General features: G+C 72.9%; 101 protein-coding genes and 1 pseudogene (1 of these 102 running past the window's edge). 68 read left to right on the top strand and 34 right to left on the bottom strand.

Going from position 1 to position 115,343, the window contains the following annotated elements:
- The 16 genes from O7615_RS32060 to O7615_RS31985 all read left to right on the top strand — a co-directional run.
- Positions 1 to 486 carry the 3' portion of a dihydroorotase gene (locus O7615_RS32060; RefSeq protein ID WP_278181532.1) on the top strand. Its footprint begins 792 nt before the window's first position, so 486 of the gene's 1,278 nt are visible here — the last part of the coding sequence; the start codon falls outside the window, past its left edge; the stop codon is at positions 484 to 486.
- On the top strand, positions 486 to 1,649 hold the full coding sequence (gene carA / locus O7615_RS32055) for a glutamine-hydrolyzing carbamoyl-phosphate synthase small subunit (protein WP_278181531.1): 1,164 nt from the start codon (positions 486 to 488) through the stop codon (positions 1,647 to 1,649). Before O7615_RS32060 ends, carA begins: the two co-directional genes overlap by 1 nt.
- Positions 1,642 to 4,986 carry a carbamoyl-phosphate synthase large subunit gene (gene carB, locus O7615_RS32050; RefSeq protein WP_278181530.1) on the top strand — a complete coding sequence of 1,115 codons (3,345 nt, stop codon included), beginning with the start codon at positions 1,642 to 1,644 and terminating at the stop codon, positions 4,984 to 4,986. Before carA ends, carB begins: the two co-directional genes overlap by 8 nt.
- 115 nt (positions 4,987 to 5,101) lie before the next feature.
- Positions 5,102 to 6,124 carry a quinone-dependent dihydroorotate dehydrogenase gene (locus O7615_RS32045; RefSeq protein WP_278181529.1) on the top strand — a complete coding sequence of 341 codons (1,023 nt, stop codon included), beginning with the start codon at positions 5,102 to 5,104 and terminating at the stop codon, positions 6,122 to 6,124.
- Positions 6,121 to 7,395 (top strand): adenosylmethionine--8-amino-7-oxononanoate transaminase, encoded by a 1,275-nt coding sequence (locus O7615_RS32040; RefSeq protein ID WP_278181528.1) that lies wholly within the window; start codon positions 6,121 to 6,123, stop codon positions 7,393 to 7,395. The genes O7615_RS32045 and O7615_RS32040 overlap by 4 nt, the downstream gene beginning before the upstream one ends.
- A gap of 146 nt (positions 7,396 to 7,541) precedes the next feature.
- Entirely contained in the window at positions 7,542 to 8,378 is an 837-nt protein-coding gene (gene pyrF, locus O7615_RS32035; RefSeq protein WP_278181527.1) for an orotidine-5'-phosphate decarboxylase, read from the top strand.
- Between the two features lie 171 nt (positions 8,379 to 8,549).
- Complete coding sequence (mihF, locus tag O7615_RS32030; RefSeq protein WP_278181526.1) at positions 8,550 to 8,867, top strand: integration host factor, actinobacterial type; 318 nt, start codon at positions 8,550 to 8,552, stop codon at positions 8,865 to 8,867.
- Between the two features lie 25 nt (positions 8,868 to 8,892).
- Positions 8,893 to 9,426, top strand: a complete 534-nt coding sequence (locus O7615_RS32025) for a guanylate kinase (protein WP_278181525.1) — start codon at positions 8,893 to 8,895, stop codon at positions 9,424 to 9,426.
- A 53-nt stretch (positions 9,427 to 9,479) separates the two neighbouring features.
- Positions 9,480 to 9,743: a DNA-directed RNA polymerase subunit omega gene (gene rpoZ, locus O7615_RS32020; RefSeq protein WP_007075826.1), complete on the top strand. Its 264-nt coding sequence runs from the start codon at positions 9,480 to 9,482 to the stop codon at positions 9,741 to 9,743.
- Positions 9,744 to 9,756: 13 nt separating this feature from the next.
- Positions 9,757 to 10,968: a bifunctional phosphopantothenoylcysteine decarboxylase/phosphopantothenate--cysteine ligase CoaBC gene (coaBC, locus tag O7615_RS32015; protein ID WP_278181524.1), complete on the top strand. Its 1,212-nt coding sequence runs from the start codon at positions 9,757 to 9,759 to the stop codon at positions 10,966 to 10,968.
- Positions 10,969 to 11,055: 87 nt separating this feature from the next.
- A complete protein-coding gene (gene metK / locus O7615_RS32010) occupies positions 11,056 to 12,249 on the top strand; it encodes a methionine adenosyltransferase (protein WP_278181523.1) in 1,194 nt (397 codons plus the stop codon).
- 65 nt (positions 12,250 to 12,314) lie between these two features.
- Positions 12,315 to 14,330: a primosome assembly protein PriA gene (locus O7615_RS32005; protein WP_278181522.1), complete on the top strand. Its 2,016-nt coding sequence runs from the start codon at positions 12,315 to 12,317 to the stop codon at positions 14,328 to 14,330.
- A 278-nt stretch (positions 14,331 to 14,608) separates the two neighbouring features.
- Positions 14,609 to 15,592 (top strand): AAA family ATPase, encoded by a 984-nt coding sequence (locus O7615_RS32000; protein ID WP_278181521.1) that lies wholly within the window; start codon positions 14,609 to 14,611, stop codon positions 15,590 to 15,592.
- Between the two features lie 188 nt (positions 15,593 to 15,780).
- A complete protein-coding gene (gene def, locus O7615_RS31995; protein ID WP_278181520.1) occupies positions 15,781 to 16,341 on the top strand; it encodes a peptide deformylase in 561 nt (186 codons plus the stop codon).
- A 4-nt stretch (positions 16,342 to 16,345) separates the two neighbouring features.
- Positions 16,346 to 17,272 carry a methionyl-tRNA formyltransferase gene (fmt, locus tag O7615_RS31990; RefSeq protein WP_278181519.1) on the top strand — a complete coding sequence of 309 codons (927 nt, stop codon included), beginning with the start codon at positions 16,346 to 16,348 and terminating at the stop codon, positions 17,270 to 17,272.
- Complete coding sequence (locus tag O7615_RS31985; RefSeq protein WP_278181518.1) at positions 17,269 to 18,684, top strand: transcription antitermination factor NusB; 1,416 nt, start codon at positions 17,269 to 17,271, stop codon at positions 18,682 to 18,684. Before fmt ends, O7615_RS31985 begins: the two co-directional genes overlap by 4 nt.
- Before the next feature lie 85 nt (positions 18,685 to 18,769).
- Here O7615_RS31985 and O7615_RS31980 read toward each other — a convergent pair whose 3' ends face one another.
- Positions 18,770 to 19,642, bottom strand: a complete 873-nt coding sequence (locus tag O7615_RS31980) for a septum formation family protein (RefSeq protein ID WP_278182308.1) — start codon at positions 19,640 to 19,642, stop codon at positions 18,770 to 18,772.
- A gap of 66 nt (positions 19,643 to 19,708) precedes the next feature.
- Entirely contained in the window at positions 19,709 to 20,596 is an 888-nt protein-coding gene (locus O7615_RS31975; RefSeq protein WP_278181517.1) for a septum formation family protein, read from the bottom strand.
- Between the two features lie 246 nt (positions 20,597 to 20,842).
- Here O7615_RS31975 and rpe point away from each other — a divergent pair, with 246 nt between their 5' ends.
- From rpe to O7615_RS31925, 10 genes are all read left to right on the top strand, one after another.
- Entirely contained in the window at positions 20,843 to 21,523 is a 681-nt protein-coding gene (gene rpe, locus O7615_RS31970; RefSeq protein WP_278181516.1) for a ribulose-phosphate 3-epimerase, read from the top strand.
- A gap of 1 nt (position 21,524) precedes the next feature.
- On the top strand, positions 21,525 to 22,505 hold the full coding sequence (locus O7615_RS31965; RefSeq protein WP_278181515.1) for a response regulator: 981 nt from the start codon (positions 21,525 to 21,527) through the stop codon (positions 22,503 to 22,505).
- A gap of 379 nt (positions 22,506 to 22,884) precedes the next feature.
- The gene (gene ribD, locus O7615_RS31960; RefSeq protein WP_278181514.1) at positions 22,885 to 23,946 is read left to right on the top strand and encodes a bifunctional diaminohydroxyphosphoribosylaminopyrimidine deaminase/5-amino-6-(5-phosphoribosylamino)uracil reductase RibD; all 1,062 of its coding nucleotides are present in this window, start codon (positions 22,885 to 22,887) and stop codon (positions 23,944 to 23,946) included.
- A 2-nt stretch (positions 23,947 to 23,948) separates the two neighbouring features.
- Positions 23,949 to 24,569, top strand: a complete 621-nt coding sequence (locus O7615_RS31955; RefSeq protein WP_278181513.1) for a riboflavin synthase — start codon at positions 23,949 to 23,951, stop codon at positions 24,567 to 24,569.
- Positions 24,566 to 25,843, top strand: coding sequence for a bifunctional 3,4-dihydroxy-2-butanone-4-phosphate synthase/GTP cyclohydrolase II (locus tag O7615_RS31950; RefSeq protein WP_278181512.1), 1,278 nt, complete (start codon positions 24,566 to 24,568; stop codon positions 25,841 to 25,843). The genes O7615_RS31955 and O7615_RS31950 overlap by 4 nt, the downstream gene beginning before the upstream one ends.
- A gap of 5 nt (positions 25,844 to 25,848) precedes the next feature.
- Complete coding sequence (ribH, locus tag O7615_RS31945; protein ID WP_278181511.1) at positions 25,849 to 26,349, top strand: 6,7-dimethyl-8-ribityllumazine synthase; 501 nt, start codon at positions 25,849 to 25,851, stop codon at positions 26,347 to 26,349.
- A gap of 14 nt (positions 26,350 to 26,363) precedes the next feature.
- Positions 26,364 to 27,008 (top strand): ThuA domain-containing protein, encoded by a 645-nt coding sequence (locus O7615_RS31940; protein WP_278181510.1) that lies wholly within the window; start codon positions 26,364 to 26,366, stop codon positions 27,006 to 27,008.
- A gap of 80 nt (positions 27,009 to 27,088) precedes the next feature.
- Entirely contained in the window at positions 27,089 to 27,733 is a 645-nt protein-coding gene (locus tag O7615_RS31935) for an alpha/beta fold hydrolase (protein WP_278181509.1), read from the top strand.
- 174 nt (positions 27,734 to 27,907) lie between these two features.
- On the top strand, positions 27,908 to 31,039 hold the full coding sequence (locus tag O7615_RS31930; protein ID WP_278181508.1) for a hypothetical protein: 3,132 nt from the start codon (positions 27,908 to 27,910) through the stop codon (positions 31,037 to 31,039).
- Between the two features lie 165 nt (positions 31,040 to 31,204).
- Positions 31,205 to 34,075 carry a BTAD domain-containing putative transcriptional regulator gene (locus tag O7615_RS31925; RefSeq protein WP_278181507.1) on the top strand — a complete coding sequence of 957 codons (2,871 nt, stop codon included), beginning with the start codon at positions 31,205 to 31,207 and terminating at the stop codon, positions 34,073 to 34,075.
- Here the strand turns inward: O7615_RS31925 and O7615_RS31920 are convergent.
- From O7615_RS31920 to O7615_RS31910, 3 genes are read right to left on the bottom strand one after another with little or no spacing between them, the layout of a single operon-like run.
- A complete protein-coding gene (locus O7615_RS31920) occupies positions 34,053 to 34,838 on the bottom strand; it encodes an amino acid ABC transporter ATP-binding protein (protein ID WP_278181506.1) in 786 nt (261 codons plus the stop codon). The genes O7615_RS31925 and O7615_RS31920 overlap by 23 nt on opposite strands.
- Entirely contained in the window at positions 34,835 to 35,680 is an 846-nt protein-coding gene (locus O7615_RS31915; protein WP_278181505.1) for an amino acid ABC transporter permease, read from the bottom strand. Before O7615_RS31915 ends, O7615_RS31920 begins: the two co-directional genes overlap by 4 nt.
- Positions 35,677 to 36,543, bottom strand: a complete 867-nt coding sequence (locus O7615_RS31910; RefSeq protein WP_278181504.1) for an ABC transporter substrate-binding protein — start codon at positions 36,541 to 36,543, stop codon at positions 35,677 to 35,679. The genes O7615_RS31915 and O7615_RS31910 overlap by 4 nt, the downstream gene beginning before the upstream one ends.
- 120 nt (positions 36,544 to 36,663) lie before the next feature.
- Between O7615_RS31910 and O7615_RS31905 the strand changes: the two genes are divergently transcribed.
- The 10 genes from O7615_RS31905 to pheT all read left to right on the top strand — a co-directional run bounded on the left by O7615_RS31905 (position 36,664) and on the right by pheT (position 45,902).
- Positions 36,664 to 36,945: a phosphoribosyl-ATP diphosphatase gene (locus tag O7615_RS31905; protein ID WP_347405137.1), complete on the top strand. Its 282-nt coding sequence runs from the start codon at positions 36,664 to 36,666 to the stop codon at positions 36,943 to 36,945.
- A 45-nt stretch (positions 36,946 to 36,990) separates the two neighbouring features.
- The gene (hisG, locus tag O7615_RS31900; protein ID WP_278181502.1) at positions 36,991 to 37,836 is read left to right on the top strand and encodes an ATP phosphoribosyltransferase; all 846 of its coding nucleotides are present in this window, start codon (positions 36,991 to 36,993) and stop codon (positions 37,834 to 37,836) included.
- The gene (locus tag O7615_RS31895) at positions 37,833 to 38,879 is read left to right on the top strand and encodes a DMT family transporter (protein ID WP_278181500.1); all 1,047 of its coding nucleotides are present in this window, start codon (positions 37,833 to 37,835) and stop codon (positions 38,877 to 38,879) included. The genes hisG and O7615_RS31895 overlap by 4 nt, the downstream gene beginning before the upstream one ends.
- A 76-nt stretch (positions 38,880 to 38,955) precedes the next feature.
- Positions 38,956 to 39,417 (top strand): PH domain-containing protein, encoded by a 462-nt coding sequence (locus O7615_RS31890; protein ID WP_278181499.1) that lies wholly within the window; start codon positions 38,956 to 38,958, stop codon positions 39,415 to 39,417.
- A 448-nt stretch (positions 39,418 to 39,865) separates the two neighbouring features.
- Positions 39,866 to 40,501 carry a translation initiation factor IF-3 gene (gene infC / locus O7615_RS31885; RefSeq protein ID WP_278181498.1) on the top strand — a complete coding sequence of 212 codons (636 nt, stop codon included), beginning with the start codon at positions 39,866 to 39,868 and terminating at the stop codon, positions 40,499 to 40,501.
- Between the two features lie 20 nt (positions 40,502 to 40,521).
- Complete coding sequence (gene rpmI, locus O7615_RS31880) at positions 40,522 to 40,716, top strand: 50S ribosomal protein L35 (protein ID WP_013732809.1); 195 nt, start codon at positions 40,522 to 40,524, stop codon at positions 40,714 to 40,716.
- Between the two features lie 32 nt (positions 40,717 to 40,748).
- A complete protein-coding gene (rplT, locus tag O7615_RS31875) occupies positions 40,749 to 41,141 on the top strand; it encodes a 50S ribosomal protein L20 (protein ID WP_093404272.1) in 393 nt (130 codons plus the stop codon).
- 66 nt (positions 41,142 to 41,207) lie between these two features.
- Positions 41,208 to 42,005 carry an RNA methyltransferase gene (locus O7615_RS31870; protein WP_278181497.1) on the top strand — a complete coding sequence of 266 codons (798 nt, stop codon included), beginning with the start codon at positions 41,208 to 41,210 and terminating at the stop codon, positions 42,003 to 42,005.
- Positions 42,006 to 42,218: 213 nt separating this feature from the next.
- Entirely contained in the window at positions 42,219 to 43,289 is a 1,071-nt protein-coding gene (gene pheS, locus O7615_RS31865) for a phenylalanine--tRNA ligase subunit alpha (RefSeq protein ID WP_278181496.1), read from the top strand.
- Between the two features lie 36 nt (positions 43,290 to 43,325).
- Entirely contained in the window at positions 43,326 to 45,902 is a 2,577-nt protein-coding gene (gene pheT, locus O7615_RS31860; protein WP_278181495.1) for a phenylalanine--tRNA ligase subunit beta, read from the top strand.
- A gap of 62 nt (positions 45,903 to 45,964) precedes the next feature.
- Here the strand turns inward: pheT and O7615_RS31855 are convergent, their stop codons facing one another.
- Entirely contained in the window at positions 45,965 to 46,945 is a 981-nt protein-coding gene (locus tag O7615_RS31855; RefSeq protein WP_278181494.1) for a LuxR C-terminal-related transcriptional regulator, read from the bottom strand.
- A 482-nt stretch (positions 46,946 to 47,427) separates the two neighbouring features.
- Here O7615_RS31855 and O7615_RS31850 point away from each other — a divergent pair, with 482 nt between their 5' ends.
- Genes O7615_RS31850 through O7615_RS31830 form a run of 5 tightly spaced genes read left to right on the top strand, consistent with a single transcriptional unit; the run spans position 47,428 to position 57,570 of the window.
- Positions 47,428 to 49,194, top strand: a complete 1,767-nt coding sequence (locus O7615_RS31850) for a BTAD domain-containing putative transcriptional regulator (protein WP_278182307.1) — start codon at positions 47,428 to 47,430, stop codon at positions 49,192 to 49,194.
- Positions 49,191 to 51,371 (top strand): TOMM precursor leader peptide-binding protein, encoded by a 2,181-nt coding sequence (locus O7615_RS31845; RefSeq protein ID WP_278181493.1) that lies wholly within the window; start codon positions 49,191 to 49,193, stop codon positions 51,369 to 51,371. Before O7615_RS31850 ends, O7615_RS31845 begins: the two co-directional genes overlap by 4 nt.
- Positions 51,368 to 53,251 (top strand): TOMM precursor leader peptide-binding protein, encoded by a 1,884-nt coding sequence (locus tag O7615_RS31840; RefSeq protein ID WP_278181492.1) that lies wholly within the window; start codon positions 51,368 to 51,370, stop codon positions 53,249 to 53,251. Before O7615_RS31845 ends, O7615_RS31840 begins: the two co-directional genes overlap by 4 nt.
- A gap of 9 nt (positions 53,252 to 53,260) precedes the next feature.
- Positions 53,261 to 54,841, top strand: coding sequence for a SagB family peptide dehydrogenase (locus tag O7615_RS31835; protein WP_278181491.1), 1,581 nt, complete (start codon positions 53,261 to 53,263; stop codon positions 54,839 to 54,841).
- Positions 54,838 to 57,570: a lantibiotic dehydratase gene (locus tag O7615_RS31830; protein WP_278181490.1), complete on the top strand. Its 2,733-nt coding sequence runs from the start codon at positions 54,838 to 54,840 to the stop codon at positions 57,568 to 57,570. The genes O7615_RS31835 and O7615_RS31830 overlap by 4 nt, the downstream gene beginning before the upstream one ends.
- A 5-nt stretch (positions 57,571 to 57,575) precedes the next feature.
- Here the strand turns inward: O7615_RS31830 and O7615_RS31825 are convergent, their stop codons facing one another.
- The gene (locus O7615_RS31825; RefSeq protein ID WP_278176139.1) at positions 57,576 to 58,772 is read right to left on the bottom strand and encodes an IS110 family transposase; all 1,197 of its coding nucleotides are present in this window, start codon (positions 58,770 to 58,772) and stop codon (positions 57,576 to 57,578) included.
- A gap of 224 nt (positions 58,773 to 58,996) precedes the next feature.
- Between O7615_RS31825 and O7615_RS31820 the strand changes: the two genes are divergently transcribed.
- Genes O7615_RS31820 through O7615_RS31800 form a run of 5 tightly spaced genes read left to right on the top strand, consistent with a single transcriptional unit; the run spans position 58,997 to position 64,878 of the window.
- Complete coding sequence (locus O7615_RS31820) at positions 58,997 to 60,070, top strand: thiopeptide-type bacteriocin biosynthesis protein (RefSeq protein ID WP_278181489.1); 1,074 nt, start codon at positions 58,997 to 58,999, stop codon at positions 60,068 to 60,070.
- The gene (locus O7615_RS31815; RefSeq protein ID WP_278181488.1) at positions 60,067 to 61,272 is read left to right on the top strand and encodes a peptidase M50; all 1,206 of its coding nucleotides are present in this window, start codon (positions 60,067 to 60,069) and stop codon (positions 61,270 to 61,272) included. Before O7615_RS31820 ends, O7615_RS31815 begins: the two co-directional genes overlap by 4 nt.
- On the top strand, positions 61,269 to 62,195 hold the full coding sequence (locus tag O7615_RS31810; RefSeq protein ID WP_278181486.1) for an ABC transporter ATP-binding protein: 927 nt from the start codon (positions 61,269 to 61,271) through the stop codon (positions 62,193 to 62,195). Before O7615_RS31815 ends, O7615_RS31810 begins: the two co-directional genes overlap by 4 nt.
- Positions 62,192 to 62,947 carry an ABC transporter permease gene (locus O7615_RS31805; RefSeq protein ID WP_278181485.1) on the top strand — a complete coding sequence of 252 codons (756 nt, stop codon included), beginning with the start codon at positions 62,192 to 62,194 and terminating at the stop codon, positions 62,945 to 62,947. The genes O7615_RS31810 and O7615_RS31805 overlap by 4 nt, the downstream gene beginning before the upstream one ends.
- Entirely contained in the window at positions 62,944 to 64,878 is a 1,935-nt protein-coding gene (locus O7615_RS31800) for a TOMM precursor leader peptide-binding protein (RefSeq protein WP_278181484.1), read from the top strand. Before O7615_RS31805 ends, O7615_RS31800 begins: the two co-directional genes overlap by 4 nt.
- Positions 64,879 to 64,974: 96 nt before the next feature.
- Here O7615_RS31800 and O7615_RS31795 read toward each other — a convergent pair whose 3' ends face one another.
- Complete coding sequence (locus tag O7615_RS31795; RefSeq protein WP_278181483.1) at positions 64,975 to 65,157, bottom strand: thiazolylpeptide-type bacteriocin; 183 nt, start codon at positions 65,155 to 65,157, stop codon at positions 64,975 to 64,977.
- 213 nt (positions 65,158 to 65,370) lie between these two features.
- Between O7615_RS31795 and O7615_RS31790 the strand changes: the two genes are divergently transcribed.
- Complete coding sequence (locus tag O7615_RS31790; RefSeq protein WP_278182306.1) at positions 65,371 to 66,615, top strand: amidohydrolase; 1,245 nt, start codon at positions 65,371 to 65,373, stop codon at positions 66,613 to 66,615.
- A 48-nt stretch (positions 66,616 to 66,663) separates the two neighbouring features.
- Here O7615_RS31790 and O7615_RS31785 read toward each other — a convergent pair whose 3' ends face one another.
- Positions 66,664 to 67,077: a hypothetical protein gene (locus O7615_RS31785; RefSeq protein ID WP_278181482.1), complete on the bottom strand. Its 414-nt coding sequence runs from the start codon at positions 67,075 to 67,077 to the stop codon at positions 66,664 to 66,666.
- Positions 67,078 to 67,463: 386 nt separating this feature from the next.
- On the opposite strand from O7615_RS31785, the gene O7615_RS31780 reads away from it, so the two are divergent.
- A complete protein-coding gene (locus O7615_RS31780) occupies positions 67,464 to 67,817 on the top strand; it encodes a DUF4212 domain-containing protein (protein WP_278181481.1) in 354 nt (117 codons plus the stop codon).
- On the top strand, positions 67,814 to 69,499 hold the full coding sequence (locus O7615_RS31775) for a sodium:solute symporter family protein (protein WP_278181480.1): 1,686 nt from the start codon (positions 67,814 to 67,816) through the stop codon (positions 69,497 to 69,499). Before O7615_RS31780 ends, O7615_RS31775 begins: the two co-directional genes overlap by 4 nt.
- A gap of 126 nt (positions 69,500 to 69,625) precedes the next feature.
- Here O7615_RS31775 and O7615_RS31770 read toward each other — a convergent pair whose 3' ends face one another.
- The 3 genes from O7615_RS31770 to O7615_RS31760 are packed head-to-tail and all read right to left on the bottom strand — an operon-like array spanning position 69,626 to position 71,671.
- Entirely contained in the window at positions 69,626 to 70,381 is a 756-nt protein-coding gene (locus O7615_RS31770) for an ABC transporter permease (RefSeq protein ID WP_278181479.1), read from the bottom strand.
- Positions 70,378 to 71,103 carry an ABC transporter ATP-binding protein gene (locus tag O7615_RS31765; RefSeq protein ID WP_278181478.1) on the bottom strand — a complete coding sequence of 242 codons (726 nt, stop codon included), beginning with the start codon at positions 71,101 to 71,103 and terminating at the stop codon, positions 70,378 to 70,380. Before O7615_RS31765 ends, O7615_RS31770 begins: the two co-directional genes overlap by 4 nt.
- Entirely contained in the window at positions 71,096 to 71,671 is a 576-nt protein-coding gene (locus O7615_RS31760; RefSeq protein ID WP_278181477.1) for a TetR family transcriptional regulator, read from the bottom strand. Before O7615_RS31760 ends, O7615_RS31765 begins: the two co-directional genes overlap by 8 nt.
- 159 nt (positions 71,672 to 71,830) lie before the next feature.
- Between O7615_RS31760 and nhaA the strand changes: the two genes are divergently transcribed.
- A complete protein-coding gene (nhaA, locus tag O7615_RS31755) occupies positions 71,831 to 73,105 on the top strand; it encodes a Na+/H+ antiporter NhaA (RefSeq protein WP_278181476.1) in 1,275 nt (424 codons plus the stop codon).
- A gap of 60 nt (positions 73,106 to 73,165) precedes the next feature.
- On the opposite strand, the gene O7615_RS31750 is transcribed toward nhaA, so the two are convergent.
- The 4 genes and pseudogenes from O7615_RS31750 to O7615_RS34365 all read right to left on the bottom strand — a co-directional run.
- Positions 73,166 to 74,827, bottom strand: a complete 1,662-nt coding sequence (locus tag O7615_RS31750; RefSeq protein ID WP_347405112.1) for an ABC transporter permease — start codon at positions 74,825 to 74,827, stop codon at positions 73,166 to 73,168.
- Positions 74,824 to 75,741 (bottom strand): ABC transporter ATP-binding protein, encoded by a 918-nt coding sequence (locus O7615_RS31745; protein ID WP_278181475.1) that lies wholly within the window; start codon positions 75,739 to 75,741, stop codon positions 74,824 to 74,826. Before O7615_RS31745 ends, O7615_RS31750 begins: the two co-directional genes overlap by 4 nt.
- 103 nt (positions 75,742 to 75,844) lie before the next feature.
- The gene (locus tag O7615_RS31740) at positions 75,845 to 76,318 is read right to left on the bottom strand and encodes a hypothetical protein (RefSeq protein WP_347405136.1); all 474 of its coding nucleotides are present in this window, start codon (positions 76,316 to 76,318) and stop codon (positions 75,845 to 75,847) included.
- Between the two features lie 33 nt (positions 76,319 to 76,351).
- Positions 76,352 to 76,522 (bottom strand): annotated as a pseudogene (locus tag O7615_RS34365) (helix-turn-helix domain-containing protein); the annotation flags it as partial.
- A 286-nt stretch (positions 76,523 to 76,808) separates the two neighbouring features.
- On the opposite strand from O7615_RS34365, the gene O7615_RS31735 reads away from it, so the two are divergent.
- From O7615_RS31735 to argH, 9 genes are all read left to right on the top strand, one after another.
- The gene (locus tag O7615_RS31735) at positions 76,809 to 78,176 is read left to right on the top strand and encodes a TrkH family potassium uptake protein (protein ID WP_278181473.1); all 1,368 of its coding nucleotides are present in this window, start codon (positions 76,809 to 76,811) and stop codon (positions 78,174 to 78,176) included.
- Positions 78,169 to 78,849: a TrkA family potassium uptake protein gene (locus O7615_RS31730; protein WP_278181472.1), complete on the top strand. Its 681-nt coding sequence runs from the start codon at positions 78,169 to 78,171 to the stop codon at positions 78,847 to 78,849. Before O7615_RS31735 ends, O7615_RS31730 begins: the two co-directional genes overlap by 8 nt.
- A gap of 145 nt (positions 78,850 to 78,994) precedes the next feature.
- A complete protein-coding gene (argC, locus tag O7615_RS31725) occupies positions 78,995 to 79,996 on the top strand; it encodes an N-acetyl-gamma-glutamyl-phosphate reductase (protein ID WP_278181471.1) in 1,002 nt (333 codons plus the stop codon).
- A complete protein-coding gene (argJ, locus tag O7615_RS31720) occupies positions 79,993 to 81,165 on the top strand; it encodes a bifunctional glutamate N-acetyltransferase/amino-acid acetyltransferase ArgJ (RefSeq protein WP_278181470.1) in 1,173 nt (390 codons plus the stop codon). The genes argC and argJ overlap by 4 nt, the downstream gene beginning before the upstream one ends.
- A 111-nt stretch (positions 81,166 to 81,276) precedes the next feature.
- Positions 81,277 to 82,185: an acetylglutamate kinase gene (argB, locus tag O7615_RS31715; RefSeq protein ID WP_278181469.1), complete on the top strand. Its 909-nt coding sequence runs from the start codon at positions 81,277 to 81,279 to the stop codon at positions 82,183 to 82,185.
- 76 nt (positions 82,186 to 82,261) lie between these two features.
- A complete protein-coding gene (locus O7615_RS31710) occupies positions 82,262 to 83,500 on the top strand; it encodes an acetylornithine transaminase (RefSeq protein ID WP_278181468.1) in 1,239 nt (412 codons plus the stop codon).
- On the top strand, positions 83,497 to 84,438 hold the full coding sequence (gene argF / locus O7615_RS31705; RefSeq protein WP_278181467.1) for an ornithine carbamoyltransferase: 942 nt from the start codon (positions 83,497 to 83,499) through the stop codon (positions 84,436 to 84,438). The genes O7615_RS31710 and argF overlap by 4 nt, the downstream gene beginning before the upstream one ends.
- Complete coding sequence (locus O7615_RS31700) at positions 84,435 to 84,950, top strand: arginine repressor (RefSeq protein WP_278181466.1); 516 nt, start codon at positions 84,435 to 84,437, stop codon at positions 84,948 to 84,950. The genes argF and O7615_RS31700 overlap by 4 nt, the downstream gene beginning before the upstream one ends.
- A 58-nt stretch (positions 84,951 to 85,008) precedes the next feature.
- Positions 85,009 to 86,472 (top strand): argininosuccinate lyase, encoded by a 1,464-nt coding sequence (argH, locus tag O7615_RS31695; protein WP_278182305.1) that lies wholly within the window; start codon positions 85,009 to 85,011, stop codon positions 86,470 to 86,472.
- Positions 86,473 to 86,602: 130 nt separating this feature from the next.
- Here the strand turns inward: argH and O7615_RS31690 are convergent, their stop codons facing one another.
- Positions 86,603 to 87,025 (bottom strand): DNA-binding protein, encoded by a 423-nt coding sequence (locus O7615_RS31690; protein ID WP_278181465.1) that lies wholly within the window; start codon positions 87,023 to 87,025, stop codon positions 86,603 to 86,605.
- A gap of 66 nt (positions 87,026 to 87,091) precedes the next feature.
- On the bottom strand, positions 87,092 to 87,505 hold the full coding sequence (locus O7615_RS31685) for a nuclear transport factor 2 family protein (protein ID WP_278181464.1): 414 nt from the start codon (positions 87,503 to 87,505) through the stop codon (positions 87,092 to 87,094).
- A gap of 88 nt (positions 87,506 to 87,593) precedes the next feature.
- Here O7615_RS31685 and O7615_RS31680 point away from each other — a divergent pair, with 88 nt between their 5' ends.
- Positions 87,594 to 88,052 (top strand): MarR family transcriptional regulator, encoded by a 459-nt coding sequence (locus O7615_RS31680; RefSeq protein WP_278181463.1) that lies wholly within the window; start codon positions 87,594 to 87,596, stop codon positions 88,050 to 88,052.
- On the opposite strand, the gene O7615_RS31675 is transcribed toward O7615_RS31680, so the two are convergent.
- The 4 genes from O7615_RS31675 to O7615_RS31660 all read right to left on the bottom strand — a co-directional run bounded on the left by O7615_RS31675 (position 88,049) and on the right by O7615_RS31660 (position 90,593).
- Entirely contained in the window at positions 88,049 to 88,651 is a 603-nt protein-coding gene (locus O7615_RS31675) for a DUF998 domain-containing protein (RefSeq protein ID WP_278181462.1), read from the bottom strand. The two genes, O7615_RS31680 and O7615_RS31675, sit on opposite strands and share 4 nt — an antisense overlap.
- A gap of 81 nt (positions 88,652 to 88,732) precedes the next feature.
- Entirely contained in the window at positions 88,733 to 89,740 is a 1,008-nt protein-coding gene (locus O7615_RS31670) for a MerR family transcriptional regulator (RefSeq protein WP_278181461.1), read from the bottom strand.
- Positions 89,727 to 90,419: a HEAT repeat domain-containing protein gene (locus O7615_RS31665; protein WP_278181460.1), complete on the bottom strand. Its 693-nt coding sequence runs from the start codon at positions 90,417 to 90,419 to the stop codon at positions 89,727 to 89,729. The genes O7615_RS31670 and O7615_RS31665 overlap by 14 nt, the downstream gene beginning before the upstream one ends.
- A gap of 24 nt (positions 90,420 to 90,443) precedes the next feature.
- Positions 90,444 to 90,593, bottom strand: a complete 150-nt coding sequence (locus O7615_RS31660; RefSeq protein ID WP_278181459.1) for a hypothetical protein — start codon at positions 90,591 to 90,593, stop codon at positions 90,444 to 90,446.
- 519 nt (positions 90,594 to 91,112) lie between these two features.
- On the opposite strand from O7615_RS31660, the gene O7615_RS31655 reads away from it, so the two are divergent.
- Positions 91,113 to 93,269 (top strand): NB-ARC domain-containing protein, encoded by a 2,157-nt coding sequence (locus tag O7615_RS31655; RefSeq protein ID WP_278181458.1) that lies wholly within the window; start codon positions 91,113 to 91,115, stop codon positions 93,267 to 93,269.
- Here the strand turns inward: O7615_RS31655 and O7615_RS31650 are convergent.
- On the bottom strand, positions 93,241 to 94,788 hold the full coding sequence (locus O7615_RS31650) for a hypothetical protein (protein ID WP_278181457.1): 1,548 nt from the start codon (positions 94,786 to 94,788) through the stop codon (positions 93,241 to 93,243). The two genes, O7615_RS31655 and O7615_RS31650, sit on opposite strands and share 29 nt — an antisense overlap.
- 764 nt (positions 94,789 to 95,552) lie before the next feature.
- Between O7615_RS31650 and O7615_RS31645 the strand changes: the two genes are divergently transcribed.
- The 3 genes from O7615_RS31645 to O7615_RS31635 all read left to right on the top strand — a co-directional run bounded on the left by O7615_RS31645 (position 95,553) and on the right by O7615_RS31635 (position 98,072).
- Positions 95,553 to 96,200 (top strand): DNA-3-methyladenine glycosylase, encoded by a 648-nt coding sequence (locus tag O7615_RS31645; RefSeq protein ID WP_278181456.1) that lies wholly within the window; start codon positions 95,553 to 95,555, stop codon positions 96,198 to 96,200.
- A gap of 112 nt (positions 96,201 to 96,312) precedes the next feature.
- The gene (locus O7615_RS31640; protein WP_278181455.1) at positions 96,313 to 97,452 is read left to right on the top strand and encodes an LLM class flavin-dependent oxidoreductase; all 1,140 of its coding nucleotides are present in this window, start codon (positions 96,313 to 96,315) and stop codon (positions 97,450 to 97,452) included.
- Positions 97,449 to 98,072, top strand: a complete 624-nt coding sequence (locus O7615_RS31635; protein ID WP_278181454.1) for an FMN reductase — start codon at positions 97,449 to 97,451, stop codon at positions 98,070 to 98,072. Before O7615_RS31640 ends, O7615_RS31635 begins: the two co-directional genes overlap by 4 nt.
- A gap of 94 nt (positions 98,073 to 98,166) precedes the next feature.
- Here O7615_RS31635 and O7615_RS31630 read toward each other — a convergent pair whose 3' ends face one another.
- The 7 genes from O7615_RS31630 to ppdK form a co-directional block, all read right to left on the bottom strand.
- Complete coding sequence (locus O7615_RS31630) at positions 98,167 to 99,018, bottom strand: universal stress protein (RefSeq protein ID WP_278181453.1); 852 nt, start codon at positions 99,016 to 99,018, stop codon at positions 98,167 to 98,169.
- Between the two features lie 20 nt (positions 99,019 to 99,038).
- Positions 99,039 to 99,935 (bottom strand): universal stress protein, encoded by an 897-nt coding sequence (locus tag O7615_RS31625; protein WP_278181452.1) that lies wholly within the window; start codon positions 99,933 to 99,935, stop codon positions 99,039 to 99,041.
- An 89-nt stretch (positions 99,936 to 100,024) separates the two neighbouring features.
- Positions 100,025 to 102,706 (bottom strand): cation-transporting P-type ATPase, encoded by a 2,682-nt coding sequence (locus O7615_RS31620; protein WP_278181451.1) that lies wholly within the window; start codon positions 102,704 to 102,706, stop codon positions 100,025 to 100,027.
- 175 nt (positions 102,707 to 102,881) lie between these two features.
- Positions 102,882 to 104,966: a M48 family metalloprotease gene (locus O7615_RS31615; protein WP_278181450.1), complete on the bottom strand. Its 2,085-nt coding sequence runs from the start codon at positions 104,964 to 104,966 to the stop codon at positions 102,882 to 102,884.
- On the bottom strand, positions 104,963 to 105,439 hold the full coding sequence (locus O7615_RS31610; RefSeq protein ID WP_278181448.1) for a hypothetical protein: 477 nt from the start codon (positions 105,437 to 105,439) through the stop codon (positions 104,963 to 104,965). The genes O7615_RS31615 and O7615_RS31610 overlap by 4 nt, the downstream gene beginning before the upstream one ends.
- Positions 105,440 to 105,546: 107 nt before the next feature.
- Entirely contained in the window at positions 105,547 to 105,987 is a 441-nt protein-coding gene (locus O7615_RS31605; protein WP_278181447.1) for a hypothetical protein, read from the bottom strand.
- A 12-nt stretch (positions 105,988 to 105,999) separates the two neighbouring features.
- A complete protein-coding gene (gene ppdK / locus O7615_RS31600; RefSeq protein WP_278181446.1) occupies positions 106,000 to 108,660 on the bottom strand; it encodes a pyruvate, phosphate dikinase in 2,661 nt (886 codons plus the stop codon).
- Positions 108,661 to 108,787: 127 nt separating this feature from the next.
- On the opposite strand from ppdK, the gene O7615_RS31595 reads away from it, so the two are divergent.
- The 3 genes from O7615_RS31595 to O7615_RS31585 all read left to right on the top strand — a co-directional run bounded on the left by O7615_RS31595 (position 108,788) and on the right by O7615_RS31585 (position 111,487).
- On the top strand, positions 108,788 to 109,267 hold the full coding sequence (locus O7615_RS31595) for a GNAT family protein (protein WP_278181445.1): 480 nt from the start codon (positions 108,788 to 108,790) through the stop codon (positions 109,265 to 109,267).
- A gap of 49 nt (positions 109,268 to 109,316) precedes the next feature.
- The gene (locus O7615_RS31590) at positions 109,317 to 109,952 is read left to right on the top strand and encodes a hypothetical protein (RefSeq protein WP_278181444.1); all 636 of its coding nucleotides are present in this window, start codon (positions 109,317 to 109,319) and stop codon (positions 109,950 to 109,952) included.
- A gap of 161 nt (positions 109,953 to 110,113) precedes the next feature.
- On the top strand, positions 110,114 to 111,487 hold the full coding sequence (locus tag O7615_RS31585) for a hemolysin family protein (protein WP_278181443.1): 1,374 nt from the start codon (positions 110,114 to 110,116) through the stop codon (positions 111,485 to 111,487).
- 1 nt (position 111,488) lies between these two features.
- Here O7615_RS31585 and O7615_RS31580 read toward each other — a convergent pair whose 3' ends face one another.
- From O7615_RS31580 to O7615_RS31565, 4 genes are all read right to left on the bottom strand, one after another.
- Complete coding sequence (locus O7615_RS31580) at positions 111,489 to 111,803, bottom strand: PRC-barrel domain-containing protein (RefSeq protein WP_278181442.1); 315 nt, start codon at positions 111,801 to 111,803, stop codon at positions 111,489 to 111,491.
- Positions 111,790 to 112,170: a hypothetical protein gene (locus O7615_RS31575; RefSeq protein ID WP_278181441.1), complete on the bottom strand. Its 381-nt coding sequence runs from the start codon at positions 112,168 to 112,170 to the stop codon at positions 111,790 to 111,792. Before O7615_RS31575 ends, O7615_RS31580 begins: the two co-directional genes overlap by 14 nt.
- Positions 112,167 to 113,393: a divalent metal cation transporter gene (locus tag O7615_RS31570; RefSeq protein WP_278181440.1), complete on the bottom strand. Its 1,227-nt coding sequence runs from the start codon at positions 113,391 to 113,393 to the stop codon at positions 112,167 to 112,169. The genes O7615_RS31575 and O7615_RS31570 overlap by 4 nt, the downstream gene beginning before the upstream one ends.
- Positions 113,394 to 113,499: 106 nt before the next feature.
- Positions 113,500 to 113,889 (bottom strand): PaaI family thioesterase, encoded by a 390-nt coding sequence (locus O7615_RS31565; RefSeq protein ID WP_278182304.1) that lies wholly within the window; start codon positions 113,887 to 113,889, stop codon positions 113,500 to 113,502.
- A gap of 102 nt (positions 113,890 to 113,991) precedes the next feature.
- On the opposite strand from O7615_RS31565, the gene tyrS reads away from it, so the two are divergent.
- A complete protein-coding gene (gene tyrS, locus O7615_RS31560) occupies positions 113,992 to 115,278 on the top strand; it encodes a tyrosine--tRNA ligase (protein WP_278182303.1) in 1,287 nt (428 codons plus the stop codon).
- Positions 115,279 to 115,343: the final 65 nt, after the last annotated feature.

Genomic DNA, 115,343 nt, shown 5'->3' with positions numbered 1-115,343 from the left:
CGCGCGGAGAGCTACGACCCGGTCTTCAAGGTCAACCCGCCGCTGCGTACCGCCACCGACATCGCCGCCCTGCGCGCCGCCCTGGTCGACGGGGTGATCGACATCATCGCCACCGACCACGCGCCGCACGCCGTGGAGGACAAGGAGTGCGAGTGGGCGTACGCCCGGCCGGGCATGCTCGGGCTGGAGACGGCGCTGTCGATCGCGCTCGACGTGCTCGGCCCCGAGTGGGATCTGATCGCCGAGCGGATGTCGCGCACCCCGGCCCGGATCGCCGGGCTGACCGAGCACGGCCGCGATCCGGTGCCCGGCGCGCCGGCCAACCTCACCCTGGTCGACCCGGCGGTGCACCGGGTGATCGAGCCGGCGGAGCTGGCCAGCCGCAGCCGCAACACCCCGTACGCCCGGATGACGCTGCCCGGTCGCATCGTGGCGACCTTCCTGCGTGGCGAGGCGACGGTCCTGGACGGAAAGGCTGTCAAGTGATGGCACGGCGTACAGCGGCGATCCTGGTCCTGGAGGACGGGCGCACGTTCCCCGGTGAGGCGTACGGCAGCGTCGGCGAGACCTTCGGCGAGGCGGTCTTCAACACCGGCATGACCGGTTACCAGGAGACGCTGACCGACCCGTCGTACCACCGGCAGGTGGTGGTGCAGACCGCCCCGCACATCGGCAACACCGGCATCAACGCCGAGGACGACGAGTCACGGCGGATCTGGGTGGCCGGCTACGTGGTGCGCGATCCGGCGCGGGTCAGCTCGAACTGGCGGGCCACCGGCGGGCTGGAGGACCGGCTCGCCACCGAGGGCGTGGTCGGCATCAGCGGGGTGGACACCCGGGCGTTGACCCGCCACCTGCGCGAGCGCGGTGCGATGCGGGTCGGCATCTCCAGCGTCGACGACGATCCCCGCGCGCTGCTGGGCCGGGTCCGCCAGGCGCCGCAGATGCTCGGCGCGGACCTCTCCACCGAGGTCACCACCGCGCAGCCGTACGTGGTCGCCGCCGAGGGCGAGCACCGGTTCACGGTGGCCGCGCTGGATCTGGGCATCAAGCGCAACGTGCCGCGCCGGCTCGCCGCGCGCGGCGTGACCACCCACGTGCTGCCGGCCGACTCGACGATCGAGGACCTGCTGGCCACCGGGGCCGACGCGGTCTTCTTCTCGCCCGGCCCGGGTGACCCGGCCACCGCCGACGGCCCGGTCGCGCTGGCCCGCGAGGTGCTGCGCCGGAAGGTGCCGCTGTTCGGCATCTGCTTCGGCAGCCAGATCCTCGGTCGGGCGCTCGGCTTCGGCACCTACAAGCTCGGCTACGGCCACCGGGGCATCAACCAGCCGGTCCTCGACCGGGCCACCGGCAAGGTGGAGGTGACCAGCCACAACCACGGTTTCGCCGTGGAGGTGCCCGGCGTACGGCCGGGTGCGGTGGTGCCGGACCAGGTGATCGAGACCGAGTTCGGTGGCGTGCAGGTGAGCCATCTCTGCCTCAACGACAACGTGGTCGAGGGGCTGCGGGCGCGTGACGTGCCCGCCTTCACCGTCCAGTACCACCCGGAGGCGGCGGCCGGTCCGCACGACGCGGACTACCTCTTCGACCGGTTCGCCGAGTTGATCGAGGGCCGGACCCACAGCGAGGGGCGTACGAATGCCTAAGCGGACCGATCTCACCCACATCCTGGTGATCGGCTCCGGGCCGATCGTCATCGGGCAGGCCTGCGAGTTCGACTACTCCGGCACCCAGGCGTGCCGGGTGCTGCGCAGCGAGGGGATCCGGGTCAGCCTGGTCAACTCCAACCCGGCCACCATCATGACGGACCCGGAGTTCGCCGACGCCACCTACATCGAGCCGATCACCCCCGAGTTCGTCGAGCTGGTCATCGCCAAGGAGCGGCCCGACGCGGTGCTGCCCACCCTCGGCGGGCAGACCGCCCTGAACACCGCGGTCGCGTTGCACGAGGCCGGTGTGCTGGAGAAGTACGGCGTCGAGCTGATCGGCGCCGACATCGACGCGATCCGTCGCGGCGAGGACCGGCAGCTGTTCAAGGAGATCGTGGCGAAGGCGGGCGTACGCCTCGGCGTCGCGGACCCGGCGGCGCTGGTGCCGCGCTCGCGGGTGTGCCACTCGATGGACGAGGTCCGCGAGACGGTGGGGGAGCTGGGCCTGCCGGTGGTGATCCGGCCCTCGTTCACCATGGGCGGCCTCGGCTCGGGCATGGCGCACACCGACGCCGACCTGGAGCGCATCGCCGGCGCCGGCCTGGCCGCGAGCCCGGTGCACGAGGTGCTGATCGAGGAGAGCGTGCTCGGCTGGAAGGAGTACGAGCTCGAACTCATGCGGGACCGCCACGACAACGTGGTGGTGGTCTGCTCGATCGAGAACGTCGACCCGATGGGCGTGCACACCGGCGACAGCGTGACCGTGGCGCCGGCCATGACGCTGACCGACCGGGAGTACCAACACCTGCGCGACCTGGGCATCGCGGTGCTGCGCGAGGTCGGGGTGGACACCGGCGGCTGCAACATCCAGTTCGCGGTCAACCCGGCTGACGGCCGGATCGTCGTGATCGAGATGAACCCCCGGGTGTCCCGCTCCTCGGCGCTGGCCTCCAAGGCGACCGGCTTCCCGATCGCGAAGATCGCCGCGAAGCTGGCCATCGGCTACACCCTCGACGAGATCCCCAACGACATCACCCTCAAGACGCCGGCCGCGTTCGAGCCGACGCTGGACTACGTGGTGGTGAAGATCCCCCGGTTCGCCTTCGAGAAGTTCCCCGGGGCGGACCGGGAGCTGACCACCACGATGAAGTCCGTCGGCGAGGCGATGAGCCTCGGGCGCAACTTCACCGAGGCGCTGAACAAGGCGATGCGCTCGATGGAGACCAAGGAGAGCGGATTCTGGACCGTGCCGGATCCGGTCGGTGCGACCCGGGAGAACACGCTCGCCGCGCTGGCCATCCCGCACGACGGGCGGCTCTACACGGTGGAGCGGGCCCTGCGGCTGGGTGCATCGGTCGCCGAGGTCACCGCCGCCTCCGGCGGGATCGATCCGTGGTTCGTGGACCAGATCGCCGCGCTGGTCGAGCTGCGCGCCGAGATCGTGGCGGCGCCGGTGCTCGACGCGGAGCTGCTGCGCCGGGCGAAGCGGGCCGGCCTGTCCGACGGGCAGCTGGCCGCGCTCCGCCCCGAGTTGGCCGCCGAGGGCGGCGTGCGGACGCTGCGGCACCGGCTCGGCATCCGGCCGGTCTACAAGACCGTGGACACCTGCGCCGCCGAGTTCGAGGCCACCACCCCGTACCACTACTCCTCCTACGACACGGAGACCGAGGTGGTGGGCTCGGCCCGGCCGAAGGTGCTGATCCTGGGCTCCGGGCCGAACCGGATCGGTCAGGGCATCGAGTTCGACTACTCCTGCGTGCACGCGGTCATGGCGCTGCGGGGCGAGTTCGAGACCGTCATGGTCAACTGCAACCCGGAGACCGTCTCCACCGACTACGACACCGCCGACCGGCTCTACTTCGAGCCGCTGACCTTCGAGGACGTGCTGGAGGTCTGGCACGCGGAGGACTCCTCCGGCCGGGCGGCCGGCGGGCCCGGGGTGGTCGGGGTCATCGTGCAGCTCGGCGGGCAGACCCCGCTGGGGCTGGCCCAGCGGCTCAAGGACGCGGGCGTGCCGGTGGTCGGCACCTCCCCGGAGTCGATCCACCTGGCCGAGGAGCGGGGCGCCTTCGGGTCGCTGCTGGGCCGGGCCGGCCTGCGCGCGCCCGCGCACGGCACCGCCACCTCCTACGACGAGGCGAAGGAGATCGCCGACGAGATCGGCTACCCGGTGCTGGTCCGCCCCTCGTACGTGCTGGGCGGGCGCGGGATGGAGATCGTCTACGACGACGTCACACTGCGCGACTACATCGGTCGGGCCACCGACATCTCCCCGAACCATCCGGTGCTGGTCGACCGGTTCCTGGACGACGCCATCGAGATCGACGTGGACGCGCTCTGCGACGCCGACGGCGAGGTCTACCTCGGCGGGATCATGGAGCACATCGAGGAGGCCGGCATCCACTCCGGCGACTCCTCCTGCGCCCTGCCACCGATCACCCTGGCCAGCTCGCACGTCGCCCAGGTCCGCCGCTACACCGAGGCGATCGCGCGGGGCATCGGCGTACGCGGCCTGCTCAACGTGCAGTACGCGCTGAAGGACGACGCGTTGTACGTGCTGGAGGCGAACCCGCGGGCCTCGCGTACCGTGCCGTTCGTCTCGAAGGCCACGGCGGTGCCGCTGGCCAAGGCAGCGGCCCGGATCGCCCTCGGCGCGACCCTCGCGGAGCTGCGTGCCGAGGGGATGCTGCCGGCGACCGGAGACGGTGGCACGCTGCCGCCGGACGCCCCGATCGCGGTGAAGGAGGCGGTGCTGCCGTTCAAGCGGTTCCGCACGCCGGCCGGCAAGGGCGTGGATTCACTGCTCGGCCCGGAGATGAAGTCGACCGGCGAGGTGATGGGGATCGACACCGGCTTCGGGCACGCGTTCGCCAAGTCGCAGTCGGCGGCGTACGGTTCGCTGCCGACCGAGGGCCGGATCTTCGTCTCGGTGGCGAACCGGGACAAGCGCGGCATGATCTTCCCGATCAAGCGCCTGGCCGACCTGGGCTTCGAGATCGTCGCGACCAGCGGCACCGCCGAGGTGCTGCGCCGGTACGGCATCGCCTGCGAGCTGGCACCGAAGCACTACGAGGCGGGCTCCGACGACGACGCGGTGTCGCTGATCCTCGGCGGCCGCGTCGCCCTGGTGATCAACACGCCGCAGGGTTCGGGTGCCAGCGCCCGCTCCGACGGCTACGAGATCCGCAGCGCGGCCGTCACCGCCGACATCCCGTGCATCACCACGGTGCCCGGTGCCGCCGCCGCGGTGATGGGTATCGAGGCCCGCATCCGTGGCGACATGCAGGTCCGCCCCCTCCAGCACCTGCACGCCACCCTCCGGTCCGCCCAGTGACCCCCCAACTCCCGCTGATCATGAAGTTGTTGTCGACGGCTCCGGCGTGTCGTGCCAACAACTTCATGATCAACTCCTGGGTCCGGGGGGTTGGGGTGGGGTTGGGGAGGTGGGTGTGATGTTTGAGGGGGGTGTGCGGCGGGGGTTGTTCCGGGTCGGTGGGGGGGACGCCGAGACGGCGCACGAGTGGGTGTTGCGGCGGTTGGCGGGGATGTCGCGGGTGCCGGGGGTGCTGACGGCACTGCGGAGGCGGTACGCCGTGGCGGCGCCGCGCACGGTGTTCGGGGTGCGCTTCCCGAACCCGGTCGGGCTGGCCGCCGGGATGGACAAGGACGGGGTGGCGCTGCCGGCGTGGCCGGCGCTGGGCTTCGGCTTCGTGGAGGTCGGCACGGTGACGGCGCACCCGCAGCCGGGCAACCCCCGGCCGCGGCTGTTCCGGCTGGTCGACAGCGAGGCCGTGATCAACCGGATGGGGTTCAACAACGGCGGGGCGCAGGCGCTGGCGGACCGGCTGGCGGCGCTGCCCCGCCCGCTCGGCGTACCGCTGGGGATCTCGCTGGGCAAGTCGAAGGTGACGGCGCTGGACGACGCGGTGGCGGACTACCAGGCGTCGTACCGTGCGCTGCGCGGGCACGGTGACTACTTCGCGGTCAACGTCTCCTCGCCGAACACCCCGGGGCTGCGCGCGTTGCAGGACCGCGCGCACCTGGACGCGCTGCTGACCGCGCTGGTGGGGGAGAAGCCGGTGCTGGTGAAGATCGCCCCCGACCTCACCGAGGCGGCCATCGCCGAGGCGGTGGAGGTGTGCCTGGCCCGGGGCGCCGCCGGGGTGATCGCCACGAACACCACCCTGGGCCGGGACGGGCTGGCCCCCGCCGACCGGGGCCGCGCGGGCGAGGCCGGTGGCCTGTCCGGCCGCCCGCTGGCCGACCGGGCCCGGCAGGTGGTCGCCTTCGTGCACGCCGAGACGGGCGGGCGGCTGCCGATCATCGGGGTGGGCGGCATCGTCGACCCCGACGACGCCGTCCGGATGTTCGACGCGGGTGCCAGCCTGGTCCAGCTCTACACCGGCTTCGTCTATCGTGGCCCGGCGCTGCCCCGCGCGGTCGCCCGCGCGGCGGCGGTGACCGGGGCGTGACACCGGAGGAGATCCTCGCCGCGGACGCCGCGCACGTCTGGCATCCGTACGCGGCCGTGCCGCCGGCCGTGCCGCCCTACCTGGTCGACGGCGCCGAGGGGGTGCGGCTGCGGCTCGCCGACGGCCGTGAGCTGGTCGACGGCATGTCCTCCTGGTGGGCGGCGATCCACGGCTACCGCCATCCGGTGCTGGACGCGGCGATCACCGGCCAGCTGGGGAGGATGAGTCACGTCATGTTCGGCGGGCTCACCCACGCCCCGGCCGTGGAACTGGCCCGCACCCTGGTGGAGCTGGCGCCCGACGGGCTGGAGCACGTGTTCCTGGCCGACTCCGGCTCGGTCAGCGTCGAGGTGGCGATCAAGATGTGCCTGCAGTACCAGCGGGCCACCGGCCGGCCGCAACGCCGCCGGCTGGGCACCTGGCGGGGCGGGTACCACGGCGACACCTTCCACCCGATGAGCGTCTGCGACCCCGAGGGCGGCATGCACCACCTCTGGGGGGACGTACTGCCCCGGCAGGTCTTCGCCCCGGCGCCGCCGGGTGGCGTCGACACCCCACCCGATCCGGCGTACGAGGCGGCGCTGGTCGAGGCGGTCGAACGGCACGCCCACGAGCTGGCGGCGGTGATCGTCGAGCCGGTGGTGCAGGGCGCCGGCGGGATGCGCTTCCACCACCCGCACTATCTGCGGGTGCTGCGTGAGGTGACCCGCGCGCACGGCGTACTGCTGATCTTCGACGAGATCGCCACCGGCTTCGGTCGCACCGGCACGATGTTCGCCGCCGAGCACGCCGGGGTGGCCCCCGACGTGATGTGCGTCGGCAAGGCGCTCACCGGCGGCTATCTCACCCTCGCCGCCGCGCTCTGCACGGCGGAGGTGGCGCGGGGCATCAGGGCCGGCGGCGTGCTGGCGCACGGCCCGACGTTCATGGGTAACCCGCTCGCCTGCGCGGTCGCCAACGCCTCCCTGGATCTGCTGCGGGCCGGCGACTGGGCCGGGCAGGTGTCCCGGCTCCAGCGGGGCCTGCGCGCCGGTCTTGAGCCGCTGCGCGGTGCGCCGGGCGTGGTGGACGTGCGGGTGCTCGGCGGGATCGGCGTGGTCCAGCTGGACCACGAGGTGGATCTCGCGGCGGCCACCGCCGCCGCGGTGGCGCGGGGGGTGTGGCTGCGTCCGTTCCGGGATCTGGTCTACACGATGCCGCCGTACGTCACCGACGACGCCGACCTGGCGCTGATCGGGGCGGGAATCTCGGCAGCGGTCGCGGCGGGCTGAGTAGGCGCATGCCGGCGGCGATCAAGATTGAGTAGCCGGAACCGGCGATCGTTGCAAGATCGAGTAAGGGCTTGTCGGCGCGCGGAACTGATTGAGTAGCCCGGGCGCGCCATGTGGAGCGGTTGACGAGTGGAAGGAACGGCGGTATGGAGAGCTTCGGCGGCCGGCTGCACCGGGCGATCGGCGAGCGGGGTCCGCTCTGCGTGGGGATCGACCCGCATCCGGCGTTGCTGGCCCGATGGGGTCTCGGCGACGACGTCGACGGGCTGGCGCGGTTCGCCCGGACCGTCGTGGATGCCCTCGGTGACCGGGTTGCGGTGGTCAAGCCCCAGTCGGCGTTCTTCGAGCGATTCGGATCCCAAGGGGTGGCGGTGCTTGAGTCAACTATCCGACAGTTACGGGATCGCGGTTCGCTCGTTCTGCTCGACGTCAAGCGCGGTGACATCGGCTCGACGGTCAACGCGTACGCGTCGGCCTACCTTGATCCATCCAGCCCGCTGTATGTCGACGCGATCACCGCGAGCCCGTTCCTGGGCGTCGGTTCGCTGGCCCCGATGTTCGAGCTGGCCGCCGAGCATGGCGGCGGAGTGTTCGTCCTGGCGCTCACCTCCAACCCCGAGGGCGCCTCGGTGCAGCGGGCCCGCGGCGCCGACGGGCGGCTGGTCGCGCAGACGGTGATCGACGAGATTTCCCAGCTCAACGCGGGTGCGCAGCCACTCGGGAGCATCGGCGCGGTGGTCGGCGCGACGGTCGGCGAGACCGGCTGCGACCTGTCCGCGGTGAATGGCCCGCTGCTCGCGCCGGGCCTCGGTGCGCAGGGCGCCACGGCGGCGGATCTGCGGGTCGTCTTCGGGTCCGCGCTGCCCAACGTGCTGCCCGCGTACTCCCGGGAGGTGCTCGCCGCCGGCCCCGATCCGGCGGCGTTGCGGGCCGCGGCGGACCGGGTGGTGGCCGAGTGCCGGGCGGTTCTGGCGATGTCGTGACTGACTGACGGCTCGGTCACTTTGTGCTGATCATCGCGCGCCCACGTTGCCGAAAGCTCCGTTGACCGCTAGTTTTCCCCGCGCTGGGAACCCCTTGGTTCACAGCGACACCACGTTTCACAGATGCGGCGGCGCGTCCCGCCCGTCGCGATAGGGACCTGAGGAGAACTGGTGCCGCTCCCGTCACTGACCCCCGAGCAGCGCGCAGCCGCGCTGGAAAAGGCTGCGGAGATCCGCAAAGCCCGTGCCGAGCTGAAGGAGCAGCTCAAGCAGGGCAAGACCACCCTCGGAGCCGTTCTTGAGCGCGCCGAGTCCGACGATGTCGTCGGCAAGCTCAAGGTGTCCGCCGTGCTGCAGGCCATGCCGGGCATCGGTAAGATCCGGGCCACCCAGATCATGGAGAAGCTCAAGATCGCCGATAGCCGTCGCCTGCGTGGCCTCGGCGAGCAGCAGCGCAAGGCCCTGCTGGGGGAGTTCGCCGGCAACTGAGCACGACTGCGTGTAGAAACAAGCAGTGAGCTTGGATGGCGAGGCGCGCCCGGCGGCTCGGCTCACTGTCCTGGCCGGCCCATCCGGCGCCGGCAGGGAGAGTGTCGTCGAGCTGGTCCGGGCGCGTTCCCCGTCAGTCTGGACGCCGATCACAGCCACTACCCGCCCTCGGGGCGCGAGCGAGCTGGACGGCGTCCACCGGCACTTCCTCACGCCGGAGGAGTTCGACCGCCAGCTCGCCGCCGGCGAGTTGCTGGAGTGGAGCCGGCTGGGCGCGCACCGGCGCGGCACGGAGTTCGGCCCGCTGCGCAGCCGGATCGCCGCCGGGCAGCCGGTCCTGCTCCCGCTCGACCTCGCGGGGGCGCTGCTGGTCCGGGCCGGGTGGCCCGGGGCGCGACTCGTGTTACTCCATCCGCCCGGTTGGACGCCGGATCCGGCCGTGCTGGTGGCCTTCGACCTCAGCGTGTCGCATGACCGGATCGAGCGGGTCGTGGAGGAGCTGGTAGGGTTTATCGGTTCTTCCTTCCTGGCTCCGGCCCGGCCGCGTCCGCGCGGTTGAGCGCCGGCACCGCGCTCCGGCGCGGTCCGTGCGAAAGACGCAGAGGTTCATCCGTGGGATCCATCGCCAACCCCGAAGGCATCACCAACCCGCCGATCGACGAGCTCCTGGAGAAGACGACCTCCAAGTACGCGCTGGTCATCTTCGCGGCCAAGCGCGCCCGCCAGGTCAACGCCTACTACAGCCAGCTCGGCGAGGGCCTGCTGGAGTACGTCGGCCCGCTGGTCGAGACCACTCCCCAGGAGAAGCCGCTCTCCATCGCGATGCGGGAGATCAACGCGGGCCTACTCACCGCCGAGCCGACCGACCAGCCGTAGCCTCCGCGCGTCGATGAGCGCCCGGGTCGTCCTCGGCGTCGGTGGCGGCATCGCCGCCTACAAGGCGTGCGAGCTGCTGCGCCTGTTCACCGAGTCGGGCCACCAGGTCCGGGTCGTGCCGACCGCCGCCGCGCTGCGGTTCGTCGGCGCGCCGACCTGGGCGGCGCTCTCCGGTCAGCCGGTCGCCGACGAGGTCTGGTCCGACGTGCACGACGTGCCGCACGTACGCCTGGGCAAGCAGGCCGACCTGGTGGTCGTCGCACCCGCCACCGCGGACCTGCTGGCCAGGGCCGCCCACGGCCTCGCCGACGACCTGCTCACCAACACCCTGCTCACCGCCCGCTGCCCGGTGGTGCTGGCACCCGCCATGCACACCGAGATGTGGGAGCATCCGGCCACCGTCGCCAACGTCGCGACGCTGCGGTCCCGGGGTGTGCGGGTCATCGAACCGGCCGTGGGGCGGCTCACCGGCGCGGACACCGGCAAGGGCCGGTTGCCGGAACCGGCGGAGATCTTCGCGGTGGCCCGCCGCGCCCTGGCCCGCGGCATCGACGCCCCGGCCGACCTGACGGGCCGGCGGGTGCTGGTCACCGCCGGCGGCACCCGGGAACCACTGGATCCGGTGCGCTTCCTCGGCAACCGCTCCTCCGGCAAGCAGGGCTACGCGTTCGCCCGCGCCGCCGTCGCCCGGGGCGCCCGGGTCACGCTGATCTCGGCCAACGTCGCGCTGCCCGACCCGGCCGGCGCCGACATCGTCCGCGTCGGCACCACCGCCGAGCTGCGCGAGGCCACGCTGAAGGCGTCGGTGGACGCCGACGCGGTGGTGATGGCGGCGGCTCCGGCTGATTTCCGGCCGGCGACGTACGCGCCTGGCAAAATCAAGAAGTCGGACGACGGCGCGGCGCCCACCATCGAGCTCGTCACCAACCCGGATATCGCCGCCGAACTGGGTCAGCGCCGTCGGCCGGAGCAGGTACTGGTGGTGTTCGCCGCCGAGACCGGCGACGCCGAGGCCAACGGGCGGGCCAAGTTGGCCCGTAAGCGGGCCGACCTCATCGTCATCAACGAGGTCGGGCCGGACAAGGTCTTCGGCGCCGAGACCAACGCGGCCACCGTGATCGGCGTGGACGGTTCGGTCACCCGGATGCCCGAACAGTCCAAGGAGGATCTCGCCGACGGCGTGTGGGACCTCGTGGTCGCCCGGTTGACCGGTGACTCCTCCTGAGGGTTGGACCGCAACATGACCGGGGGTCGGGCCCGGCCGTCGATGACTAGACTGCCGCGGAACGACGTCCAAGAACTTAGGAGTCCCGTGACACGCCGCCTCTTCACGTCCGAATCGGTCACGGAGGGCCATCCGGACAAGATTGCCGACCAGATCAGTGACGGCATCCTCGACGCCCTGCTCAGCCAGGACCCGCACAGCCGGGTCGCCGTCGAGACCCTGATCACCACCGGGCAGGTCCACGTCGCCGGGGAGGTGACCACCAAGGCGTACGCCGACATCCCGACCATCGTGCGGGAGACCATCCTCGGCATCGGCTACGACTCGTCGAAGAAGGGGTTCGACGGCGCGTCGTGTGGCGTCAGCGTCTCCATCGGCGCCCAGTCGCCGGACATCGCCCAGGGCGTCGACAACGCCTTCGAGCTGCGTACCGGGGCGTCGGAGAGCGCGTTGGACGCGCAGGGCGCCGGTGACCAGGGGATGATGTTCGGCTTCGCCTGCTCGGAGACGCCCGAGCTGATGCCGCTGCCCATCGCGCTCGCGCACCGGCTGGCCCGCCGGCTCGCCGCGGTCCGCAAGGACGGCACCGTCCCGTACCTGCGCCCCGACGGCAAGACCCAGGTCACCATCGAGTACGACGGGCTGCGCCCGGTCCGGCTCAACACGGTCGTCGTCTCCAGCCAGCACGCCGCGGACATCTCGCTGGACACGCTGCTCACCCCGGACGTGCGCGACCACGTCATCGCTCCCGAGCTGGAGAGCCTGGGCCTGGACACGGAGGGCTACCGGCTGCTGGTCAACCCGACCGGCCGGTTCGAGATCGGTGGCCCGATGGGTGACGCCGGCCTCACCGGGCGGAAGATCATCGTGGACACCTACGGCGGGTACGCCCGGCACGGCGGTGGTGCCTTCTCCGGCAAGGACCCGTCGAAGGTCGACCGTTCGGCCGCGTACGCCATGCGGTGGGTGGCCAAGAACGTCGTCGCCGCCGGCCTGGCCGAGCGCTGCGAGGTGCAGGTCGCGTACGCGATCGGCAAGGCGCACCCGGTGAGCCTGTTCGTGGAGACGTTCGGCACCGAGACCGTGCCGGTGGCCTCGATCGAGAAGGCGGTCACCGAGATCTTCGATCTGCGTCCGGCCGCCATCATCCGGGACCTGCACCTGCTGCGCCCGATCTACGCGCAGACCGCCGCGTACGGTCACTTCGGCCGCGAGCTGCCGGAGCTGACCTGGGAGAGCACCGACCGGGCCGCCGACCTCAAGTCGGCCGCGGGAGCCTGACAACCGCCAGGTGTGACGACCGGCGGCCCGCCGAAGGGTCGCCGGTCGCCCGGGTCTGCGTCGACGTGCCGCTGGCCCACCTGGACCGCCCCTTCGACTACCTGGTCCCGCAGTCGCTGGCCGCCGACGCGGTCCCCGGCGTCCGGGTGAAGGTGCGCTTCGCCGGTCAGCTCGTCGACGGCTGGTTGCTGGACCGCGCCGAGCGGTCCGACCATCCCCGGCTGGCGTACCTGGACCGGGTGGTCTCCCCGGTGCCGGTGCTCGCCCCCGAGGTGGCCCGGCTCGCCCGGGTCGTCGCCGACCGGTACGCCGGCAGCCTGGCCGACGTGCTGCGGCTGGCGGTCCCGCCGCGGCACGCCCGGGTGGAGAAGGAACTCCTCGCCGAGACGCCACCCTCCGATGCGATCCCCACCACGCCGGCCGGGACCGCTACGCCGGCCGGGACCGCTACGCCGGCCGGGACCGTCACGCCGGCCGGGACTGCCACGCCGGCCGGGAACGCTATGCCGGCTGGGAACGCTGGCCCGCCGGATCCCGGGGGGTGGCGCGACTATCCGGCCGGGCCGGCGCTGCTGCGGGCAGTGGCGGAGGGGCGCGCACCCCGGGCCGTGTGGTCGGCGCTGCCGGGCGAGGACTGGGCGGCCCGGTACGCCACCGTGGTCGCCGCCACGGTCGCCGCCGGCCGGGGGGCCCTGGTGGTGGTCGCCGACGGGCGGGACCTGGAGCGGCTCGACGCCGCGTTGACCGCCACGCTCGGCGCCGGCGGGCACGTCTGCCTCTCCGCCGCCCTCGGTCCCGCGCGCCGCTATCGCGCCTTTCTCGGGGCGCGCCGGAGCGACGCGCCGGTGGTGATCGGCACCCGGGCGGCCATGTTCGCGCCGGTGGCCCGGTTGGGGCTGGTGGCGATCTGGGACGACGGCGACGACCTGCACGCCGAGCCCCGGGCCCCGTACCCGCACGCCCGCGAGGTGCTGCTGACCCGGGCTCAGATCGAGGGTGCCGGGGCGCTGGTCGGCGGCTACGCCCGCACCGCCGAGGCGCAGCTGCTGGTGGAGACCGGCTGGGCCCGCGAGGTGGCCGCCGACCGGGCGGTGCTGCGCGCGCGTACCCCCGCGATCGCGCCGACCGGCGACGATCCGCAGCTGGCCCGCGATCCCGGCGCGGCGACCGCGCGGTTGCCGAGCCTGGCCTGGACCGCCGCCCGGGAGGCGCTGCGGGCGGACCTGCCGGTCCTGGTCCAGGTGCCCCGCCGTGGCTACCTGCCCTCGGTGTCCTGCGCCGACTGCCGTACGCCGGCCCGTTGCCCACACTGCGCCGGCCCGCTCGCGTTGCCGTCGGCCGGTGGCACGCCGGCCTGCCGCTGGTGCGGTCGGGTCGCCGCCGCGTACGCTTGCCCGCACTGCGCCGGGCGGCGGCTGCGGGCCTCGGTCACCGGCGCCCGGCGGACCGCCGAGGAGCTGGGCCGGGCCTTTCCCGGAGTGCCGGTGCGCACCTCCGGTCGGGAGGAGGTGCTGGCCGACGTCCCCGGCGGCGCCGGCCTGGTGATCGCGACCCCGGGCGCCGAGCCGGTCGCGGCCGGTGGTTACGGCGCGGTGCTGCTGCTGGACAGCTGGGCGTTGCTCACCCGCGCCGACCTGCGCGCGGGGGAGGAGGCGCTGCGCCGCTGGTCGGCCGCGGCGACCCTGGCCCGGCCGGCGGCGCAGGGCGGTCGGGTCGTGGTGGTCGCCGACGGCGCGCTCGCGCCGGTACAGGCGCTGCTGCGCTGGGACGCCGGCTGGTTCGCCGCCCGGGAGCTGGCCGAGCGGCGGGAGCTGGGCTTTCCGCCGGCGATGCGGATGGCCAGCGTGACCGGCCCGCCCGCCGCGGTGGCCGACCTGTTGGCGCAGGCGCGGCTGCCCGACGGGGCGGAACTGCTCGGCCCGGTGCCGGCCGACGGCGACCGGGAGCGGATGCTGGTGCGGGTGCCCAGGGCGCGGGCCGCGGCGATGGCCGACGCGCTGCACGCGGCGGCCGGGGTGCGCAGCGCCCGCAAGGCGGCCGACCCGGTACGCCTCCAGGTCGACCCGCTCGCGCTGTTCTGACGGGCCCGGTCACGGTCGGTGGCGACGATGTCCCAATCGTCGCCTTATGTGAACCGATCATGGCACTCTGTGTCGACGCGCCCGCTCGTGGCCGCGTCCTCGGGTCTGCCCGGGCGAAGGTGGTAGCATCGCCCGTCATGCCGGGGCGTACGACGGCTCCAGGTCGCGGTGCGGCGTCAGACGCGCCGAGCCGGAGGTGTCGCGGGACGGCGCGACGATGGCGGAACCGTGCGGATATCGATGATCTCAACCAGCCGGCGATCAGAAGTGGACCAGTCGTGACCGTTCGTCAGTCGATCGTCTTCAACGGTGACCTCGGCAGCGGCAAGAGCACCGTCTCGGTCGAGATCGCCAAGCGGCTCGGCCTGCGCCGGGTCAGCGTCGGCGACCTCTACCGGACGATGGCCCAGGAGCGGCAGATGACCGCGCTCCAGCTGAACCTGCACGCCGAGCTGGACCAGGCCGTCGACGGCTACGTCGACCAGCTCCAGCGCGACATCGCCGCCTCCGGTGAGAGCCTCGTCATGGACTCCCGGCTGGCCTGGCACTTCTTCACCGACGCGCTCAAGGTGCACATGATCACCGAGCCGGGTGAGGCCGCCCGGCGGGTGCTGCTGCGCCCCTCCGGACCGGCGGAGAGCTACACCTCGTTGGAGGAGGCGAAGGCCAAGCTCCGGGAGCGCAGCGAGAGCGAGCGCGGCCGGTTCCTGGTCCGGTACGGCGTGGACAAGGCCCGGCTGCGCAACTACGACCTGATCTGCGACACCACCCGGGCCCCGGCCGACGAGGTGATCGAGCGCATCGTCGAGGCGTACGAGGGACGGCTGGCGCCCGACGTGCTGCGCGGCGCGCCGCCGCTGCTGCTGCTCGACCCGGGCCGGGTGTACCCGACCGAGGACATCGCCGGCCTGCGCGGCCTCTGGGACTCGACGTTCGTCGGTGAGGTCGCCGCCGCCGGTGAAACGGGCCTGGAGCCGATCGAGATCGGCTACACCGGTGAGTACTTCTTCGTGGTCAACGGGCACCGCCGGCTCAGCGCCGCGCTGCGCAACGGATTCCGGCTGGTGCCCGGCCGGTTGGTCGCCGAGGTCGACGAGCCCGTGGTGGGTGGCGTGAGCGCGATCGACTACTTCGCCGCGCAGGCCCGGCCGAGCCTGATCCACGACTGGGAGGCCGCCCACGACATCCGCCTGCCGTTGCCGGAGCACGCCCTGCTCGCCGGCGACGCGGTGCTGGCCGGAGAGTCCGGCGTCGCCGGCTGAGGTCGAGCGCGCCGCCGGCTGGGGTGCCGAGCGCGCCGCCCGCCGGCTGAGGCGCCGAGTGCACCGCCTGCCGATCACGGCGGGTGGACCGGTCCCGGCGGCCGATGGTGGTGCACCGGCCGGGGCGGCCCCGGGCACTCCGTAGACTGGTACGGCACTCCCGTCCCGCCGCTAAGGAGCCAACCCGCGTGACCGTCCAGCCCATCCGTCTGTTCGGGGATCCGGTGCTGCGCACGCCGGCCGATCCGGTGGTCGACTTCGACGTCGAGCTGCGCAAGCTCATCGCCGACCTGACCGACACCATGCGTGAGCAGAGCGGCGCCGGTCTGGCCGCGCCGCAGCTCGGCGTGGGCCTGCGGGTGTTCACCTTCGACGTCGACGACGTGCTCGGTCACCTGGTCAACCCGGTGCTGGAGTTCCCGGACGCCGAGGAGCAGGACGGCCCCGAGGGCTGCCTCTCCATCCCCGGGCTCTACTTCGACACCAAGCGCCGGCAGAACGTGATCGCCAAGGGCTTCAACGGCCACGGCGACCCGTTGCAGATCGTCGGCACCGGGCTGATGGCGCGCTGCGTGCAGCACGAGACCGACCACCTCGACGGGGTGCTCTTCGTCGACCGGCTGGATCCGGCCGGTCGCAAGGAGGCGATGAAGGCGATCCGGCAGGCCGAGTGGTACGACGACGCCGCGCCGCCGACGGTCAAGCTGAGCCCGCACGCCGCCGGCAGCCCGTTCGGCCTGGGGCGGTGAGCCGGTGCGTGTGATCTTCGCCGGTACGCCGGCCGTCGCCGTCCCCGCCCTGGCCGCCGTGGCCGACTCCCGGCACGACCTGGTGGCCGTGGTCACCCGGCCCGACGCGCCCGCCGGCCGGGGCCGTGGCCTGGCCCGCTCCCCGGTCGGCGCGTGGGCCGACGAGCACGGCGTCGAGGTGCTGACCCCGGCCCGTCCGCGCGAGCCGGAGTTCCTGGACCGGCTGCGCGAGCTGTCGCCCGACTGCGTGCCGGTGGTGGCCTACGGCGCGCTCGTGCCGCCGGTCGCGCTGGAGATCCCCCGGCACGGCTGGGTGAACCTGCACTTCTCGCTGCTGCCCGCCTGGCGCGGCGCCGCGCCCGTGCAGCACGCCGTGCTGCACGGCGACGAGCTGACCGGGGCCAGCGTGTTCCAACTGGAGGAGGGGCTGGACACCGGTCCGGTCTACGGCACGCTCACCGACGAGATCCGGCCCGCCGACACCTCCGGCGACCTGTTGGCGCGGTTGGCCCACAGCGGCGCCGGGCTGCTGGTGGCGGTGCTGGACGCGCTGGCCGACGGCACCGCCCGGGCCGAGCCGCAGCCCGCGGACGGGGTCACCCTCGCGCCGAAGCTCACCGTCGACGACGCCCGCGTGCGCTGGACCGACCCGGCCTTCGCGGTCGACCGGCGGATCCGCGCCTGCACCCCGGCACCCGGCCCGTGGACGACCTTCCGGGGCGAGCGGGTGAAACTCGGTCCGGTCACCCCGGCCACCGACGCCCCCGCCCTCAAGCCCGGCGAACTGCTGGTCACCAAGGCCGAGGTGCTGGCCGGCACGGCCACCACGCCGGTCCGGCTCGGCGAGGTGCGGGCGGCGGGCAAGCGGGCCATGCCGGCGACCGACTGGGCGCGCGGCGTCCGGGTCAGCGCCGGGGAGGAGTTCGCGTGAGGGACACCGCAGCCCGTCGGGGCGCGGAGCGCCGGGGCCCACGCCCGGGGCGGCCGGCGGTCGACATGCCACGGCACGCGGCGTACGAGGCGGTCGCGGCGGTGCACCGTGACGACGCGTACGCGAACCTGGTCCTGCCGGCGATCCTGCGTGAGGCGGGGCTGACCGGCCGGGACGCCGCCTTCGCCACCGAGCTGACCTACGGCACGCTGCGTCATCTCGGCACCCTCGACGCGATCCTCACCGCCGCGGCCGGTCGCGACGTGCAACGGATCGACCCGCCGGTACGCGACGCGTTGCGCATCGGCGCGTACCAGTTGCTGCACACCCGGGTGCCGGCGCACGCGGCCGTCTCGTCCACCGTCGACCTGGTCCGGACGGTCGGCCAGGGGGCCACCGGTTTCGCCAACGCGGTGCTGCGCGAGGTCGCCGGGCGCGACGCCGACGAGTGGGTGGCCCGGCTGGCGCCGCCGATCGAGACCGATCCGGTCGGGCACCTCGCCCTGGCCTACAGCCATCCACAGTGGATCGTACGGGCGTTCCGGGAGGCTCTCGGCGGCGATCTCGGCGAGACCACCCGTCTGCTGATCGAGGACAACGTCCGTCCGCCGGTGCACCTGTGTGCCCGGCCGGGCCTGGCCGACCCGGTCGAGCTGGCCGACGAGGTGGGTGGTGCGCCCGGCGCCTTCTCGCCGTACGCCGTCTATCTCGGCGGTGGCGCGCCGGGTGAGCTGGCGGCGGTGGCCGACGGCCGCGCCCACGTCCAGGACGAGGGCTCCCAACTGGTGGCGGACGCGCTCGCCACGGCCCCGCTGGACGGCCCGGACGGCCGCTGGCTCGACCTGTGCGCCGGGCCGGGCGGCAAGTCGGGACTGCTCGGCGCGTTGGCGGCGCAGCGGGACGCGCGGCTGACCGCGGTGGAGGTGGCCGAGCACCGCGCCCGGCTGGTCGAGAGCGCGACCCGAGGGCTGCCGGTGACCGTGCTGAACACCGACGGTCGGCTGGTGGGCAGCGAGACGAAGCTGCCGGAGGAGCACTTCGACCGGGTGCTGGTCGACGCGCCGTGCACCGGCCTCGGTTCACTGCGCCGCCGGCCGGAGTCGCGCTGGCGGCGCCAGCCGTCCGACCTGTCCGCCCTGACCCGGTTGCAGCGCGAGCTGCTCGCGGCCGGGCTGCGGGCGGCCCGCCCGGGCGGGGTGGTGGCCTACGTGACCTGCTCACCGCACACAGTGGAGACCCACGTCACGGTGACCGAGGCGGCCCGCCGCAGCGGCGTGCCGGTGGACTTCGTCGACGCCCGGCCGCTGCTGCCGGCCGGGATGCCGGGGCTCGGCGACGGGCCGACGGTGCAGCTCTGGCCGCACCGGCACGGCACCGACGCCATGTTCCTCGCCGTGCTGCGCCGCACCTGAGGGCGGTCCGGCCGCACGCAAGCGGGGCCGCCCGCCTCAGCTGAGACGCGGCGCGGCGAGGCGCGTGAGCCGGCCCCGGGCCGGCTCAGCTGATCGGCAGCGCCCCGGTGCCGGCGCCCTTCACCGAGCGGGTCAGGGTGCGGTCGTTGATCCAGAGGAAGCACTGCACCGACCGGTTGCCGCTGCGCCACTCGCCTTCGGACGGGTGGTAGAAGATGGTGCCGACGCGGTACTGGAGATTGCCGTCGTCCGGCACCTTGGCGTAGCGGGCGATGGCGCTGCGGCAGCCCCGGTGCACCCGCGCGGTCTCCTTCAGGAACGCCGACCAGCTGGTGTCGGGCGCCCGCCAGAGGCCGACGAACTCGGCCCGGTGCCGGGCGGTGCACCCGACGGCGACCATCTCGGTCACGTCGTCGCCGTCGGTCCGGGCGTCGAAACAGCCGTGCCGCAGCGGCGACGATCCGTCCAGCGCGCCGGTCAGGCTGGCGGTCCGCCGGACGGGCACGGGGGTGTCGAGTCCCCGCAGCTCGTGCACGTCGCAGCGGAACCAGCGGGCCCCACCGGTCCACGCCTGGGGCGACGGCAGGACGACGGTGAGCCCGATCCGACCGCTGCGCCAGTCGCCACCCAGCGCCGTACGGACCTCGCGGTCGCACTCGCCGAACGCGGCGCGCATCCCCGCGCTGCCGGTCGCCGGTGGACGCGCCCCGCCCGCGTCGGTGAGCGTCCCGACGTGCAGGGTCTCGGCGCGGTGCGGCGAGGTGCAGTCCACCGGTGCGTACGCGCTGAGATAGCCGACGTCCTGGGGCTGGGTGTGGCACGTGCCGGGATCCGGCGTGAACACCGCCGGAGCACTCATCGGCGCCCAGTCGTCGACCAGGTCACCGTCGGTGCCGGCCGGCCGCGTGCAGCCGGCCAGCGCCATCGTCACCACGGCACCCAGCGCGACTCCGGTCAGCCACGGTCGACCTCCTGCCCACGCCACGGGCGGCAGCATACGACACCGGGCATAGCGCGGTCGCTCTCAGGTCACGGGCAGTCCCCGTGGGCCGACCCCGCGCATCGAGCCGGTCAGCTTGCGGTCGTCGCTCCACAGGATGCAGCGCACCCCCCGGTCGCCCTCCTCCCACTCCCGCTGCGAGGGCGGGTAGAAGATGGAGCCGGCACGGTAGGGCAGGTCGGAGTTGTTGGGCACGTCGGCGAAGGCGGCGATCAGCTCCATGCAGCGCTTGTGCGCCTGGCTGGCGGAGTCGACGAACTGTTGCCAGGGCATGTCCCGCTCGATGTACACCCCGACGAACTCGGCGCCGTGCGGCTCACTGCACAGCACCGGGGCCATGTAGTTCAGGCTGTCGCCGATCAGCTTCGGATCGAAGCAGCGGTGCACCAGCGGTGAGTCGCCGATCAGCGCGCCGCGCAGACTGCCGGTGCGGTTGACCGGCCGGGTGTTGTCGATGCTGTCGGTCTCGCTCAGGTCGCACCGGAACCACCGGGCGCCGCCGTCCCAGGCCGGCACCGACGGCAGGGCGATGTTGAGCGTCAACCGGGCGGTGTGCCAGTCGCCACCGAGCACCAACCGGGCCCGCTGGTCGCACTCCGCGCGGGCGGTGCGCAGCGCCGCCGACCCCGGTGCCGGCCGTGGACCGTCGGCGGCGGCACCGGTGAACGTGCCGACGTAGACCGACTCGGCGAGGTGGTTGCGGCCGCAGTCCACGGTCTCGTAGGTGCCCGCCTGGACGACCGCGGTGACCCGGGGCAGGCAGGCGTCGGTGGCCGGCACGAACATCGTCGGAGGCCGCAGTGCGGGCCAGTCGTTGGTGAGGTTGCCGTCCGTCCCGCCGGGCCGTACACAGCCGCCGAGCACCATCGCCGCCGCGCCGGCCAGCGCCAGCGTCGCGAGCCACCGTCGCATCGTCCGCCCTTTCCGGGAGCTGCCGCCCGGTTGCCGGCTCCCACGCCCGCCGACTCGCACGTTGCCGGCACCGTCCCCGATGGAGTGTTGCCGCGAATCGGTCATCTGGCCAGCCGAGGCTTTGCTTCGTCGCGTCCCATCGGCCCGAAGGGGGTCATTCTGCACCATTGGTCACCTCTGGGTCACGGGGTGTCCCGGTCGGTGGCGCGCTGCCACGGTCGGTGGCGGCGTTCGTACACTGGCCCTGTGACCGTACCGCCGCCGATCGTCGCGCCCAGCATCCTCGCCGCCGATTTCTCCCGTCTCGCCGAAGAAGTCCGTGCCGTCGAGGACGCCGCGGACTGGTTGCACGTCGATGTGATGGACAACCACTTCGTGCCGAACCTCACCATCGGGCTGCCCGTGGTGCAGAGCCTGCGGGCCGTTACCAAGCTGCCCTTCGACGTGCACCTGATGATCACCGACCCGCGCCGGTGGGCGCCGGGCTACGCGGACGCGGGGGCGTACAACGTCACCTTCCACGCCGAGGTCTGCGACAGCCCGGTGGCCCTGGCCAAGGACCTGCGGGCGGCGGGCGCCAAGGCGGGGCTGGCGATCGACCGGGACACCCCGATCGAGCCGTACCTCGACCTGTTGCCGAGCTTCGACACGCTGCTGATCATGACGATCAAGGCCGGGTTCGGCGGGCAGCGGTTCATCCCGCAGCTGCTGGACAAGGTCCGTGCCGCCCGGCGGCACGTCGACGCCGGTCATCTGGAACTGCGCATCGAGGTCGACGGCGGGATCGCCGCCGACACCATCGCGCAGGCGGCCGAGGCGGGTGCCGACGCCTTCGTCGCCGGCACCGCCGTCTACGGCGCCGACGATCCCGCCGAGGCGATACGCCGGCTCCGGGGCCTGGCGGCGCGCGCGGCGACCGGGGCCTGAGGTGGAGCCCGACGACGATCGCAGGGACGTGATCCTCGTCGTCGACGACGACGAGGACATCGCCCGCTTCGTCGAGTTCAACCTGCGGCTGCAGGGCTTCGACGTGATCCTCGCCGGTGACGGCCAGGAGGCGCTCGACCTGATCGAGCGGGAACGGCCCGACCTGGCCGTGGTCGACCTGATGATGCCGCGGGTGGACGGGCTGGAGCTGACCCGGCGACTGCGCGCCGACCCGATGACCGCCGCCCTGCCGGTGATCATGCTGACCGCCAAGGGGATGACCGTGGACAAGGTCCACGGGCTCAGTGCCGGTGCCGACGACTACCTGGTCAAGCCGTTCGACACGGCGGAACTGGTGGCCCGGGTCAGCTCCACGCTGCGGCGCAACAAGGAGTTCCGGGAGGTCTCCCCGCTGACCGGCCTGCCGGGCAACAGCCGCATCCGCCGGGAGATCGCCGACCGGGTCCGGGGCGGCGCCGACTACGCCGTCGGCTACATCGACATCGACCGGTTCAAGAGCGTCAACGACCGGTACGGGTTCGTCCGGGGCGACGGCTTCATCTCCGCGCTGGCCCGTAGCCTGCACCGGGCGGTGGTCTCGGTCGCGCTGCCGCCGGCTTTCCTCGGTCACGTCGGCGGTGACGACTTCGTCTTCGTCTGCACGCCCGAGCAGGTGCTGCCGCTGACCTCCCTGGTGTCGACGGACTTCGAGAAGGCCGCGGACGCGCTCTACGATCCCACCGACCGGGAACGCGGCTACGTGGAACTGAAGGACCGCCGGGGCAACATCCGCCGGGCCGCGCTGGTCACGCTCTCCATCGGCGTCGCGGTCTCCGACGCCGACAAGCGCATCACGAATCCGCTGGAGGCGATGACCGTCGCCTCCGAGATGAAGACCGTGGCCAAGAGCCAACCCGGCTCGTACGTGGCGGTGGACCGCCGGCGCGGCGTCGGCGACCACGGTTACCGTCATGTGAAGTAGCTCGCCCGAATAACACGGCGACCCGCCGGGCGTGTAAGACTCTCATCAGTACCCACCACGCGCTGGCGGGACTCGGTGTAATTCCGAACCGGCGGTGATCCACGGTCCGACCGTGGTAAGCCCGCGACCCGGGAGCGGTTCGTCCGCCCGGTGGACCTGGTGAGAATCCGGGGCCGACGGTTGGGGGCGGCTCGTCCGCGCCCAGACAGTCCGGATGGGAGACAGCGCGCGGGACGGAAGTGGGCCGTGTGGCTCGCCGGGCTTGCCGGCGCGCGCACCCCCGCCGGGGCGGCTGTGCCGTTCCCGGATTCCGCTGCCTGCCGTGGCCACCCGGCCGACCTCCCCGCCCGCGCGATGCAGCGAGAGGGCAGGGCAGGCGATGGCGAGCGTCTCCGTGGACGAGGCGATGCGTCGCGCGATCGAACTCGCGGCGCGCGGGCTCGGCACGACCAGTCCCAACCCGGTGGTCGGGTGTGTGCTGCTCGACGCCGACGGCGAGGTGGTCGGCGAGGGCTTCCACGCGTACGCCGGGGGACCGCACGCCGAGATCGTCGCGCTGGCCCAGGCCGGCCAGCGGGCCAAGGGCGGCACCGCGGTGGTCACCCTGGAACCCTGCGACCACACCGGCCGCACCGGTCCCTGCAGCACCGCACTGGTCCAGGCCGGGGTGGCCCGCGTCGTCATCGCGGTACCGGACCCCAACCCGCTCGCCACCGGCGGCGCCGCCACACTGCGGGCCGCCGGGGTCCGGGTCGACCTGGGAGTACGCGGCGCCGAGGCGGAGAGCGGCAACGTGGCCTGGTTGACCGCCATGCGCCGGAGCTGGCCGTACGTGATCTGGAAGTACGCGGCGACCCTCGACGGCCGCTCCGCGGCGGCCGACGGCACCAGCATGTGGATCACGTCCGAGGCGGCCCGGATGGACGTGCACGCGCTGCGGGCCACGGTCGACGCGGTGGTCATCGGCGTGGGCACGGTGCTCGCCGACGACCCCCGGCTCACCGTGCGTAACCTGCGCGACGGCAGCCTGGCCATCCGGCAGCCGCTGCGGGTGGTGGTCGACTCGAAGGGGCGTACCCCGGCCGACGCCCGGGTCCGTGACGGCGCCGCCCGCACCTGGGTCGCCACCACCGCCGAGCTGGGCACCGGCCCGGACGGCGGCGTCGACCTGCCCGCGCTGCTGGCGGCCCTGCACGGCCGGGGGGTGCGGGCCGTGCTGCTGGAGGGTGGCCCGCGCCTGGCCGGGGCGTTCCTCGCCGCCGGCCTGGTCGACCGGGTCGTCGGCTACCTCGCCCCCCGGCTGCTCGGCGCCGGGCCGGCCGCCCTGGTCGACGCCGGTGTGACCACCATCGCCGCGGCCATCGATCTGGAGATCACCGATGTTACGCAGGTCGGTCCCGACCTGCGGATCACCGCGCTGCCCCGGAAGAGGGAGGGCTAGGCATGTTCACCGGCATCGTCGAGGAACTGGGCGAGGTCGTCGAGGTCACCCCGACGGCACAGGACTCGACCCTGGTAGCGGTCCGCGGCCCGTTGGTCACCTCCGACGCGCGGCACGGCGACTCCATCGCGGTCAACGGCGTCTGCCTGACCGTGGTCGACGTCGACGGTGGGGTGTTCACCGCGGACGTGATGGGCGAGACGCTGCGCCGCTCGGCGCTGGGCGCGCTGCGCGCCGGCGACCGGGTCAACCTGGAGCGCGCCGCCGCGCTGGGCAGCCGCCTCGGTGGTCACCTGGTGCAGGGGCACGTCGACGGCGTGGGCGAGGTGCTCGCCCGCGAGCCGGCCCCGAAGTGGGAGACCGTCCGGTTCCGGCTGCCCGCCGACCTGTCCCGGTACGTGGTGGAGAAGGGGTCGATCACCGTCGACGGCGTCTCGCTGACCGTGACCGAGGTCGGCACCGACTGGTTCGCCGTCGGCCTGATCCCCACCACCCTGGCGGCGACCACGCTCGGCGCCCGGACCGCCGGCGACCCGGTCAACCTGGAGATGGACGTGCTGGCCAAGTACGTCGAGCGCCTGCTCGGCGGTCGTACCGCCAACGGAGAGGGAGTGCTGGCGTGACCTTCGACAGTATCGAGCGGGCCCTGGCGGAGATCGCCGCCGGGCGGCCGGTCGTCGTGGTGGACGACGCCGACCGCGAGAACGAGGGCGACCTGATCTTCGCCGCCGAACTGGCCACCCCGGAACTGCTCGCCTTCATGGTGCGGCACACCTCGGGCTTCATCTGCGTCCCGCTCACCGAGAGCGAGTGCGACCGGCTCGACCTGCCGCCCATGCACCACACCAACCAGGACCGCCGGCAGACCGCGTACACCGTGACCGTCGACGCCCGGGAGGGGGTGACCACCGGCATCTCGGCGGCCGACCGGGCGCACACCATCCGGCTGCTCGCCGATCCGCGTACCGGCCCGACCGACCTCGCCCGCCCGGGGCACGTGGTGCCGCTGCGGGCCCGCCCCGGCGGGGTGCTGCGGCGCCCCGGGCACACCGAGGCGGCCGTCGACCTGACCCGGCTGGCCGGCCTGCGCCCGGCCGGTGCGCTCTGCGAGCTGGTCAACGACGACGGCACCATGATGCGGCTGCCGGACCTGGAGAAGTTCTGCGCCGAACACTCGCTGACCCTGGTCACCATCGCGGACCTGGTGGCGTACCGGCGGCGCACCGAGAAGCAGGTCGAGCTGGTCGCCGACGCCCGGATGCCCACCGCGCACGGGGTCTTCCGGGCGCTGGGCTACCGCAGCGAGTACGACTCGGCCGAGCACGTGGCGCTGGTGATGGGCGACCTCGGCGACGGCCGGGACGTGCTGGTCCGGGTGCACTCCGAGTGCCTGACCGGTGACGTCTTCTCGTCGGTGCGCTGCGACTGCGGCCCGCAGCTCAACGCCGCGCTGGACCGGGTGGCGCGCGAGGGACGGGGCGTGGTGCTCTACGTACGCGGCCACGAGGGGCGGGGCATCGGGCTGCTGCACAAGCTCCAGGCGTACCAGTTGCAGGATCAGGGCCGCGACACGGTCGACGCGAACCTCGACCTCGGCCTGCCGGCCGACGCGCGCGACTACGGCACCGGCGCCCAGATCCTCTACGACCTCGGGGTGCGCTCGATGCGGCTGCTGACCAACAACCCGGCCAAGCGGGCGGGACTGGAGGGCTACGGGCTCACCGTCACCGGCCGGGAGGGGCTGCCGGTGCGCCCGCACCCGGAGAACGTACGGTACCTGCGTACCAAGCGGGACCGGATGGGGCACCTGCTGGACCTGGACGAGGGGGCCGAGGCCCCCATGGGGCGCCCGGTGGCCAGCGGGCGGCCGGCGGCGGGCAACGAGATCGGAGCGTAGGAGCGATGGCGGGTTTCGGTGAGCCGGGAACGACCCCGGTCGACGCGGCCGGGCTGACCGTGGGCGTGGTCGCCGCGCGGTGGCACGGTGAGCTGACCGACCACATGCTCGACCGGGCGGTGGCCGCCGCGCAGGCGTGCGGCGCGCGTGCCGTGGTGGCCCGGGTGGCCGGCTCGGTGGAGCTGCCCGTGGTGGCCCAGGCCCTGGCCCGGCGCTGCGACGTGGTGGTCGCCCTCGGCGTCGTGGTGCGCGGCGCCACCGCCCACTTCGACTACGTCTGCCGGTCGGTCACCGACGGGCTGACCCGCATCGCCCTGGACGAGGGAAAGCCGGTGGCCCACGGGGTGCTCACCGTGGACACCATCGAGCAGGCCCGCGACCGCGCCGGGCTGCCCGACTCCGCCGAGGACAAGGGCTGGTCGGCCACCGTGGCCGCCCTCGACGCCGCCCTGGCCATCCGCGAGGTCGCCATGTCGGGCAACCAGCGGGTCGGCTTCGGCGCCTGAGCCTGAGCTGACCCATGACCGAGTCCCTCCTGGTCTTCAGCAAGACCGCCGGATATCGGCACGACAGCATTCCCGCCGCGATCGCCGCGATCTCCGACCTGGGCTTCGCCGTCTCCGCCACGGAGGACGCCCGGGTCTTCACCGCAGATCTGTCCGATGTGGACGGCATCGTGTTCCTCAGCACCACCGGCGAGGTCCTCGACGATCGGCAGCGTGCCGGCCTGCGGCGGCGGCTGTCGGACGGTGCCGGCTTCGTCGGCGTGCACAGCGCCGCGAACACCGAGACCGGCTGGCCCTTCTTCCGCGGGCTGATCGGAGCCGGGTTCGCCGGCCACCCGCCGCTACAGCCGGGGCGCATCCTGGTCACGGACCCCGACCACCCGGCCAGCGCCCACCTCGGCGAGGTGTGGGATCACGTCGACGAGTGGTACGACTTCGACGCCAACCCGCGCGCCCACGTCCGGGTGCTGCTCCAGGTCGACGAGTCGTCCTACCGGGGCGGGACGATGGGCGCCGACCATCCCGTCGCCTGGTCGCACGTGCACGACAATGTCCGCTGCTTCTACACGTCACTCGGCCACGCCGCGGAGGCGTACGCCGATCCGGCGCTGCGGGAGCACCTCCGCGGCGGCATCGCCTCAGTGCTGCGCCACGGGTAGTGGCGGTCGCGGCGGATCGCGCGACCCCGCATTCGGTGCCCCGGTGGCTGTTGTCGTACCCCTATGTGAGGCTTCGGGGCGTGGCGAGTTTCGTTCTGATCCACGGCGGCGGGGGCAGCGCCTGGGACTGGCATCGGCTGGTCCCCGAGCTGGCCGATCGCGGCCATGACGTGGTCGTGCCGGAGTTGCCGATCGAGGACAGCTCGGCGGGGTTCGCCGAGTTCTGCGAGACGGTCGTCGACGCGATCGGTGACCGGCGCGACCTGGTGGTCGTCGGGCACTCGTACGGTGCGTTCACCGCGCCGCTGGTTGCCGACCGGTTGCCGGTGCGGCTGATCGTCCTGCTCACTCCGATGGTCCCCGAGCCCGGTGAGCGGCCCGGGGACTGGTGGGACAACACCGGTTACCGCGGCGTGGCGGGGCTCAGCGAGGAGCAGCAGTTCTACAACGGCGTGCCGGCCGAGATCGTCGCGGAGGCCGCCTCGCACGGCCGGGAGCAGGTCAGCGCGGAGTGGAACGAGCCGTGGCCCCTGGACGCCTGGCCGGAGGTGCCGACGACGGTGCTCATCGCCCGCGAGGACCGGTTCTTCCCGGCGGACTTCCAGCGCAGGGTGGCTGCCGACCGCCTGGGCGTCACTCCGGACGAGATCGACGGCGGCCACGCGGTGGGGCTCAGCCACCCGAAGCAACTCGCCGACCGGCTGACCGCGTACCTGCTGCTCTGACGGCGCTGCCGACCCGTCCCACCGGAACTCGGGGACTGACTCCTGAGACCGCCCCTCGTGGACTCGACTGAACTCGTTCCCCGCCGGTTCCCAGTGCTTTCCCAACGGCCCACGGCAGCCTCTGGCGAGGGCCGTACGGCCAGGAAAGATTGGGGATTGAACGTGCAAAGCCGAATGAGAGCCACCGGTGGCGCGGTGGTGACCAGGACAGACCTGCCGGTCTGCCCAACGCCCAGGGACAGGGGCCGGGGCTGGCGTGCCCATGCCCTGCGGACCCTGACCGCGCTGGTGGCGGTGGTGGGCATGATGGCGGGCAGCGTCGCCGTCGCGCCGCCCGCCGCCGCCAGCACCAGCCCGGTCTCGGTCGACGAGGCGAACCTGCGTCGAGCCCTGTTCACCATGCACATGCGGGCCCGGCTCAACGGCTCGGACGGCTTCAAGGACCTGATGCTCAGCGCGGAGCTGATCGGCTACCGGCAGCTGCATCCGCAGGCCACCCGGCAGCAGCTCCTCGAACACTCCGTCACGATGCGGAACTGGTACAACAGCAAGCTGACCGCGGACGACCTGGAGCGTCCGGCGTACCAGTTCGTGCTCAAGCTGCTGGAGCTGAGCGCGATGGCACCCGGCGGAGCGGTCGCCTCGCCGATCATGAAGGAGCTGATGGAGTCGACCGTCGGCACCCAGCTGCGCAACTACGGCTCGATGGTGGACCAGATCACCGCCGCGCAGTTCCAGCACTCCTGGTTCCAGCAGGCGTACGAGGTGCAGAACTGGATCTGGCAGGGGGTGGCGAATCTCGCGGTTGCCGACAACGCCTTTCGCGAGGCGTGGAACGCCACCTTCGGCGTGCAGTACAACGTGGACGCTGCCGCCTCCCTCGACAGCCTGGCGGCCGACCCGTTCCTGGCCACCTGGCTGAACGTCACCGCGATCCTGGACCACCAGCAGAACAACCAGTTGTGGCTGGCCGACACGTTGGCGCAGCTCAACGACCTGCTGGGCGCGATCGGTGGTCGCGTCGACGGATACAACGAGGTGCTGCGCGCGCTGGTGGAACGATTCCCGCTGGCGAACGACGGCCCGAAGCCCACCACCCAGGAGCACCGGGCCGCGGTACAACGGGCCGGCGACGCGCAGCAGTGGATCAACGGGGCGGCCAGCGCGGTGGACGTGCTCGCCCTGCTCGCCGGCTTCGTCGACGAACGGGCCGGACGCACGATCGCCGGAGTCGGCCGCGCGGCCACCCAGATCGCCACGGCCATCAACCAGTACCTGCCGACCGTCGCGGGGCTCAACCTCGGCGCGGCACTGACCTCGATGAGCACCCTGGCCCTCACCGGCAACGTGCTCGGTGCCATCTCGGCCCTGTTGCCGGTCTTCGCCGGTGGCCCCAGCCCGGAGGCGCAGATCCTCGACCAACTGCGTGCGCTGCGTCAGGACGTGGCGGATCTGCGGCACACCATGAACGACCGCTTCGACCGGATCGAGCGCGGGCTGAGTGCGATCTACACGGACATGCTGGACCAGTTCGGTGTCGTGATCGAGTTGCAGAACGCCACCAACGCCCAGCTGATCCAGATCAACGAGCGGCTGGCCAGGCTGACCGAGCGGGTCGACATGTGGGGCAGCGCCATCTTCGCCAACCAGAAGACGGCCGCGGTCAGCGACATCAAGCGGCGCATCGACCACGCCGTCGGGTACGAGGCCCGTACCGGGCAGCCGCTGCCGTACGAGGATGCCAGTGTCAACTACAGCGACACCGCCCAGGACCTCAGGTTCGACGCGACCGACGTGGCCCGGGACAGCCGGTTCATCGCGCCCTTCGACGCGGCCGACCCGGACTTCGCGCTGGGCACGTACGGCACCTACGGATCCATCGGCTACCTGCACAACTACGCCAAGGACGACAGTCTCTCCTCGGGCAGCAAGGCGTTCCACAACCCGGTCGACGCGGAGGCGTGGCTGCTGGCGGCCACCGGTTACCAGATGTTGCTGGCGCAGAACCCGCAGCACGCCGCCCGTACCGGCAGCAGCCAGTCCGACGAGCTGATCGCGGCCGGTGACCAGATCCAGGCGGCGGCGCGGGATCTGAGCAGGGCGGACAAGGTGCCGTCGGGCGACTACGGTCACCTGAACAACCTGATGCGCAACGCGATCATGCAGTACCGGTTCACCGCGCTGGACATGGCGAACCGGGCCGCCACCATCCGGGACGAGATCCGCGGTGCGGGCCGGCACAACCCGTTCGCGGGCCCGAACCAGGCGGTGCCGGCCGGCCAGAAGCCGACCGCCGACCCGGCGACCGTGCCGTCCTGCGCGGCGGGCGGGACCGCCCTGAGCCGCCCCAGCCAGGTCAGGTACGCCGACCTGCCGCAGGCGCTCTGGGTGGCGCAGTACGGCCGGGCGGACTCACCCGTCCAGCTCTGCCACGAGTCGGGCTGGACCAACGTGGACCTCCGCCGCTCCGGCAGGTGGGAGATCACCACGGCCGACCTTCAGTTCACCATCCGGGCGCGGCAGAAGTGGGACGGCAACTGGCGGATCGTACGGGAGTGGACGCGGGTCTTCCCGCTCGGTGAGGTCTGCCGGGTCCACGACGACGGCCAGCCCGGCGCCTGCCGCCAGGCGTCGCAGGACATCGCCAAGTGGGACTCCACCTACAAGGCGCAGTTCCAGCAGTCCGCCAGCTATGCGAACCACACGGAGGAGGCGCGCGTACGGTCGACCAACTGGCTCCACCAGCAGGCCGCGGACTACTACACCCGGGTCACCCGGGAACTGGCGAACCCGAACCCGACGAAGCCGGAGGAAACCCTGCACGTCCTGAACAAGCAGCTGACCACCCAGGCCAAGCTGATGACGGCGTACATCAAGCTGGGGTTCGGCACCGCCATCACCCAGGACGAGCTGATCAGCAGCAACCTGGTGGGCCTGTTCCGCACGCCGTCCGACCTGGACGGTCTGAACATGGTCACCGACGCCTACGAGCACGGGCGGTCCCACTACTGCGCCGACCGGGCATTTCCGTGTCGGCTCAGGCCGGAGGGCCAGATCGGGGCCTCGCCGCTGGCCGGTGAGCGGCGACTCGGCTGCACCTTGCAGACCGCCCTCGACCCCATCGCGTACTGCCTGGAGTACCTCACCTACCAGCGCACCGACGTGATGCGGAACCGGCTGGTGTTCTGGTCGCAGAAGCTGGCCGCGGGGGAGTACGCGGAAGGACTGCCCGCTGTCGACCTGGTGATCCAGAGCGTGCGCACGGCGCAGGCGGTGGCCACCGGACGGCGCATCGTGACCGAGTAGGCCCACGGGACGAGCGACAGGTACCCGGCGGTTTCCGCCGGGTACCTGTCGTCTTCCGGACCGCGACTGGCACGAACCCGCCACCATCTGATCGGATCTTCATCCGATCGCCGGCTATGGGGGTGCTGGCGCCAGAATCAGGGCGCCGGCCGGGTGGGGAGAACAGTGCAGGTCCAGTTCCGCGTCCTCGGTCCGCTGTCCGCCGAGGTCGGCGGCCGGGAGGTCGACCTCGGTGGTCCGCGCCAGCGGGCCGTGCTCGCCGCACTGCTCGCGGTCGGCGGCAGCACCGTTTCCGCCGAACGGCTGCTGGAACAGGTGTGGAGCGACACCGAGCCACCGTCCACGGCCACCCTCTTCGGCTACGTGGCCGGCCTGCGCCGGGCGCTGGAGCCGGGACGGGCAGCCCGTACCCCACCCCGGCTGTTGGTGCGGGAGGGGCCCGGGTACGCCCTGCGGGTGCCGGCCGAGACGGTGGACGCGGAACGCTTCACCCGGCTGGTCACCGAGGGCGGCCGGTACCTGGATCGGGGGGATCCCGAGGCGGCCCTGCGCCGGTTCGACGAAGGGCTCACGCTCTGGCGCGGCCCGGCGTACGCCGACTTTCCCGACGCGCCGTTCGCCGTGTCGACGGTGACCCGGCTGGAGTCGCTCCAGGCAACCGCCCGGGAGTTGCGCCTGGCGGCCATGCTCGCGGTCGGCGACCTCGCCACCGCGATCGGCGACCTACAGGCGCTGGTCATCGAGCATCCCCTACGGGAACGCGGCTGGGAGTTGCTGGCGGTGGCCCTGTACCGGGCGGGCCGGCAGGGCGACGCGCTGGCCGTGCTGCGGCAGGCCCGGGAACGGCTCGCGGCCGACCTGGGCACCGACCCCGGGCCGGGCCTGCACCGGGTCCAGCAGGCCATCCTGGGACAGGACGAGTCCCTGTGCGCCCCCGTCTCCCGTACTCCTGCCCTCGCCGGCGCCGCCGCCCGGGCCCTGCCGTCGAGCCGGAACCTGCCCGCCGCGATCTCCTCCTTCGTGGGCCGGCACGCCGATCGGGCCCGGCTGCACGCCCTGCTCGCCGAGCACCGCCTGGTGACGATGGTCGGTCCGGGTGGGGTGGGCAAGACCCGGCTGGCCATGGAGTGCCTCCGCGAGCGGGCCGATCCGGACGGGCCCTGGGTGGTCGAGCTGGCCGGGGTACGCGACGACGCACTGGTGGCGCGTACCGTCGCCGACGCCCTCGGTCTGCCGCTGCCGTCGGGGCTGGCCGAGCTGGCCCGGCTGCTCACCGGGCGGCACACCCTGCTCGTGCTGGACAACGCCGAGCACCTGGTGGACGGGGTCGCCGAGACGGTCGCGGCCCTGCTCGCCGCCGGGCCCGGAATGCGGGTCCTCGTCACCAGCCGGCAGCCGCTGGGCATCGCCGGAGAGGCGCTGCTGGAATTGGCGTCGTTGCCGCCGGAGGACGCGGTGACCCTGCTGGCCGCCCGCATGGCGGTGGTGCTGCCGGGCGGCGGGCTGACCGAGGCGGATCGCCCGGTGGCCGAGGAACTCTGCCGGGGGCTGGACGGTCTCCCGCTCGCCATCGAGCTGGCGGCCGCCCAGTGCCGGGCGTTGTCCCTGCGGGACATCGTGAACCAGCTCGACGACCGGTTCGCCCTGCTCGACAGCGGCCGATCCGGCGGCCATCGGCACGCCACCCTGGAGCAGACCATCGAGTGGAGCCACCACCTGCTCACCCCGTCCGAGCAGCGACTGTTCCGCCAGCTCAGCGTCTTCGACGGCGGGTTCGACCTGGCCGCGGCCCAGCGGGTCGGCGCGGATCCCCGGGTCCTTCCGGTGCTGCTCGGCCTGGTGCGCAAGTCACTCGTGATGGTGGACGCGACCAGCGGCACGCGCCGATACCGGATGCTGGACTCGATCCGCCACTACGCCGCCGGCCTGCTCTCCGGGGTGGAACGCGCCACGTCCCGGTCACGGCACCGGGCCTGGTTGCTGGGGCTGGTGGAGGCCGCCGAGCAGCGGCTGCTCACCACCGACGGCGCGCACTGGATGCAGCGTCTGCGTCAGGAACGGGACAACATCGCGGCCGGCCTGGAGTCGGCCCTGGACGCCGGGGACGCGCTCGGCGCGGCCCGGATCTGTGCCGCGCTGGCCTGGTTCTGGTTCCGTACCGGCCAGATCAGCGACGGCACCCGCTGGGGGCGGATGGCCGAGGCCGCCCTGCTCGACCGGATCGCCGCCGAGCCGCAGCGGGAGAAGGAGCTGCTGCTGGTCCGGGCCCGGCTGCTGCTCGCCATCGGCGGGGTCACCTACCTGGTCGGGGACCATGCCGCCGCCACGGACGTCTTCCGTACCTCGGCCGACCTCGCCGAGCGGGTCGATGCCCGGGACGTGCGGGCGACCGCGGTCAGCTACCTGGCGTCGATGATCATGGTGAGTGGTGACCTGGTCCGTGCGGTGGCCGTCGCGGATCAGGCGGTCGCCCTGGCCGAGCTGGTCGGGCACCCGGGCATCCGCGCCGAGGCACTGACCGTACGCGGCCAGATCAGTCGAGCCGGTGGTGACCTGGAGCGGGCGCATCGAGAGCTGACCGAGGCGAACCGGCTGGCCCGCGAGTGCGGCCACTGGTGGGCGGTGCTCTCCGCCGGCTGGGCCGACAGCAAGGTCAGCGTCGACCAGGGTCGGCCCGAGCGGGCGTTGGCCACGCTCCGGGCGTTGACGCTGGACACCGATCCGGGCAACGACCGGGCGAGCTGGCTGGCTCTGGTGCACTCGCTGGCCGGGGTGCTGGCCCGTACCGGCCAGGCGGAACTGGGTGCCGTCCTGGTCGGTGCGGTGTCGGCGCTCGGCGCCCCGATCGGCTACTTCCCGGAGCGGATGGACCCGATCGACGCGCCGCGCAGCGCAAACGCCGTCCGAAAGGCGTTGTCCGGGCCGGCGTACCAGGCGGCGGTGGCGCGGGGGAGCCTGCTCGACTGGGCGGAACTGGTGGCACTGCTGCGTGACCGGCTGGCCGCCCAGCCGGTCAGAGGCGGCCGGCTTCGATGATGCGGGCCAGGAACTGGCGGGTGCGGGGGTGGGTCGGCTCGGCGAGGACCTGGGCGGGCGGGCCGGATTCGAGGACCCGGCCGCCGTCGAGGAAGCAGACCTGGTCGGCCACGTCGCGGGCGAAGCCCATCTCGTGGGTGGCCAGGACCATGGTCATGCCCTCGGCCTTCAGGTCGCGGATCATGGTCAACACCTCGCCGACCAGCTCCGGGTCCAGCGCCGAGGTGACCTCGTCGAGCAGCAGCAGCCGGGGCGAGTTGGCCAGCGCGCGGACGATCGCCACCCGCTGCTGCTGGCCGCCGGAGAGCCGGTCCGGGTACGCGTCGGCCTTCGGCCCCAGCCCCACCCGGTCCAGTAGTTCGCGGGCGCGGGCCTCCGCCTCGGCCCGGGAGTGCCGGTGCACCCGGCGCGGGGCGAGGGTGACGTTGTCCAGCACGCTCAGGTGCGGAAAGAGGTTGTACGACTGGAAGACCATGCCGATGCGGCGGCGTACCTTGTCGGGGTCGACGCCCGGCGCGGAGATCTCCTCGCCGTCCAGCTCGATCGTCCCGTCGTGCAGCTCCTCCAGCAGGTTCACGCAGCGCAGCAGGGTCGACTTGCCGGATCCGGAGGCCCCGATCAGCGCCACCACCTGATGCTCGGCCACGGCCAGGTCGAGACCGTCGAGGACGGCCTGCCCGCCGAACTCCTTGCGCAGCCCCCGGCACCGCAACACGTCCGCGCTCGGCGCCGTGTCCGGGCTTGGCCGCACGTCCATGGTCATCCTCCGGACTGGCGTCGGGCCGCCCGCAGCGTCACCTGGTCGGTGACGGCGATCAGCGGGATGGCGAGCAGGACGAAGAGCACGCCGGCCACGATGTACGGCGTGTAGTTGAAGGTCTGTGCGGTGGCGAGCTGCGCGGCCCGTACCGCGTCGATCGGCCCGGCCAGCGAGACCAGGCCGACGTCCTTCTGCAACGCCACCACGTCGTTGAGCAGCGGCGGCGCGACCCGGCGCACGGCCTGGGGCAGCACCACGTGCCGCATGGTCTGCCGGTAGGTCAGCCCCAGCGACCGGGCCGCCGCGAGCTGGCTGGGGTGCACCGACTCGATGCCGGCGCGGAACACCTCGGCCAGGTAGCCGCTGTAGGTGAGGACCAGCGCCAGCCCGCCCAGCACCAGCACCGACGGTGTGCCCTGCAACCGCAGGCCGGGCACGCCGAAGGCGTACAGGTAGAGCACGATGATCAGTGGCAGGCCGCGGAAGGTGTACGTGTAGCCGGCCGCGAGCGCCCGGATCGGGAAGAAGACCGGCCCGCGCAGGGTCCGCAGGATCGCGATCAGCAGCCCCAGCAGCAGGGCGCCGATGGCGCAGCAGACCAGCAGCCGTACGTTCAGCCAGAGCCCGGTCAGCACCCGAGGCAGCGCGTCCCGGGCGATCTGCGGGTCGAGGAACGTCTGGCGTACCCGCTCCCAGCCCGGTGCCCCGGTCACCGTGACCGCCAGCAGCGTGCCGACCGCCGCCGTGGAGGCGGCGGCGATCAGCACGCTCAGCCGGGTCTGCCGGCGGCGGTACGCGTCGCGGGCCCGCTGGGCGGGCGAGGGGTCGTGCAGGGCTGTGCTCACGTGAGTTCGGGCGCTCCCGCCACCTGGGCGAGCCACCGCTGCTCCAACTCCTTGAGCACGCCGTCGCCGGCGAGCTGGTCGACCGCGGAGCTGACGCAACCGGTGAGCGGGGAGCCCTTGTCCAGCAGCAGCCCGAACGCCTCGGGAGTGCCCACCTGGGGCAGCTGCCCGACGATCACCGCGTCCTCGATCTCGGCGGCGGTGATGTAGAACGCGGTGGGCAGGTCCACGACCAGCCCGTCGATCTGGCCGTTCTGCAGGGCCTGCTTGGCGTCGTCGTTGCTGTTGTAGACCTGCGGCTCGACCGTCGGCTTGATCACGTCGGTGATCGCCTGGTAGCTGGTCGTGCCGACCTGGGCGCCGAGCTTGGCCCCGCGCAGGTCGGCCAGCGTGGTCTTGCCGGCGATCGGGGCGGACTTCAGCGCGATGACCGTCTGCCGCACCAGGTAGTAGGGGGCGGAGAAGTCCACCGCCTGCTGGCGCTCCGCGGTGATGGAGAACTGGTTGATGTCGAAGTCGAAGTTCTTCGGCCCGGGCGCGATGGCGGCGTCGAACCGCACCCGTGTCCAGACGACGTCGTCGCGGGCGTAGCCGAGCCGTTCGGCCACCGCGTAGGCCACGGCGGACTCGAAGCCCTCGCCGTTGTCGGGCTTGTCGTCGACGAACCACGGCGGGTACGCCGGCTCGTCCGTGGCGATGGTGAGCTTGCCCGGCGTCTGGGTGGCGAGGCTGTCCTTGGCGCACGCCGCCCCGGCGGTGGAGGTGGGCCCGGGCGCGGGCTCGGGTTCGGGTGCGCAGGCGGTGACCGCCAGCAGGAGGGCGCTCGCGGTGGCGAGCGTGAGAATGCGTGGGGTGCTGACCATGGCCGACAGCGTACGACCACCATAGGCGGGGCTCGAAGAGGTGTCCCATCATGTTGGTAGGGAATCCCGGTCCCGCCCACCGGTCACCACCGACCCGGCGCGCGCGACGACCGACGGCGACTGGGAGAATCCGTCTCCGTGAAGACGTTCGAGGAGTTGTTCGCGGAGCTGCAGGCCAAGGCCGCCGCCGGCACCCCGGGCTCCGGCACGGTCGCCGCGCTGGAGAAGGGCGTGCACTTCATCGGCAAGAAGGTCGTCGAGGAGGCGGCCGAGTCGTGGATGGCCGCCGAGCACGAGGGGCCCGAGCGCACCGCCGAGGAGATCTCCCAGCTGCTCTACCAGGTCCAGGTGCTGATGATCGCCAGTGGTCTTGAGCTGAAGGACGTCTACCGACATCTGTGAGTGCCCCCACCGTCGACCCGAACCCGATCGAAGGAGCACTCCGTCATGCTGCGTGTCGCCGTACCCAACAAGGGCACCCTGGCCGAGTCGGCCGCCCAGATGCTGCGCGAGGCGGGCTACCGCCAGCGCACCGACGCCAAGGACCTGGTCTGCCGGGACCAGCCCAACGATGTCGAGTTCTTCTACCTGCGGCCGAAGGACATCGCCACCTACGTCGGCTCCGGTGACCTGGACGTCGGCATCACCGGCCGCGACCTGTTGATCGACTCCGGCGCGCCGGCCGAGGAGGTGGTCGACCTCAACTTCGGCCGGGCCACGTTCCGGTTCGCGGCCCGACCCGACGATGTCGACGACGTGCGGGAGCTGGGCGGTCACCGGGTCGCCACCGCGTACCCGGGGCTGGTCGAGCGTCACCTCGCCGAGCTGGGCGTCAAGGCCGACGTGATCCGCCTCGACGGCGCGGTGGAGAACGCCATCCGGTTGGGCGTCGCCGACGTGGTCGCCGACGTGGTCGAGACCGGGGCCACCCTGCGCCAGGCCGGTCTGGTGGTCTTCGGTGAGCCGCTGCTGCACTCCTCGGCGGTGCTGGTACGCCGGGCCGGCGCGGCGCCCCACCCGCAGGCCGAGCAGCTGCAACGTCGGCTGCACGGGGTGCTGGTGGCCCGCCGTTACGTGATGCTCGCCTACGACGTGCCGGCCGGGCTGCTGGATCGGGCCAGCTCGCTGACCCCCGGCATCGAGTCGCCCACCGTCTCGCCGCTGCACCGCGAGGGCTGGGTGGCGGTGCAGGCCATGGTGCTCCGCGACGACGTGCACCGGATCATGGACGAGCTGTACGAGCTGGGCGCCCGGGCGATCCTGGTGACCAACATCCACGCCTGCCGGCTGTGAGGCCGCCGCCGGCCGCGTTCGCGCTCACCCTGGTCACCGCCGGCGGCGCGGCGGCTGCGGCGCAGGGTGCGGTCAACGGCGAGCTGGGTCAACGGGTCGGCAACGCCAGCCTCGGCGCGGTGGTGAACAACGCCGGCGGGACGCTGCTGATCCTGGTCGGGCTGCTGGTGCTGCCGTCGATGCGGACCGGGCTCGTCGCCCTCCGGCGCTCCGGGCTGCCATGGTGGTCCTACCTGGGCGGGTTGGGCGGGGCGGCCATCGTGGTGCTCGCCGCGTACGCCGTACCGGTGCTCGGGGTCGCGGTCTTCACCATCGCCCAGGTCGCCGGCAGCAGCCTCGGCGGACTGGCGTCGGACCGAAGCGGGCTCGCCCCGGTGGGCCGGCTGCCGCTGACCACGCCCAGGGTCGCCGGGGCCCTGCTCGGGGTGGCGGCGGTGGCACTGGCCCAGGCCGGCCAGCCGGTGGGTGAGCTGGCGGTCGGCGTACTCCTGCTGGCCGTGGCGGGTGGGGTCGCGGTCGCGTTGCAGGCCGCGCTGAACGGCCGGATCTCGGCGGCCGGCTCGGCCGCCGCCGGGGTCGCGGTCAACTTCGCCGTCAGTACGCCGGTGGTCCTGCTCGTCGCGGCGCTGGCCGGCGCGTTCACCGGCCCGCCGGTGGCCTGGCCGCAGGGTTGGCATCTCTACACCGGCGGACTGCTCGGCGTCGTCATCGTGGCCAGCCTGGTCGTGGGGGTCCGCGCGGCGGGTGTGTTGCGTACCGGTCTGGCCCTGGTCGCCGGGCAGCTCGGCGGTGCCCTGCTGCTGGACATGCTGCTGCCGGGCGGGCCCGGGGCACGGCTGCCGGTGCTGGCCGGCGCGCTGCTCACCCTGCTCGCGGTGCTGGTCGCCAGCTGGGGTCCACGATCGACCACCCGTGCCACGCCGACGCCCGCCGTGACTCCGCCCGCCGGTGCGAGCCCGGCCTCCCGGACGGCCCCAGCCGGCGCCGACGCCCGTGTGGCGCCGAACCGGCCACCAGGAGCGGATGGCAAACTGGTGCCATGAGCGAGCGTCGGCGAGCGAATCATCAGCTCAGGGCGGTGGTGCCTCATGGTGGCGCGCAGCGAAGCGGAGTGCCAGCATGAGCCAGACTGAGCTGATCCGTCTCCGACCCCGGCGCATCCGGCTGGTCTGCTGGGTATCGGCCGTCCTGCTGGTCGTGGTCTTCGCCGTGATCGCTACCACGCTGACCGGCCCCACCGGCAACGGCTACGGCACCTTCCAGCGCGGTGACCAGCTCGCCATGATCGGGCTCGGAGTCCTCTTCGCCCTCGGTGTCCTGCTCTTCACCCGGCCCCGGGTCGAGGCGGACGCGCGGGGTGTGCGGGTCCGCAACGTGATCGGCTCGTACGAGTTGCCCTGGGACGTGGTGCGGGGGATCCGGTTCGATCGGGGTGCCCCGTGGGCCGCGCTGGAACTGCACGACGACGATCTCCTGCCGGTGGTCGCGCTCCAGGCTGCCGACGAACAGCTCGCCGTCGACGGGGTTCGCGCCCTGCGCCGGCTGCACCAGGCCCACCTGGCCACGCTCGCCGGCCGCTGACCTTACCCCTGGCCCAAGCTTCCCCTCGCCCACTCCCTCATGATCCGCGCAACTTCGGTGATACTGCTGCCTCGGTCGGAGTTGAGGCAGCAACATCCCTGATACTGCGCGGATCTTGGGAGCGGGTCGAGGGTGCCCGGTTTGAGAGGTCGGTTGCCGAGGGTGTAGTGTTGTGGGGTCGACCAGGCTGTCCGCATAGCGCGGGCGGCCACGAAAGTGGAGCGCCTGCTCCCACCCGAGTCGCCGTTGTCGGTGGCCGGGTCCGGTCTCCGGTTCCGGGCACGTCCCGGTCCCGGATGCGCGATCCTGTGATCGTGCCGACCGGTCGAGCGGGCCCTGGCATGCGCCGGGGCCTTCTGCTTTCCGGGTCGGTTCCCACCGGGAGCCGCAGGGGTCGGCCACGCATGAAGAACCGACTCGAGGAGGCCCCATCAGCGTCGAACCACGCGTGAACGAGCAGATCCGGGCACGTGAGGTCCGACTGGTCGGCCCCGAGGGTGAGCAGGTGGGCATCGTCCCGCTGGAGCGCGCCCTTCAGCTGGCCGCGGACGTCGATCTGGACCTGGTCGAGGTTGCGCCGATGGCGCGCCCGCCGGTGTGCAAGCTCATGGACTTCGGCAAGTTCAAGTACGAGAGCGCACTGAAGGCGCGCGAAGCGCGGCGTAACCAGCAGCAGACCGTCATCAAGGAGATGAAGCTCCGGCCGAAGATCGACCCGCACGACTACGAGACCAAGAAGGGTCACGTGGTGCGGTTCCTCAAGGCCGGCGACAAGGTCAAGGTGACGATCATGTTCCGCGGTCGCGAGCAGAGCCGCCCGGAGCTGGGGTACCGGCTCCTGCGCCGGCTCGAGAGCGAGATCTCGGAGCTGGGGTACGTCGAGGCCGCTCCGAAGCAGGACGGCCGAAACATGATCATGGTGCTCGCGCCGCACCGCGCCACCAAGGCCGCCGCGGTCGCCGCGACGGCCTCCCGGGGCGGAGCGCCCCGGGACCGGGCAGCGGAGGGATCCGCCGGCCCGGAGGCCGGCGAGACCGCAGCAGCCGGTGACACCGGCACCGCCGCCGACAACAGCGGCGAGTAACAGGGGAGAAGACGTTCCACATGCCGAAGATGAAGAGCCACACGGGGACGGGCAAGCGGGTCCGCGTGACCGGCAAGGGCAAGATCATGAAGCAGCAGGCCGGTCTGCGCCACAACCTGGAGAAGAAGCCCTCCACCCGTACCCGGCGGCTGACGGGCGTGGTCGAAGCGGCCAAGTCCGACGTCAAGCGCCTCAAGAAGCTGCTCGGCCGCTGACGCGCGCCACCTGAGCCCAAGAAGGAGTTGAGATGGCACGCGTCAAGCGGGCTGTGAACGCCCAGAAGAAGCGCCGTACCCTGCTGGAGACCGCGAGTGGATACCGCGGTCAGCGCTCCCGGCTGTACCGCAAGGCCAAGGAGCAGGTGCTGCACTCGATGCAGTACGCCTACCGGGACCGTCGCGACCGCAAGGGCGACTTCCGGCAGCTGTGGATCCAGCGGATCAACGCGGGCGCCCGCGCCAACGGGATGACCTACAACCGCCTGATCCAGGGCCTGCGTCTGGCCGGGATCGAGGTCGACCGCAAGATCCTGGCCGACCTGGCCGTCAACGACGCCGCCGCGTTCGCGGCGATCGTCGAGCTGGCCCGGGCCGCGGTGCAGGCCGAGGGCACCGGCGGCGCGCCGGCCCAGGCCGCCTGATCACCACACCGCGCAGCGAGGCGTCCCTCGACCCGAGGGGCGCCTCGCGCGTGTGGTGAGGACACCATGCCCTTCACACCGCGTACGCCCCGGGTGGTCGCCGCGCGCCGGCTCCAGCGGCGCCGCGAGCGCGACGCCACGGGCCGGTTCCTGGCCGAGGGGCCGCAGGCGGTCCGGGAGGCCCTGAGCCGACCCCGCACCGTGGTGGAGCTGTTCGGCACGCCCGCCGCCCTCGACCGGTACGCCGACCTGGCGGCAGCCGCCGCCCGCGACGACGTACCCGTCTCCGAGGTGACCGACGACGCCCTCGCGGCCCTCGCCGAGACCGTGTCCCCGCAGGGCCTGGTCGCCGTCTGCCGGCACCTCGACGTGCCGCTGGAGACGGCGCTGGCCCGCCGGCCGAGGCTGGTCGCGGTGCTCGCCGGCATCCGTGACCCGGGCAACGCCGGTACGGTGCTGCGCACCGCCGACGCGGCCGGTGCCACCGTGGTGGTCTTCGCCGGGGAGACGGTCGACCCGTACAACGGCAAGTGCGTCAGGTCGTCGGCGGGCAGCGTGTTCCACGTCGACGTGGTGCGCGAGCGCGACCCGGCCGCCGTGGTGGCCACCGCGCGGGCCGCCGGGCTGACCGTGCTCGCCGCCACCGGTCACGGCGCGGACGATCTGGACGAGCTGGCCGACGCCGGCCGGCTCGCGGCACCCACCGCCTGGCTGTTCGGCTCCGAGGCGCACGGCCTCCCGGGTGAGTTGGCCACCGCCGCCGACGCCCGTGTCCGGGTGCCGCTGCACGGGCGGGCCGAGAGCCTCAACCTGGCTGCGGCCGCGGCCGTCTGCCTGTACGCTTCAGCGAGAGCACAGCGCTGACCCCGGATCACGCGCACACGACGGAGGAGATGCGGCCCCGATGGTGAACGCGTCACGGCGTTCGTTTAGCCAGCCCGCCGGTGTCGGCGGGCGGCGGGTCTGACCTGCTCTCCACGCGACTCCCACCGGCGGGCTGCGGCACAGCCGCGCGTCCGTAGACTCACTTCGCCGCCCGTGAGGGCCGGCGCCGTCGTGAGGGAGTGCCCGTACGTCATGAGTTACCGCAACGATCCGTACGACCCGAAGCAGGTCGCCCTGCTCGACCCGGCCGCCCTGGCCGAGGCCGTGACCGAGGCCGGCAAGGCATTCGCCGCCGCCGGTGACCCGGACGCGCTGGCCGCGGCACGCCCGGCGCACCTCGGTGACCGGGCCCCGGTCGCGCTGGCCCGCCGGGAGATCGGCGCGCTGCCGCCGGCCGCGAAGGCCGACGCCGGCAAGCGGGTCAACGAGGCCCGCCGCGCCATCGAGCAGGCGTACGCGGCCCGAGCCGAGGTGCTGGAGCGGGAGCAGGCGCAGCGGGTCCTGGTCGCCGAACGCGTCGACGTGACGCTGCCCTACGATCGCCGCCCGCGTGGTGCCCGGCACCCGATCACGGTGCTGATGGAGCAGATCAGCGACCTGTTCGTCGGCATGGGCTACGAGGTGGCCGAGGGGCCCGAGGTCGAGCTGGAGTGGGCCAACTTCGACGCGTTGAACATCCCCGCCGACCATCCGGCGCGGGGTCTGATGGACACCTTCCACATCGCACCCGCCGAGGAGTCGGGCCTGGTGCTGCGTACCCACACCTCGCCGGTGCAGGCGCGCACCATGCTGACCCGCCAGCCGCCGATCTACGTGGTCGTACCGGGGCGGGTCTACCGCACCGATGAGTTGGACGCCACCCACTCCCCGGTCTTCTACCAGGTCGAGGGCCTGGTGGTGGACAAGGGAATCACGATGGCCCACCTGCGCGGCACGCTGGACCACTTCGCCCGGGCGATCTTCGGCGAGGGCGCGAAGACCCGCTTCCGGCCGCACTACTTCCCGTTCACCGAGCCGTCGGCCGAGTTCGACGTGTGGTTCCCGGAGCACCGCAAGGGCCCACAGTGGGTCGAGTGGGGCGGCTGCGGCATGGTGAACCCGCGGGTGCTGCGGGCCTGCGGCATCGACCCGGAGGTCTACTCCGGGTTCGCCTTCGGCATGGGCATCGACCGCACCGTCATGTTCCGGCACGGGGTGGGCGACATGCGGGATCTGGTCGAGGGCGACGTCCGGTTCACCCGGGCGTTCGGCCACGGGGCGTAGTGCGGACGCGAGTTACGGAGACGGTGGTTACGAGTCATGCGAGTTTCTGTCAGTTGGCTGCGGGAGTACGTCGACATCCCGGACCTGCCCGTCGGTGAGCTGGAGCGGGCCCTGGTCGACCTCGGCATCGAGGTCGAGTCCATCGTGGACCTGTCGGCGACGGTCACCGGGCAGCTGGTGGTCGGCGAGGTCCTGGAGATCGAGGAGCTGACCGGCTTCAAGAAGCCGATCCGGTTCTGCCGGGTGGACGTCGGCGCCGCCAACGGCACCGGCGAGCCGCAGGAGATCGTCTGCGGGGCGCGCAACTTCGCACCGGGCGACCGGGTCGTGGTGATCCTGCCCGGCGGCGTGCTGCCGGGCGGCTTCGCCATCGGCGCCCGCAAGACGTACGGGCGCAACTCCAACGGCATGATCTGCTCCGCCAAGGAGCTGGGCCTGGGCGACGACCACTCCGGCATCCTCGTGCTGGCCGAGCACGTCCCGGCCAAGCCCGGCGACGACGCGCGGCCGGTGGTCGGGCTCAACGACATCGTGGTGGAGGTGGAAATCACCCCGGACCGGGGCTACCAGATGTCGCTGCGCGGGCTCGCCCGCGAGCTGGCGCACGCCCTCGGCGTCGACTACTCGGACCGGGGTCGGATGCCGGCGACGGCCGGTACGGCCGAACCGGCGTACCCGGTCGAGGTGCGCGACCCGGTCGGCTGCGACCGGTTCGCCGCCCGGATGGTGCGGGGCATCGATCCGGCGGCGCCGACGCCGGACTGGATGCGGCAGCGGCTGACGATCGCCGGCATCCGCAGCATCTCGCTGCCGGTCGACATCACCAACTACGTGATGCTCGAACTCGGGCAGCCGATGCACGCCTTCGACGCCGACCGGATCGCCGGGCCGCTGGTGGTGCGCCGGGCGGTACCGGGGGAGAAGCTGACCACCCTCGACGGGGTGACCCGCGCGCTCGCGCCGGAGGACATGGTCATCTGCGACGCCGGGCTGCCGAATCCCCTCGCCGGCCCCGGCGACGGCGTGCCGATCTCGCTCGCCGCCGTGATGGGCGGCGAGACCAGCGAGGTGGTGCCGGGCACCGTCAACGTGCTCTTCGAGGCCGCGCACTGGGATCCGGCGATGGTCGGGCGTACCGCACGCCGGCACAAGCTGTTCAGCGAGGCGGCGAAGCGCTGGGAGCGCGGGGTGGATCCGGCGCTGCCGCTGGTCGCCCTGGACCGGGCGGTCGCGCTGCTCACCGGGCACGCGGGCGGCACCGCCGGTGTCGAGGTGCTGGACATCGACCACGTCCGGCCGCGTACCCCGGTCACGTTGCCGGTCGACCTGCCCAGCCGGCGGGTCGGGGTGGAGTATCCGCCGGCCCGGGTGGTCGCCCTGCTGGAACGGGTCGGCTGCACGGTGGCGCGGGGCGCCGACCGGCTCGCCGAGGATCCGGGTGAGGTGGGCATCGCCGCCGCCGGTGGCGAGGTGCTCAGCGTGACCCCGCCGACCTGGCGGCCCGACCTGATCGACCCGGCCGACCTGGTCGAGGAGGTGGTCCGCCTCGACGGGTACGAGAAGGTGCCCTCGGTACTGCCGACCGCCCCGCCCGGTCGGGGCCTGACCTGGCAGCAGCGACGCCACCGGGCGGTGTCCCGGTCGCTGGCCGAGCGGGGCCACGTCGAGGTGCTCGCGCACCCGTTCGTCGCCGCCGATCTCGCCGACCAGCTCGGCCTGCCCGCCGACGATCCGCGTCGCCGGGCGGTGCGGCTGGCCAATCCGCTGTCGGACGAGGAGCCGCTGCTGCGCACCACGCTGCTCGGCCCGCTGCTCGGCATCGTCCGGCGCAACCTGGGCCGGGGCCTGCGTGATCTCGCCCTCTACGAGATCGGCACGGTCTTCCACCCGCAACCGGGCGCGGGCCGCCCGCCGGCGATGGGTGTCGACCGGCGGCCCACCGACGCGGAGTTCGCCGCCGCCGACGCGGTCGTCCCGCACCAGCCCCGGCACGTCGCCGTCGTGCTGGCCGGCGACATCGAGCCGGCCGGATGGTGGGGCGCCGGCCGGCCGGCCGGTTGGGCCGACGCGGTCGAGGCGGGGCGTGCGGTCCTCGCCGCCGCCGGGGTGCCCGAGCGGCGGGTCGAGGTGCGGGCCGGCGAGTACGCCCCCTGGCACCCGGGCCGCTGCGCCGAGCTGCTGGTCGACGGGACGGTCGTCGGGCACGCCGGCGAGCTGCACCCGACGGTCGTGGCGACGCTGGAGCTGCCGAGGCGTACCTGCGCCATGGAGCTGGATCTGGACGCGTTGCCGGAGCCCCCGGTGGCGCCCGCGCCCACCGTCTCGGGCTATCCGCCGGCACTGATCGACGTGGCGCTGGTGGTGGACGAGCAGGTTCCCGCCGAGGCGGTCCGGCAGGCCCTCGCCGAGGGCGCCGGTGAGCTGCTGGAGTCGGTACGCCTGTTCGACGTGTACGCCTCGGAGCAGCTGGGAGCCGGGCGCAAGTCGTTGGCGTACAAGCTCACCTTCCGGGCGCCGGAGCGCACCCTGACCGTGGAGGAGGCGGTGGCGGCCCGGGACGCCGCCGTGGCCCGCGCCGCCGCACGCTTCGGCGCCACCCTCCGCGGCGCCTGACGTGCAAGGGGCCCCGTCCGCACGCCTCGGGTAGCGGAAGGGGCCCCCGCACCGATCTCACGTCAGATCCAGCCGCGCTGCGTCGCCTCGGCGCCGGCCTGGAAGCGGCTCTCCGCGTCGAGGCGCTTCATGAGGTCTGCCACGACGCGGCGTACGGTGCGCTCGGAGAGCCCGAGTTGGCGGCCGATCGCCTCGTCGGTGCGCCCTCTGCGCAGCAGCCGCAGGATGGCGGATTCCTGGTGGGTCAGCCCGTGGCTGTCACCGGCCGACCGTCGGGCGAGGGGGGTGCTCTTCTCCCACGTCATGTCGAACAGCAGGCGCAGGGCGGAGACCAGCCGGCCGCTGCGGATCTCCAGCGCCCCGCGCCCGGATCTCGGCTCGATCGGGATGAGCGCGAACCGTCGGTCGATGAGCGTCATGCGCAGCGGAGCCTCCGGCGTGATCCGGCTCTGTTCACCGTGCTTGGCCATCCGCTCCGCGTACGCCAGGGAGGCGGCGTCGTCGAGAATGCTCTCCTGGTAGATGTGCCGAATTGCTACGCCCCGGGACAGGGCGATCCGGCTCAACTGGTTGCCGGTCTCGATGGCCGCCGCGGTCATCGCTTTCCCGGTGGTCAGGGTCAGGCAGCTCTCGGACGCGGTGTGGGCGTGTTCGGCGAGGCGGTTGCGTACCGCGTCGTGGCCCTCCAGCCGCACGATCTCGTCGCGTTCCCGATCCGGGCCGTTGGTGACGCGGGCCAGGACCGAGGCGCGCGCCGCCTGGATCTTCGCCTGGTGGGCGATCGCCTGCTGCTCGGCCTGGTCCAGCAGGGCGAGCAGACCGACCTGTGGGCTCACGGCGCGCATGGTGCCGGGCCGGCTGCTGGACGGCAGGATGAGCGCGCGGTCGGCGAGCGTGGACAGCGCGTCGCGCACGACCGTCTCGGGTACGCCGAGGCGCGTGGCGAGCTGGCCGGCATCCCACTCCGGGTGATCCACCATCGCCCAGTACACGGCTTCGGCCGTTGCTGAGACTCCGAGCCGTTGGAGCAATGTCCCCTCCATGTTGATCTCCAACGATCACGATAGTTGACTTCCCGTTTATCGCAAGGACTCAATATGTGCCGTTCACCGGCTCGACATCTGAGGCATACGATCGCGCCGTTTCGCAATTATTAACGTACGACAATCAATTCCGGGGTGCGGCGTATTTCGCGGTGTTCACCGCACTTTCCGGGAAATGCGGTTGTTTGACCGATCTATCGGCTTCACGGGCGTGCGCGGAAACGGGGCAATGCCGGATGGATGCGCTCCACCTGGCGTTGGCGGAACCGGCCATGGCCGGTTCCGCCAGCGTCGAACGGGATGACGTGCGGGCGGCCGGAGTGCACTGTCGTCCCGACAGGCGCGTTGCGGGAGGCGACATGCGAGGGAGGTGCCATGTGCGCGGTGGTGACCTTTCGCCATCAACCCAGCACTCTGCGTGGTCGTGGCGTCGGTGAATCTTTCGGCCTCCCCTTGAGGTCCGACGGGCCGTGAGGTCGGCGGTGTTCCGGGTGCTCGGCCCGCTGACGCTCAGCAGCGGCGGGGAAACGCTGGTCCTGCCGCCGTCGAAGGTGACCTCGCTGCTGGCGGCGCTGCTGCTGCACCCCGACGAGGTGGTGTCGGTCGCCACGCTGCAACAGACGATCTGGGGCGACGAGCGGCCGGCCTCGGCCAAGGCCGCGCTCCAGACGTGCACGCTGCGGCTCCGGCAGATGTTCAGTCGCCACGGCATCACCGGCAGCGTGATCAAGACCGCCCCCGGGGGCTACCGCATCACCGCCACCCCCGACACCGTCGACCTGATGCGTTTCCGCGAGCTGGCCCGCCGGGCCCGGGACGAATCGGACCCCGAGACGGAACTGTCCACGTGGGAGGAGGCGCTCGCGCTGTGGAGCGACCCGATGCTGGCCAACGTGCCGTCGGAGTCGCTGCACCGGGACCTGGTGCCCCGCATCAGCGAGGAACGCGTCCGGGTGATCGAACGGGTCTGTGACCTGAAGGTCGGCCTGGGACGCGACCGCTCGGCACTGGTGGACCTGTGGACCGCGACCCGCGCCTACCCGGCCAACGAACGCTTCTCGGAGCAACTCGTCGAGGTGCTCTACCGGACCGGCCGGCAGGCGGACGCGTTGGCGGAACTGCGCAGGATCAGGGTCCGCCTCGGCACCGAACTCGGTGTCGCCCCCGGCCCGGCGCTGCGCGGGCTGGAGCTGGCGATCCTGCGGGGCGAACCACCGGCACCGCCCACCCTGGCCGGCCCGGTGACGCGGCCCGCTCCCCGCCTCGTCCACACCACGGTCGCGCCCGGCTTCGTCGGCCGGGCCGCGCTCGGCCGCACCATCGCCGACCGGCTCCGCGCGGGCTGCCGGATCGTGGTGCTCAGCGGCCCGCCCGGCGTCGGCAAGAGCGCGCTCGCGCGACACGTCGCGCACCTCGTCGCCGACGATTTCCCCGGCGGTCAACCGCCGCTGGAGAACGGATCCGCTGCCGGACCGCTGCCGCCACCCGACGGTACCGAGCGGCAGCTGCCCGCCGCGCCCGGTCACGGCGACGACGCCCGTAACGGCCGGCGGCTGCTGCTGGTCGACGACGTCGTCGACGTCACGCAGGCGTGCGCGCTGCTGGACCTGGTGGCGCCCGGCGACGTGCTGCTCCTGACGAGCCGGCAGAGCCTGTCCGGTCTGGTCGCCCGACTCGGTGGTTGGCTGCACCGGGTCGAACCGCTCGACCCCACCGACTCCCTCGACGTGCTCGGCGCCGTGCTGGGGCCCGAACGGATGAGCGCGGAGCCCCAGGCCGCCGCGGACCTCGCCGCGCTCTGCGAGCACCTGCCACTGGCACTGCGCATCGCCGCCACCCGCGTGCTCCTGCGCGCCCGGATGACGCTCGCGGAGGCGGTCGAGTGGCTGCGCGCGGACCCACTGGGCCGGCTGAGCCTGCCCGGCGATCCGGACATGTCGCTCGGCTCCCGCTTCGACGACGCCCTGTCCCGGACCTCGGTGGCGCTCGCCGGGGCGTTCGTCCGCCTCGCCACCGCGGCACCCGCCCCGATCACCGTGCAGCGGGCCGCGGAACTGCTCGACATCGCACCGGCCACGGCCCGCGAACTCCTCGACGAACTTGTCGACCACAGCCTCGTGGAAGAGGCCGGGGACCGCTACTGGATCCGGGACCTGCTGCGGCTGCACGCGCGGGTTGTCGCCGACCGGTACGCGCACCCACCAGGTCCGCCACCAGCCCCGTACCGAGCGAAGGGATCCCTGCGATGAGCACTGCCTACGAGACGGTGGCGCAGACCCGGCCGCGGATGCGCCACGACGTGTTGTTCACCCGCACCGAGGACGGAGTGCTGTTCCACAACGCCAACAGCGGCTTCCGTCTCTCCTCCACCACCGCCTACCGGCTGGCGTCGCTGCTCGTCCCGCATCTGAACGGCCGCCACACGGTCGCCGACATCTGCGCCCGGCTGCCCGCCGGGCAGCGCAGCATGATCGGTGAGCTGGTGGGCGCGCTCTACGCGCGCGGGTTCGCCCGCGACATCCGGGACGAGGACGCAGACCCGTCGACGGTCCTCGGTCCGGCCGTGGCCGGGCACTTCGCCACCCAGATCGCCTACATCGGCCACTACACCGACCGGGCGACACAGCGGTTCGCCGCCTTCCGGGAGACCCGGGTCGCGGTCCTCGGCACGGGGCCCGTCGCCCGCGCGTGCGCCACCGGCCTGCTGCGCAACGGCGCCGCCACGGTGACCGTGTCGCCGGCGGTCGCGCCGGCACTGACCACGGAACTGGCCGAGCTGAGCGCGGCGGGCTGCGCCGCGACGGTCGCGCAGCTGTCCGACGCGGGTACGTCTGTCGGCTGGTCGGACCTGGACGCGGCGGATCTCGTCGTGGTGGCGGCCGGCGACGACGCACCCCGCGACACCCTGCGGCTGCTCACGGCGGGCATCCCGGCCGACCGGCTGCTCCTGCCGGCCTGGGTCGCGGGCGGCCGCATGCTGGTCGGCCCGGTGCAGGGCGAGGGCCGCCCGGGTTGCTGGTGCTGCGCGATGACGCGACTCGCCGCGAACGACGAGACCGGCGCCGCCGGAGAGGTCTGGCGGGCCGCGGCGCTACCGGCCGGTGCCACGTCGGCTGCCGCCCAGCCCGAGGGGCCGGTGGCGGCGATGGTCGGCAACCTGCTGGCGTACGAGGTCTTCCGGCTGACCACCGGGGCGCTGCCCGCCGAGACGGCGGGCAGCGTGATCGTGCAGCATCTCGCCTCGCTGGACGTGCTGACCGAGCCACTGCTGGGCGACCCGAGGTGCGTCTTCTGCCGCCCGCGCCCACCGGAGCCGTCCTGGGACGACATCGCGCTGGACGCCGCACCCGCCCGCACCGAGGACGCGGCGGACCCGTCCGCGCAGGCGCAGGCCGTGGTGGCGGAACTCGCCGGCCACCAGCCGTTGCTCCAGCCGCACCTGGGTGTGTTCCGCCGCTACGACGACGAGCGGTGGGACCAGACCCCGATCAAGGTCGGCACGGTCGAGTTCACCGACGGCGGCGGCCGGCGCCGGACCGTGAGCGCCTTCGACCTGCACCATGTCGCGGCCGCACGGCTGGCGGCGCTGCGCGCGGCGGCCGTGGTCGGCACCGGCCACGCCGCCGTCGGCAGGACCGTCCCCGACGACGCTCCCCGGCTCGACGCGGCCCGCCTCGGCCTCGCCTCGGGTTGGGGCGAGGACACCGTGGACGGCGGCTGGGCGGCGGCCCGTTCGCTGCTGACCGGCCGGGAGGTGGCGGTGCCGATGGCCGTGCTGGAGCCGTTCGGCCCGGCCAACCGTGGTCGTACGGCGGAGCCGACCTGCGCGGGCGGGGGAGCGGGCGGCGACCTCGCCGGAGCGGTCCGCGCCGGGCTGGCCACGGCTCTCGCCTACCACGCGCTACGGCAGGTCGTCGACGGCCGGGCCACCGCGCGGCAGGTCCGCCTCGACGCCCGGAGCACCCACCCCGAGCTGGTCTTCCTGATCAAGTCGGCGGCGAACCTCGCCGTCCCGGTGGAACTGCTCGACCTGGGCGGCCGGCCCGACACGCCGATGGCGGTGCTGCTGGCCCGCGCCTGGGACGCCGATCGCGGGCAGTGGTCGTACGCGCTGGGCGCCGATCCGGTGTGGACCGTCGCGGCCGTCGCGGCGCTGCGTGACCTGCTGGGCCAGGCCCAGCTCCGCGAACAGGGCGCGGTCCCGGATGTCGGCGACCCCGTGCTCGGCGACTTCGACGCCGGTACCGTGCCGGCGCACGGCGAGGTGGACGCCGCCACCGGCGTGGCCCACCGCTGGGTCGACGTGCTGCACCGGCTGCGCGAGCAGGGCCGCGACGTCCTCGTGGCGCCGGTCGGCGGCGCCGACCTGGCGGCGGGCGGTCTCGTCGTGGTCAAGGTGCTGCTGGCCGGCGGGGACGACCGGTGAACACCACCGCGCCGACGGCCACCGACCGGCTGGTCGGTGCCGGCCTGGCGGACCTGCTCGCGCGGCGGGGCTGCGACGCCGAGGTGATCGCCCTGGGGGTACGCGACGAGCTGACCGCCCCCGCCCGCCCGGCCGGTCCGCCCCGGGTGCTGCTGTACGGGCAGCTGGCGCTGCTCGGACCGGTGCCGCCGGCCGCGGCGTGCGTGACCTGCCTGGCCCGGCGGTGGCAGGCGGTGCGCCACCGTGACCTGCGGGACGCGGTCGAACTCGGCGGCCCGACCACCGCGACGGGGCCATGGCCGTACGCGACCGCGTTCGTCGCGGACTTCCTGCACGCGCTGATCGAGGCGCACCGCACGACCGTCGCGCCGGACGACGCCACCACGAGCACGGTCTTCCAGGTCGACCTGCACACGTTGCGGGTGCACCGGGTTCCGCTGGTGCCGGACCCGGAGTGCCCGGGGTGCGGCCAGGCCGTCACCGACGCGCCCGAACTCGCCCCGATCGAGCTGCGTGCCGTGCCCACGCGCGCGCCGGGCACGTTCCGGGAGAAGGACCTGGACGACTACCCGTTGGACGTCGAGGCCTTCGCCAACCCGGTCTGCGGTGCCCTCGGCGGCACCCTCTGGCAGGACATCACCTCGCTGTCGACCTCACCGGCGGTCGGCTCGTTCACCCTGCGCAGCGGCCGGTACCTGCGCGAGACCCTGTACGGCGGGCACGCCGACGGCTACCGGCGCAGCGCCCGCATCGCCGTGCTGGAAGGGCTCGAACGCGCCGCCGGCCTGCGCCCGAGGGGCCGGCGCACCGCGGTCACCGCGACCCTGCGCGAGCTGGGCGACGACGCCCTCGACCCGCGCGAGTGCGGGCTCTACCCCGACGAGTTCTATCGGGCCAACCCGTACGTGCACCGGTTCGATCCGGACCGGCCGATCACCTGGGTCTGGGGCTGGTCGCTGCGCGACCAGCGACCGCTGCTGGTGCCCGAGATCCTCGTCTTCTACCACGCGGCGAGCGTCGAGGAGCGCTTCGTCCAGGAGACGTCCAACGGGTGCGCCTCGGGCGGATCGCTGGTGGAGGCGGTCTACCACGGCCTGATGGAGGCGATCGAGCGGGACGCGTTCCTGCTCGCCTGGTACGGCGCCCGGTCCCTGCCGGAGATCGACCCGGCCAGCATCGAACGGCCCCGGACCCGCATGATGATCGACCGGCTGGCGATGTACGGCTACCGGGCCAGGTTCTTCGACGCCCGGACGACCTTCGACATCCCGGTGGTCACCGCGGTGGCCACCCGCGAGGACGGCGGCCTCGGCACGCTGGCGTTCGGCGGCGGCGCCAGCCTCGACCCGCAGGCCGCCATCACCGCGGCGCTGTGCGAGATCGCCACCGACTCGGTCATGGTCCGGGTGCGCGCGGGCGCCGACGAGGCCCGCCTGCGCCGCATGGTGACCGACTTCCACCAGGTGCAGGGCCTACACGACCACCCGCTGCTGTACGGCCTGCCCGAGATGGCCCACCACGCCGCGTTCCTGCTGGAGCGCGGCCCCGCACCGGCGCCGATGGCGCGGCTGTACGGGCCGCCCCGTCCCGCCCCGCCCGTCTCCGGCGATCTCCGCGACGACCTTGAGTACTGCCTCAAGGCGGTGACCGGGGAGGGCTTCGACGTGATCGTCGTCGACCAGACCACACCCGAACAGCGGGACCTGGGCCTGGCGACGGCCAGCGTCGTCGTGCCGGGGCTGCTGCCGATCGACTTCGGGTGGATGCGCCAGCGCGCCCCACACTCGCGGCGGCTCCGGACGGCGTTCCGCGCCGCCGGCCTGCTCGACCGCGACCTGCACGACGACGAGATCCACTCCGTTCCCCACCCGTTCCCGTGAGGTGCCGCCATGACGCCTGACATTTCCGGCTTCGCCCACCGCTACGCGACCGCGATCCTGCGTCGTGGCCGGGAGCCCATGCCGCCGGTCGACTTCACCCCGGACTGGGCCGACGCGCCCCGGCGCGGCAAGTACTACCCCGAGGCGACCGCCTTCCCGCTGCCGGCCCCGGCGGCGGTCACCGCCGACCTGGACACCGCGCTGCGCGGCCCCGGCGACGCCGACGAGCCGTTCACGCCGGAGCTGCTGGCCGGCATGCTGCACCACTCGTACGGGCTGCTCGGCCGCCGACTCGGCATCCAGGCCAACACCGACCTGGCCGCCCTGCCCTCGTACGCCCACGCCAACTGGTACCGCGGCACCGCGTCGGGTGGCGGCCTCTACCCGTGCAGCGTCTACTGGATCACGGGCCCCGGTGCCGGGGTCAGCCCCGGCGTCTACTACTACGCCCACGCCCGGCACGCCATGCAGCGGCTGTTGGCCGGCGACGTCACCGCCCGGGTGAACGCGGCGGTCGGTGCGCGGCACCCGGCCACCCAGTTCCTGGTCGTCGGGGTCAAGTACTGGCAGAACGCCTTCAAGTACAACAACTTCTCCTACCACGCCGTGTCGATGGACGTGGGCACGCTGGTGCAGACCTGGCGGCTGTGGGCCGGCGCCCAGGGCCGGCAGATCCGGCCGATCCTCTGGTTCGACCAGGCCGCGGTCGCCGACCTGCTCGGGCTCGCCCCGGACGACGAGGCGCTGTTCGCCGTCGTACCCCTGACCTCGGCCGTGGCCACCCCCGACGGCCCGCCGGTGCCGGCGACCGTGCGGGTCCGCCACGCCGACCGGGAACGGTCCCGCACGGTGCTCGGCTTCGACACCCTGCGGCGCATCCACCGCAGCACCGCCGCCGCCGTCGACCGGCCGCCCGTCGGTGCGCTGGCGGGGGCCGCCGCGCATCCGCCGTCGGGCGGGTTCCGCGTGCCGCTGCCGGCCGCGAGGGCGATGGAGATGCCCGTCAGCGACGCCCTCGCCGGGCGCCGCAGCAGCTTCGGCCGGTTCCTGGCCGGCCGGCCGATCCCGGCGGAGCAGCTCGCGGCGCTGCTGCGCGCCACCGCCGCCACCACGGTGCCCTGCGAGATCGACGGCGGCGACGACCGTCCGCTGGCGAAGGTCTACGCCTTCGTCAACCACGTCGCCGGGGTGCCGGCCGGGGGCTACGAGTACGACCCCGAGGGCCACGCGCTGATCCGCGTCACCGGCGACCCACCGGGGGAGTTCCTGCAACGCACCTACTTCCTGGCCAACTACAACCTGGAGCAGGCCGCGGCGGTGCTCGTCCCGACCGTACGCACCCACGCCGTGCTGGACGCCACCGGCGACCGGGGCTACAACCTGGTCAACGCCACCGTGGGGGCGATCGCCCAGACCTTCTACACCGCCGCCGCCGCGCTGCGGCTCGGCGCCGGGGTGGCGCTGGGCTTCGACAGCGTCTCGTACGTCGAGGAGCTGAAGCTCGCCGACACCGGCGAGTTCCCGCTGCTCATCATGCTCGCCGGCGACGAGCGCGGCCAGCTCGGCGACTACCGTTACGAGCTGCGGTGACGCCGGCAGTGCTGGCGCAGGGCGCGCCGCACGCGGCTCCGGCCGGCTGGCGGTCGGGGTCCTACCTCACCGCCCGGGTCGCCGGGCTGCCCCTGTCGACGGTCGACGCGCTGCGCTGCCCGCAGGCAGCCGCGTGGGCCGACTCCGTCCTCGCGCTGCACCGCCAGCTCGAAGCCGAGGGGGCGGAGCTGAGCCAGCTCCTCTACGACCTGGTCAACGACAACGAGGACGACGCCGCGCGACGGCGGTTGCTGGCGCTGCGGCGGCAGGTCTTCAACAACACCCTGCCCGCGTCCCCCGAGGCCGCGCTCGCCGCGGTCGAACGGGCCCGGCCGTCGGCCCGGCCCGCCGTGCAGCGCTGGCTGCGGCTGCGGGCGCGGCTCGCGCAGCTGCAGGACGACGGCGCCGCGGTGTTCGCCGCCGACGTCGCCCGGGCCCGCGCGCACCTGTGGCAACTGGCCGACGAACCACGCCTGCGCGGTGGGCTCCAGCTCGCCTCGCCGACCCTCGACGAGCAACTCGCCACGAGTGCCCGGCCGGAGCTGACCCGACCGGCGAACAAGCGGACCCGGCGCGTCGAGCGCTCGCTGCTGTCCTATCTCTACCGCACCGCGTGCAAGACCAGCCCGTTCAGCACCTTCACGGCGGTGGCCCTGGGTCGCTTCGACGAGGCCGCGCCGGGGCTGGGCCTCGCCGTGGGCGAGCACTGGCAGCGTCACGTCCGGCTCAACGTCGTGCTGGTGGCCCGGCTGGCCGACCTGATCAGCGCCGACCCCGGGCGGCGCGGTGACCTGTCGGTCGCGTTGAGCCCCGGCTGGCGCCAGGACGCCGACCGGGTCCGCTACGTGCGTCACTGGGTCACCGCCGGCGACGACAGCGCCGCGGTCAGCTTCGACGCGGTCCGGGACGGGCTGTTCTTCCTGCGCCGCAGCGGTGTCCTGGACGACCTCACCGCCCTGTTGCGGGAACGCGGCACGATCCGGTGCGCCGACCTGGTGGACCGGCTCTGCGCGGGGACCGGCGCCGCCCGAGCCGACGGCGAGGCGTACCTGTCGACCCTGCTGCGGCTGGGCATGCTCCGGCTGGTCGGCCTGGACACCGACGTGCACACCCCGGACCCGATGCGGGCGCTCGCCGCCACGGTGGGCCGGCTCGACCGGCCCTGGGCCCGGCGGCTCGCCGGCCAGCTCGACGAGATCACCGGGCTGGTCGACGCCTTCCCACACGGCGACCTCGGGCGGCGCCGGGAGCTGCTGCACCGGTTGCGGGCCGCGCTGCGGGCGACGATGGCGGCCCTGGGCGAGCAGTCCGTGGTCCTGCCGCAGACGCTGCTGTACGAGGACAGCCGGGTCGACGGCGAACCCCTCGCCGTGTCCGCCGGAGCCTGGCGGCGGCTGGTCGGCCCCGACCTCGCCGCGGTGGAACGGATCCTGCCCGCCTTCGACCAGAACCTGCCGCACCGGATCATGTTCCACGGCTTCTTCCTGGCCCGGTTCGGCGTGGGCGGTCGCTGCGACGACCTGCTGCGCCTGGTCGAGGACTTCCACGACGACCTCTACGACCAGTACTCCTCCTACACCGCGGGCCGCCGTCCGTTCGCCGACGACGGCACGTACACCCCGGAGGAGAACTGGCTGGGCCGACCCGAGATGACCGCGCTGGATGAGGCCCGGCAGACCTTCGCCGCGCGGCTGCGCGGGCTCGCCGACGCCGACCCGGGCCGGCCCGAGCTGCTGCTGCCGGCGGATCTGCTCGACGAACTGGCCGCCACGCTCGGCGACGTCAGCCCCGGCTTCCACCCGCAGGGGCACTTCGTGCAGCTGGCGATGCGGGAGCCCGACCCGCTGGTGGTCCTCAACCAGTCGTTCGGCGGGCTGTCGTTCCCGTTCAGCCGCTTCACCCACTGCTTCGACGGCGACACCCCGCCGCTCGCCGAACGGCTGCGCGCTCAGGCGAGCGAGATCACGCCGGCCGGTGCGGTGTTCGCGGAGCTGACCGGTGGATCCGCCACCACCAATCTGAACCTGCACGCCCGGCTCACCGACTACGTCATCGTCTGCCCGGGCGAGACGAGCAGTGTCCCGGCCGAGCGGCAGCTCACCCTCGACGACCTCTATCTCGTGCACGACCCGGCCACCGACCGGGTCGTGCTCCGCTCCACCCGTCTCGACCGGGAGGTGATCGCCGTCTACCTCGGCTACCTGGTGCCGATGGCGCTGCCGCAGATCCCCCGCACCCTGCTGCTGCTGTCCCCGGCGTCGATGGTGCGGCTCGACGTGTGGCGCGGTGTGCCCGCCGTGGCCGGCCCCGGCGGCGTCGCGGTACGGCCCCGGGTGCGCGCCGGCAGCGTCGTGCTCAGCCGCCGCAGCTGGTCGGCGCGGGTGGGCGACCTGCCGGCACCGGGCGATCCCGCGGTCGACCCGGCGGCCTTCCTCGACTGGCGCCGGTGGCGGGCCCGGCACGGCGTGCCGCGGCAGGTGTTCGCCACCGTCCACCCGGCCGCACCCGGCCGGCCGGCGGCCAACCCGAAGCCGCAGTACGTCGACTTCGACAGCCCGCTGTCGTTGCAGGCGCTGCGGGCCGCCCTCGACGGGCCGGACGACCGGATCGTGCTGCGGGAGATGCTGCCCGCCGCGGACGAGCTGGCGGCCCGGGGCGAGCGCGGTGACCACGTCTGCGAGCTGGCCGTCGAGACCTTCCGTACGGACCTCAGGGAGACCTCCCAATGACGTTGTCAAGCCGCGATAGCGGCAGGCGGTACGGGTTGGTAGCACCGTCTGTCACGCAGGAGTGCCCACAGGACGTTGATTCGGCGGCGGGCGAGTGCGAGTACGGCCTGAGTGTGCCGTTTGCCCTCGCCGCGTTTGCGGTCGTAGAAGCGCCGCGACTCGGTGCATCGTTGGATGCTGATCAGCGCGGAGGTGTAGAAGACGCGCTGGAGGCCCCGGTGGTAGCGGCGTGGGCGGTGCAGGTTGCCGCTGACGCGTCCGGAATCGCGGGGCGAGGGAGCCAGGCCGGCGAAGCCGGCCAGCCGGTCCGGGGTGCCGAAGGCGTCGAGGTCGCCGCCGGTGGCGGCCAGGAACTCAGCGCCGAGCAGCGCGCCGATGCCGGGCATGCTGGAGATCACTTCGGCGAGTTCGTGCTCATGAAACCGGCCCTCGATGAGCTTGTCGATCTCGCTGACCTTCTCGTTGAGGGCGATCACCTCCTTGGCGAGGGTGTGAACCATCTGGGCGGTGAGCTTCTCGCCGGGCAGCGTGGTGCGTTGCCGGTCGGCGGCCTCGACAGCGGCGGCGGCGATGGTGCCGGCCGAGCGGACTTTGCGGTTACGCAGCCAGGTCTGCAACCGCGCGACGCCGACACGGCGAAGAGCTGCGGGGGTCTGATAGCCGGTCAGCAGCACCAGCGGGCCGTGGTTGGTCAGGTCGAGGGCACGTTCCAGCGCGGGGAAGATGTTCAGCAACTGCTCGCGCAGTCGGTTGATGGTGCGGGTCCGGTCGGCGACCAGGTCGCTCCGGCGGGCGGTGAGGATCTTCAACTCGACGGCCGCCTCGTCTCCCGGGCGCACCGGGCTGAGGTCACGGCGCATACGTGCCTGGTCGGCGATCACTGCGGCGTCGCGGGCATCGGTCTTGCCGGTTCCGCGGTAACCGGCGGCGGCCCGGTTCACCGCGAGACCAGAGATATAGACCAGCCGCTGCTCATGGTTGATCAGCAAGGCGATCAGCAGAGCCGCGCCGCCGTCGGCCACGTCGACCGCCCACGTGACCTCGTCGCTCAGTGCCAGCACATCGGCCAGCAGCGTCAGCAACTCCGCTTCCTCGTTGGCCACTCGCCGCGACAGCAGCCGGTCGCCGTTCTGGTCGACCACCACACAGTGGTGATGCGCCTTGCCGATATCTACGCCGGCCCACACCTTGGGCACGGTCACCTCCACAAGTTCGTTGGTGAGTCGGTCCGCAGACGACCTCGCCGGCATGGTCCTACACAGCGATCTACTCGCAACTCCCAATCGGCGGCCGAGTCGTCGCGGGGTGCTGGGCGGCCAGGTCTCCTGAGCCATCAACGGCAACCCGATGAAAGCCACACCCAGCACCCCCGGATGAGCCAACCCTACGAACAGGGCGGTCATCACGATCAAGAAGGTAGGACCCGATGACCCCGTCAGCCGCCGCCGCGCCACGCAACGCCGACCCGGCCGCCGACCCGCGCGGCCGGTGGCTGGCCCTGCACGTCTTCTACGCGGCCAACCCGCAGCCCCTGCTGGTCGACTGCGTCGCACCGCTGGTGCGCGACCTGACCGAGCAGAACCTGCTCGCCGGCCACTTCTTCATCAACTACTGGCTGGAGGGGCCGCACGTGCGGCTGCGGCTGCGCCCGAGGACCCCCGAGGACGAGCCGGCGGTACGGGCGCAGGCCGAGGCGGCGATCGACCGGTTCCTGACCACCCGCCCCGCCCTGTACGCGATGGGCGCCGGCTACCTGCGGGAGCTCTACGACATCCTCTTCGACCTGGAGTTTCCCGACGGGAGGCCGGCGGAGCTGATCGACCCGAACGGGCAGATGGTGTTGCAGGCCAACAACTCGTTCAGCTACCGGCGCTACGAGCCCGAGTACGGCAAGTACGGCGGACCCGAGGGCATCGAGATCGCCGAGTGGCACTTCCAGCACTCCAGCGAGATGGTGCTGCGCGCCCTCTCCTCGATGAACCTGCACCTGCGCCCGGTGCTGCTGGGCACCGCCGCGCAGCTGATGACGGTGATGGCGGGCACGTTCCTGACCGACCGGGAGGAACTGGTCGACTTCCTCGACCGGTACCACCACTTCTGGCACCGCGCGTTCGCCGGCACCAGCCTCATCGGCATCGACGAGTACACCCGGATGTACGACGGCGTGGCGGTCGAGTTGGGCGGCCGGGTGAAGCGGATCCTCGCCCTCGTCGCGCGGGGCGAGACCCAGCGGCTGCCGAACGTCCTGCGCGACTGGGCCGAGCACGCCGCCCAACTCCGGGAGAAGGTGCTGGGGCTGGCCGCGTCCGGCCGGCTGACCGTCACCGCGTGGGGCGGCGGTGCCGACCGGGTGGTCACCGATCCGGGGGAGGCCCTCGCGGCGCTGCTCTCGCCGTACCTGCACATGACCAACAACCGGCTGCACGCCACCATCCGCGACGAGGCGTACCTGTCCTATCTGCTCGCGCGGGTGCTGCGTGACCCGGCGGTGCCGGAATGACCGGGGCGGGTCTGCTGGCCAAGCGCCCCCGACTGCGGGAGGATCTCGTCTTCTCGCGCCCGATGTGGCGCGGCCCCGCCACCGTCTGCCTGGTCAAGGACCGCCGGAACGGCAGGGAGTTCGAGATCTCGGCGAAGGAGCGGTTCCTCGTCCGCCGCCTGGACGGCGTGCGGTCCCTGTCCGAGATCAACGCCGAGTACGCCGCCGAGTTCGGTCGCCGCCTCGGCGACGCGCACTGGACCCGGCTGTTGTGGCTGCTGCACGAGCGGGACCTGCTCGACCGGGAGGCCGCACCGGTAACGGCCGCCGAGCCGGTGGCGACGGCCGGACCGGTGGCGGCCGCCGGGGTGCGGCGGCGGGGCGCGACCGAGCGGTGGGCGCGGCGCCTGAGCTGGCTCCTGCACCCGGTCGGGTTCGCGCTGCTGTGCGTGCCCGTCGTGGTGACGCTGGTGGCCGTCGGGGCGCGGATCGGCCCGCTCTGGCAGGCCGCGCGCCCGGCGTTCACCGACCCCGCCAGCCTGCTCGCGCTGGTGCTGCTCGCCTGGATCGGCGCCGCGTTGCACGAGTTCGCCCACGCGCTCACCGCCGTCGCCCAGGGCGCCACCGTCAACCGGGTCAACCTGGTCACCCTCACCTGCCGGGTCGACGACTACCTGTATCTGCCGCGGCGGTCGCAGCAGGTGGCGATCGCCGCCGCCGGTGGGGTGGCCAACGGGCTGGTCCTGGTGGTCGTCGGCGCGACACTCGCGGTCATCCCGGGCGCCTTCGCCGACCGGCTGTTCGGCGCGTACGTCCTGCTCGGCAGCGCCCAGACGCTGGTCAACGTCATCCCCCTGCCGCCGCTGGACGGTTACAAGATCGTCAGTCACCTGATGGGCGCGCTCAACCTGGCCCCGGAGAGCCGCCGCTACCTGTACGCGGCCCTCCGTCGCCCGCTTCGGCGAACCGGCCCACGCTATCCGCGGCGGGCCGCGATCGGCCTCGCCCTCTACGGCGCGTGGTGGCTGCTGGCGGTCACCGCCGTCGCCGCCGCCGTGAGCTATCTCGGGGGCGCGCTGCTCCGGCCCGCCCTCGGTACGCCCGGCTACGTCCTGCCCGCCGCGGTCGTCGCCCTGACGATCGCCGGCTGGCTGGCCCGCTCCCGACGCGGACGCCCCATGGATCGAACCCTGTCTCCCCCTGCTGAACAGGACACCAAGTGAAAGGCGAGCCCATGCCCCCTACCGGCGGTCCAGCCATCGTGCTGGACGCAGTGAGCAAATCGTATGGCGAGGTGAGGGCGGTCGACGACATCTCGATCTCGATCCGCCGTGGTGAGTTCTTCGGTCTGGTCGGGCCCAACGGCGCGGGCAAGACCACGCTCATCGAGATGATCGAGGGCCTGCGTACGCCGGACAGCGGCACCGTCACCGTGCTGGGCCACTCGCCCGCCCCGCGCAACCTCGCCCTGCTGCCCCTCATCGGGGTGCAGACCCAGCGCTCGGCGTTCTTCACCCGGCTGACCGCCCGCGAGCACCTGGTGACGGTCGCGGCGCTGTACGGCCTGCCCGAGGCCGCCGCGGACCGGGCGCTCGGTCTGGTCGGGCTGACCGACTCGGCCGACGTGCGGGTCACCAACGTCTCGGGTGGCCAGCGCCAGCGCCTCGCGATCGCCTCGGCCGTCGTGCACGACCCGCAGGTGATCTTCCTGGACGAGCCCACCGCCGCACTCGACCCGCAGGCCCGCCGCGTCCTCGGGCAGATGCTGCGGGACCTCAAGGCCGTCGGCAAGACCATCGTCTACACCACCCACCACCTCGACGAGGCGCAGGGGCTGTGCGACCGGGTCGCCATCCTCTCCGCCGGCCGTCTCCTCGCCCTGGACAGCCCCCGGGAGCTGATCGCCCGCTCCGGTGTCGGCACCCGCCTGGTCGTGCCGCCCGGCCGGCTGACGCCGGAGCAGGCCGGCAACCTCGACGGTGTGTCCGGTGTGGACGTCGAGGACGGCGCGATCGTCCTGCGTACCACGCAGGCCGCCCGGGTGCTGGCCGCGCTCGGCGCCGAGGCCAGCCTGGACGACGTGGAGACCCGGCCCGCCACCCTGGAAGACGTCTACCTGGAGATGATGGGAGCGCCGCAGGCATGAGCGCTTTTGCCGCACTGTCCCGGGCGACGTACAAGGCGAACGTCCGCGACGCCACGACGCTGTTCTTCACCTTCGCGTTCCCGCTCGTCTTCCTGGTCATCTTCGGCCTGATCTTCCGCAACCAGGAGGTCGCCGACACGGGCCGTGGGTACGTCGACTACATCGCCCCGGGCGTGCTGTCCTGGGGTCTGGCCAGCGCCGCCCTGTTCGGGGTGTCGTTCACCCTGATGCAGTGGCGCAACGACGACCTGCTGCGCATCATCCGGCTCTCACCGATCAGCATCTGGTCGGTGATCGGCTCCCGCTACCTGGTGGCGCTCGGCATCGGCGTGGCGCAGAGCCTGCTCTTCGTCGGCGTGGCCATGCTGCCGGTCTTCGGCATGCGCCCGGACCCGACGTGGCCGCTGTCGGTGCCGGTGATGCTGCTCGCGGTGACGACCTTCCTCGCCCTCGGCCTGATCGTCGGCTCCCGGGCGGACACCCCCGAGGCGGTCGCCGCGATCGCCAACTGCATCGTCGTACCGATGGCCTTCCTCTCCGGCTCGTTCTACCCGCTGGAGCTGATGCCGGGCTGGCTCCAGGGGATCTCGCGGGCCCTGCCGCTGCGGTACGTCAACGACGGCATGGCGTACGCCTTCACCGGGTTCGGCACCATGAACGACTACCTGCTGTCCTGCGTCGCGCTGGTCGCCTTCGCCGCCGTGTTCGTGGCCGTCGGTGTGCGTACCTTCCGGTGGAGCAACAACTCATGACCACTACCGCGACGGCGGCAGCGCGCCCTGCCCCGCTGTCCGCCGCCGCGGCCCGGCTCGGGGAGCACCTGCGCCGCCGGTGGGAGGCGCGGCCCGTGGGCGGCGCGCCGCGCGTCGTGACGCTGGGCGGCGCCGACGCGCTCGGCGCTGCCCAGCCCGACCGCCGCCACGCCACCGTGCACCTCAGCGCGGACGCCGTCCTGATCGGTCCGCGCGGCGGTGCGGTGCCGCACCCGGCGTGCGGGCACTGCCTGGCCATCCGCTGGCAACGACTGCGTACCCGCAGCGAACGCGACGCCCTGGAGGTCGGCGATCGGCCGACGGCGGTCGGCCCGTGGCCGCACCTGACCGCCTACCAACTCGACGCCGTCTGGGATCTCTACCGGGCCGTGTACGCCGGCCCACCACCGCCACCACCGCACACCTGGGACCGGCACAGCGGCACGCTTGCCCGGGTCAGCCGGCTGGACCTGGGCAGCCTGCGGGTGCGCAGCTATCCGGTGCTGGCCGAGCCACGCTGCCCCACCTGCGGCGTGCCGCAGCCCGACGGGCCCACGGCCACCGTGGGCGCACGGCAGACCCGGACCAAACCGGACCCGGACGTGTACCGCCTGCGTGCCGCCGACGCCTATCCGATGCCGCAGGCCGCGCTGGTCAACCCGGTCTGCGGAGCCCTGGGCGCGGGCACCCAGCTCACCATCACCTCACCCACCACCGCGCCGGTCACCGGCAGCGTCTTCATCCGTGGCTACGGCGGGCTGCTCGACGTCTCGTGGAGCGGCCAGGCGACCGGCTACGCCGCCAGCCGGTCGTTGGCCTACCTGGAGGGCCTGGAGCGTTACGCGGGCACCCATCGCCGGCGCAACGTCACCCCCGTCGTCGCGGCCTACGCGGACGTCAGCGCGCACGCGCTGCATCCGGACAGCTGCGGCAGCTATCCCGACGCGGTGTACGACGCCGATCCCATCCTGCGTCGGTTCGCTCCCGAGCGGCCCATACCGTGGGTGTGGGGTCACAATCTGCACACCGACCGGCCGGTCCTGGTGCCCCGCCGGCTCTGCTTCTACAGCTCCCCGGCCTCGGACGACACCTTCGTGCTGTCGTCCTCCAGCGGCTGCGCCACCGGAAGCTGCGTGGAGGAGGCGGCGCTGTTCGGGCTGCTGGAGCTGATCGAACGCGACGCGTTCCTGCTCGCCTGGTACGGCAACCTCGCCCTGCCCCGGATCGACCTGGGCAGCTGTTCACCGGTGGTGCGGGCGATGGCCGACCGCGCCGAGTTGCAGGGCTACCGCCTGCTCGCCTTCGACAACCGGGTCGACCTCGACGTCCCGGTGGTCACCAGCCTCGCCGTCCGCCACGACGGCGGTCCCGGAATGCTGTCGTTCGCGGCGGCGGCACACGTCGACCCGCACCGCGCCGTGGCCGGGGCGCTCGCCGAGGCGCTCACCTACATCCCGCACCAGCCCGGCACGGTGCATCGCCGCCGGGCCGAACTGGAGCTGATGGCCGACGACTACACGCTCGTCCGCCGGCTGCCGGACCACTCGGCGCTCTTCGGCCTGCCCCGGATGGCGGTGCACGCCGGCACGTACCTGGACGGTGCCGATCCGCTTCCGGCGGAGCGGGTCTTCGGCGACTACCGGCCCGCGCGCACCTGGAACCTGCTCGACGACCTCCACCGGGTGCTCGACACCCTGCGCGAGCGGGGATTCGAGGCCATCATGGTCGACCAGACCACACCGGAGCAGGAGACCATCGGGCTCCGGTCGGTGTGCGTGATCGTGCCCGGACTGCTGCCGATCGACTTCGGCTGGACCCGGCAGCGGGCCCCGCACCTGCCCCGGCTACGGACGGCGCCGCGGGCGGCGGGCCTGGCCGGCGGTGACCTCACCGACGCCGACCTGCGTCTCGTGCCCCACCCGTTCCCCTAGCAGCGCCTGCTGACCGGTGCCTGCTGACCGGTGTCTGCCGGCGGGGGCGGACGTCGGGCCGCCCGTGCGGGCGGCCCGACGCGCAGCCATGGTCGCTCAGGCCGAACAGCTGGTGGTGGAGGTGGTGCTGCTGCACGTCGAGGTGGTACCCGACGACGAGCAGGAGGCGAGGATCGCCTCGGACGCGTCGGCGTAGTCGGAGATCGCGAAGGTCTCCGACTCCAGCTCCAGGATCTCGTCGGCGAGGGCGTTGAGGTCGTGCTCGGTGTCGGGGGTCATGACGCCTCCAGTCGGTCGTGACCGGCCATCGTGTCCGGTCCGAGGCCAGCAAACCGCAGGCCGCTCACCGATCGCCCCACGTCCGACTGCCAGCGCGGTGTCAACCGCTGTGAGCGGGATGACAGCGACCTGTACTTGGCTGGGGCCATGGCACCAGCACCACCCGGGCCCCCGCTCCAGGCCCAACCCGCCGGCCTGACGGTCGATCCGGGCATGCTCGCCAGCGCCGGCCGGCTCTACCGCGACCTGCACGCGCATCCGGAGCTGTCCGGGATGGAGGAACGTACGGCCGCCCGCTTCGCCACCGCGTTGCGGGAGATCGGCTGCGAGGTCACCACCGGGATCGGCGGGCACGGCGTCGTCGGCATCCTCGCCAACGGCACCGGCCCGACCGCGTTGATCCGGGCCGAACTCGACGCGCTCCCCGTCGCGGAGCAGACCGGGCTGCCGTACGCGAGCACCGCCACCGGCCTCGACGTCGACGGCCGTGCCGTTCCCGTCATGCACGCCTGCGGGCACGACCTGCACCTGGCCGCGGCCGTCGGGGCCGCCGCCCACCTCGCCCGCGACCGGCACCGTTGGCGGGGCCGGCTGCTGGTGCTGGGGCAGCCGGCCGAGGAGACGATGCAGGGTGCGGCGGCCATGCTCGACGACGGCCTCTACGAGCGGTTCGGCCGCCCCGATCTGCTCCTCGCCCAGCACGCCGCGCCGTTGCCCGCGGGGATGGTCGCCCACGGCGCCGGCCCGATGACGGCGGGCTGCGTCACCCTGGACGTCACCGTGCCGGGCCGGGGCGGCCACGCCGCCATGCCGCACCGGTGCGTGGATCCGGTGGTGGTGGCCGCGGGCATCGTGATGCAGTTGCAGGCGGTCGTGGCCCGGCAGGTGAGCCCGGCCGACCAGGTGGCGCTCACCGTGGGCACGCTGCGGGCCGGCCGGCACCCGGGGGTCATCGCCGACCACGCCACCCTCGGTGTCACGATCCGCGCGCTGTCCGACCGGACGCTGGACCACGTGTTCCAGGGCGTGACCCGCACCGTCCGGGCCGCCTGCGAGGCCGCCGGCAGCCCGGGTGAGCCGGTGGTACGCGTGGTGTCGCGTACCCCCGCCCTGCTGGGCGACCCGGCGGCGACCGCCCGGGTGCGCGCCGCCCACGAACGGGCGTTCGGATCCGAGCGGGTCGCGCAGTGGCCACCGTCGCTGGCCTCCGAGGACTTCCCGCTCCTGGCCGCCGGCGGGATCCCGAGCAGCTACTGGATGCTCGGCACCGTCGGGCCGCGCCAGTGGCGGGCGGCGCCCGGCGCGAACGCGGCCGAGAAACTCGGCATCCTGCCGACGAACCACAGCGCCGCCTTCGCGCCGAGCGTCGAGCTGGCCCTCCCGGCCGGCGTGACGGCGCTGGTCGTCGCAGCCCTGACCGCGCTCGCACCGGCCGCGAGCGCCCTTGAACGACGGTGATACCGCGGTGCGTCACGGGCCGGCCGGACGGAGTGTCGAGTCACGGATTCAGCGCAGCGCGAGCAGGCGCATTCCGGTGCGGATCAGGACCACCGCGCCGCCGGTGGCCATGACCATGCCGATGCCGGGCATCAGTTGGCCCCAGGCGCCGGTGTTGGCGCTGAGGCTGATGATGCGGGCGGCCTGCCAGCCGACGATGAGGGCCACGGTCGTTCCTGGAATCAGGCTGTGCGCGATGGCCACCCTGCGGTACGGCAGCAGGGCACCGGCGATGGCGAGGAAGGCCACGCTCAGCGTCCACAGGCCGGGCCCAGCGGCACCGTTGATCGAGCCGAACGGCGTGATGACCCAGGGCAGTACCGAGCCGACCAGTACCAGCAATCCGCCGACGGCCATGCCGAGGCTGCCGGCGTGGAGGATGCGGCGGCGGACCGGAGTGGCGGTGGATGCGGTGTCTGCCATCTGCGGATGATAGGTGCTGGGTAGCCGCTGGCGGAGTGGGCAATCGGTGAGCGGTCAGGCTGCGTCGGTGGACGGTCGATTCGGCAGCACGAATGATGGCAAATCGGATGACATTGGCCGCTCATGGGACCGTTCAACCGCTCGTGGACTGTTGGGGACCGTTCACCGACCCGTAGGCCCACCCCGCAGATCAGCTCTTGCCCGATTCGGGCAGGTCACGTTCGCTCTTTCAAACCTCAGGGTGTGATCGACCGCACATCCCGTCGGGCGGGGGACTTGCCGCCGGGGTGCGGATCGGGCCGCGGCGCCACCACCACGACCTTCCGGTCGCCGTGTCGCAGCCCCTCGCCGGAGGCGGTTCCGTACCGACTAGGAGGGCACCACACATGACCGAGGTAACCCCCGATAAGACAAGCCGTGGCGGTGAGCCGCCACCGTCGCCACCACCCCCGGCGTCGCCGCCAGACAACGGCTGGCGCAAGGAGTATTGGAGCCGGAACCTGCGGCTCATGGTGATTCTGCTGGCCATCTGGTTCATCGTCTCGTTCGGCTTCGGCGTTCTGCTGGTCGAACCACTGAACGAGATCGTCATCGCCGGCTTCCCACTCGGCTTCTGGTTCGCCCAGCAGGGGTCGATCTACGTCTTCGTGATCTTGATTCTGGTGTACGCGAAGATGATGGACCGCCTCGACAGCCAGTTCGGTGTCGAGGAGCAGGAGACCGAGGGGGCGGTTAGGTGAGCCAGATCCAGCTCTGGACCCTCATCTTCATCGGCGCCTCGTTCGCCGTCTACATCACCATCGCCTGGCGCAGCCGGGTGAGGGAGACCGCCGGCTTCTACGTGGCCGGCCAGGGCATTCCCACCATCGCCAACGGTGCCGCAGTCGCCGCCGACTGGATGTCCGCGGCCTCGTTCATCTCGATGGCCGGTCTGATCGCCTTCCTCGGTTCGGACGGCTCTATCTACCTGATGGGCTGGACCGGCGGTTACGTGCTGCTGGCCCTGCTGATCGCGCCGTACCTGCGTAAGTGGGGCAAGTTCACGGTCCCCGAGTTCGTCGGTGACCGGTATTCGGAGTTGGTCCGCACCGTCGCCGCCGTCGCCGCCATCATCATTTCCTTCACCTATGTGGTCGGGCAGATGCGTGGTGGCGGCATCGTGTTCAGCCGCTTCCTGGGTCTTGACGTCACCGGTGGCGTCATCGTCGCCGCGGTGATCATCGGCCTGTACGCGGTGCTGGGCGGTATGAAGGGCATCACCTGGACCCAGGTGGCCCAGTACACGGTGCTGATCGTCGCCTACCTGATCCCCGCGGTGGCGGTGGCCCAGCAGATGACCGGCATCCCGATCCCGCAGGTGTCCTTCGGGCAGATCCTCGACGAACTCAACGCGATCAGCCTCGAACTGGGGATGGCCCAGTTCACCGACGCGTTCGCGGCCCGGCCGCAGATCGACGTCTTTCTGGTGACCATGTCGCTGATGATCGGCACCGCCGGTCTGCCGCACGTGATCGTCCGGTTCTACACGACGAAGAGCGTGCGTGGTGCCCGCTACTCGGCGTTCTGGGCGCTGTTGTTCATCGCCCTGCTCTACACGACGGCTCCGGCGGTGGGCGCGTTCACCAAGCTGAACCTGCTGCAGGGCGTCAACGGCGCATCGACCGACGCGCTGCCCGCCTGGGTCGACAACTGGGCGGCTACCGGCCTGGTCACGGTCGGCGAGGGTGTGACAACCATCGGTTCGGTCAGCAACAACCCGGCCTCCGGCGCGGACCTGGTCGTCAACAACGACATCCTGGTGCTGGCCAGTCCTGAGATCGCCGGCCTGCCGGCGCCGATCGTGGGCCTGGTCGCTGCCGGTGGCCTGGCCGCCGCGATGTCCACCGCAGCCGGACTTCTGCTGGTCATCTCCTCGTCCTTCTCGCACGACCTGTACTTCCGCCGGGTCAAGCGGGACTCGACCGACCAGCAGCGGCTGCTGGCCGGCCGGGTCGCGATGGGTCTGGCGGTGCTGATCTCGATCTACGCCGGCATCAACCCGCCGGCGTTCGTGGCCCAGGTGGTGGCGTTCGCCTTCGGACTGGCGGCGGCGAGCTTCTTCCCGGTCATCGTGCTCGGCATCTTCTGGAAGAGATGCAACTCGGCGGGCGCGGCGGCCGGCATGATCACCGGCATGGTGTTCACCGCCATCTATATGATCTACACATTGCCGGTGTTCGGCACCGAGGCCAACCCGCACATTCTCGACATCAGCCCGGAGGGCATCGGCACCATCGGCGCGATCGTCAACTTCGTCGTGACGATCGTGGTATCGAAGATGACCGCGCCGCCACGGGACGAGATCGTCGAGATGGTGGAGAGCATCCGCTACCCGTCCGAGCGTCGCGCCGTCGCTGCCGGCAGCACCGCCGACGCGGCCTGACCTCAACCATCCATATCGGAATACCACCGGTCGCCGGCCCACACCACTGACGTTGGGGCCGGCGACCGGCCGTACCGGCGAGCGATCACTGCTCTCCCGTCCACGCCTTCGACTAAGGAACCATGGCTAGCGGTTGAGTTGCAGCCGGTTCCATGCGGTGACGGTCAGCGCGGTGAAGCTGGCGGGTATGGCGGCGGCGAGGGCGAGTTGGGTTGGGGTGACGGTGTGGGGTTGTAGTGCCCACAGGGCGGGCGCGGCGATGGGCAGCCATGCGCCGGCGCCCGCGACGACCGCGACCTGTGCGACGACGATCAGGCCGATGGTGGTGGCGATGCCGGGTAGTGGTCCTCGTCCGAGGGTTGCCGCCCAGGCGGCCGGGGTGGCGACGAGTGCGGACAGGATGGTCAGGACGAGCTGCCGCCCGAGGGCGTCGCTGTGCCAGGCGCCCAGCCCGAGGAGCGTGCCGACAAGAGCGATGAGGGTGGTCAGGGCGGTGGCGACCAGGACGGCCCACAACAGGTGGGACAGGAGTTTCGCGACGACGATGGCACGTCGGGAGACCGGCTGGGCGAACAGGCCGGTGATCGTGGCGTCGCTGAACTCGCGGCCGACGAGCCAGCTCAGGGCGACGCCGAAGGCGAGCAGTCCGCCGGCCGCGGTGATCTGGGCTGCCACGCCGGTCAGCAGGGTCCATCCGGTGGCGTCGGCCAGTGGACCGAGTTGGGCGATGACCTGTTCGTTGCCGCGTCGCGCTGCGGAAGTGAGAGCGGTCGACAGAATGGTGATGCCGGCCACGACCAGGACGGTGGTCGTGCGGATGACCCGGGACGCCGCCAGTTTCCGGAGTTCGACGTGTAGTGCTGCGGTCAGGGCGGGTGTCATCGCGGGTGCTCCCGTTCGTCGTCGTAGACCAGGGTGAAGAAGGCGCGTTCGAGGTCGGGGGCGTCGGGGTCGAGGGTGCCGATGAGCCGGCCTCGGTTGACGACGGAGATGCGGTGGGCGATGCGGGCGACCTCGTCGAGGTGGTGGCTGGAGACCAGGATGCCGGCACCGGCTTCAGCTCGGCGGGACAGCGTGGTGCGCAGCAGGATCACGCCGGCGGGGTCGAGGGCGTTGGTCGGTTCGTCGAGCACGATCAGGTCGGGGTGGTGCTGGAGCGCGGCGGCGAGGCCGAGGCGTTGCCGGTTGCCCTGGGAGAGTCGGCGAGCGGGGACGCGGGCGTACCGGGTCAGGTCGAGGTCGGTGATCGCCGTGTCGGCGAGGTCGGCGGCCTCGGCGGTCGGGATCCGGCGCAGTCGCGCGGCGAGCAGCAGGTTGGTCCGTACGTCGAGTTCGGGGTAGGCGAAGGGGTGCTCGACCAGGTGGCCGATCCGGGCCCAGTCTCTGGCGTCGAGGTGGGCGAGGTGCTGGCCGTTGATCCGGCAGGTCCCGGTGGTGGGGCGCAGCATGCCGAGGATCAGCCGCATCAGGGTGGTCTTGCCCGCGCCGTTGAGGCCGACGAGGGCGTGGATCTCGCCAGGGTGCACGGTGAGGTCGATGCCGAACACACCGGCACCGGCGCCGAAGTCCCGGACCAGGCCATGAACCGTCAGCCGGTCAGTCATGCCGGCCCGCCTCCATGGTGTCCAGTGCGGCGGTGACCGCGGCGGTGAGGCTGATCCGTTCCTCGGCTGTCGCCCACTCCAGCAGGGCGCAGGTCAGCGCCGCGAGGGTGGCCGTGGCGGCGACCCGGGCCGGCAGGGCCGGGACACCGTCGGCGATCAGCCGGTCGGCGATGGCCGCCTCGGTCGCCGCGTTGGCCGCGACGATGCCAGCGCGCAGCGCCGGAGTGGTCGCCACGATCCGGACCCGGCGCCGAGCCACCTGGTTCTCCAGGTCGTCCATCCCGGCGAGCGCCGACCGTAGGCCGCGGGTAACCCGGACCAGCGGTGGCAGCGTCGCCGGCTGACCGGCGACCGCCTCGGCGATGACCGGATCGTACGGGTCATCGAGCACGACCCTGTCCTTGCTCGCGAAGTAGCGGAAGAACGTCATCTCCGACACTCCCGCGCGGGCGGCGATCTGGCTCACGGTGGTCTGCTCGAAGCCCTGCTGCTCGAACAGGTCCAGCGCATGACCCACCAGGCGCTCCCGCGTGCGGGCACGTTTGCCGTGAAGTTCCCTCGACGTCATGCCCCGAATGTTAGCCACTAGCATGAGGCGGTTCTCGGTTGCCTCACGTGCCGCGATGACCGGCGCCGGCTAGAGTGATCATCGGTGCGCCGGGAAGCCTGGTCGGCATGCCCGCCGGCGACCCAGCCGACGGGCATCGACGTCGACGGAGAGCGCTTGATGTCTGACCCACACGCTGTGGCCCGTTCATCCCGGCACGGCCGGTTCCGCCGGTGGGTGTCGCTGGAAACCACGAGTGGCGCCCTGCTCCTCGCCGCGGCGGTCGCGGCGCTGGCCGTCGCGAACTCGCCCTGGCGCGACTACTACACGACCGTCTCCGATACCGTCATCGGCCCCGCCGCCCTACACCTGGACCTGTCCGTATCGGCGTGGGCCGCTGATGGCCTGCTGGCGATCTTCTTCTTCGTCGTCGGCGTCGAACTCAAGCAGGAAATCGTCGCCGGTAGCTTGCGCCGGGTCGGCGAGGCGGCAGTCCCGGTACTCGCGGCCGTCGGTGGGATGCTGCTGCCCGCGATCGTGTTCGTGGCGGTGGTCACGGCGCTGGGGGATGCGTCCGCGTTGCGCGGGTGGGCGATCCCCACCGCCACGGACATCGCGTTCGCGCTGGCGGTACTGGCGATCTTCGGCCGAGGTCTGCCGGTCGCACTGCGGACGTTCCTGCTGACCCTGGCGGTGGTCGACGACCTCCTCGCCATCATCGTGATCGCCGTGTTCTACACCGGCAGCCTCGACGGGGTGGCCCTCGTGATCGCCTTCGCCGCGATCGCGGTGTTCCGGGTCATCGCCCGGTCGGCCCACCCCACATGGTGGCTGCTGCTGCCCGTCGCGGTGATCGGGTGGGGGTTCATGCACGCCTCCGGGGTGCACGCGACCATCGCCGGCGTCCTACTCGGGTTCTGCGTGACCGCCCGTCCCGTACACGGCGAACCCACTGCCCGCACCCACCGGTTCGAGCACGCGGTGCGTCCGATCTCGTCCGGGTTCGCGTTGCCGGTGTTCGCGTTCTTCGCCGCCGGTGTCACCGTTGTCGGCGGCGACGGCGGAGAGGCCGTGCTCACGCAGCCGGTGGTCCTCGCGATCGTCCTCGCCCTGGTGGGAGGCAAGCTCATCGGGGTGCTCGGCGTCACGGCACTGGTCACCCGATTCACCACACTGCGCCTGCCGGACGCGATCGGCCTGCGCGACCTACTGCCGATCGGATTCCTCACCGGCATCGGCTTCACCGTCTCGCTGCTCATCGCCGAACTCTCCTTCCCCGACGCCACGCACACCGACGGCGCCACGATCGGCGTGCTCGCGGGCACGCTGCTCGCCGCGATCCTCGCCGCAGCCACCCTGCGGTGGGACGCCCGCAAGGCACGACACCGGGACATGAACGAAGACGGAATGGTCGACACCGACACCCGACCCATCCGCGACCCCGCCGACGAATAGTGCCAGTGGACCTGGGCCCGAAGCACCTGCATCGCCTCGGGCCCAGGGTGTTCCCGGGTGTCAGGCGTTGCCGGTCAGGTTGCGACGGCGGAACACGGCGACGGCGACCTGCACCAGCATGCTGGCGAGCAGGGTCAGCACGATGACCGCGGCCACGTTGACGTCCTCCAGAGGGTATTCGCCGATGTGCTCGAACGGTGACAGACGCAGCGCGGCGGTGGGGATGTCGAGGATCGGGGCGAAGTAGCCGACGATCAGCCCGTAGCCGAGCACCACCCAGATCAGCGGCAGTACCCTTGGCGCTGCCGCGTAGAGCAGGCTGGCAACGGCAAGGACGAGCCAGGTCGCCGGGGTGTGGGCGACGTGGCCGAGCAGCAGTTCGCCGACCAGTCCGGCGTCGCCGGTACTCACTGCCGCGCCGACCCCCATACCGAGGCCCGCGGCCAGCAGTAGCCAGAGCACGCCGGCAGCGGCGACGGCGACGTGGCTGCCAAGCCAGGCCGCCCGGCTCACCGACGTGGCGAGGACCGGCTCGGCTCGGCCCTCGATCTCCTCGGCGCGCAGGGACTGCACGGCGAGGACCGCGTAGACCCCCACGGTGAGTGCCATGGTCAGGCCCATCATGCCGAGGTAGCCGTCCAGGAGGTTCTCCGCGCCGCCCATGATGGCCACCAGGTCCGCGGGTGCGTCGGCGAAGCCGTCGATCAGCGGCTGGGTGAACGAGCCGTACGCGAGCCCGGCGACGAACAACGCCGCAGTCCATCCGATCAGCGCGGCCCGGTGCAGCCGGAACGCGAGCGTGAGCGGACCGGCGAGCCAGGCGGCGGCCCGCGGTGAGCCCGGCCGGGGCGGCACCAGGCCGGCGCCGAAGTCCCGGCGGGCCGACAGGCCGAAGCCCACGGCGGCGGTGGCCGCCGCGAACGTGAGTGAGACAGCCAGCGGCCACCAACGGTCGTGGACGTAGGGTGCGGTCTGCTGGGACCAGCCGATCGGCGACAGCCAGGACAGCCAGGACGGCCCGCTGCCCTGCACCGCGGCCATGTCGCCGAGCCCCCGCAGGACGAACGCGGCACCGAGCGCGGCGCCGGCCATGCCGGAGGCGGCCCTCGGATACTCCGACAGTTGGACGGTGACCGTGGCGATGCCGGCGAAGGCCAGCGCCACCGCGCCGATCGATGCGCCGAACAGCAGCGACCCACCGACGTCGAACCCACGGCTGGCCATCGTGGCGCCGATCAGCAGGGCGACCAGCACCGCCATCGCGGCGGTCAGCGTCAGCGCGGCGGTGAGTTGGGCGTGCCGGCCGACCACGTTGGCCCGGATAAGTTCGGCCCGCCCGGTGCGCTCCTCGGCACGGGTGTGTCGCACGACGGTGAGCAGGCCCATCAGGCCGGCCCCGACCGCCACGTAGAGGCCGTACTGGCCGGCGAGGAAGCGTTCGATGGTCAGCTGGTCGAAGCCGAAGCCGGGTCCGCCGAACAGCGCGCCGGCCGGGCTGCCGGAGAACGCGGTCAGCCCCTCCAGGTCCTCCGGGCTTTGCACGATGCTGTCCAGCGCGGTGGCGAAGTAGGTCATCAGCAGCGTCAGCCCGAGGGTCCAGGCAGGGAAGCGGATCCGGTCCCGACGCAGCATGAACCGCAGGAGGGTGCCGACCCCGGCGAGGTTACCGCCGTGCACGACGACGCCGACCGGTGCCGAACGTCCCAGCGTCGTCGTGTTCATCGCGCCACCTCCGCGGCGCCGTTGTGTCCGAGCTGCTCGCCGTAGTGACGCAGCAGCAGTTGCTCCAGCGTTGGCGGACGGACGGTGAGTCCCTGCACGCCCAAGTCGCCGAGCTGGCGCACCACGGCGGCGAGGTGGTCGCCGTCGACCTCGAAGCGGACATGGCCGTCCTCGGAGTGCAGGCCGTGCACGCCGGGCAGGACGGCGAGGGCGTCGGCAGGGCGGTCGGTGATCGCCTCGACCGAGGTGCGGGTCAGATGGCGCAGGTCGGTCAGGGAGCCGGTCTCGACGATCCTTCCCTGCCGGATGATCGAGATCTGGTCGGCGAGCACCTCGACCTGGGCGAGGATGTGGCTGGACAGCAGCACCGTGCGCCCGGCGTCCTTGGCCTCGCGGATGCACTCCTGAAACACCGCCTCCATCAGCGGGTCCAGCCCGGCGGTGGGCTCATCGAGCAGCAGCAGTTCGACGTCGCTGGCCAGCGCCGCGATCAGGGCCACCTTCTGCCGGTTGCCCTTGGAGTAGGTACGACCCTTCTTACTCGGATCGAGGTCGAAACGCTGGCACAGCTCGTCGCGGCGGACCGGATCGGAGCCGCCGCGCAGACGGGCGAACAGGTCGATCGCCTCGCCGCCGGTCAGGTTGGGCCACAGCTCCACATCGCCGGGGACGTACGCGAGCCGGCGATGCAGGCGCACGGCGTCCGCCCAGGGGTCACCGCCGAGCAGCCGGGCTTGGCCGGCGTCCGCGCGCAGCAGCCCGAGCAGGATCCGGATCGTGGTGGACTTGCCGGCACCGTTGGGGCCGAGGAAGCCGTGCACGGTGCCGGTGGCGACCCGCAGGTCGAGCCCGTCCAGCGCCCGCACCCGGCCGAAAGACTTGTCGATGTGTTGGATGTCGATGGCAGCGGTCATCGTTGTAGACCTCGTTCGAGGAAGGCCCAGGAGCAGCCTGGGATCTGATGTCGTCGATCGCGGTGGATCTCGCGAGAGAAGGGGCCACGCCGGAACGTGGTGGCTAGCGTGCAGCGTTGTCTGCGTCGCCTGCCCGCGGCGGATCCGGGACGTACATCAGGTACTCGTCGAGCATCGACCGGTCGACGAGCAGCCCCTGCGTGAACAACTCCAACGCGGGCAGCACGAGTTCCTCGACGTACCGGCGGAACAGTGCGGGAAAGTCCTCGGGCTCGGCGTCAGCACCATGCAGGGTGAACCAGAGCAGCATGCTGCCGGTCGCCTGATAAGCCAGGTACCGCGTACGGGCAGCCCGGTCCCGGCTGGGCCGGACAACCCCGGCCGCCTCGCCCGTCGCCAGGTACGCCTCGGCGTCGGCGATCATGTGCTCCACCAGCCTGAGCGCCAACTCCCCGCCGGCCTGCATGCTGCGCAGCAGGTACTGCACCAGCGGCGCGAACCGCTCCACCTCGGCCATCTGCGCCAACAGCATCGCCCCGCTGCCGTCGGTCAACGCCTTCGCCTTCTCCTCGCGCATCACCGCGAGGACATGCTCGTCGCAGGCGCGGCGCAGCCCGTCCTTGGAACCGAAATGATGGATCACCAGGCCGGCGGTGACCCCGGCGTCGGCGGCGATGGCACGCAGTCCGACCTGGAAACCGTCGCGGCCGAATCGGGCGATGGCGGCGTCACGGATGCGAATCGCGGTGGCGAACTCGCCGACCCGATCATCAAACCCCACGTCCTCCGACGCCACAGCCTCAGATTAAACGCTTGTTCAATCGGTCCGCAACACCCGACCGTGCCCGTCGCGCCACACCCTCGTCACGGCATGCCGATCAGCGGTGAGCACCGAGGTCCGGTCCGTGTTTCGGTGGTGGACGTGGAAGGATGCGCACCGTGTTGACCACCACCGGCTCGCGGGGCATCGACCTCCGAGCGGCCGGGCGGGCTCGTGCCCGACCGGCTGCCGTGGCCCGTTTGGCCTGCGACTGGCAGTACCACGCGGGTGATTCTGGTGCCGGATCATGCGGTTGCTGACTCGCCGGCCGGCGTGGCAGCGAGGTGGCGACGGGTTCCGGCATCCGGCACAGGTCATCGCCGCCGGATTCGCCGCGGCCGTCGCGGTCGGTACGGGCCTGCTGTCGCTGCCGGTGGCGACCCGATCCGGTCAACGGGCCGAGGTCGTGGACGCGCTGTTCACAGCCACCTCGGCGGTCTGCGTCACCGGTCTGATCACCGTCGACACCGGCAGTTACTGGTCCGGCTTCGGTCAGGCGGTCATTCTCCTGCTCATCCAGGTCGGCGGCCTGGGGATCATGACACTGGCCACCCTGTTCACCGTGCTGGTGTCGCGGCGACTCGGGTTACGGGCCCGCTTCCTGGCCCAGGCGGAGACCAAGAGTCTGAATCTCAGCGATGTACGGGGTGTGGTACGCCGCATCGTGGTGTTCAGCCTGATCAGCGAGGCCGTCGTCGCCGTGCTGCTCACAGTCCGGCTCGCCACCACATACGAGCAGCCGTTCGTGTCCGCACTCTACGACGGTGTGTTCCATGCGATCTCCGCGTTCAACAACGCGGGCTTCTCCACCCGGGCCGACAGCCTGATGGGATACGTGGCCGACCCGTGGATCACCCTCACCGTCGCGACCGCGGTCATCCTCGGCGGCCTGGGCTTCCCGGTCGTCTTCGAACTCACCCGGACCTGGCGCCGTCCGGCGTTCTGGTCGGTGACAACCCGGATCACCCTCGTGCTCACCGTCGTCCTGCTGACCGCCGGCACCCTCGTGTTCACCATCGCCGAATACTCGAACCCGGCCACGTTCGGGCCGCTGGACGGGCCGCAGAAGCTGCTGGCCGGGTTCTTCGCCTCGACGATGACCCGGACCGCCGGGTTCAACAGCGTCGACATCGGCGCGATGCGCCCGGAGAGCCTGCTCGCCAGCGACGTGCTGATGTTCATCGGCGGCGGCAGCGCCGGCACCGCCGGCGGCATCAAGGTCACCACCTTCGGACTACTCGCCTTCGTCCTGTGGTCAGAGATGCGCGGCGAGACCCACGTCAACGTCGGGCACCGCCGGATCCCCACCAGCAACCAGCGTCAGGCCCTCGCCGTCGTGCTGCTCAGCGCCGGCGCCGTGGTCGTCGCCACGTTCATCCTGCTGGCCATCACCCCGTACCGCCTCGACGTGGTGTTATTCGAGGTCGTGTCCGCCTTCGGCACCGTCGGCCTGTCCACCGGCATCACCGGTAACCTTCCGCCGCAGGCCGACATCCTGCTCGTGATGCTGATGTTCGCGGGCCGTATCGGACCTCTCACCCTGGCCTCCGCACTGGCGCTGCGCGACCGCAACCGGCGCTTCGAACTACCCGAGGAAAGGACGATCGTTGGCTGACATCCGCAACGAGCCGGTGGTCGTGATCGGCCTGGGCCGTTTCGGCACCGCACTGGCCCTGGAACTGGTCAAGCGAGGCACCGAAGTCCTCGGCATCGACCACCGCCCAAAGGTGGTGCAGAGCCTGGTCGGGCAGATCCCCCACGTGATCACCGCCGACGCGACCGACATCGAGGCACTGCGCCAACTCGGCGTCGGGGACTTCCACCGCGCCGTGGTCGCGATCGGCACCGACATCCAGGCCAGCATCCTCACCACATCCCTGCTAGCCGAACTCGGCATCCCCGACATCTGGGCCAAGGCCATCAGCGGGCAACACCGCAACATCCTCACCCGCGTCGGCGCCCACCACGTCATCGCTCCCGAGCACGACATGGGCGAACGCACCGCCCACCTACTCACTGGCCGCATCCTCGACTACGTCGAGATCGACGCCGACTTCGCCGTGATCAAGACCAAACCACCCCGCGACGTCGTCGGCATGCCGCTGCGCGACTCCCGGCTGCGCAGCAGATGGGGCGTGACCGTGGTGGCGGTCAAGCCCCAGGCGGGCATCGGCGGCCACAGGCCGGGCTTCACCCACGCCACCCCCGACACCGTCCTCAGCTACGGCGACCTCATCCTCGTCGTCGGCCCCGTCGACAACGTCGAACGTTTCGCCGCCGCTGAGTAGCGACAACACGGGAGGCGCGTCGGTTTCAGCGTGGGTGGTTGTGCGGGCAGGTGCCGTGGAACGGCACGTCATGCGACGACCTGTATGGCGTTGCCTTAGGTGCCTAGCGCAGCTATGCTCACTGCATATTCATGCGGAGGTGGGTATGGGAATTCGGGTCGGGGTTGCCGGGGCGAGTGGCTACGCCGGTGGCGAGCTGCTGCGCCTGATCGCCGGGCACCCCGAGTTCGACCTGGTCACCGCCACCGCGCACCGCCAGGCCGGGCAGCGCCTGGACGCGGTCCATCCCCAGCTCACCGGGCTGGAGCTGACCCTCACCGAGACCGTACCGGACGTGCTGGCCGAGGCCGACCTGGTCTTCCTCGCCCTGCCGCACGGCGAGTCCGCCGCCATCGCGGCCCGGCTGCCCGACGGTGTCCGGATCGTCGACCTCGGCGCGGATCACCGGCTCGTCGACGGCGACGCCTGGGCCCGCTACTACGGCGGCCCGCACGCCGGCGCGTGGACCTACGGCCTGCCCGAACTGCCCGGTCAGCGGGAGCTGATCGCGGGCGCGGCCCGGGTGGCCAACACCGGCTGCTACGCCGCGACGATCACCCTGGCGCTGGCCCCGCTGATCGCCGCCGGCGCCGCCCGGCCCGCCGACGTGGTGGTGGTCGCCGCCTCCGGCACCTCCGGCGCCGGCCGGGCCGCCAAGGCGCACCTGCTCGCCAGCGAGGTGATGGGTGACCTGTCGCCCTACAAGGTCGGCGCGCACCAGCACGTGCCCGAGATCAAGCAGGCCACCGGCGCGACCGGGCTCTCCTTCACCCCGGTGCTCGCGCCGATGCCGCGCGGCATCCTGGCCACGGTGACCGCGCTGCCGGCCGGTGCGGCCGACCCACGGGCGGTGCTGGCCGAGGCGTACGCGGACGCCCCGTTCGTCCACCTGCTGCCCGAGGGCCGCTGGCCGCACACCGCCGCCACGCTGGGCGGCAACTCCTGCCACCTGCAGGCCACCGTCGACGTCGACTCCGGCCGGCTGATCGTGGTCGCCGCCCTGGACAACCTCGGCAAGGGCGCCGCCGGTCAGGCGGTGCAGAACGCCAACCTGATGTTCGGTCTGCCCGAGACCACGGGCCTGTCCAGCTGGGGCGTGAGTCCATGACCGTCACCACTCCCCGAGGATTCCGGGCGGCCGGGGTCGCTGCGGGCCTCAAGACCGGCGGGGCACCCGACGTGGCTCTCGTCGTCAACGACGGCCCCGACGCCGGCGTGGCCGGGGTCTTCACCGCCAACCGGGTCAAGGCCGCGCCGGTGCTCTGGTCCCAGCAGGTCGTCCGGGGTGGCGTCGTCCGCGCGGTGGTGCTCAACTCCGGCGGGGCGAACGCCTGCACCGGCCCGGCCGGCTTCCAGGACACCCACGCCACCGCCGAGCACACCGCCGCCGCGCTGACCTTGGCCAGCCCGCGCCGGATGCTGGGCGCGGGGGAGGTGGCGGTCTGCTCCACCGGCCTGATCGGCGAGCGGCTGCCCATGGACCGGCTCCTGCCGGGGGTGGACGCCGCCGTCGCGGGTCTGGGCGGCACCGGCGGGCTTGCCGCGGCCGAGGCGATCATGACCACGGACACCCGGGCGAAGAACACCGTGGCGTACGGCGACGGCTGGACCGTCGGCGGCATGGCGAAGGGCGCCGGCATGCTGGCCCCGGCCATGGCCACCATGCTCTGCGTGCTCACCACCGACGCGGTGGCCGGCCCGGAGCTGCTCGACGCCGCGCTGCGGGCCGCCACCCGGGTCACCTTCGACCGGGTCGACTCCGACGGCTGCATGTCGACCAACGACACGGTGCTGCTGCTGGCCAGCGGCGCCTCCGGCATCGCGCCGAGCGCGGCCGAGCTGACCGGGGTGGTCACTACCGCCTGCCACGACCTGGCCCAGCAACTGCTCGCCGACGCCGAGGGCGCCACCAAGCAGGTCGCTATCGTCGTCGTCGGCGCGGCCGGCGAGGACGACGCGGTCGAGGTGGGCCGCGCGGTAGCCCGCAACAACCTGGTGAAGACCGCGCTGTTCGGCAACGACCCGAACTGGGGCCGGATTCTGGCCGCCGTCGGCACCACCGCCGCGGCGTTCGCGCCGGACGCCGTCGACGTGGCGGTCAACGGGATCTGGGTCTGCCGGTCCGGCGCGGCCGCCGAGGACCGGTCGAAGGTGGACCTCACCGGTCGGGACGTCACCATCCGGATCGACCTGCACGCCGGCGCCGCCGAGGCGACGGTGTGGACCAACGACCTGTCGCACGCCTACGTGCACGAGAACTCGGCGTATTCCACGTGAGCGCGAGGAACGCAGCGCAGCGGAGTCCCGCAGTCGCGAGCGAGAGGCTGGCCCGGTGAGCGCGAGGAACGCAGCGCGGAGTCCCGCAGCCGCGAACGAAAGGTTGGCCTGGTGAGCCTGACCTCGGATCTCAGCCGGGCGCAGGCCAAGGCGGCCACCCTGATCGAGGCGCTGCCCTGGCTGATCCGCTTCGCCGGCTCCACCGTCGTGATCAAGTACGGCGGCAACGCCATGGTCGACCCGGAGCTGCGGCGGGCCTTCGCCGCCGACATGGTGTTCCTGCGCTACGTCGGTCTCCGGCCCGTCGTGGTGCACGGCGGCGGACCGCAGATCTCGGCCATGCTCGGTCGGCTGGGCATCGACAGCGAGTTCCGGGGCGGCCTGCGGGTGACCACCCCGGAGGCGATGGACGTGGTCCGGATGGTGCTGGTCGGCCAGGTCGGCCGGGAACTGGTCGGGCTGATCAACACGCACGGCCCGCTCGCGGTCGGTCTCTCCGGCGAGGACGCCGGCCTGTTCACCGCCGTGCGGCGGCCCGCGTACGTGGACGGGCAACCGGTCGACGTCGGCCAGGTCGGCGACGTCGAGTCGGTGGACACCTCGGCGGTGGCCGACCTGATCGCGGCCGGCCGGATCCCGGTCATCTCCACCGTGGCGCCGGACGCGGACGGGGTGCTGCACAACCTCAACGCCGACACCGCCGCCGCCGCGCTCGCCGTCGCCCTGCGGGCGCGCAAGCTGGTGGTGCTCACCGATGTGCCCGGCCTCTACGCCAACTGGCCCGACACGTCCAGCCTGGTCAGCGAGATCACCACCGAGGAGCTGACGAAGCTGCTGCCGTCGCTCGAATCGGGCATGGTGCCGAAGATGGAGGCCTGTCTGCGGGCCGTCAGCGGGGGAGTGCCCGCCGCGCACGTCGTCGACGGCCGGGTGGCCCACTCCACGCTGCTGGAAGTGTTCACGTCGGAAGGCTTCGGAACAATGGTGGTCCCCTCGTCCCGGGATGGAGTGCCGGCATGAGTGAGCGGAGCGAGCGAATCGTCAGGCTGAGCGTGGTGGTGCCTCGTGGCGGCACGCAGCGAAGCGGAGTGCCGGCATGAGTGCTCTGGTGCAGCGCTGGCGGCAGTCGATGATGGACAACTACGGCACCCCGCCGCTGGCGCTGGTCTCCGGTGCCGGCGCCGTCGTGGTCGACGAGGCCGGCCGGGAGTACGTCGACCTGCTCGGCGGCATCGCCGTCAACTCCCTCGGCCACGCCCACCCGGCGGTGGTGGCCGCCGTGTCGAAGCAGGTCGCCACCCTCGGGCACGTGTCCAATCTGTTCGTCGCCGAACCGCCGGTGGCCCTGGCCGAGCTGCTGCTGGCCCTCGCCGGTCGGCCGGGCCGGGTCTTCTTCGCCAACTCCGGCGCGGAGGCCAACGAGGCGGCCTTCAAACTGTCGCGGCGCACCGGCCGCACCCACGTGGTCGCCACCGTCGGCGGCTTCCACGGCCGTACGATGGGCGCCCTCGCCTTGACCGGCCAGCCGGCCAAGGCCGACCCGTTCCGCCCCCTGCCGGGCGAGGTCACGCACGTCCCGTACGGCGACGTCGTCGCCCTGGCAGCCGCGGTGACCGAGGCCACCGCGATGGTCATCCTGGAGCCGATCCAGGGCGAGAACGGCGTGGTCGTCCCGCCGCCCGGCTACCTCGCCGAGGCGCGGCGGATCACCGCCCGACACGGCGCGCTGCTCGTGCTAGACGAGGTGCAGACCGGGATCGGTCGCACCGGGCACTGGTTCGCCCACCAGGCCGACGGCGTCGAGCCGGACGTGGTGACCCTGGCCAAGGGCCTGGGCGGCGGGCTGCCCATCGGTGCCACCGTCGCCTTCGGCCCGGCCGCCGACCTGCTCGGCCCCGGCCTGCACGGCAGCACCTTCGGCGGCAACCCGGTGAGCTGTGCCGCCGCCCTGGCGGTGATCTCCACCATCGCCCAGGAGGGGCTGCTCGACCACGTTAAGCGGGTCGGCGAGCGGCTGCGTCGGGGGATCGAGGCCCTCGGTCACCCGCTCGTCGACGGCGTCCGGGGCGCCGGGCTGCTGCTCGGCATCACCCTGACCGCGCCGGTGGCGCCCGCCGCCGCCGGGGCACTGCGCGAGGCCGGCTTCCTGGTCAACCCGGTCCAGCCGGACGTGCTCCGGCTGGCCCCGCCCCTGATCCTCACCACCGGCCAGGCCGACGCCTTCCTGGCGGCCCTCCCCGCCGCACTCGCGGCGGATCCCGGTGCGGGCGGGCCCTCGGCGGAGCGGCGCGACACCACGATCTCGACGGCGACGACAGGGGAGGCCCGGGGATGACTCGGCACTTTTTGCGGGATGACGACCTGTCGCCGCAGGAGCAGGCCGAGGTGCTGGACCTGGCCGCGCGGATGAAGGTCGACCGGTTCGCGTTCAGGCCGCTGGCCGGGCCCCGTTCGGTGGCGGTGCTCTTCGACAAGCAGAGCCTGCGTACCCGGATCTCCTTCGACGCCGGCATCGCCGAACTCGGCGGCCACCCGCTCGTGGTGGACACCCAGGTCACCCACTTCGGTCGGGGTGAGACCCTGGCCGACGCCGGTCGGGTGCTGTCCCGCTACGTGGCCGCGATCGTGCTGCGTACCCACGGCGACGACCGGATCGCCGAGGTGGCCTCCGGGGCCACCGTGCCGGTGGTCAACGCGCTGACCGACGGGTTCCACCCCTGTCAGCTGCTGGCCGACCTGCTCACCGTCCGCGAGCGGTGCGGCGGCACCGCCGGCCGGATCCTGGCGTACGTCGGTGACGCGGCGAACAACATGTCCCACTCGTACCTGCTCGCCGGCGCGGCCGCCGGGATGCATGTGCGGGTCGCCGGCCCGGCCGGGTTCCAGCCCGACGCCGCCGTGGTGACCCGGGCCGAGGCGATCGCCGCCGGCACCGGTGGCTCGGTCCGGGTGCTCACCGACCCGGTCGCGGCGGTCCGGGACGCCGACGTGGTCGCCACCGACACCTGGACCTCGATGGGGCAGGAGGGTGACGGACAGGACCGCAACACCCCGTTCCTGCCGTACCAGGTCAACAAGGCGCTGCTCGGGCATGCCGCGCCGGAGGCGATCGTGCTGCACTGCCTGCCGGCGCATCGGGGTGAGGAGATCACCGACGAGGTGCTCGACGGCCCGCACAGCGCCGTCTTCGACCAGGCGGAGAATCGGCTGCACGCCCAGAAGGCGCTGCTGACGTTCCTGCTCGCGGAGACAGGCGTGAAGGAGACACCGTGACCGCACCACTGACCCGCGCCGCCCGGCATGCCCGCATCGTCGAGTTGATCCGCGACCGGGCGGTCCGGTCGCAGACCGAGCTGGGCGAACTGCTCGGCGAGGAGGGCGTCCAGGTCACCCAGGCCACCCTCTCCCGGGACCTGAAGGAACTCGGCGCGGTCACCGCCCGGGGCGGTGACGGCCGGGCCGTCTACGTCATCCCGGAGGACGGCCACCGCCCGCTGCGCGAGGCCGAGGCGGCACCGGCCCGGCTCGTGCGGCTGCTGCGTGAGCTGCTCAACGAGGTCGACTCCAGCGGCAACATCGCGGTACTGCGCACCCCGCCGGGCGCGGCCCACTACCTGGCCAGCGCGCTGGACCGGGCCGGCCTGACGGACGTCGTCGGCACCATCGCCGGCGACGACACCATCCTCGTCGTGGCCCGTGGGGCCGACGGCGGGGCCGCGCTCGGCGAGCGACTCGCCGGCTGGGCCCGCCGCGACGAGAGCGTCGAAGGGAGCACCACCTCATGACCACGCTCGACGGTGGGCGGGATGCCCGGTGGGGTGGGCCGAGGCCATGACCGTCAGAATGGGCGGGGTGGACGACAAGAGCCTGACCGAGAACAGCGCAGCGGCCAACCGGACGAGCCTGTGGGGAGGTCGCTTCGCGGGCGGGCCGTCGGAGGCGCTCGCCCGGCTGTCGGTGAGCGTGCAGTTCGACTGGCGGCTGGCCCCGTACGACATCGCGGGTTCCCGGGCGCACGCCCGGGTGCTGGCCGGCGCCGGGCTGCTCGACCCGGAGGAACTGGGTCGCATCCTCGCCGCCCTCGACGACCTGGAGGCCGCCTGCGCCTCCGGGGCGTTCCGCCCCACGGTGGACGACGAGGACGTGCACACCGCGCTGGAGCGGGGCCTGCTGGAGCGGCTCGGCAGTCTCGGCGGCAAGCTGCGCGCCGGCCGGTCCCGCAACGACCAGGTCGCCACCGACCTGCGCCTCTATCTGCGCGACCACGCGCGGGGGGTGGCCGCCCGGCTGGTGGAGCTGGCGGAGGCGCTGGTCGAGCAGGCCGGGCGGCACGTGGAGACCGCCGCGCCCGGCATGACCCACCTCCAGCACGCCCAGCCGGTCACCTTCGGTCACTGGCTGCTCGCCCACGTGCAGCCGCTGCTGCGGGACCTGGAGCGGCTGCGGGACTGGGACCATCGGGCTGCGGTCAGCCCGCTCGGCGCGGGGGCGCTGGCCGGCTCGGGGCTGCCGCTGGATCCGGTGGCGGTCTCGAAGGAGTTGGGCTTCCGGACGTCCTTCGCCAACTCGATGGACGCGGTGGCCGACCGGGACTTCGTCGCCGAGTTCCTCTTCGCCACCGCGCTGATCGGGGTGCACCTGTCCCGCCTCGGCGAGGAGGTGGTGCTCTGGACGTCGCAGGAGTTCGGCTGGGTCGAGCTGGATGACGCCTTCGCCACCGGGTCGTCGATCATGCCGCAGAAGAAGAACGCGGACATCGCCGAGCTGGCCCGGGGCAAGTCCGGTCGGCTCGTCGGCGGGCTGGTCAGCGTGCTGACCATGCTCAAGGGCCTGCCCATGACGTACGACCGGGACATGCAGGAGGACAAGGAGCCGGCCTTCGACGCGGTCGACACCCTGGAACTGCTGCTGCCGGCCCTCGCCGGGATGATCTCCACGATGACGGTACGCGTCGACCGCCTGGTCGCCGCCGCCCCGGTGGGCTTCTCCCTGGCCACCGAGGTGGCCGACTGGCTGGTCCGCCGGGGCGTGCCGTTCCGCGACGCGCACGAGATCACCGGTCGGCTGGTGGCGCTCTGCGCGGCCCGGGACTGCGCCCTCGACGAGGTTTCCGACGACGACCTGGCCACGGTCAGCGAGCACCTCGACCCGACCGTACGCGACGTGCTGTCGGTCCGTTCGGCCCTCGCCGCCCGGATCACCCCCGGCTCGACCGGCCCCGGCCCGGTCGCCGACCAGCTCTCCACCGCCGCCGACCGCCTGGTCGGCTGGCGAGAATGGGCCGCCGACCAGGTCGTCCCCCGCTGAGCCCTCTCCCGCCCCCCGTCGCCCGCCGCCCGCCGCCCGCCGCAAGATCCGCACAACTTCAGGGATACTGCTGCCTCAGCGAGCCGGGAGGCAGCAGTATCCCTGAAGTTGCTGGCCGGGAGGGTCGGGGTCAGGGGCTCGCGGGGGTGGTGCGGGTGGTTAGGCGGTCGTAGCGTTGGCGGGCGGCTTGGGCGCTGCCCAGGCCGAGCCCGTGCCCGATCGTTTGCCAGGTCAGCCCGCGGCTGCGGGCTAGGTCCAGCAGACCGGCCTCCATGGTGTCGATCTCGGCCCGCAGGTGCGGGAAGAGGGTGAGGGCGGCCAGCAGATCGGCCTCGTCGACCGGCTCCTCGCCCGGCACCGCCTCGGCGGCCCCGGCGGCCAGCGCCAGCACCACGGCGATCGCCTCGTACGGCTCGGCAGCGTACGGGTTGGTGTGCCGGTGACGCTGCTCCCCGGTGGCGGCGTGCCGCTCGGTGAGCCGCTGTAGGGCGGTGTAGGTGCGGTGCGCCCGAGCCTGGGCAGCCTCGGGCGCGACGAAGGACTCGGCGGTCATGCGCCCAGTCCAGCACTTCAACGAAACGTTGTCAACGGAATGTTGATGCGCGATGGCCAGGTCGCGTCAGTGCTCCTGGGTCCAGGCGAGGGTGATGCGCATGTCGCTGATTCGCCAGCCCGCCGGGGTGCGTATGGCGGTGCAGGCCGATCGCAGGCCGCTCGTCCGGTGCGGCGGCGCGCCGTCGCGGTAGAAGTACACGAGCTGGTTAGCGGTGGCTTCCGCGCGGTCGCCGTCGGCCTGCACCAGCACGTCGCCGTGCACGTGTTGGGTGTGCTCGTCCGCGACGTGGGTCCGCTTCAGGAAGTCGGTCACCTCGTCGAGGCCGTGCAGCTCGTGGCCGCGCGGTGAGTGCGCCACGACGTCGGGGTGGTAGACGGTGTGGCTGTCGTCGTGGCGGCCGTCGTCGAGCAGGTTGGCCAGCCTGCCGAACAGTTCGGCGATCTCGACGCGGTCGGCGGTCCTGGTGGCATCGGACACGACGCCCTCCTTTGATGGTTGCTCCAACATTGGTCTGACCAACACTAACCCAGGATGTTGGTCCCGCCAACTCGATAGGGTGGCCACCATGGACGAGATCCCCCAGCGCCTGGCGGTGAAGCCGAGTTGGCTGATCACCCAGCTTGCCGTGCACGTCCGCCGGCTGGTGTCCGACGGCTTCACCGCAGCGGGGGCGCGCGGGTACCACTACCGCATCCTGGCCGCGCTGCACGAGTTCGGGCCCGCGAGCCAGGCCCAGCTCGGCCGCCGGTGCCGGATCGACCGCAGCGACATCGTGGCGGCGGTCAACGAACTGGTCGAGCAGGGTCACGTCGACCGGACGCCGGACCCGGAGCACGGTCGGCGCAACAGGGTGACCCTCACCAGGGACGGTGTCCGGCAGTTGCGGTACATGGACGGGGTGCTCGATCAGGTGCAGGACGAGCTGCTCAAGTCCCTGTCGGCCGAGGAGCGGCAGACGCTGACCCGCCTGCTCCAGCAGGTTCTCCCCACCACGAACCGGAGTGACCCGGTACGGGGTCACTAGCTCAGCCCGAGCGCCAGCGCGGTGAAGAGCGCAGCGAGCCAGCCCCATCCCGGAATGACGACGGCGCGCTGGACGAGGCCGATGCGCGGCGACACCTCCTCCCACGCCGTGCCGAACCGGCCGAACCCGAGGAACAGGGCGACAGCGACAACGCCCGAGATGATCTTCCAGGGCGTACCCGGCAGCGTGAACGTGCCGACAGCCGCGGCGAGCGGCAGGGACAGGAAGACGACGGCACCGGCGATATCGTGGATCCGGTGCGGTGTGCTGTGCTGCTCCGGTATCCCGGCCGGAGCGCCCGGCGGATATCCGAGCATCGGATCCATCCGGAACACCCCGGATGCGACGAGACCGAGCCCGAACACGGTCAGGACCACACCGACCAGGACGCTCGGTCCCTCGACGACCACTCCGAGCGCCCCTGCCGTGATCGCGGAGCCGGAGACGACGAAGTTCGCCGTCTGGACCCAGCCTCGCCGGCCGAGCGCCAGGGCGCTGATCGGGTGACGTACCGCCGAGTAGTGCGGCCGGCTCCCGCCGTCGACGAGGAACACCAGCACGAACAGCGCCGCACCGGCGGCGCCCGCCCACAGGACCACGTGACCCCACTTCCGGCTGCGGCCGGACTCTCCGGCGGTCTCAGTACACCGCGCGGTCGCCGGCCGGAACAGTGCCGATGGTCATGGCCGTGCTTCGCGCATCGTCACGAGAGCCGAGGCGAGGAGCGCCACCGGCCGATCGTCGTCCCGGGCCAGGTGGCGCAGCGTGTCCAGCGCGATGGTCCCCGGCATCTCGGCGAGTGCCTGGGTCAGTCGCATCCGTACCGCCGAGTCCGCGGTCGGGGCGGCGAGTTCGTCGACCAGCGCGCTCATGATCCGGTCTGCCCACGTCGCGTCCCGGGCCAACGCGCCCAGCAGCTCGGCCGCCTCGACGTCGTTCGGGCCCTCGACCACGATGCCGACGAGCGCCGGCACGGCCCGGGTCTCGCCGCGCGTCCCCAGGGCAAGGGCGGCACGCCGGCGGATCGCCGCGTCCGGGTCGGCGAGCGCATCCGTGAGCATCGCGGTCGTCTCGTCACCGGGCAGCTCCGCGAGCGCCACGACCGCCCGCCGTCGGACGTCGACGTCGTCGGAGGCCATGCCGTACGCCAGGCTCGCCACACCGTCACCGCCGGCCCGCGCCAGGGCCCACCGCAGGGCCCCGGCGACGTTCGGGTCGGATTCGGTGAGGACCGCCTCGGCCAGCAGCTCGGCGGGTACCGACTCGTGCTCGACCGGGGCCAGGACGGCCTGCTGCCGCCGCGCGGCACTGCGCGACGCCAGTCCGTGCAGCAGCTCGACGATGCGGGCGACGTCCTGCCATCCGGCGGGCTCGGCCGCCTCGACCTTGCGCAGCCGATCGAGGAGTTCGCGCTCCCGGTGGAGTCGTTCCTCGGTCCCTCGGATGAGGTCGCCGACCAGCGCGGACGGGGTGAATCCGGGATCGTCGAGGGTACGCGCGATCTGGCGCAGCGACAGTCCCAGCGAGCGCAGCCCCTCCACGTGGAAGATCCGCCGGACGTCGTCGGGGGTGTACTCCCGGTAGCCGCCCACGGTCCGGCCGGTCGGTTGGACCAGCCCGAGGGAGTCGTAGTGCCGGAGCATCCGCGCACTGACCCCCGAGCGGCGCGCCACCTCACCGATCAGCATCCAGCTGTCCCCTCCCGTCCGGACCGAGCGCGACGACCCGCCTCGCCTCGTCGACGGCGAGGTCGAAGCTGGCATCCGGGTCGCGCAGCAGCCGCTCCGTGGCGCGCGCGTGCGCCCGTACCGCCGGGTCCTGACCTGCCATCGCCGCTTGCAGGACCGGCTCGACCACGTCGCCGAGCGCGACGAGGGCGCGGCTCAGGCTGAGCCGTACCTCCCGGTCACCGCGGCCGAGCTGCGCGGCCAGCGCCGTGGCCAGGGCTTCCTCCTCCCCATCGGGTACGAGGACGACGGCGGCGCGCCACGCGCTCCGCGCGACCTCGTCGTCGGCGTCGTGCAGCAACGATCGCGTGATCGCGGGCCACGCGCTCCTGTCCCCGATCTTGGACAGGGTATGCAGCGCCTGGCTACGCGCCTGGGCACGCCCGGAACGAAGCTCCGCCCGCAGCCTCGGAACCGTGATCTCCGCCGGGAGGCGGGTCAGCGCCCAGGTGAGCATGTCGCGCACGAAGAAGTCCGGCTCGACCGCGCACCGCGCCACGAGCACATCGACCACACCGGGATCCGGGTGCGTGCCGATGGCCAGGGCCGCGTGCAGCCGCGTCGACGCGCTCCCCGCGGCCAACGCGTCGACCAGCCGCGCGTCCGGTGGGTGCCTGCCTGCCGAGTTGATGGGAACCACCTCCGACAGCCAGTGAAGACCTTGTCACAGTGACAAGGTCAAGTTCCGGCGCCTTTCCCACCAGAGCGCGAGTTGCTCCCGGCACCGGTACGCGGTCACCGCGCCCAGGGCCACCACGATGAGGACGCTCCACATCCAGAACCGGCCGCCGAAGACGCGCGGTGGGTCGGCCACCCGGGTGCGGCCAACGCCAACTGGTGGTCACCGGTGAGCAGATAGGCGGTCCGGGACAGCGCCGGCGAACGGTGCACCACGAACTCGTGGAACGTCTCGGCCATCGCCACCCCCTCGGCAGGAGTAAACGCCGCCTACCGTGCGGATTGTTGAGGTGGTACAGGTCCCGCATCGCCTCGTGGCCGGCTCCAAGCCGGTGCGGCGCGGGGACGATCCGGTGGGGTGCCGGCGCTGTCGAGCTGAGAGCGTGGACGGATCACAGCAGAAGCGCTGGCCCGTGACGCACCTCCATGATCGTGCTCCATCCGGGAGCGAGCACGATCTTGAATCTACTCTCGGGCGATCGTCTCCGCCCTGCGGTCCGGTGGACCACAGGGGAGGTTGACGATGCGTCGGGCGCCTGGATCGTCGGGCAACGAGATGGAGGGCTGTGCGCTTCTGGAATTGCATCGTTGGTGATCGCTATAGTCCTTGCGGTGTGTCAGGTTGGGGTGACTGACAGCGCAAGGGGGTCTGGCGGTGAGCTGGGATGTCGTGGCGGCGGAGGCGGCGAAGACCGTCACGGCAGGCGTCGGTGGTGTCGTGGTGGCCGGTGCGGGCGAGGTGATGCGGGCCCTGCTGCGTCGGCTCGGCGCGTTGCCGGACGATCCGAAGAAGTTGCGGGACGCGATTCTGGCGGCGGGTGAGCGGGATCCCCAGTTCGCTGCCGAGGTCAGCGTGGCGCTGGCGGCGGTGGCGGGCGCCGTGACCGAGAGCGGCGTACTACCGCCGACGGTGTTCCACGATCGGGATACGGCGCGGGCGGAGCTGGCGGAGCCGGGTGCACATCTGGTGGCGGGGGTGCACGGGGCGGGGAAGACCGCGCTGGTGCTCCAGGTCAGCCAGGAGGCAGCGGAGGGGTTTCCAGGCGGGCGGGCGTATGTCGACCTGGATGTTTTCCGGGTGGGCGAGGCGTTGCAGGTCGGCGAGGTGCAGGCAGCGGTGCTGCGCCAGTTCGGCGTGCCGGTCGCTGAGGTGTCGCCGGCAATGATGGCGGAGCAGTACCTCCGCGCGCTGTGGCGCCGGCGGTGCATCCTCGTACTGGACAATGTGCTTGGTGCGGCGGAGCTGTCGGCGCTGGTGCAGCCGTGGCCGGCGAGCCTGGTGTTGGTGACCGCGCGACAGTTGACCGATGACCTGCGCGCCTGGGGGCCGGCTGCGCCGGGCGCTCGGGGGCCGGCTGCGCCGGTGATCCTGCACGGGTTGGATGAGCAGGGCGCGTGGGCGATGCTGGAGCACCGCTGCCCGGGGATGCTGGCGGCCGAGCCGACGGCCGCGCGGGAACTGCTGGAGTTGTGCGATCGGATCCCGTTCGCCATCGAGCAGGTCGCGGTGCGGTTGTCCCGGCGGCGCGGGGCGCCGGGGGCGGTCGCGGCGGTTCGGGACGAGCTGGCCACCAGCGACGACCCGGGTGAGTTGATCCTGCGGTGCCTGACGCAGACGATGCGGGAACTGCCCGACGCCACCGTCGACGACCTGATCGTCCTGGCCGCGCAGCCGGTGCGGGACTTCAGCCACGAGGCGGCGGCCTCGACGGTCGGGCACGGTGTCGACCGTCTGATCGACGCCGGGTTGGTAGCGGCCGATGCGAGGGGCCGGCTACGGCTGCCGGGGCTGATCCGTGACCACGCGTTGCGGATGCGCTCCGGCCGCCCGGTCGACGCTGATACGCCGTTCGACCGACTGCTCACGTTCTACCGGGACCGCGCCGTCGCGGCGGACCTGAAGGCGGGGGGTCAGCGGCTGCGCCGCTACCAGGTTCCGTCCGGCCTGGTGTGGAACCCGTCGTGGCCGGCGCCGCTGGACTGGTTGGAGACCGAGCTGCCGGCGATCGTCGCGGTCATCCCGCGTGCCGTCCACGCCGGCCGGTTCGTGGAGGTGACGCAGTTGTGCGGAGCCCTGGAGCCGCTGCTCACCAGCCGAGGCCACCACTGGCGCATCGCCGGTGCGAACGAGTGGGGCGTACGGGCCGCACAGGCGCTCGGTAACCAAGTGCTGGAGGCGCGCATTCACGCGGCACAGGCACGCCTGTTCACCCAACTGCATCTGCTCGACCGGGCGGAGAACGCCCTGACCGACGCGGAGCGCCTGCTGGCTGCCTCCGACGACGCGCACCTGCGTTCGTCGGTCACCGAGTTCCGGGGCCGGCTGGCCGAGGCCCGGGGTGACTACGGTGCCGCGGAGCAGGCGTTCCGTCTCTGCCTCGCCATCGATGAGCGGCACCAACTGCACAGGTCCGCCGGTATCCACCATCGGATGCTCGCCAACGTGCTCGTGCACCTCGGCCGGCCGCAGGAGGCCCTGCCGCTGCTGACCGTGGCGTTCACGTTGACCGACGACGTGCGCAATGCCGGTCGTACGCACACCGTGGCCGCCCGTGCCCACCTCGCGCTCGGCGATCTGGCGCGAGCGCACGCCGAGATCGGACTGGCCCGCCAGAGGGTGGCCGAGGCCACGGCGACGCAGTACGAGGTCGAGTTGGCCGACATCGAAGCCGAGCTGGCCTGGCGCAGCGGTGATCCCGAGGCGGCCCGCGCCCGCTGGGGCTGGATTGCCCAGGGCTACTGGAACGCCGGCGATCCACGCTTCGACCGCTACCTGGGCAAACTCAACGTGCTACCGCCGCCACCCGGATAACGCGCCGGCCGAGATGAACTCTGTCCTCGGCCGGGATCCGGTCGAGTGTGGTGAGACGGACGTACGCCAGCGACGCGAGCACGATCGGATCAAGCGGCTCGTCGGCGCGCAGGAGAGTCACCTGTCCGCCGGCCCAGATGGCGCATGACATCTCGTCCACGACAGTGGCCAGGACGCGCGCCTGCGGCCACCGCGCCACCTCATCGGCGGCCCGTGTCGGCCAGCCCTTCGTCGACCACGCCGCACGCTCGTCGACGACCACGACACTGGCCGCGCAGAGCTGCGCCAGGCTGGCGGTACGCAGGTCGGCGACCAGATGTCGATGCTCCAGCCCGCCGCGTGGTTCACCGTGACCAAGGTCGGCATACCGCTCGATCCGCACCCCATCGCGCTGAACAGCCGCGCCGACCACCGTTGCCGGTATCGCCGGCATCGACACGGCAGGCGGGACGACCGGGCCGAACGTTGCCCCGGTCGTTGGTTGCTCCAGCCGCAGCAGCCCGTACACGACTCGCCGCAGCCGACGCGCGCAGTCCTCACCGTGCGGATCCGGCTCCGCCAGCAGGTCCATGACCTGGCCGTGTACGCCCGACCGATGCTGATCGAGCACCGTATCGATCTGGTCCCGTGGTTGTTGATCGACATCCCAGACCGGCGCGGTTTTGGCGAGCAGCGCCGCCGCGGACCCCGGAACCGTCACCGCGCTGCCCCGACCCACCAGCACCACCGGCGTGTCCAACGCCGCCGCGTACAACGCCAGAGAACCATGGTCAGAAACCACTATCGACGCCGCCAACAACGCGGCCTGCCACCCCTCGTACGGCGTGACCACCTGCACGCCGTACGCCGTGGCCTGCCCCAACCAGGACCTCACCTGCCACGTGCCGTGCGCTGCCCACACACCGGGATGCAGCACCACGACCACCTGGTACTCATCCACCGGCAACCCGCCCACCAGACGCTCCGGCAGGTCCGGCACCCGACCCAACGCCGATTCCGGTCCGAATGTCGACGCGACCACGACCAGCCGCTTGTCCCGCGCGCCAAACGCCGCCCGTAGCTGCCCGGCCCGAAACCGTGAGCCGCGCATCCGCGCGAGCGCCGGATCACCCACCACCACCCCACGCGACGCCGCTGGTGGACACGCCTGCGCCAGACGATCCAGGTGCGCAGCATGCGGCAGGCCGATCGCGGCCGGCACCACCCGACCACCCACTACCAGCCGCTCCGGGTTCAGGCCCGACACCACCGCCGTGCCCGGGTAGAACTTCTGATGCCCCGCACCGTGCGGCACCAGCAGCACCGGCGCATCGAGATCCGCCAGCCGATCGTTCTCACTCGCCGCAAGCGCCAGATCAAACCTCGAACCCACCGCATCACGCCATGGCAGGACCGGCGCACCCAACTCCGCCAACGCCTCGTCCACCCCGGCCGCCAGCACCGACCGGGACCGAACATCACAGGTGAAGTACGTCTGAATACGCCGATCGCCGGCCGTCAGCGACAACACATCCCGCAAGCGACCCAACGTCGTCACGGTCCGAACGACCACCAACAACCGACGACGCACAACAACCGTCAGCCGGGCTCCGGGCTCCGGGCTCCGGGCTCCGGGCTCCGGGCTCCGGGCTCCGGGCTCCGGGCTCCGGGCTCCGGGCTCCGGGCTCCGGGCTCCGGGCTCCGGGCTCCGGGCTCCGGGCTCCGGGCTCCGGGCTCCGGGCTCCGGGCTCCGGGCTCCGGGCTCCGGGCTCCGGGCTCCGGGCTCCGGGCTCCGGGCTCCGGGCTCCGGGCTCCGGGCTCCGGGCTCCGGGCTCCGGGCTCCGGGCTCCGGGCTCCGGGCTCCGGGCTCCGGGCTCCGGGCTCCGGGCTCCGGGCTCCGGGCTCCGGGCTCCGGGCTCCGGGCTCCGGGCTCCGGGCTCTTTAACGAGGTCACCCGGAACAAGTTACGGCCGTGGTGACAGTGACGGAAGCCGGACGAGACGTAGCTGACCTGTTCAACACGGCGGTGTCCTGCTGCCCGACGCCCTTCGCTGGCTCTGGCAACCACCCGCAGACTCCGCCACGCCCACCCGCTGATCCACATGGACGCCGGTCACGGCTTGCCGCAACTCGGGGCCATCACGCCGACGGGAAGGCCCGACTTGCCGCATGTCGCGGCCCCAGCCCAGCCCGTCCGGCTCGGCCCAGCCCGTCCGGCTCGGTCTAGCCCGTCCGGTCTAGCCCGGTCGGGTCAGCGGGGGGAGCGGGTTGGCGGGCGGGCTCCGGGCCGGGTTACCTGGACGCGTGGACCATGCCTGGCTGCGCGCTCCCGCCGCACACGTCGCCGAGACCGCCCGGACGCTGCTCGGCTGGGAGGTGGCGGCCAACGGGGTCCGGATCCGGCTGACCGAGGTCGAGGCGTACGCCGGCACCGGCGAGGATCCCGCCTCGCACGCCCATCGCGGCCCGACGCCCCGGACGAAGGTCATGTTCGGGCCTGCGGGGCATGCGTACACGTACTTCGTCTTCGGTGTGCACTGGTGTCTGAATCTCGTCTGCGGCCGCGCGGGCGAGGCGGCGGCGGTCCTGCTGCGCGCGGGTGAGGTGGTGGACGGGTGGGATCTCGCCCGCCAGCGGCGCGGCGAGGTGCCCGACCGGGACCTGGCGCGCGGGCCGGCCCGGCTGGTGGTGGCCCTGGGTGTCACCGCGGCGGCGAACGGCACCAGCGTGATCGACGGCAGCGGGCCGTTGCTGGTGACGCCGCCGACCCGGCCGGTCGTGCCGTCGGCCGTCTCCGCCGGCCCGCGGGTCGGCGTGGCCGCCGCGCACGACGTGCCCTGGCGCTTCTGGCTCACCGGCGATCCGACCGTCAGCCCGTACCGCCGGCACGTGCCGCGACGGCGCCCGGCACCCGCCGCACCCGGCCGGGTGGGCGGCGCGGGAGAGGGATAGCGGGGGCGTGGCGGGGGAGCCCGGCGCGCGGAATAGTTGACTCGTCAAATATGTTGTCCGCAGCAGCACCGGGCGCCTCCGCCCCGGCTGGACGACGACATGAGGAGCGGTCATGCAGTTCGGAGTCTTCACCGTCGGCGACGTGACGGTCGACCCGACCAACGGTCGTGAGCCGACCGAGGCCGAGCGGATCAAGGCGATGGTGACCATCGCGCTCAAGGCCGAGGAGATGGGCCTCGACGTCTTCGCCACCGGCGAGCACCACAACCCGCCGTTCGTGCCCTCCTCGCCCACCACCATGATGGGCTACATCGCGGCCCGCACCGAGCGGCTGCTGCTCTCCACCGCGACCACGCTGATCACCACCAACGACCCGGTGAAGATCGCCGAGGACTACGCGATGCTGCAACACCTGGCCGACGGCCGGGTCGACCTGATGATGGGCCGCGGCAACACCGGCCCGGTCTACCCCTGGTTCGGCCAGGACATCCGCAACGGGATCCCGCTCGCCATCGAGAACTACGACCTGCTGCGCCGGCTCTGGCGCGAGGACGTGGTCGACTGGCAGGGCAAGTTCCGCACCCCGTTGCAGTCGTTCACCTCGACGCCCCGGCCGCTCGACGGCGTACCGCCGTTCGTCTGGCACGGCTCGATCCGCAGCCCGGAGATCGCCGAGCAGGCCGCGTACTACGGCGACGGGTTCTTCGCCAACCACATCTTCTGGCCGGCCGAGCACACCAAGCGGATGGTCGGGCTCTACCGGCAGCGCTTCGCGCACTACGGCCACGGCTCCGCCGACCAGGCCATCGTCGGCCTCGGCGGCCAGGTGTTCATGCGCAAGAACTCCCAGGACGCGGTACGCGAGTTCCGCCCGTACTTCGACAACGCGCCGGTCTACGGGCACGGCCCGTCGCTGGAGGAGTTCACCGCGCAGACCCCGCTGACCGTGGGCAGCCCGCAGCAGGTCATCGACCGTACGCTCGGCTTCCGCGACTACGTCGGTGACTACCAGCGGCAACTGTTCCTGATGGACCACGCGGGGCTTCCGTTGAAGACCGTCCTGGAGCAGCTCGACATTCTCGGCGAGGAGGTCGTGCCGGTGCTGCGCAAGGAGTTCGACTCGCTGCGGCCGACGCACGTGCCGCTCGCGCCGACCCACGCCACCCTGCTGGCCTCGGCGGGCGGCAGTAAGGACAGCACCGTGCACGCCGTCGACGACGTCACCGGCCGGGCTCCGGAGGGCGCCCGATGACCTCCCGTACCCTCGCCGTGGTCTCGGCCGGTCTCAGCCAGCCCTCGTCGACCCGGCTGCTCGCCGACCAGCTCGCCGCGGCCACCCGCGACGCGCTGGTCGGGCGCGGCGAGCAGGTCGAGCTGCGCCCGGTCGAACTGCGCGAACACGCCCACGACATCGTCAACCACCTGCTCACCGGTTTCCCCTCGGAGCCGCTGCGGCAGGTGCTGGACCAGGTCACCGGCGCCGACGGGCTGATCGCGGTCACCCCGGTCTTCAACGCCTCGTACAACGGGTTGTTCAAGTCGTTCTTCGACCTCATCGACGCCGACGCGCTGGGCGGCCGGCCGGTGCTGATCGGGGCGACCGGGGGCACCGCCCGGCACTCCCTGGCCCTGGAGCACGCCGTCCGTCCGATGTTCACCTACCTGCGCGCGGTGACGGTGCCGACGGCGGTCTTCGCCGCGCCGGAGGACTGGTCCGCCGGCACCGCGGACGGTGCGCTGCGCGCGCGGATCGGCCGCGCCGGCCGGGAGCTGGCCGAGCAGGTCCACCGCCGCGCGCCGTCGACCGGTCCGGCGGACCCGTTCGCGCTCACCACCAGCTTCGAGCAGCTGCTGCACGGCCGGGACGGCTGACCCAAGCCGAACTGCGACCAGCGCCGCCCGGACTGCGACCAGCGTCGCCGACAAACCGGCGCCGCCCGACTGCGGGCGGCGCCGGTCGTCGGAGCTACTGCTCGGGCTGGTGCGGGTGGGCGATGAGCACCGGGCAGCGGGCGTGGTGCACCAGAGCCTGGCTGACCGAGCCGAGCAGCAGGCCGGCGAAGCCGCCCCGGCCGCGTGATCCGGCCACCACGAGCGCGGCCTCCCCGGTCGCCTCGATCAGCGCCTGGTCGGGCTTTGGCGCGGTGATCACCCGTTCCTCGACGGTCAGGCCGGGATGGCTGCCCCGTGCCGCCGCGCCCGCCGTGGCCAGCAGTGCCGCCGCCTCGCCGCCCGCGCCGGCGTCCCGCTCGTCGGCGACGTGCACCAGCACCAGCGGGCCGCCGCGCCGGGCGGCCTCCTCGGCGCCGTAGCCGACGGCGAGTTCCGCCGACTCGGAGCCGTCCACGCCGACCAGCACCGCGCCCTCGGTCGGGATCGGGCGGTCCGGCGGGCGGATCACCAGCACCGGGCAGTGGCCGTGCGCGGCGACCTGGGTGCCGACCGAACCGAGCAGCAGCCCGGCGAAGCCGCCCAGCCCTCGGCTGCCCACCACGACCAGCTCCGCCCGCCGGGACTCCTCGACCAGGGTCGCGCCCGGCCCACCGGCGACCTGACGCACCTCGACCGCCAGCCCGGGCCACCGGTCGACCAGCTCGGCGGCGGCCTGTTCGAGCATCTTCCGGCCGTCCTCCGTCGGCGCCGGCAGGCCCACGTCGTACGGGTTGATCGGTACGCCGTAACCGAGAGGGTGCAGGTAGCCGTGCACCAGGTGCAGCGGTCGGGAACGCCACACCGCCGCCTGTGCCGCGTGCTCCGCGGCGACCAGGCTCGGCGGTGATCCGTCCACCCCCACCACGACAGGTCGGTTCATCAGCACAACAGCCTTCCAGGAGTCGGTCAGGTCCTCTTGACCGTACGCAGCTTCCGGACGATCGCCAGCGGGGAGTGGGCGTGGTGCAGCACCGCGTGGCTGACCGAGCCGAGCAGCAGCGCACCCAGCGCGCCGCGCCCCCGCGCGCCGACCACCACCAGTTGAGCGGTACGGGACTCCTCCACCAGCGCCCGCGCCGGGGAACCCCGGACCAGCCGCCGCCGCACCGTGACCTCCGGATAGCGCTCGGACCAGCCGGCCACCGCCTCGGCGAGCGTGCGCTCCTCCTCGTCGCGGAAGGCGTCCAGGTCGTAGACCAGGGGCAGGATGTCGCCGGGACCGGCCGGGGTCGGATAGAGCCAGGCGTGCACCGCCACCAGGTCGGCGCCCCGCCAGGCCGCCTCCTCGAAGGCGAACCGGACGGCCTCCTGGGACGACTCCGAGCCGTCGACGCCGACCACCACCGGCCCGTCCGCCCGCGCTTCGCCGCGAACCACCAGTACCGGGCAGTCGGCGTGGGCGCTGACCTGCACGGCCACCGAGCCGAGCAGCAGGCCGGCGAAGCCGCCCAGGCCACGGTTGCCGAGCACGATCAGCGCGGCGTCGCGGGCCTCGTCGAGCAGTACGGCGCTGCCCGCCCCGTCGACCACCGCACCTGTGACCGCCACCTCCGGGGCCACCTTGCCGGCCTCGGCGACGGCCTCGGCGACGCACCGCTCGGCCTGGTTGCGTAGCCCGCCCTCGGCGGGCGCGCCCGGCGCGGGCCCCAGCGGCACCCGCATCAGCGGCCAGATGAACGCGTGCACGACCCGCAGCGGGCGGTGCCGGTACGCCGCCTCGCGGGCGGCGGCACGCACCGCGTGCAGGGCAATCTCGGAACCGTCCACACCCACCACGATGGGGGCGCCGGTGTTGCTGGTCATCACATTCCTCCTCAGTTCCGCTACCAGCCTGGCCCACCCGGCGGCGCCACGGTCGTCGGATCGCGGTTCCCGGCCATCGCTGGTCACCTTCATGTACCGCCACCGCCCCTCGCGCGCCACGCCGCCACGCCGGTCACCGACCCGCCGCCGGTGACCGACCCGCCGCCGCTCGCCGGCCCGTCCTCGCTCGCCGGCCCGCCGCCGGTACCGCTCGCCGACCCGGCGCCGGTCGTCGGCGTTGCGCGGGTCAGCCGCAGGACCAGGCCGGGCAGGACGCTCACCGCGGCGCAGGCGAGCAGTTCCCCGACGCCGAGCGCCTCGGTGCCGAGCAGGTCCCGCAGCGGTGCCAGCAGCACCCCGGCGACCTGCAGCAGCGCCGAGGCGGCCACCGCGAGCGGCAGCGCCAGGTTGCCCCGGTGCCGACCGGGCGGCCGTGGCGCGCGGACCGCCAGGGCCACCCCGAGCTGGGCCAGGCCGAGCACGACGAAGATCACCGACTGCCAGGGCCGGTCCGCGCGGGCGGCGAGCACGCCCGCGCCGAGCGTCACCGCCGCGATCAGCGCGCCGCCGATCAGGATCTGCCGGCCCAGTCCCGCCCCGAGCACCGACTCCTGCGGCGAGCGGGGCGCCCGACGCAGCATGCCCGGCTCGGCCGGCTCGGCGCCCAGGGCGACCCCGGGCACGCCGTGGGTGATCAGGTTGATCCAGAGAATCTGCGCCGGCAACAGCGGTACCGCCATCCCGAACAGCGGCCCGAGCAGCATCACCGCGATCTCGGCCACCCCGCCGGAGAGGGCGTAGCGCAGGAACCGGCGGATGTTGTCGTAGATCCGGCGGCCCTCGCCGATCGCGGTGGCCACGGTGGACAGGTCGTCGTCGACCAGCACCAGGTCGGCCGCCTGCCGGGCCACCTCGGTGCCGCCGCCCATCGCCACCCCGATGTCGGCCCGGCGCAGCGCCGGGGCGTCGTTGACGCCGTCGCCGGTCATCGCCACCACGTGCCCCCGGGACTGCAACCCGGCGATGATGTCGAGCTTCTGCTCCGGCTGGGTTCGCGCGTACACCCGCGCCGCCTCGGGCGCGTCGGCGGGATCGCCGTCGTCGCCGCGTACCACCGGGTCGCCGTCGGTCCACAGGCCCAGCTGACCGGCGATGGCCGCCGCGGTCGCCGGATGGTCCCCGGTGACCAGCACGAGCCGGACGCCGGCGTCGGCGAAGCCGTCGGCGATGTCCGGCGCACCGGCGCGCAGCGGGTCACCCACGGCGACCAGGCCCACCGGGCGCAACCCCTCGGGGCGGGCGGGGTCGGCCGGCGGGGCGTCGACCAGGGCCGCCGCCAGTGCCAGCACCCGCAGCCCGTCGCCGGCCAGCCGGTGCGCGGCGGCGCTCAGGGCGGCCAGTTCGTCGGCGTCGGCGTCGAGCAGCGGCGCGGTGAGTACGCTCTCCGGCGCGCCCTTGCACACCACCAGATAGCGGCGGTCGCAGGAGCGGTGCACCGTGGTCATCCGGCGCAGCTGCTGGTCGAAGGGGTGCTCCGCCACCCGGGGCCAGGCGTGGCGGGTGGCCTGCGGATCCAGGCCGCACCGGGCGCCGAAGGCCACCAGCGCCGCCTCCAGCGGATCACCGACCGCGCCCCAGTGGGGCCGCTGCTCGGTCGGCGGTGCCAGGGCCGCGTCGTTGCACAGCAGCCCGGCCCGGGCCAACCGGCGCAACTCGTCCGGTACGGCGACCGGCCGGCCCTCGCGGTGCACCGTGCCGTGCGGTGCGTAACCGGTGCCGGTGACACCGAACCGGGTGCCGTCGCCGGTGACCGCCTGTTGCACGGCCATCCGCCCCTCGGTGAGGGTGCCGGTCTTGTCCGAGGCGATCACGGTGACCGAGCCGAGCGTCTCCACCGCGTGCAGCCGGCGCGGGATGGCCCGCGCCGCGGCCATCCGGCGCGCGCCCAGCGCCAGGGCCAGCGTCACCACCGCGGGCAGCGACTCCGGCACCGCGGCCACCACCAGGCTCACCGCGGTGACCGCCATCTCCACCAGCGGCCGGCCGCCGAGCACGCCCAGGACGAAGACCAGCCCGGACAGGAGCACGGCGGCGAGACCGAGAATCCGGCCGAGCGAGGCGAGGCGGCGCTGCAACGGGGTGGCCGCCGGTCGGGTGGTGGCGGCCAGGGTGGCGATCCGGCCCAGCGCGCTCGCCGCTCCGGTGCGGACCACCGTGCCGGCGGCCCGACCGGTGGCCACCACCGTGCCGGCGCTGGCCTCCTCGCCCGCCGCGCGGACCACCGGCACCGACTCGCCGGTCAGCGCCGACTCGTCCAGGTGCAGCCGGCTCGCGTCGTGCAGCAGCAGGTCGGCCGGGACCACGTCACCGGCCTCGACCCGCACCAGATCACCACGGACCAGCTCGGCGGCGGGCAGCACCACGTCCCGGCCGTCGCGGACCACCCGCGCGGTCGGCGCGGCGAGCCGGTCGAGCGCGGCGATGGCCCGGTCGGCGCGTACCTCCTGCACCACCCCGATCGCCGTGTTGACCACGACGACGAGCAGGATCACCGCCGTGTCGGGGTAGTCGCGCAACGCCGTGGTGACCACGGCCGCGGCCAGCAGCAGGGCGACCAGCGGGTCGGTGAGCTGGTGCAGGATCCGGGTGGCCAGGTGCCGGCGGGGTGGCGCGGCGGCGGCGTTCGGTCCATCGGCGAGCAACCGGGCCTGCGCCTCGGCGCGACTGAGGCCGGCGGTGGTCACCGTCGAGGTGATGGTGTCAGTGGGCATCGGTGCGCCCCCGCTCGTGCCGTCGCGCTGACCTCGCCACCGCCTGCTCCAGCCCTGGCCGACGGAACGGTCCCCGCTGGCCGCCCCACGCCACCAGCGTGGCGCGGGCCTGCCGGGCAGCGGCAGGGTCGACGGCCCGCACCGTCCGGGACCAACGGCCCTGCCGCCGGGATGATCACGCAGGCTCGGCCCGGCTCACCCGGCCAGGCCCGCCGTCCATGGCATCGCCGACCCGCTGCGGCAGTGGCCCTGGTGGCGGGGCCGCGATGCCGCGCCGGAGCCGGCCGAGCCGCCGCACCCCCAGCACCGCGAGTATCGCCGGCAGGACGAGGCCGAACGCGGCACCCAGGTACCGGCCGGCCTCGACGCCGATCCGTTCCCCGTCCACCGGCCGGGCGTCGGTCAACCCGGCCAGCAGCAGGACGAGACCGGCGGCGAGCACCACGAGGGCACCGGCGGCGGCCACCGCACCGGCCACCCGCCGGGGCAGCAGGGCGGCCAGCGTCACCGCCACGAGCAGGGCGATCCGCAGCGCCAGGGCCAGGCCGGTCCCGGCCAGCTGCTGATCGGGACCGGGCCAGTGCCCGGCGGTGAGCGCGTCGGACACCGGCAGCCGGGGGAGCAGGGTCACCAACGCCACCCCGGTCACGACCACCACCGTCGTGGGCACCACCACCGTCCGCCGGGCGCCGGCCTCGGTGGCGTACCGGCGTACGGCGGCCGCCAGCGAAGCGATCGTGGCCAGTGCCAGGGGCACCGGTGCCCAGGGCTGGACCAGCACCTCGATCAGGATCCCGGGCACGTCCAGCGGGCCGCAGTCGAGCAGCTGCTCGACGCAGTTGAGGCGCTGGGCGATCAGCCAGCCGCAGAACTCCCAGACGATCAGCAGCGCACCGACGCCGACCGCCGTGGCGGCCGGCAGCAGCGCGACCCGCTCCCACCGGCCCGGTGGCCGGGACGGGTCCACCAGCGCCGTCAGCCACCAGCAGAGCAGCACCGCCGCAGCGGCGTAGGCGAGCAGGCCGGAGAGCAGCGGGGTGGTCGGCGGGATGACCTCGTAAAGCAGCCCCGGGTACGGGGCGAGCTGCTCCCCGGCGATCAGCCCGACGCCGAACAGCGACCCGGCCAGCCACGGTCGTGCCGGGTGCCCCGCCAGCGACCGGCCCCGGGCGTCCCGCCAGCTGCCCACCGCCAGGAAGACCGCCACCGGGCTCACCGCCACCGCGAGGATCAGCACCGCCACCCACGGCTGCGTCGCCGCCTCGGGTGGTTCCAGCACCTCGGCGGCGAGCAGCACGTGCACCAGCAGTTGGGCGTTGCTGAGCGTCACCGCGGCGAACAGTCCGGCGGCGAGCACCTGCCCGGCGGGCAGGGCCAGCACCAGGCTGCTGTCGTCGAGGTTGGCCAGTCGGCGGGCGGTGGCCGGATGCCGGGCGAGCAGCCGTTCCCGCAGCCCGGAGGTGTGCTGCCGGGCGCGGTGCAGCGCGGAGCGCAGGCCGCTCGGGTCGTCGCCGGCGGCCCGCAGGTCGGCCTCGTGTTCCCGGGCCCGCAGGAAGGCCCGGACGACCAGTTCGGCCACCACCACGATCACCACCGTGCGGAGCACCACGCCGGCCACGACGCCGACCGCCGGTGGTTGCTCGGCCCAGCGCAGCTGCGCCAGCAGCAACAGCGCGGTGAGCAGCGCCGCCGCGCGGGTGCTGATCCGCACCGAGCTGGCCAGTTGCAGCCGCAGCAGGTCGTTGTTCTGCACGTGGGCCAGCTCGTGCCGGAGCACCGCCGCGAAGACCTCCCGGCCGGCGGCACCCTTCGCCGGCAGGGTCAGCAGCTCCGGCCCCAGCGCCACGTACGGCTTCGCCCCGGTGCCGCCGGTGAACGCCCGCCGGCCCAGGCGCGGGCCCAGCACCACCGGCACCTCGCGGGGCAGACGCACCGAGGCCAGCACCTCGTCGATCACCTCGGCGGCGGCGGGGAACACCGCCCGGTCCAGCGGCCTGGTGCGGCGCCGGTGCCACCGGGACAGCCAGAGAAACAGCACGGCACCCGGCACGATCACCAGGTTGAAGGTGAACTGGAAGGTGTTGACCATGTTGGTGCACGGGTGCTGGAACACGCGGCCGAGGTCGCAGCCCGGGCGCACCAGCAGGCTCGCCGAGAACAACGTCGCGAGCAGCACCGCCGTGCTGAACATCAGCGCGACCAGGGGCAGCAGCAGGAAGCCGGTGTCGGCGGGCCGGCCGGCGCGCCACGGCGCGGTCACTGCCCCGGCTCTGGTTCGTCGGTGAGCAGCGCGCCGACCACCGCGTCGGCGATCGCGGCGGCCAGTGCCGGTTCGACCCCCAGCGCGGTGGCCCGACGGGCGGCCACGGCGCGGATCGCCCTCAGCTGCTGGCGGGAGTACGCCGCCGGAGCCTCGGGGGCAGCCGGCCGGCGACGCAGCGCGCCGAGCAGCCGCCGGGTGGCCCGGCCGCCGAGCTGTTCCAACTCTCCCTCGGCGCCCCGCGCCAGGGCGGCGACGACCGTCGCGCACACCAGGGTGATCGCGGGCGTGGCGGTGACGATCGCGTCCATCACGCCGAACTGCAACCGGTCACCGTCGGCAGAGGCGTCCGTACCGGTGAGGTAGGGGCCGGCCAACAGCTCGAAGGCGGGCAGTTCCTCGGGGGCCAGCTGGGCCACGACCGCCCGGGCCAGGGCGGTCGTGTGCGCAGTCTCGGCGGCGCTCGGCGACATGCCTCATTGGTAGCGGGCGGCCGCATCCCGGACCAGACCGGGCACTGTCCGCTATCCGTCCCGGGGCCGGCGGCCGCGCCCAGCGCGTCGGCCGCCGGCCGGGGCCGTCAGCGCTGCACCAGCAGTCGGCGGGCGCCCAGGAGGCGGGCCCACCGGGGCCGCGCCGCGCGGGGTGCCGGTGCGCGTACCCCACGGAAGCTGACCCACCCGCCGGGGCCCATCGTCAGCGCGCCCACCGCGGGCGGCCGGCGCCGGGCGAGCACCGCGACCCCGGCGCTGAGCAGACCGACGGCCAGCACCCCGGCCGTGGCGACGAGCAGCCGGTCCGGATCGGGCAGCGGCCGGTACCGCACGCCCGAGCCGGTGGCCACGAACACCCCGACCGGGCGCCCGTCGCGGGTCACCGGCACCAGTGCGGCCGGCGGTGTGCCGGGCAGCTCCAGCACCGGTCCGACCGGTGCCGCCGGTGCCGGCCGGGGCGTCGCCTCGGTGACCGGGCGGGGCGGTACGAACGGCACCGGCCCGGTGGCGTTGAAGATCGCGGTCATCTCGGGTACCTCCTATCGGGCGTCGGAGACGGCGCAGGCGCCGGCCACGGCGACCCGGCCGGCGGCCAGCCGGGCGATCGGCACCCGGTACGGCGAGCAGGAGACGTAGTCGAGCCCGGCCTCGGCGAAGAACTCCACCGACTCCGGATCGCCGCCGTGTTCGCCGCAGACGCCCACGGTCAGCTCCGGTCGCGCGGCCCGGCCCTCGGCCACGGCCAGCCGGACCAGCCGACCCACCCCGTCGGCGTCGACGGTCTCGAACGGGGACGCCGCCACGATGCCCCGCTCCAGGTAGTCGCCGAGGAACGAGCCCTCCCCGTCGTCGCGGGAGAACGCCCAGGTGGTCTGGGTCAGGTCGTTGGTGCCGAGGGAGAAGAACTCCGCCTCGCGCGCGATCGGGCCGGCGGTCAGCGCCGCACGCGGCGTCTCGATCATCGTGCCGACCGGGATCGGCGGCGCACCGGGCACCGCGGCCAGTACGGCGGCCACCTCGGCCCGCACGGCGGCCACCTCCCGTACGTCGACGACCAGCGGCACCATGATCTCCGGGTGGGGGTCGCCGCCCGCGGCCACCCGGCGCGCCGCCGCCTCCGCCACGGCCCGGACCTGCATCGCGAGTAGGCCCGGGACCACCAGGCCCAACCGGACCCCGCGCAGGCCGAGCATCGGGTTGCTCTCCTGCATCCGGCGTACGGCGGCCAGCAGCACCGCGTCGCGGCCCGGGTCCTGCCCGAGCGCCTCCGCCCGGGCCACCCGCGCGGCCAGCTCGGGCAGCGGGGGCAGGAACTCGTGCAGCGGCGGGTCGAGCAGCCGGATGGTGACCGGGAGGCCGTCCATCGCGGCGAGGATCGCGACGAAGTCCTCCCGCTGCAACGGCAGCAGGTCCGCCAGCGCGGCGGCCACCTCGTCCGGCCCGTCGGCCAGGATCAGCCGCTCCACCAGGGCGCGGCGCGCACCGAGAAACATGTGTTCGGTGCGGCACAACCCGACACCGGCGGCGCCGAGCGCCCGGGCCCGCGCCGCGTCGGCGGGGGTGTCGGCGTTGGCGCGTACGCCGAGTCGCCGGGCCGCGTCGGCGTGGCGCAGCAGCCGGTCGACGGCGGCGACCAGCCGGTCGGACTCCGGGGCCAGCTCACCGGCGAGGTAGCGGCTCACCGGGGAGGGCCGCACCGGCACCTCGCCGAGGTAGACCCGGCCCGTGGTGCCGTCGATGGAGATCACGTCGCCGGCCCGGACCGTCCGGTCGCCGGCCCGGAACTCGCCGCGCTCCGGGTCGATCTCCAGTTCCTCCGCCCCGCACACGCAGGTCCGTCCCATGCCCCGGGCGACCACCGCGGCGTGCGAGGTCTTGCCGCCCCGGGCGGTGAGGATGCCGGCGGCGGCGATCATGCCCGGCAGGTCGTCCGGATTGGTCTCCCGGCGCACCAGGATCACCGGTCCGTCGGCCGCCGTCGCGGCGGCACTGTCGAAGACCACCCGGCCGACGGCGGCTCCGGGTGAGGCGCCGACGCCGGTGGCCAGCGGCTCCGGGGTGGCGTCCGGGTCGAAGGCGGGGAACATCAGGTGGGCCAGATGCGCCCCGCTGACCCGGGTCAGCGCCTCGTCCCAGCTGATCAGGCCCTCGTCGGCCAGCTGCGCGGCGATCACGAACGCCGCTGCCGGCGTACGCTTGCCGACCCGGGTCTGCAGCATCCACAACCGGCCCCGCTCGATGGTGAACTCCACGTCGCACAGGTCCCGGTAGTGCCGCTCCAGCGTCGCCATGATCCCGGTCAGCCGGCGGTAGCTGGCCGGGTCGATCCGGGCCAACTCGTCCAGCCCCACCGTGTTACGGACGCCGGCCACCACGTCCTCACCCTGGGCGTCGGACAGGTAGTCGCCGTAGACGCCGGGCGCGCCGGTGGCCGGGTCGCGGGTGAACGCCACGCCGGTGCCCGAGTCCGGTCCCCGGTTGCCGAAGACCATCGCCATCACGTTGACCGCGGTGCCCAGATCGTCGGGGATGTGCTCGCGGTGCCGGTAGAGCACCGCCCGGGACGCGTTCCACGACTCGAAGACCGCTTTGATCGCCAGATACAGCTGCTCGTGCGGGGCCTGCGGGAAGTCGTGGCCGACCCGGTCGGCGAACACCTTCTTGTACGTCTCGACCAGCCCGCGCAGCTGCTCCGCCGTCGGACCGTCCGCCCCGGCGGTGGCCCGCAGCGCGTCCAGTTCCCGGTCGAACTCCTCGGCCGGTACGCCGTGCACCGTCCGGCCGAACATCTGGATCAACCGCCGGTACGAGTCCCAGGCGAAGCGCTCGTCGCCGCTGATCCGGGCCAGACCCACCACCGTCGTGTCGTTGAGGCCGATGTCCAGGATCGTCTCCATCATCCCCGGCATCGAGTACCGCCCGCCGGAGCGGACGGCCAGCAGCAGCGGCTCGGCCGGGTCGCCCAGCCGTCGGTCCAGCCGTACCTCGATCTCCCGCAGATGGGCGTTGACCTCGTCGAAGAGCCCCGGCGGCACCGCCGCGTCGGCGAGGTACGCCCGGCACGCCTGCGTGCTCACGGTGAACCCGGGCGGCACCGGCAACCCGAGCCGGGTCATCTCGGCCAGGTTGGCGCCCTTGCCCCCGAGCAGGTCGGCCATGTCCCGGCCGCCGTCGATGAAGTCGTACACGTACCTGGTCATGGCCGGGCCTCCACCTCGTCGTCGATGCCTCTGACCTGTTGGTACCAGCGCCACCGGCGCTCGGGGCAGGGCCGAAAGCCGACCCGGCAGGGGGCCACAGGTCCCTTCGGGCACGTATGGTCGGCCGGTGACCGACGATCTGCGGCTGCGCCCGGTCGGCGAGGACGACCTGTTGGAGTTCTTCGCCCACCAACTCGACCCGGAGGCCAACCGGATCGCCGCCTTCGGTGCCCCGGACCCGACCGACCGTCGGGCCTTCGCCGCGCACTGGGTGCGCATCCTGACCGACCCGCAGATCGTGGCCCGCACGGTGACCGTCGACGGCACGGTGGTCGGCCACGTGCTGGCCTTCCCCGTCGGCGACCGCACCGAGGTCAGCTACTGGATCGACCGGGCGCGCTGGGGTCGCGGGTACGCCACCCGCGCCCTGGCCGCGCTGCTGCGCGAGGTCCCGCGCCGACCGCTGTACGCGCGGGCGGCGACCGACAACGTCGCCTCGCTGGCCGTGCTGCGCCGGTGCGGGTTCGTCGTGCGGGGCACCGACCGGGGGTACGCCCCGGGCCGAGGCCACGTCGTCGACGAGTACGTCCTGGAGCTGCCGGGCTGAACGAGGCCCTGACACCCGCGCTGACCAGCGCGGCGACTACCCTCGCGGGGTGAACTGGCTGGAACTCGTCGGCTGGGCCGGCTCGGCGCTGCTGGTGTGGTCGCTGCTGCAGACGCGCATCCTGCGGCTGCGCGCCCTCAACCTCGTCGGCTGCCTCATCCTGATCGGCTACAACCTCGCCATACAGGTCTGGCCGATGGTGGGGCTGAACGTCGTGCTGGCCGTGATCAACGTGTGGTACCTGCGGCGGCTGCTCACCACCCGCCACGACGAGCAGACCTACCAGGTGGTCGAGGTGGGTGCCGACGACGCGTTCCTGGCCCACACGCTGCGGGTGCACGGCGCCGACATCGCCCGGTTCAACCCCCGCTTCGACCCGGGGCGCCCGGCCGGCCGCTCGGCCTTCCTCGTCGTACGCGCCGACGAGGTCGTCGGTGTGGTGCTGGTGCGGGACACCGGGGACGGGGTGGCCCAGGTCGACCTCGACTACGTCACCCCGCCGTTTCGTGACTTCACCCCCGGCGAGTTCGTCTACCGGCGCAGCAGCCTGTTCACCGACCGGGGGTTCCGCCGGGTGGTGAGCCCGCCCGGCATGATCGCCCCCTACTACCACCGCCTCGGGTTCCGCCGCGAGGGGGACTCGTTCGTGCTGGACCTGCCCGCCCCCTCGGTCCCGCGCGGGTAACCGCCCGGAACCGTCCCGTCGTGGTCGCGGCGGCGGCCATGGCCGGGGCGGGGGCTGGGCGATGATTTGCGGCCGGGGGGAGTGGGCATAGGCACCGCTACGCCGGCGGGGCCTCCGCCGGCGGCGCCACCGGGGCGCTGTCCAGCGAGGGAGAGCCTGGCGTGCAGAGCTACTGGAGCCAGCTGGCCCTGGTCGCAGTCCTGATCGTGGTGAACGCGATCCTGGCGGGCAGCGAACTGGCGCTGGTGTCGCTGCGGGACAGCCAGGTCCAGCGGCTGGAACGGACCGGCCGGGCGGGCCGGGTGCTGGCCCGGCTGGCCCGGGATCCCAACCGCTTCCTGGCCACCATCCAGATCGGCATCACCCTGGCCGGCTTCCTCGCCTCGGCGGCCGCCGCGGTGTCCCTGGCCCGGCCGCTGGTCCCGCTCCTCGACGACCTGCTCGGCCGGGCCGCCGAGCCGGTGGCCGTCGTGCTGGTCACGCTGGCGCTGACCTTCGTCACCCTGGTCTTCGGCGAGCTGGCCCCGAAGCGGGTCGCCATGCAGGTTCCGGAACGGTGGGCGCTGCTCGTCGCCCGACCGCTGGACCTGCTCGCCATCCTCACCCGGCCGGCGGTCTGGGTGCTCAGCGCCACCAGCGACCTGGTGGTACGGCTGTTCGGCCTGGACCCGAAGCTCGAACGGGACGAGATCAGCCCGGACGAGCTGCGGGACATCGTCGCCGGCAACCACGGCTTCACCAAGGAGCAGCAGACCATCATCGCCGGCGCCGTGGAGATCGCCGAGCGGCGGCTGCGGGCGGTGCTGGTGCCCCGGCTGCAGGTCTTCCACCTGGACAGCGGCACCACCGCCGAGGCCGCCCGACTCGTGCTGGCCGCCTCCGGGCACTCCCGCGCGCCGGTGGTACGCCACGGCGGGCTGGACGAGACGGTCGGCGTCATCCACCTGCGGGACCTGGTCGGCGTGCCGGGCGACCGGCAGGTCGACGAGTACGCCCGGGCGCCGATGCTGCTGCCGGACTCGGTGCCGGTGGTCGACGCGCTACGCCGGTTCAAGGCCGAACGCCAGCACATGGCCCTGGTCGTGGACGAACGCGGCGCCGTCGACGGCATCGTCACGCTGGAGGACATCCTGGAGGAGATCGTCGGGGAGATCTACGACGAGACCGACCGGGACGTCGGCGAGGTGCGTACCGAGGCCGACGGCGCGCTGCTGCTGCCGGGCACCTTCCCCGTCCACGACCTGCCCGACATCGGCGTCGACCTGCCCGGCCGCCCGGACGGCGACTACACCACCGTCGCCGGCCTGGTCCTGGCCGGCCTCGGCCGGATCCCCACGGCCGGCGAGCACCTCACCGTCGACGGCTGGCGGCTGGAGGTGACCCTCGCCGACGACCGGGCAGTCTCCGCCGTCCGGCTGCGCCGGGCCGCCGAGGCGCCACCGTCGCACCCGGCCCCGCCGACGCACGAGGCGCGGCGGGACGACCCGCAGGCAGCGCCGGTCGACGCCCGGTCGGTGCTGGAACGCCGCCGCTGACTCAGCACTCGGGCGCCCGGCCCCACCCGGCTCCGGCCGGCAGCGGTGGGTCCAGCCGTACCCGGTGCAGCGGCACCTGCACGGTGCTGCGGCCGAGCAGCCGGGCCGTCGCCCGGATGGCCCACGGCCCCGACGGGTGCCGCTCCGGGCCGATCAGCCGTCCGCTCAACCGGCCGTACCAGTGCCGGGTGACGACCAGGTCGGTCAGCCGCAGCGGGCCGTCGGGGGAGCCGCGCACCACCAGGTCCACCACCCGACCCAACCGCCGGCCCCGCTCGTCGTACGCGGTCCGACCCAGCAGTTCACCCGCTCGCACGGTCGGCCCCCGGGATCCGGCCGATCAGGTTGCGGCGCAGCCACGCCTCCACCGGCGGGTCGGCCAGTTCCTCGGCCCGCACCCGCAGCCGCACCGCGCTGTCGACCCGCGCGACCAGCGCGTACGGGATGCGCAGGGGGGTCAACGGCCGGTCCGTGACGAACCGCTCGGCGGTCAGCACCAGCATCCGGCCGAGCCGACCGCCGACCCGCAGCCCGAGCGCGCCCGGCCCGCTGAGCAGCGTCCGCAGGTACGGCACCCCGTCCGCGTCGAGCCCGAACTCCACGTCGTCGACCTTGCCGACCAGCCGGCCGTCGACGTCGACGAGTTGGCGGTCGAGCAACTGCCGGCTGATCTGGATCCTCACTGTCCCATTCTCGTACCGATGGCCAGGGGTACGGCGGCGATCGACGCCGCCAGGATGACCAGCAGCAGCACCGCTCCCAGCAGGTTGAGCGCCCGGCCGTTGACCCGGTCGCCCAGGTAGGTGCGGTCGTTGGCGACCACCAGGATCGGCAGGTAGGTCAGCGGCAGCGCCACCGCGCTGATGATCAGCATGTACTCGGTGAGCGTCACCGGGTCGACCGTGGTGAGCAGCAGGAGCACCCCGAGCAGCACGCTGACCAGCAGCACCGTGTGGAATCGTGCCGCCTCCCGGGGGCTGACCCGCTTGCCCCACTGCCAGCCGAAGTACTGCGCGGCGGCGTACGCGGCGGAGAGGCCGGTCTCCAGCGCGGCGCCGAAGGTGACCGCGAAGAACGCCAGCGCCGCCACGGCCAGGCCGACCGCGCCGAAGGCCAGCACGACCGGGTGCGCCACCTGGTCGAGGCTGTCCACCGACACGCCGGCGGGACGCAGCACCACGGCCGCGGTGGCGATCAGCGACAGGGCGAGGAACCCGCCGATCGGAAAGCCGACCAGCACGCTGAACCGGGCATCGGCCAGGTCGGCCGGGCTCCAGCGCTCCTCGACCCCGCCGGAGGAGAAGAAGAAGACCTCGTACGGGCTGACGGTGGAGGCGAACAGCGCCACCGCGAAGAACCAGTACGCGCCCCACCCCTGGCCGGAGTCGCCGGGGGCCACCGCGCTGCGGCCGAGTGCCGCCCAGTCGGTCGGCAGCCAGAACAGCGCCACCGCGAAGATCACCAACGCCAGCCCGGCCAGCCCGAAGATCCGCTCCATCAGCGGGAACCGCATCCGCCACAGCACCAGCCAGACCGCGGCGCCGGCCACCGGCACCCAGAGCAGGTACGGCACGCCGGTGGCCAGCCGCAACGCCAGCGCCACCCCACCCAGCTCGGCGGCCAGGGTGATCACCGTGACCAGGTACGACGCCACCAGGTTGACCAGCGCCATCCGCGCGCCGAGCCGCTCCCGGATCAGGTCGAACACCGCCCGGCCGGTCACCGCCGCGATCCGTCCGGCCATCTCGGCGTACGCGCAGATCGCCACCACCCCGAGCAGCAGCACCCAGGTGTGCGCCATGCCGAACCGGGCGCCGGCCTGCCCGGCGGCGACGAGGTCGCCGATGTCGACGAAGCCGCCGATCGCGGACAGGATGCCGAGCGTGGCGGCGAGGAGCTTCTTCACGTCGGCGGCGCGGGCTCGGTCATCGACGCGACGATATCGCCGCTAAAGCCGCAATCTAGTGCAAACGAGCCTTACCGGCAGGGTGGACCGTGGGGGGCGTCCCTCGTCAGACGGCGTCCGGGTAGAGGTTCTGCAGACGGACCTGGCCGCGGGCGACCAGTCGGGCGTCCGCGTCGCTGATCTCCACCTGCCACAGCTGCTGGCTGCGTCCCCGGTGCACCGGTGTGCCGAGCGCGCTGAGCTCGCCCGTACGGACCGCGCGCAGGAAGTCGGTCTGGTTGGACACCCCGACCACCTGGCCACGGTCCCCCAGCCAGAGCGCCCCGCCCACGCTGGCGGCGGTCTCCACCACCGCGCAGTAGACCCCGCCGTGCTGGATGCCGTACGGCTGGTGCAGTTCGGGTCGGACCTGCCAGCGGATCGCCACCCGGTCGCCGCTGACCTCGTCGAACTCCAGCCCGAGCAGGGCGACGAAACCGCCCGACGTCGTCGGCATCTCCACGGCTACCTCCTCGATCTTGGCGCCGCCAGCCTAGCCCGGACCGGCGTGACGAACCCGGTAGGGCCGGAGCGGGGTGATGGGGGAGAATCGGTGACCGTGACCGAGAGCAACCTCCCGCCGACCGGGCGGGACTCCCTGATCGACGACCTGCGGTGGCGCGGCCTGATCCAGGACTCCACCGACCCCGACGAGCTGCGCGCGCTGCTCGACGGCACCGGGGCCGCCTTCTATGTGGGCTTCGATCCGACCGCGCCGAGCCTGCACGTCGGCCATCTGATGCAGGTCACCACCGCCCGCCGCCTGCAACTCGCCGGGCACCGCCCGCTGCTGCTCGTCGGCGGCGCGACCGGGCAGATCGGCGACCCGAAGGAGAGCGCGGAGCGGACCCTGAACCCGCCGGAGGTCGTCGCGGGCTGGGTCCAGCGGATTCGCGACCAGCTCGCACCCTTCGTGGCGTACACCGGGGAGAACGCGGCCCAGCTGGTCAACAACCTGGAGTGGACCGGCGAGCTCTCGGTGATCGAGTTTCTCCGCGACGTGGGCAAGCACTTCCCGGTCAACCGGATGCTGGCCCGGGAAGTGGTCCGGGCCCGGCTGGAGAGCGGGATCAGCTTCACCGAGTTCAGCTACCAGCTACTACAGGCCAACGACTTCTTCGAGCTGCACCGACGGTACGGCTGCCAGCTCCAGTTCGGCGGCTCCGACCAGTGGGGCAACATCACCGCCGGCGTCGACTACGTCCGGCGTCGGGGTCTCGGGCCGGTGCAGGCCTTCACCACGCCGCTGGTGACCAAGTCGGACGGCGCCAAGTTCGGCAAGACCGAGGGCGGCGCGATCTGGCTCGACCCCGAGATGACCAGCCCGTACGCCTTCTACCAGTTCTGGATCAACGTCGACGACCGGGATGTCGGCCGTTACCTGCGCTACTTCAGCTTCCGCCCCCGGGAGGAGTTGGAGGTGCTGGAGAAAGAGACCGCGGAGCGGCCGGCCTCCCGAGCCGCCCAGCGCGCCCTCGCCGAGGAGCTGACCACCCTGGTGCACGGCGAGCGGGAGATGGCGCAGGTGGTTGCCGCCAGCCAGGCGCTGTTCGGTCGGGGCTCGCTCGATGACCTCTCCCCGGTGACGCTGCGCGCCGCGCTCACCGAGGCCGGTCTGGCTCGCCTCACCGGGCTGACCGAGGTGGCCGCCCTGCTCAAGGAGTCCGGCCTGGTGCCGAGCATGAAGGAGGCCCGGCGGGTGATCGCCGAGGGCGGTGCCTACGTCAACAACAACCGGGTGACCGCGGCGGACGCGGTGGTGACCTCGGAGGATCTGCTGCACGGGCGGTACCTCGTGCTGCGGCGGGGGAAGCGCTCCTTTGCCGGCGTGGAGCTGGACGGCTGACCGGCCGCCCGCACGGTGTGACGCGGGACGCGCCCGGCCGATTTGCGATCAGTCGGCCGGGCGCG

It is taken from the genome of Micromonospora sp. WMMD1082 (assembly GCF_029626175.1).
Lineage (GTDB): Bacteria > Actinomycetota > Actinomycetes > Mycobacteriales > Micromonosporaceae > Micromonospora.
Note: the sequence above shows the minus strand (reverse complement) of the source record. Positions and strands in the feature narration are given on the sequence as shown.

Coding starts and splice junctions, on each gene's coding strand:
- carA (WP_278181531.1), top strand. CDS start 486: ATGGCACGGCGTACAGCGGCGATCCTGGTCCTGGAGGACGGGCGCACG.
- carB (WP_278181530.1), top strand. CDS start 1,642: ATGCCTAAGCGGACCGATCTCACCCACATCCTGGTGATCGGCTCCGGG.
- pyrF (WP_278181527.1), top strand. CDS start 7,542: ATGGAGAGCTTCGGCGGCCGGCTGCACCGGGCGATCGGCGAGCGGGGT.
- coaBC (WP_278181524.1), top strand. CDS start 9,757: ATGAGCGCCCGGGTCGTCCTCGGCGTCGGTGGCGGCATCGCCGCCTAC.
- O7615_RS31975 (WP_278181517.1), bottom strand. CDS start 20,596: ATGCGACGGTGGCTCGCGACGCTGGCGCTGGCCGGCGCGGCGGCGATG.
- ribD (WP_278181514.1), top strand. CDS start 22,885: ATGGCGAGCGTCTCCGTGGACGAGGCGATGCGTCGCGCGATCGAACTC.
- O7615_RS31955 (WP_278181513.1), top strand. CDS start 23,949: ATGTTCACCGGCATCGTCGAGGAACTGGGCGAGGTCGTCGAGGTCACC.
- ribH (WP_278181511.1), top strand. CDS start 25,849: ATGGCGGGTTTCGGTGAGCCGGGAACGACCCCGGTCGACGCGGCCGGG.
- O7615_RS31940 (WP_278181510.1), top strand. CDS start 26,364: ATGACCGAGTCCCTCCTGGTCTTCAGCAAGACCGCCGGATATCGGCAC.
- O7615_RS31930 (WP_278181508.1), top strand. CDS start 27,908: ATGAGAGCCACCGGTGGCGCGGTGGTGACCAGGACAGACCTGCCGGTC.
- O7615_RS31920 (WP_278181506.1), bottom strand. CDS start 34,838: ATGACCATGGACGTGCGGCCAAGCCCGGACACGGCGCCGAGCGCGGAC.
- O7615_RS31910 (WP_278181504.1), bottom strand. CDS start 36,543: ATGGTCAGCACCCCACGCATTCTCACGCTCGCCACCGCGAGCGCCCTC.
- hisG (WP_278181502.1), top strand. CDS start 36,991: ATGCTGCGTGTCGCCGTACCCAACAAGGGCACCCTGGCCGAGTCGGCC.
- O7615_RS31890 (WP_278181499.1), top strand. CDS start 38,956: ATGAGCCAGACTGAGCTGATCCGTCTCCGACCCCGGCGCATCCGGCTG.
- rpmI (WP_013732809.1), top strand. CDS start 40,522: ATGCCGAAGATGAAGAGCCACACGGGGACGGGCAAGCGGGTCCGCGTG.
- rplT (WP_093404272.1), top strand. CDS start 40,749: ATGGCACGCGTCAAGCGGGCTGTGAACGCCCAGAAGAAGCGCCGTACC.
- O7615_RS31870 (WP_278181497.1), top strand. CDS start 41,208: ATGCCCTTCACACCGCGTACGCCCCGGGTGGTCGCCGCGCGCCGGCTC.
- pheS (WP_278181496.1), top strand. CDS start 42,219: ATGAGTTACCGCAACGATCCGTACGACCCGAAGCAGGTCGCCCTGCTC.
- pheT (WP_278181495.1), top strand. CDS start 43,326: ATGCGAGTTTCTGTCAGTTGGCTGCGGGAGTACGTCGACATCCCGGAC.
- O7615_RS31855 (WP_278181494.1), bottom strand. CDS start 46,945: ATGGAGGGGACATTGCTCCAACGGCTCGGAGTCTCAGCAACGGCCGAA.
- O7615_RS31845 (WP_278181493.1), top strand. CDS start 49,191: ATGAGCACTGCCTACGAGACGGTGGCGCAGACCCGGCCGCGGATGCGC.
- O7615_RS31835 (WP_278181491.1), top strand. CDS start 53,261: ATGACGCCTGACATTTCCGGCTTCGCCCACCGCTACGCGACCGCGATC.
- O7615_RS31820 (WP_278181489.1), top strand. CDS start 58,997: ATGACCCCGTCAGCCGCCGCCGCGCCACGCAACGCCGACCCGGCCGCC.
- O7615_RS31815 (WP_278181488.1), top strand. CDS start 60,067: ATGACCGGGGCGGGTCTGCTGGCCAAGCGCCCCCGACTGCGGGAGGAT.
- O7615_RS31805 (WP_278181485.1), top strand. CDS start 62,192: ATGAGCGCTTTTGCCGCACTGTCCCGGGCGACGTACAAGGCGAACGTC.
- O7615_RS31800 (WP_278181484.1), top strand. CDS start 62,944: ATGACCACTACCGCGACGGCGGCAGCGCGCCCTGCCCCGCTGTCCGCC.
- O7615_RS31795 (WP_278181483.1), bottom strand. CDS start 65,157: ATGACCCCCGACACCGAGCACGACCTCAACGCCCTCGCCGACGAGATC.
- O7615_RS31790 (WP_278182306.1), top strand. CDS start 65,371: ATGCTCGCCAGCGCCGGCCGGCTCTACCGCGACCTGCACGCGCATCCG.
- O7615_RS31785 (WP_278181482.1), bottom strand. CDS start 67,077: ATGGCAGACACCGCATCCACCGCCACTCCGGTCCGCCGCCGCATCCTC.
- O7615_RS31780 (WP_278181481.1), top strand. CDS start 67,464: ATGACCGAGGTAACCCCCGATAAGACAAGCCGTGGCGGTGAGCCGCCA.
- O7615_RS31770 (WP_278181479.1), bottom strand. CDS start 70,381: ATGACACCCGCCCTGACCGCAGCACTACACGTCGAACTCCGGAAACTG.
- O7615_RS31765 (WP_278181478.1), bottom strand. CDS start 71,103: ATGACTGACCGGCTGACGGTTCATGGCCTGGTCCGGGACTTCGGCGCC.
- O7615_RS31760 (WP_278181477.1), bottom strand. CDS start 71,671: ATGACGTCGAGGGAACTTCACGGCAAACGTGCCCGCACGCGGGAGCGC.
- nhaA (WP_278181476.1), top strand. CDS start 71,831: ATGTCTGACCCACACGCTGTGGCCCGTTCATCCCGGCACGGCCGGTTC.
- O7615_RS31750 (WP_347405112.1), bottom strand. CDS start 74,827: ATGAACACGACGACGCTGGGACGTTCGGCACCGGTCGGCGTCGTCGTG.
- O7615_RS31745 (WP_278181475.1), bottom strand. CDS start 75,741: ATGACCGCTGCCATCGACATCCAACACATCGACAAGTCTTTCGGCCGG.
- O7615_RS31740 (WP_347405136.1), bottom strand. CDS start 76,318: ATGCGCGAGGAGAAGGCGAAGGCGTTGACCGACGGCAGCGGGGCGATG.
- O7615_RS31735 (WP_278181473.1), top strand. CDS start 76,809: ATGCGGTTGCTGACTCGCCGGCCGGCGTGGCAGCGAGGTGGCGACGGG.
- argC (WP_278181471.1), top strand. CDS start 78,995: ATGGGAATTCGGGTCGGGGTTGCCGGGGCGAGTGGCTACGCCGGTGGC.
- argJ (WP_278181470.1), top strand. CDS start 79,993: ATGACCGTCACCACTCCCCGAGGATTCCGGGCGGCCGGGGTCGCTGCG.
- O7615_RS31710 (WP_278181468.1), top strand. CDS start 82,262: ATGAGTGCTCTGGTGCAGCGCTGGCGGCAGTCGATGATGGACAACTAC.
- argF (WP_278181467.1), top strand. CDS start 83,497: ATGACTCGGCACTTTTTGCGGGATGACGACCTGTCGCCGCAGGAGCAG.
- argH (WP_278182305.1), top strand. CDS start 85,009: ATGGGCGGGGTGGACGACAAGAGCCTGACCGAGAACAGCGCAGCGGCC.
- O7615_RS31690 (WP_278181465.1), bottom strand. CDS start 87,025: ATGACCGCCGAGTCCTTCGTCGCGCCCGAGGCTGCCCAGGCTCGGGCG.
- O7615_RS31680 (WP_278181463.1), top strand. CDS start 87,594: ATGGACGAGATCCCCCAGCGCCTGGCGGTGAAGCCGAGTTGGCTGATC.
- O7615_RS31670 (WP_278181461.1), bottom strand. CDS start 89,740: ATGCTGATCGGTGAGGTGGCGCGCCGCTCGGGGGTCAGTGCGCGGATG.
- O7615_RS31640 (WP_278181455.1), top strand. CDS start 96,313: ATGCAGTTCGGAGTCTTCACCGTCGGCGACGTGACGGTCGACCCGACC.
- O7615_RS31635 (WP_278181454.1), top strand. CDS start 97,449: ATGACCTCCCGTACCCTCGCCGTGGTCTCGGCCGGTCTCAGCCAGCCC.
- O7615_RS31625 (WP_278181452.1), bottom strand. CDS start 99,935: ATGACCAGCAACACCGGCGCCCCCATCGTGGTGGGTGTGGACGGTTCC.
- O7615_RS31620 (WP_278181451.1), bottom strand. CDS start 102,706: ATGCCCACTGACACCATCACCTCGACGGTGACCACCGCCGGCCTCAGT.
- O7615_RS31610 (WP_278181448.1), bottom strand. CDS start 105,439: ATGTCGCCGAGCGCCGCCGAGACTGCGCACACGACCGCCCTGGCCCGG.
- O7615_RS31605 (WP_278181447.1), bottom strand. CDS start 105,987: ATGACCGCGATCTTCAACGCCACCGGGCCGGTGCCGTTCGTACCGCCC.
- ppdK (WP_278181446.1), bottom strand. CDS start 108,660: ATGACCAGGTACGTGTACGACTTCATCGACGGCGGCCGGGACATGGCC.
- O7615_RS31565 (WP_278182304.1), bottom strand. CDS start 113,889: ATGCCGACGACGTCGGGCGGTTTCGTCGCCCTGCTCGGGCTGGAGTTC.